Origin of the sequence: Streptomyces sp. NPDC021224 (genome assembly GCF_044332905.1) — a bacterium.
In the GTDB taxonomy this organism is placed as follows: Bacteria; Actinomycetota; Actinomycetes; order Streptomycetales; family Streptomycetaceae; genus Actinacidiphila.
In genome coordinates, this window is the sequence record NZ_JBIRPW010000019.1 from 57,108 (window position 1) to 156,608 (window position 99,501).

Genomic DNA, 99,501 nt, shown 5'->3' on the forward strand with positions numbered 1-99,501 from the left:
GCGAGGTACCGGGGCGGGGCGACCACCGTCTGCGGGGACCCCCCGCACTAGCCGCACCACCGGCCGGTGGTGGGCTGAGTGCGCGGCTCCCGCGCCCCTTCGGCGTGCCCCACGGCGCAGGCGCTAGCTCAGCGCCGACTGGGGGAGGACGTACGGGGTGGCGGAGCCCTCGGGCTCGGCGGTGAAGAGCCAGGACGGGACGAGGGCCTGGCCCCCGCCGGGGAGGAACTGCGGGGAGAGCCCGAAGCGGGCCTCGCTGACGTCCACCGGCACGCCCCGCGTACCCGGCGCGGTGGCGCACACCGTGGACGTGACACCCGCGTCCGTCATCGCCCCGCCGCGGCACCCCGTGCCGCCGGGATGCATGAGCTGCCGCCCCGGCAGCTCCTCGAACGCCCGCCGGGCGCCCACGACGCTCTTCCGCTCGCCCGCCGTGAGCTGCGCCAGATGCCCGTGCGCGCTGCCGATCACACCGTCCCCGGTGACGACGACCGAGGTCTCCCAGCCGCTCGTGGGCAGCCCGCCGACCACCGGGTTCACCGTCACCGTGCGGGACGTACCGGCCGTGCGCGCGGCGTCCACCTCCGCGCCGGACAGCCCGAGAACGCCGAGGACCGGCGCGGCCACCGCCCTCGCCCGCTGTTCGCCGACGGGTTCGCCGCCGTCCGCCGGGACGACGCCGCCGGGTCCCACGGGCGTGGCGCGGTACGTGTCCGGGCCGCCGTCCTTCGCGGGCGGCGGCACCTTCGGCTGTGCGGGCGGCGCGATGGTGCGCTGCCCCGGTACGCCCTGCCCGTTGCGGGCGTACGACCAGGTGCCGGACGCCTCCCTGCTGACCAGCAGCGCCGGGCCCGTACCGTCCGGTGCGCCGACCCGCCAGAAGCCGCCGTCGTCGACGACGGGCCCGGTCAGACCCAGCGCGGACGCGAGCCGGGTGACCGCGGCGCGGTCGGGTCCGGCGGCCGCGGGGCGGTACAGGGGTGTGGGACCGGGAACGTCGTCGGGCAGCGCGCCGGTGAGCCGGTAGGAGCCGGAGTCCGCGGGGAGCGGGGCACCGCTGCGGGCCACGGTCGGTTCGAGGTGTTTCGCTGTGACCGGGTGCGTGCCGCCCTCGGGGTCCCCGACGATCCCCAGGAACGCCGTGCCCGTCACGAACGCCAGCGCCGCGGCCACGGCCGCACCGATCATCAGCCGGCGCCTGCGGTCCGCCCGGTCACTCGGCCGGTCGTCGACGCCCGCCCGCTCGTCCTCGTCCTTCATCGCGCGCACCCCTCCGCTCCGTCACCGTTCAGGTGCCGATGGGACGCGGCGGCCCGCGCGCCGGTTCCGCGCCGCGGGAGGGGGGTTCAGTCCCCGTACTCCGCCATACCCGCCACCACGTGGGCGGACGCGGGCGGGACGGTGATGCCGTGCGGGCCCGCGGTCCGTTCGACCGGGGCGGCGGGGGCGGTGGTGTGCCAGTGCGCGGCCATCCTCCGGCAGTCGCCGATCAGCTCCTCCATCGAGTCGGGCTCGGCGAGCGGGGCGGGGGCGATCGGGGACGGGGTGGCCGTGCCGTGCGACGTAGCGCTCATACCCTCGACACTGGCACGGCCGGACCGGGGGAGAAAGCCCTACTATCGGGTAGTTTCTCCGGGTCGTCGGACGCCGCGTCCGCAACCCGGGGCAAAGCGCGGATGTCCGGGCCGCGCGGCGGATTGCCGGTAGCGTGGAGGACTGCCCGGACCCACGCAACCCCCCCGGTCCCATTCCCCCGTCACCAGGAGCCCGCCGCCGTGCGCATCGCCGTCACCGGATCCATCGCCACCGACCATCTGATGACCTTCCCCGGCCGCTTCTCCGACCAACTGGTCGCCGACCAGCTGCACACCGTCTCGCTGTCCTTCCTGGTCGACTCGCTGGACGTGCGCCGCGGCGGGGTCGGCGCGAACATCTGCTACGGCATGGGCCTGCTCGGCACCCAGCCCATCCTGGTCGGCGCCGCGGGCAACGACTTCGGCGAATACCGGGCCTGGCTCCAGCGGCACGGCGTCGACACCGCGTCCGTCCGCATCTCCGAGGTGCTGCACACCGCCCGCTTCATCTGCACCACCGACGCCGACCACAACCAGATCGGCTCCTTCTACACCGGCGCCATGAGCGAGGCCCGGCTCATCGAGCTGCAGCACGTCGCCGACCGCGTCGGCGGCCTCGACCTCGTCTCCGTCGGCGCGGACGACCCCGAGGCGATGATCCGCCACACCGAGGAGTGCCGCTCCCGCGGCATCCCCTTCGCCGCGGACTTCTCCCAGCAGATCGCCCGGATGAACGGTGACGACATCCGCGTCCTCGTCGACGGCGCCGCGTACCTCTTCAACAATGAGTACGAAAAGGGCCTCATCGAGACCAAGACCGGCTGGACCGAGGAGGACATCCTCGGCCGGGTCGGCGTCCGCGTCACCACGCTCGGCGCGCGCGGTGTGCGCATCGACCGCAAGGGCGAGGAGCCGATCGTGGTCGGCTGCGCGGAGGAGCAGGCGAAGGTCGATCCCACGGGCGTCGGCGACGGCTTCCGCGCCGGCTTCCTCTCCGGCCTCGCCTGGGGCGTCGGTCTGGAGCGCGCGGCGCAGGTGGGTTGCATGCTGGCGACTCTGGTCATCGAGACGCTGGGGACGCAGGAGTACGAGTTGCGGCGCACGCACTTCATGGAGCGCTTCACCAAGGCGTACGGCGACGCCGCCGCCGAGGAAGTCCGCGCTCACCTGAGCTGAGCTTCCCTCTGCGGGGGGCTCGCGGCTGCGCCGCGGGGCACCCGTTTCTCGGGCACGGCTGCGGCGGGCAGCACCCGTTTTTTCAGGGGCGCGGGGAACTGCGCGCTCAGCCCTCCACCGACCGGTGGTCCGGAGCGGACCGAACTGCCCCTTCGGGCCGGTCGACTGCCCGCGCCCCGGTGGGGGCTGGGGGCACCTCCCAGGCGAAGCTCTGGGGGAGCGCAGTTCCCCCGCCCCTGAAAACGCTCGCCCCACGGCGCAGCCGTGACCTGGAAAACGCTCACCGCCCTGCGCAGCAGCACGCTCACGTGCGGCGGCGGACGACATATGCGGCGCCCCGCGGAGCGGGTTGCGGACCCAGGTAGTCCTGGGAGCGCATCGCGCACCACGCCGGGATGTCGAGCGCCGCGGCCTCGTCGTCGGAGAGGACGGTGACCGTCCCCCCGACCGGGACCTGGTCGATGACCTTGGCCAGCTCGATCACCGGGATCGGGCACCGCTTGCCCAGCGCGTCCACGACGAGTTCCGCCGGGGCGGGCCCGGGGGCCGGGGCGGCGTCCGCCCCCGGTGCCCCGAGGTGGGCGCGGACCTCGGCGACCACCGACGGCAGCACGTCGAGGAAGCGCTCGACCTCCGGGCGCGGGGTGCCCGGCGGCAGCGAGACGCGGATGTTGCCCTCGGACAGCACGCCCATCGCCTTGAGGACATGGCTCGGGGTGAGCGTGCTGGAGGTGCAGGAGGAGCCGGAGGAGACGGAGAAGCCCTCGCGGTCGAGGGCGCCGAGCAGCGCCTCGCCGTCGACGTAGAGGCAGGAGAAGGTCACCAGGTGCGGCAGCCGTTCCGTGGGGTGGCCGACGACCTCGGTGTCGGGGACGAGTGCGGGCACCCGGGTGCGGACGAGGTCGACCAGCGCGGAGAGCCGCGCGGCCTCCTGCGCGGCCTGCGCGCGGACGGCCCGCAGGGACGCGGCGGCGGCGACGACCGCCGGGAGGTTCGGGAAGCCGGGGGAGCGCCCCGCCTCGCGCTCGTCGGCCGGGTGCGCGGGCGCGAACCGGGTGCCCTTGCGGACGGCGAGCAGGCCCACCCCGGGCGGCCCGCCCCACTTGTGCGCGCTGGCCGCGAGCAGGGACCAGCCGTCCTCCACCGGGCCCCAGGCCAGGGACTGGGCCGCGTCCACGAGCAGCGGCACCCCCGCGGCCCGGCACAGCTCGGCGATCTCACCGACCGGCTGGCGCGTGCCCACCTCGTGGTTGGCGGACTGGACGCAGGCCAGCGCGGTGTCGGGGCGCAGCGCCGCGGCGAGGTCGGCGGGGGAGATCCGTCCGGTGCGGTCGACGCCGACCGCGGTGGTGTCGTACGCCTCGGCGGCGTGCAGTACGGCGGAGTGCTCGACGGCGGAGACCACGACGTGGCGCCCGGTCCTGCGCCGCCCCGCCGTCGCCCCGGCAACCGCGGAGTGCAGCGCCACCGTCCCCGAAGGAGTGAAGACCAGCTCGTCCGGGCGGCAGCCGACGGCCTCGGCGGCGGTCTCCCGGGCGGCGTCCAGCAGCAGCCGGGCCCGCCGCCCCTCCCGGTAGAGCCGCGCCGGGTCGGCCCACCCCTCGTCGAGCGCGGCGAGCAGGGCCTCACGTGCGACGGGGTGCAGCGGGGCGGCGGAGGCCGTGTCGAAGTAGGGCATCCCCGCACGCTACCGCCGGGCCGGGCGCGTACCGTCGTCCGCGGTGGGGCCGCGTACCGCCGGGGCGGTGACGGCCGGGGCGGCCCGGCGGGCGGTCAGTGGGCGTCAGAAAGACGCCCTGAGCGCGGGATTCCATCCCTTCGGGGTGCGCCCCGGCGCGTTGGACCCCCTCCCCGCGCGACCCCAAATAGCGTCCAGTAGGGTTTGGTCCGCATAAACATCCACACCTCAATGCCTGCAGCTCGGGCCGACCGACCAGCACACGGCCGGAACACCCGGACGAGCGGGCGAGACTCTCGGGAAGGCGCTACGTGAGTCCCAACGGCTCCGACCTCCCCCACGGCCCCAAGGGCGTGGGAGGTTCCTCCACGTCACGGCGCGGGTTGCGGCGGAGGCTCCCGCAGGCGCTGGCTGCGGGCCTGGTCCTTGCTATGGCCACCGGTTGCTCCTACAAGGACTATCCCCGTCTCGGCATGCCGAGTCCGGCCACCGAACAGGCTCCGCGGATCCTCGCCCTGTGGCAGGGCTCCTGGGCCGCGGCGCTGGCGACCGGCGCCCTGGTCTGGGGTCTGATCCTGTGGAGCGTGATCTTCCACCGGCGAAGCCGCACCAAGGTCGAGGTCCCTCCGCAGACCCGCTACAACCTGCCGATCGAGGCGCTCTACACGATCGTCCCGATCGTCGTGATCGCGGTGCTCTTCTACTTCACCGCGCGCGACGAGAACAAGCTCCTCGCGACGTCGAAGAAGCCGGACCACGTGGTCAACGTGGTGGGCTTCCAGTGGAGCTGGGGCTTCAACTACGTGGAGAACGTCGACGGGAATCCGGCGACCGGTGCCACGGTCCCGTCCGAGCTGTCCAACATCCCGGCGAACAAGCTGCTCTTCCCGAAGGGCGCCGAGGGCGTCTACGACGTCGGCACCCCGGCGAGCGTGGACCCCGACACCGGTAACCCGGGCCCGACCCTGTGGCTGGCCGAGGGCCAGACCGTCCGCTTCGTGCTGACCTCGCGGGACGTCATCCACTCCTTCTGGATCGTGCCCTTCCTGATGAAGCAGGACGTCATCCCCGGCCACACCAACGTCTTCGAGGTGACCCCGAACAAGCTGGGCACCTTCATGGGCAAGTGCGCCGAACTGTGCGGCGTCGACCACTCGCGGATGCTGTTCAACGTGAAGGTCGTGACGCCCGAGCAGTACCAGCAGCACCTGAAGGACCTCGCCAAGGCGGGCAAGACGGGGTATCTCCCGTCCGGAATCGCCACGACGGGCAACGCGAAGAACTCGGAGCCCAAGACCACATGAGCATTCTCAACGAACCCCACGGGGCGGCTCCGGCCGACGACTCGTACGAGGACGAGATCCCGGCCCGTGTCAAGAGCCCCGGCTCCGTGGCCGTGAAGTGGCTGACCACCACCGACCACAAGACCATCGGCACCCTGTACCTGGTCACGTCGTTCGCGTTCTTCCTCATCGGCGGCGTGATGGCGCTGCTGATGCGTGCGGAGCTGGCCCGCCCCGGCAACCAGTTCATGTCGAACGAGCAGTTCAACCAGGCCTTCACGATGCACGGCACCGTGATGCTGCTGATGTTCGCGACGCCGCTGTTCGCGGGCTTCACGAACTGGATCATGCCGCTCCAGATCGGCGCCCCCGACGTCGCGTTCCCGCGGCTGAACATGTTCGCCTACTGGCTGTACCTGTTCGGCTCGCTCATCGCGGTCGGCGGCTTCCTGACCCCGCAGGGCGCGGCGGACTTCGGCTGGTTCGCCTACTCGCCGCTGTCCAGCGCGGTCAACTCGCCGGGTGTCGGCGCCGACATGTGGATCATGGGTCTGGCCTTCTCCGGCTTCGGCACCATCCTCGGCGCGGTCAACTTCATCACCACGATCATCTGCATGCGCGCACCGGGCATGACGATGTTCCGCATGCCGATCTTCGTGTGGAACGTGCTGCTGACCGCCGTCCTGGTCCTGCTCGCCTTCCCCGTGCTGGCCGCAGCGCTGCTCGCCCTGGAGGCCGACCGGAAATTCGGGGCGCATGTCTTCGATGCCGCTAACGGCGGGGCATTGCTCTGGCAACACCTCTTCTGGTTCTTCGGACACCCAGAGGTGTACATCATCGCCTTGCCGTTCTTCGGCATCATTTCCGAGGTCATCCCGGTCTTCGCGCGCAAGCCGATGTTCGGTTACATCGGCCTGGTGGCCGCGACCATCTCCATCGCGGGCCTTTCCGTGACGGTGTGGGCGCACCACATGTACGTGACCGGCGGTGTGCTGCTGCCGTTCTTCTCCTTCATGACCTTCCTGATCGCGGTACCGACCGGTGTGAAGTTCTTCAACTGGATCGGCACCATGTGGAAGGGCTCACTGAGTTTCGAGACACCGATGCTGTGGGCGATCGGCTTCCTGATCACCTTCGCCTTCGGTGGTCTGACCGGTGTCATCCTGGCCGCGCCGCCGCTGGACTTCCACGTGTCCGACTCGTACTTCGTGGTGGCGCACTTCCACTACGTGGTGTTCGGCACCGTCGTCTTCGCGATGTTCGCCGGCTTCCACTTCTGGTGGCCGAAGATGACCGGCAAGATGCTCGACGAGCGGCTCGGCAAGATCACCTTCTGGACGCTCTTCTTCGGCTTCCACGGCACCTTCCTGGTGCAGCACTGGCTCGGCGTCGAGGGCATGCCCCGCCGCTACGCCGACTACCTGGCGGCCGACGGCTTCACCACGCTGAACACGGTGTCGACGATCAGCTCGTTCCTGCTCGGTCTGTCGATACTGCCGTTCCTCTACAACGTGTGGAAGACGGCGAAGTACGGCAAGAAGGTCGAGGTCGACGACCCGTGGGGCTACGGCCGTTCGCTCGAATGGGCGACGTCCTGCCCGCCGCCGCGGCACAACTTCACCTCGCTGCCGCGTATCCGCTCCGAATCCCCGGCGTTCGACCTGCACCACCCGGAGATCGCGGCGATCGACGCTCTCGCGGGCCACACCGCGGGCGGCACGGCGATCTCCGGCACTGACAGCAAGGGGGCGGACCAGTGAAGATTCAGGCCTGGATGTTCGCCGGGTTCGCTGCCTTCATACTGGCGGCAGCCGTGGTCTACGGCCTCTGGTCGAAGGAGCCCGCCGGTACCACCGCGCTGTTCCTGGCGTTCGGTCTGTCCACGATGATCGCCTTCTACCTCGGCTTCACGGCCAACCGGGCGGACACCGGGGCCATGGACCGCGAAGAGGCGGACATCGCCGACGACGCCGGCGAACTGGGCTTCTTCAGCCCGCACAGCTGGCAGCCGCTGATGCTGGCCAGCGGTGGCGCCCTGGCCTTCATGGGCATCATCTTCGGCTGGTGGCTGCTGTTCTTCTCGATGCCGGTCATCCTCCTGGGTGTCTTCGGCTGGGTGTTCGAGTACTACCGCGGCGCCGACCGCACGCAGTGACCGCGGCCTGACCGCACCGCTGCCCCGGGCGGGCCGCGGCACCCCACCAGGTGCCGCGGCCCGCCCCTTTTGCACCCTTCCGCCGTGCGGAACCGGTGCGGCGTTCTTACGTTGAGCCCATGAGCCACAACTCACGACACCGGATAGCGCTGAGCTGCGCCCTGCTCGCGGCTCCCCTCGCGGTGGGGCTCACCGCATGCAGCGGCGACGGCAACCCGCTGGCGGCCCCGCCCCACGAGTCCGCGGCCAAGGTCGCGTACTCCATCGCGGACGGCGGCAAGGCCGACCCCAGCAAGCCGCTCAAGGTCACCGTCAAGGACGACGGCAGCCGCATCACCGACGTCACGGCCACCGACGGCGCCGGCCGCTACGTGGCGGGCAAGCTCAGCGAGGACGGCCTCAGCTGGCAGTCCACGACCGCGCTGGCCGCAGGCGCCCACTACACGGTCCGGGTGAGCACCGAGGACTCCGACGGGCACCCCGGCCGCAAGACGCTGACCTTCGACACCACCCCGGCGGACGCCGGCCTGCACGTCACCTTCGGCCCCGACGCGGGCACGTACGGCGTCGGGCAGCCCATCACCGCGGCGCTGAGCGTCCCGGTCAAGTCCCCGGCGGCGCGTGCCGTCGTGGAGGCGCACCTCCAGGTGAGCAGCAGCCCCGCCGCGTCCGCCGGCTCCTGGTACTGGGTGGACGACCGCACCCTGCACTACCGCCCGACCACGTACTGGCCCGCGCACGCGCGCATCACGGCCAGCAGCACGCTGGGCGGGGTCAAGGTCCAGGACAAGCTCTTCGGCGGCGCCGACAAGCCGCTCACCCTGCAGACCGGCGACCGCATCGAGGCGATCACGGACGCCGCGACCGACCAGATGACCTTCAAGGACGACGGCAAGGTCGTCCGCACCCTGCCCGTCACGACCGGCAAGCCCGGCTTCGACACCCGCAACGGCATCAAGGTGGTGCTCGCCAAGGAGAGCTTCGTCCAGATGAAGAGCTCCACCGTCGGCATCGCCGCGGGCAGCTCCGACTCCTACGACCTGCCCGTCTACTGGGCCACCCGGGTGACGTGGAGCGGTGAATACGTGCACGCGGCCCCCTGGTCCGAGGGCTCGCAGGGCTCCGCCAACGTCAGCCACGGCTGCACGGGCATGAGCACCGAGAACGCGCACTGGTTCTTCGACCACGTGCGCCCCGGCGACATCGTCCAGGTCGTCAACAGCCAGGGCCCCATGATGACGCCGTTCGACAACGGCTTCGGCGACTGGAACCTCGACGAGCCGAAGTGGCTCCAGGGCAGCGCCCTGGGCAAGGCCACCGCCCCGAGCGCGCAGCAGGGCTCGTCGTCCACGGGCGGTGGCCCGGCGTCACTGCTGTCGAACCCGGCCCGGCTGCGCCCCGAGACGGCCTGAGCGGCCGCTAGCGGGCCGCGACGGCCTTGGAGGGACCGTCCGCCCCGTGGATGCTGCGGCGCAGCAGCACGGCGAGCGTGTCGTTGAGCGCCACCGGGTCCACCGGGTGCGTCACGGCCGCGTCCGCGCGGCTCCAGGTGGCCAGCCAGGCGTCCTGCGGGCGCCCGATGAGCACCAGGACCGGCGGGCAGCGGAAGATCTCGTCCTTGATCTGGCGGCACACACCCATCCCGCCCGCCGGAGCCGTCTCCCCGTCCAGGATGCAGGCGTCGACACCGCCGTTGCCCAGCTCGGTCAGGACCGCGGGCAGCGTCGCGCACTCCACGAACTCCACCGGCGGCAGGTCCGCTGCGGGCCGGCGGCCGACGGCGAGCCGGACCTGCTCCCGGGTGTTGGCGTCGTCGCTGTAGACCAGCACCGTGGCGGTCGCCTGCATCCTGGCTCCTCGAAGCTCGTGAACGCTTTCTCAAGTGCTTGCCGATGCTACTCCCGCCGGGGCCGTCCGTGGAGGGGCCGGAGCACCCCCGGATCCGTCGGCACGTCCGGCCGTCGCCCGTCCGGGTGACCTCAACACCGCTGGACACGGTCGCGCGAAGGACCTTGACACACCGAAGGGGACCCCCGGAGTGAGCGCCAGATAAGCGACCGACATAATGACGGACGTGGCGACAGCAACAGCAGTAGAAACCGGGCACGCGCACCCGTCGGTCAACCGGCCGAACCTCACCAGCGTCGGGACCATCATCTGGCTGAGTTCCGAGCTGATGTTCTTCGCGGCCCTCTTCGCGATGTACTTCACCCTTCGGTCGGTCACGGGTGCCGACTTCTGGAAGGAACACGCGCATGCGTTGAACGTGCCGTTCTCCGCGACGAACACCACGATCCTGGTGCTCTCCTCCTTCACCTGCCAGATGGGCGTGTTCGCCGCCGAGCGCGGTGACGTGAAGAAGCTGCGCTCCTGGTTCATCGTGACGTTCGTCATGGGCGCGGTGTTCATCGGCGGGCAGATCTTCGAGTACACGAACCTGGTCAAGAAGGACGGGATCTCCCTCAGCTCGGACCCGTACGGCTCGGTGTTCTACCTGACCACCGGCTTCCACGGGCTGCACGTGACGGGTGGTCTGATCGCCTTCCTGATGGTGCTGGGCCGTACGTACGCGGCCAAGCGCTTCACGCACCAGCAGGCCACCGCTGCGATCGTCGTCTCCTACTACTGGCACTTCGTCGATGTCGTCTGGATCGGCCTCTTCGCCACGATCTACCTGATCAAGTAGTCGGTCGCGTACCACAGCACGGTGCCGGACAGGCACAACCACCCGAAGCATCGAGACAAGAGATCCTGACACCGGGGTAATCCGTGAAAAAGCTCTCCGCACGACGGCGCCACCCGCTGGCGGCGCTCGTCGTCCTACTCTTCGCGCTAGCGGCCACCGGGGGGCTGTACGCCGCGCTCTCTCCGGCACCCAAGGCGCAGGCCGACGACTCTTCCCAGTCCATCGCGATCACCGAGGGACAGAAGCTGTTCTCGGTGGGCTGCGCGAGCTGCCACGGCGCCCACGGCCAGGGCAGCTCCGACGGCCCGAGCCTGGTCGGCGTCGGCTCGGCGGCGGTGGACTTCCAGGTCGGCAGTGGCCGGATGCCCGCGCAGCAGCCCGGCCCGCAGGTCCAGAAGAAGAAGAAGCAGTACAGCCAGAAGGAAATCGACCAGCTGGCCGCGTACATCGCCTCGCTCGGCCCCGGTCCGGTGGCCCCGACGGCCGACCAGTACGACCCGGCCGGCGGTGACGTCGCCAAGGGCGGCGAGCTGTTCCGCACCAACTGCGCGCAGTGCCACAACTTCGTCGGCAAGGGCGGCGCCCTCACCGACGGCAAGTACGCCCCCACGCTGAAGGGCGTCGAGCCCAAGCACATCTACGAGGCCATGCAGACCGGCCCGCAGAACATGCCGTCCTTCCCGGACACGACGATGCCGCAGCAGCAGAAGCAGGACATCATCGCGTACCTGAACGAGGTCGACACCGCACAGTCCAAGAACCCGGGCGGCTTCACGCTCGGCGGCTTCGGCCCCGTGCCCGAGGGTCTGTTCGCCTACGTCTTCGGCCTCGGCACGCTGATCGCCATCGCCGCCTGGATCGCGGCCCGGACGACTAAGGCCAAGAAGTCATGAGCGAAACCGGATCCAACGACGTGTCAGAGCCACACGAGCACCTGCCGGCCACCGGCGGCGACCACGGTGCCGAGACGGAGGTCCACCGCGACCCGTTCGGCGACCCCGGTCACCCCGAGCACGAGTACCGCCGCCAGGACATCGACGAGAAGGCGGCGAAGCACTCCGAGCGTGTCGTCGCCGGGCTGTTCACCCTCTCGATGATCGGCACCATCGCCTTCATCGCGAGCTTCGTGATCTTCCCCGTGGGCAAGTACGTCTACATCTTCCCGTTCGGCCACGTCAGCGCGCTGAACTTCTCCCTCGGCCTGACGCTCGCCGTCGCGCTGCTGGGACTCGGCGCGGGCGCGGTCCACTGGGCCCGCACCCTGATGTCGGACGAGGAGATGGCCGACGAGCGGCACTCCGCGGGCGCCGACGAAGAGCTGCGCGCCACGATGGAAGAGCAGTGGAAGCAGGGCGTGCAGGAGAGCGGCTTCGGCCGCCGCAAGCTGGTGCGCAACACCATGCTCGGCGCGCTCACGCTCGTCCCGCTGTCGGCCGTGGTGATCCTGCGCGACCTCGGTCCGCTGCCGGAGGACAAGCTCCGCCACACCGCGTGGGCCAAGGGCAAGGCGCTGATCAACCCGAACACCAACAAGCCGCTGCGCCCCGAGGACATCGCCGTCGGCTCGCTCACCTTCGCCAACCCCGAGGGTCTCAGCGAGGACGACGAGGACTACCAGGAGCAGCTCGCCAAGGCCGCCCTGATGGTCGTCCGGATCAAGCCCGAGGACATCAAGGACAAGAAGGAACTCGACTGGTCCCACGAGGGGATCGTCGCCTTCTCGAAGATCTGCACGCACGTCGGCTGCCCCGTCAGCCTCTACGAGCAGCAGACGCACCATGTGCTGTGCCCGTGCCACCAGTCGACGTTCGACCTGTCGGACGGTGCGCGCGTGCTCTTCGGTCCGGCCGGGCACCGGCTGCCCCAGCTGCGTATCAGCGTCAATGGTGAGGGTAATCTGGTCGCCATGGGCGACTTCGAGGTTCCCGTCGGTCCGGCCTTCTGGGAGCGCGGATGAGTACATCGACTGAGACCGCCTCGACGAACACTCGCCGAGGTCCGAAGCCTGCGGGCCAGAAAGTCGCGGAGTGGACGGACGCGCGACTGGGGCTCTACAAGGTCGGCAAGGCCAATCTCCGGAAGATCTTCCCCGACCACTGGTCGTTCATGCTGGGTGAGATCTGCCTCTACAGCTTCATCATCCTCATCCTCACGGGTGTGTATCTGACGCTGTTCTTCCACCCCAGCATGGCCGAGACGATCTACCACGGTCCGTACGCCCCGCTCCAGGGCCAGCGGATGTCGGAGGCCTACGCCTCCACCATGCACATCAGCTTCGAGGTGCGCGGCGGTCTGCTGATCCGTCAGATCCACCACTGGGCGGCTCTGATCTTCCTCGCGGGCATGCTCGTGCACATGATGCGCATCTTCTTCACGGGTGCGTTCCGCAAGCCGCGTGAGCTGAACTGGCTCTTCGGCTGGACGCTGCTGTTCATCGGCTGCTTCGAGGGCTTCACCGGCTACTCGCTGCCCGACGACCTGCTGTCCGGCACCGGTGTCCGATTCGTCGACGGCGCGATCCTGTCCACGCCGGTCATCGGAACGTACCTGTCGATGTTCATCTTCGGCGGCGAGTTCCCCGGCCACAACTTCGTGCCGATCTTCTACTCGGTGCACATCCTGCTGTTCCCCGGCATCATGGCGGCCCTCGTGACCGCGCACATGATCCTCGTCGTGTACCACAAGCACACGCAGTTCCCGGGTGCGGGCAAGACCGAGAAGAACGTCGTCGGCATGCCGCTGCTGCCGATCTACACGGCCAAGGCGGGCGGCTTCTTCTTCCTGGTCTTCGGTGTCATCGCGGCCCTCGCGGCCATCGCGACGGTCAACCCGATCTGGGCCATCGGCCCGTACCGGCCGGACCAAGTCTCCACGGGCGCCCAACCCGACTGGTACATGGGCTTCCCCGAAGGCCTGATCCGCGTGATGCCCGGCTGGGAGATCAACGCATGGGGTCACACGCTCGTCCTGGGTGTGTTCATCCCGTTGATAATCTTCCCGCTGGTCCTGGTGGCCATCGGCGTGTACCCGTTCATCGAGTCCTGGATCACCGGTGACAAGCGCGAGCACCACCTGCTGGACCGCCCGCGCAACCGCCCGGTGCGCACCGGACTGGGTGTCGCCTGGCTGACGCTGTACTTCACCCTGCTCATCGGTGGCGGCAACGACCTGTGGGCGACGCACTTCCACCTGTCGATCGAGACGATCACCTGGGCCGTGCGGATCGGCTTCTTCGTCCTGCCGGTGATCGCCTTCTGGGTCACCAAGCGGATCTGCCTCGGCCTCCAGCGCCGGGACCGCGAGAAGGTGCTGCACGGTCGCGAGACCGGCATCATCAAGCGGCTCCCGCACGGTGAGTTCATCGAGGTCCACGAGCCGCTCCCGCAGGAGCAGCTGCACGTGCTCACCGCGCACGAGCAGCCGCAGCCGCTGGAGATCGGTCCCGCGGTCGACGAGAACGGTGTCGAGCGCAAGACCAGCCCCGTCACCAAGCTCCGGGCCAAGCTGTCGCGCGGCTACTACGGCGAGCACAGCCAGATCCCGAAGCCGACGGTCGAGGAGTACGACGAGATCACGAGCGGCCACGGTCACCACTGACCCGTACGCCCGCTGATCCACCCGCCGGGTGGGCCCCTTCCGGGGCCCACCCGGTTTTCGTGTCCCGATAAGGTGTGCGGCGGGGGAGGGCGAGGGCCCTCCGCAAAGCGCAGGAGCGTGGACCATGAGCGTTGTGAACCCGGCAGGCGGCGGCACCGGGACGCACCGGTCCTGGCCCGACGTGCTGACCGCGCTGATCGAGCGGCGGGACCTCGACGCCGAGGACACCGCGTGGGCCATGGACCAGATCATGACCGGCAGCGCCACCGACGTGCAGATCGCCGGCTTCGCGGTCGCGCTGCGCGCCAAGGGGGAGACGGTCGAGGAGGTCACCGGCATGGTCCGGGCGATGTACGCGCACGCCCGCACCATTGAGGTGCCCGGCCCCACCGTCGACATCGTCGGCACCGGCGGCGACCGGGCCAAGACGGTCAACATCTCCACCATGTCCGCCATAACGGTCGCCGGCACCGGTGCCAAGGTCGTCAAGCACGGCAACCGGGCCGCCTCCTCGGCGAGCGGGGCCAGCGACGTGCTGAGCCACCTCGGGGTGAACCTGGACCTGCCGCCGGACCGGGTCGTGGAGGTCGCGGAGGAGGCGGGCATCACCTTCTGCTTCGCCGTCAAGTTCCACCCCGCCCTGCGGCACGTGGGCACCGCGCGCGGCGAGCTGGGGGTCGCGACGACCTTCAACTTCCTCGGCCCGCTCACCAACCCCGCCCGGGTACGGGCCCAGGCGACCGGCGTCGCCAACGCCCGCGTCGCGCCCATCATGGCCGGGGTGCTGGCCGAGCGCGGCTCGTCCGCGCTGGTCTTCCGCGGCGACGATGGACTGGACGAACTCACGACCACCGACACCTCCCAGGTGTGGTGGGTCCGCGACGGCAAGGTCACCCAGCAGTCCTTCGACCCGCGCGACATCGGCATCGGCCTGGTGCCCGTCGAGGCGCTGCGCGGTGGCTCCCCGGCGCAGAACGCGGACGTCGCCCGCCGTGTCCTGGCCGGTGAGACCGGCCCGGTCCGCGACGCGGTGCTGCTCAACTCCGCGGCCGCGCTCGTCGCTCTGGAACCCGGCAACGGGACGCTGGAGGAGCAGCTCGCCGCCGGTGTCGAACGGGCCGCCCAGTCGCTGGACTCCGGGTCGGCCGCCGCGGTGCTGGAACGCTGGGCGGCGGCCAGCAACGCCTGACCCCGACGCCACCGCCCCGGCAAGGCGCTGTCCGTACTGCGGACGGCGCCTTGCGCGTGTGCGGGGCTGTGGCAGAATCCCTCTCAGGTCACGAGTGACAGCGCAAAGGCCCCGGCTCGCTGTCCGGCAACCCTCCGTCCGAGGCGGGGTGCCCCGGGTGATGACCAGGCTGTGAGCAGCAGGGCTCGCAGCAAGCCGGACAGGGGAGTTCTCTCATGCGCAAGCGAATGCGATAGGGCCTTTCGGCCCCGGTCCCGCCTACCCGCGGTGCCGTCCAGTGCACCGGTACCACCTCGTCCGCTGCCCATTCCACGCCGTTCGACGCCGCTCGCCCGCGCAGGCCCGCCGCCTGCCGCCGAGGCGCGCCGCCGTCCGCTGCTCTCGTGCCAGGAGACCGCCATGACCGCGCCCACCGTGTCCGCCGCCGCCACCGAAGCCACCGGTTCCGCCGACCCCGCCTGTCCCGAGCCGCTGCCCGTGCTCGGCCGGGACGTCACCGTCCCGCTCGTCACCGGCACCGACGTCACCTACGCGGCCCTCGACTACGCCGCCAGCGCCCCGGCCCTCCAGCGGGTGTGGGACGACGTGGCCGCCTACGCCCCCTACTACGGCAGCGTGCACCGCGGCGCGGGCTACCTCTCCCAGCTCTCGACCGACCTCTTCGAGCAGAGCCGCGCCACGGTCGCCGAGTTCCTCGGCTGCCGCCCCGGCGACCAGGTCGTCTTCACCCGCTCCACCACCGACTCGCTCAACCTGCTGGCCGCCGCGCTGCCCACGGGGACCCGGGTCTTCGTCTTCGAGACCGAGCACCACGCCGCCCTGCTGCCGTGGCAGCGCGCGGACGGCGCCGAGGTCGTCTGCCTCGCCGCCCCGCACACCCCCGAGGAGGCCGTGGCCGCCCTCGACGTCGCCCTGCACGGCGCGCCCAAGGGCCCCAAGCTGGTGTGCGTCACCGGTGCCTCCAACGTGACCGGCGAACTGTGGCCGGTCCGTGAACTGGCCGCCGCCGCGCACCGGCACGGCGCCCGCATCGTGCTGGACGCCGCGCAGCTCGTACCGCACCAGGCCGTGGACATCACCGCGCTGGACGTCGACTGGGTCGCCTTCTCCGGCCACAAGCTCTACGCGCCCTTCGGCTCCGGCGTCCTCGCCGGCCGCGCCGACTGGCTGCGCGAGGCCGAGCCCTACCTCGCGGGCGGCGGCGCGACCCGTACCGTCGTCCGCCGGGCCGACGGGACGGTCGAGACCGAGTGGCACACCACCGTCGCCCGGCACGAGGCCGGATCGCCCAACGTCATCGGCGCCTACGCGATCGCCTCCGCCTGCCGCGCCCTCACCGAAGCGGGCTTCGACCGGCTCGAAGCGCGCGAGCAGCACCTGCTGAAGGAACTGCGGGACGGGCTCGCCGCGATCCCCGAGGTCCGGGTGCTGTCGCTCTTCGGCGAGGACTCCGCCCGGGTCGGCGTGCTCAGCTTCGTCGTCCGTGGCTGGAACAGCTCGCACCTCGCGGCTGCGCTCTCCGCGGAGTACGGCATCGGGGTACGGGACGGGCTCTTCTGCGCCCACCCCCTCGTCCGCCGCCTCCTCGGCACCGACACGGAGGACCTGGGCGCGTGCGGATCCCCCGACCCGGGGGCGGGGTTCAACGGCAACGCGATGCGGGTGAGCTTCGGCGCGGGCACACCGCGGGAGGACGTCACCCGGTTCGTGGCGGCCCTCACCACCCTCGTCCGCGAGGGGGCGGCCTGGACCTACGCCACGGAGTCCGGCCGCTGCGTGCCGGTCGCCCCGGGGGCTTGATCCGGGAGAGCTGCCCTCTGCGGAGGGCGGTGCGCGTTTTTCAGGGGCGCGGGGAACTGCGCGGCAAGCCCCCACCGGGGCGCGGGTAGTCAACCGGCCCGAAGGGGCAGTTCGGTCCGCTCCGGACCACCGGCCGGTGGTGGGCTGAGCGCGCAGTTCCCCGCGCCCCTGGTGGTTACCCGGCGGCGTAGCCGCATGCTCAGGCGTCGAGGCCGATCGCGAAGGCGGCTTCGAGGTCGTGCTGGGAGTACGTGCGGAAAGCCACATGCGTGTCCGTGGCCTCGACGCCGGGGATCTTGCTGATGCGGCCGGGAATGATGTCGGCCAGCTCGTCGTGCTTGCCGACGCGGACGAGGGCGACGAGATCGTACGTGCCGGTCACCGAGTAGACCTCGCTGACGTTGTCGAGCGCGGCGATCGACTCGGCGATCTCGGGGATCTTGTCCACGGTGGTCTTGATGAGCACGATCGCGGTGATCACGGCTGCGCGTCTCCTTGGGTCGTCCCGGCGATGACGCTCAGCTTAGACCGGGGCCGGTAGCAGGCCCACGCCCAGCAGAAGCCGAGGGCGAAGCCCACCACGTGGGCGAGGTAGGCCACCCCCGGGCCCGCGGCGGCGGACTGAGCGGCGAACCACTGGAGCACGAACCAGAAGCCGAGCACCACCCACGCGGGGAAGCGCAGCGGGACGAAGAAGAGGAAGGGGAACAGGCTCGTGACCCGGGCCCGGGGATAGAGGTAGAGGTACGCCCCGAGGGCGCCGGAGATCGCGCCGGACGCGCCGACGAGGCTCTGCGTGTCGGTGGTGTGGGCGAGGGCGAAGCCGTACGTGGCGAGGTAGCCGGCGGCGAGGTAGAAGAGGGCGAAGCGCACCCGGCCCATGCGGTTCTCGACGTTGTCGCCGAAGACGTAGAGGAAGAGCATGTTGCCGATCAGATGCAGCCAGCTGCCGTGCAGGAACATCGACGTGAACACGGAGAGGTACGGCGACAGCGGGTACGGGTCGGCGCCGCCGCAGCCGGCGGGCAGCCCGAGGGCGGCCGCGGAGGGGCGGGTGTGGAACAGCTCGGCGGGGACCACGCCCCAGCGGTCGAACCAGAGTGCCTGGCGGCAGGCGAGGGTGTGCCCGGTGCCGTAGGCAGGGAGGAAGCCGGACAGCGGGCCGAGCAGGAAGACGGCGGTGCACAGGGCGATCAGCCCGTACGTGACGACCGGCGTACGGCGGACCGGGTTCTTGTCGTACACCGGGATGACCATGGATCGATCATGACGCAGCGGGTGTAACGGACATAGGCCGCCTCGCCGCAGCGCGGCCTGTGCGAAAGGCCGTAGGGTGACCGGGACGCACGCTCCCGACAGGAAGAGGTACCAGCCATGCCGGTTCCCCTGCCGACCGCGACCACGCGGTGGCGCTGCACGCTGTGCGGAAACCTGACGCGTTTCGACGTCACCCGCTCCTCGCGGGTCGTGGAGTACGTGCACCTGGACCTGGCGGGCGAGCCGTCCGTCGAGGAGACCGAGGTGCTGTCCGAGACCGTGGAGTCGGTGCGCTGCCGCTGGTGCAACGCGGTGGACCGGATCGAGCTGGTCGACCGCCCCGGCGCGGCCGCGGACGGTGACGACGGGAACAGCAGTGCGGAAAGTGCCGCCGGGAGCGGTTCCGCGTCTGGCTGAGGTCCGGACGGGGACAATAGAAGCAGGCGTTGTCATCGAAGGGGGCCGGGAGGACGCCGAGGGTGGTCGGCAGATTCGGACGGGAGTGACTGGTGGACGGAAGCGGCGGTTTTCCGCGCCCCGGGACGGACGGGGCCGCGGCGGAGCCTGCCGGGCCGTCGGCCGGTGAGCCGTCCGGTGCCGGCGCTGCGGAGCAGACCGGCCCGCCCGAGCCCTCCGACGAGCACGGCGGCCCCGACGAGCCCGCGCTCGACCGGCCGCTTCCCGAGGGCGTACGCCACCGGGTGGTGGCCATCGCCGCCGACGCCTTCGGCGGTTTCACCTACCAGGAACTGCCCGTCTCGCTGCGCCCCTACGCCCGCTTCACGCCCAGCCGCCGGGTGAAGTACGCCGGCACCGCGCTGGCCGCGGCCCTGGAGCACGACCCGGCCTTCCGGCAGCGGGTGGCGGGCAAGCTGCGCGAGACGCAGGCCGAACTCGCGGGGGCGCTGGAGGACGGCACCCCGCCGCCCGCCGCCGACCCGCTGGACGTCGCCGCCGCCGCGTATCTGCTGCGCCCGGCGGGCTGGGCGAAGCTGGTGGCGACCGCGGGGGAGGAGGCGCAGCGCGCCGACGCCGAGCGGGCCGACGAGGAGGCGCTGCGCGAGCTGGCCGCGCTGCGTACCGAGGTCGAGGCGCTGCACGAGCACGGCAGGGCCGAGGCCGCGCGGGCGAGGGCCGAGCTGGAGTCCGTACGCAAGGAGGGCGACGCGCTGCACCGCAAGCTGCGCAGCGCCCTCAGCGACGTCAAGCGCGCGGAGGCCGCGCAGCGGCGTCTGCAGGCGGAGGTCGACGAGCTGCGTACGGCGGCCGCGCAGGAGCGGGCGGCCGCCGACAGCGAGGCCCGCCGGCTGCGCGCCCGGCTCGCGGAGGCCGAGGCGGCGGTCGAGGCCGGCCGCCGGGCGGCGCGCGAGGGGCGCAGCGTGGAGGACGTCCGGCTGCGGCTGCTGCTCGACACCGTGCTGGACGCGGCCTCCGGGCTGCGCCGCGAACTGGCCCTGCCGCCGCGGGACACCATGGGGGTGCTGCCCGCGGACACCGTGGACGCGGTCGCACCGGGGACGTTCAGCGCGCGGGACATCGCCACCCGGGCGCTGTCCGCCGACGACCCGGCGCTGCTGGACCAGTTGCTGGCGCTGCCGCAGGCGCATCTGGTCGTCGACGGCTACAACGTGACGAAGACCGGCTATCCGGCGCTGCCGCTGGAGAAGCAGCGGCTGCGGCTGCTCGGCGGGCTCGCCGCGCTCGCCGCGCAGTCCGGCGCCGAGGTGACGTGCGTCTTCGACGGCGCGGACCTGGACATGCCGGTGCTGCTGGCGCCGCCGCGCGGGGTGCGGGTGCTGTTCAGCAAGGCCGGGGAGACCGCGGACGAGCTGATCCGGCGGCTGGTGCGGGCCGAGCCGCCGGGGCGGCAGATCGTCGTCGTCTCCGCGGACCGCGAGGTCGCCGACGGTGTCGCCAAGGCCGGGGCCCGCCCGGTCGCCTCGACGCTGCTGCTGCGCCGTCTCGCCCGGGTCTGACTCCGGCCGTCCGGGGCCGAACGCGGTACCTCCGCGGGCCCGTTCACCCTGCTCGTACGCCCGTGCGGGCGTTCACTAGCGCACCAGTGCGCACGCTGTGTCAATCGGTCATCACGCTGTGTCGAAAGCATGTAAAGAAAACTTGAACCGGTCGAGATTTTGCCTTCCGGGATTTGAACCGATCACGGAAAGGTCACTAAGGTCAGGCCTCGTACCTCCGCGCAGTCGATCATCCAATCCGGATGGCGCTCGGAGGCCGCCCGCCAGTCGTCAACCGGTAGGCGGCTGAAGGAAGAAGGAGCTCGCCTTCGTGGCGTCCCACCGTCGACCCAAGCCGGCAAGCCGCACGCGCGTGACCGTGCTGACCGCGACCGCAGCGGCGGCCGTCGCACTGTCCGCCCAGGCTGCCAACGCCGCCCCCGCCAAGCCGAGCAAGCCCACCACGGTCAAGGACGCCAAGGCCCAGGTGGACGTGCTCTACACGCAGGCGGAGCAGGCCACCGAGAAGTACGACGCGGCGAACGAGAAGCTCAAGTCGCTCCAGACCGAGGCGAGTTCCCTTCAGGACCAGGTGGCCCGGCAGCAGGCGCACCTCAACACGCTGCGCGACAGTCTCGGCGTGATCGCGGCATCGCAGTACCGGACCGGCGGAATCGACCCGTCGCTCCAGCTCTTCCTCTCGTCCAACCCGGACAGCTACCTCGACCAGGCCTCCGCGCTGGACCAGGTCAGCTCGATCCAGAGCAGCGCCCTCACCCAGCTCCAGGACGCCAAGCGGACCCTGGACCAGGAGCGGGCGCAGGCCACGGCGAAGCTCGCCGAACTGGAGTCCACCAAGACCGAGCTGGCCAAGCGCAAGACCGAGGCCAAGGACAAGCTCGCGCAGGCGCAGTCCATCCTCAACGGGCTCACCAGCGCGCAGCGCCAGCAGATAGCCAACGACCAGGCCCGCGCCAACCGCGACACCGGCCGCGCCCCGCTCGGCGGCACGGCCGCCAGCAAGTACGCGTCCAGCGCTTACGCCTTCGCGCAGAGCAAGCGCGGCGCCTCCTACGTCTACGGCGGCTCCGGCCCCACCACCTTCGACTGCTCCGGCCTCACCTCCTGGGCCTACCGCCAGGCCGGGGTGTCCATCCCGCGCACCGCGGCCGAGCAGGCCAACGCCGGAACGCGCATCTACTCCAAGTCCGACCTCAAGGTCGGCGACCTCATCATCTTCTACAGCGACCACCACCACGTCGGCTTCTACGCCGGCGACGGCATGGTGCTGCACGCCCCCAAGCCGGGCACGGTCGTGCGCTACGAGGCGATGAGCGACATGCCCTTCCAGTTCGGCGTCCGCATCTGAGCGTCACCCCCTCCTGTCGGGGTTGACCCGCACCACCGCCCGGACGCTACGGCGTTCGGGTGGTGCCGTTTTCGGCCCTGGCCGCCCGTGATCCCGCTGACCTGCGGTGCGACCACCCCCGCGCAGATGTGCGGTTCGCCCGGGTGTCCCTCGTGTTTGTACGGTACGTGCCCGGATGACTACTGTCGGCTGCCGTGGCATCCCATCGACGCGTACCGCAGCCGGGCCCCGCCGCCCGCGCCACCCGCTTCACCGTGCTCACCGCCGCGGCCGCGGCCACCGCGGCGCTCACCGGCGGCGCCGCCCAGACCGCCGCCGCCGACCCGTCCGCGACGGCCGCCGGCACCACCGCCCGACTCGACCGGCTCTACCAGCAGGCCGAAGCGGCCACCCAGGCGTACGACGCCGCCACCGAGCGCACCGGGCAGCTGAACGCCGATCTCGCCACGCTCCAGCAGCGTGCCGCGCAGGGCCAGCAGCAGGTCAACGAACTCCGCACCGGCCTCGGCCTGATCGCCGCCGCGCAGTACCGCGGCGGCGCCATCGACCCCACCCTGGCGCTGCTCCTGTCCGACGACCCGCGCGGCTTCCTCGACCAGGCCGCGACGCTCAGCCGCCTCGGCGCCCGGCAGGCCGGCCGGCTGGACGAACTGCGCTCCGCCCAGCAGGCCCTGGACAGCCAGCGCGCCCAGGCCGCCGCCAAGGTCGCCGAACTCACCCAGGCCACCGCCGAACTGGCCCGCCGCAAGGCCGCCGTCCAGCACGACCTCGCCGAGGCCCAGCGGCTCCTGCACACCCTCCCCGCCGCCGAGCAGGCCCGCTACACCCCCGACCGCGCCTCCCGCTCCTTCCCGCCGCTGCCGCCCCTCGCCGACCTGCCCGCCGCCTCCGGCCGCGCCGCCCTCGCCGTGGCCGCCGCCCGCCAGGTCCTCGGCGCCCCCTACGTCTGGGGCGCGACCGGCCCGCACTCCTTCGACTGCTCGGGCCTGATGCAGTACTCCTACGCCCGCGCCGGGGTCTCCCTCCCGCGCACCTCCCAGGAGCAGGCGCACGCCGGCCGCCGCGTCCCGCTCTCCCAGGCCCGCCCCGGCGACCTCGTCATCTACCGCAACGACGCCAGCCACGTCGCGATGTACGTCGGCGGCGGCCGCGTCATCCACGCCCCCTACCCCGGCGCCCGGGTCCGCTACGACCCGGTGTCGATGATGCCCGTCACGGCCGTGGTGCGCCCGTAGGGCGAGCGGCGGGGCCCGGCCCCGTACGATCGCCCCATGACCGCGCCGCTCACGAGACGTTCCGCGATCGGCGTCCTGGCGGGCGCGGCCGCCGCGCTGACCGCCTGCACCGGCGGACACCCGGGCACGTCCGCGCAGCCGGCCGCCACCACCGACCCCGCGCTCCAGCAACTCCTCACCCGGCGCGCGACCGCCCTCCTGCACCGCGACCGGCGGGCCTTCCTCGCGGACGTCGACCCGCGCGCGACCCGCTACCGCGCCGCCCAGCAGCGGATGTTCGACGACATCGCCGACGTCCCGCTCGCCGCCTGGTCCTACCGCCTCGTCCGCACCGGCGCCTTCCCGCTGCCGCCCTCCGCCGACGCCTCCGGCACCGCGCGAACCGCCGCCGAGGTCGAGCTGGGCTACCGGCTGCGCGGCTACGACGCCCGGCCGGTCGTCGCCACCCAATACCTGACGTTCACCCGCCGCGACGGCCGCTGGTACGTGGCCGCCGACGACGACGGGACCTCGGCGGGCAAGCACACCGCCGTCCAGCTGTGGGACCAGGGCAAGGTCACGGTCGTGCGCGGGACGCACAGCCTCGTGCTGGGGCTCGTCGACACCGCCACCCTGCGCCGCTACGCCGCCGACGCCGACCGCGCCGTGCCGCAGGTGCAGCGGGCCTGGGGGAAGGCGGGCTGGCCCGGCAGCGTCGTCGTCGAGGCCCCGAAGACCCTCGACCAGCTCGGCGCGCTGCTCGCCGCGAACCCCGACGACTACCGCGACATCGCCGCCGTCACCACGGGCGAACTGGGCGGCAGCGCCGCCGCCCCCGCCGACCGGGTGCTCGTCAACCCCGCCGCCTTCGGCCGCCTGTCCGCCTTCGGCCGGCAGGTCGTGCTCACCCACGAGACCACCCACGTCGCGACCCGGCTCGCCACCACCTCCCACACCCCGCTGTGGCTCTCCGAAGGCTTCGCCGACTGGGTCGCCTACCGCGACACGGGCCGCACCGCCCCGCAGATCGCCCCCGAACTCGCCCAGGACGTCACCTCCGGCCACGTCCCCGCCGCCCTCCCGGCCAACGCCGACTTCCGCCCCACCGCGTCCGCGCTCCCGCAGGCGTACGAGGGCGGCTGGCTCGCCAACCGGCTCATCGCGGACCAGTGGTCCCCGGCGACGCTCACCGCCGTCTACCGCGCGGCCGGCACGGGCACCCCGCTGGACACCGTCCTCCAGGCACACCTGCACCTGAGCCTCGCCGCCTTCACCGCCCGCTGGCGCGCGTACGTCCGCCGGGAGCTGACGTGAGCGCGGGCGGGCGCCGCGGCGCCGGGGGAGACCGGGGTGCCCGGGGCGGACAGCCCGACCGGCGGGACGATGCCGCGACCGGCGGCCCGAGACACCAGGGGGACGCACGATGAACCGGCCGGAACCGCCGCCGGACACCCCGGCTGAGGAGGACTTCAGCCCCGAGCACGTCGCCCGCGCCCGCGCGCTGCGCCAAGGCGTGTGGCCCGTCGCCCTCGCCGGACGCGCCGCGAACCTCGCACTCCTCCTCACCCTCGGCCTCACCCCCGCAGGGGCCCGGCTCGTCGCCGCGTTCGGCGGCTCCTGGGCCGGGCGCACGGCGGGCGCCGCGGTCACCCTCGTCCTGCTGCCCCAGCTCCTCACCCTGCCCTTCGCCGCCCGCGGCCGCGTCGTACGGGCCCGCTTCGGCCTCGTCACCCAGAACTGGCGCGGCTGGGCCGCGGACCAGCTGCGCGGCCTGCTCATCTCGCTGCCGCTGCTCGCCGGGGCGCTCTTCGCGGTGTACGCGCTCGCGGGCGTCACCCGCTGGTGGTGGGCATGGGCCGCGCTCGGCGCCGCGGCCGTCACCGCCGTGCTCTCCTGGGCGGCGCCCGTCCTCTTCGAACCGCTCTTCAACCGCTTCACGCCCATGCCCGCGGGGCCGCTGCGGGACGCGCTGCTCGCACTCGCCGCGCGGGACGGCGTCGCCGTACGCGATGTGCTCGTCGCCGACGCGTCGCGCCGCACCACGGCGCTCAACGCGTACGTCTCCGGCTTCGGCCGGACACGGCGGATCGTCGCCTACGACACGCTCCTGACCACGGCGGAGCCGCGCGAGGTCGAACTCGTCGTGGCCCACGAACTCGGCCACGTCGTCCACCGCGACGTCGCCCGCGGCACCGCGCTCGGCGCGGTCGGGGCCGCGCTCGGGGTGGGCCTGCTCGCCCTCGTCGTGACCTGGTCCCCGCTGCTCGCCGCCGCGGGTGCCGGGCACTTCGCCGATCCGCGGTCCGCGTGGCTCCTCGCGGCCGCCGCCGCGACCGGCGGCGCCCTCGCCGGGCCCTTCGGCTGCGCGCTCTCCCGCCGGGTGGAGCGGCGCGCGGACCGGCACGCGCTCGCCCTCACGGGGGACGCGGCCGGGTTCATCGCCATGCAGTGCCGCCTCACGGCGGTGAACGTCGCGGAGCCGTCGCCCCCGCGCCTCCTCCACCTCCTCTGGGGTACGCACCCCACGCCCGCGTCCCGCATCGCCCTCGCCCGCGCCACCCCCTGACGGGGGTCACCTCGACGCCGCGGGCTGCGTGGTGCGGTTCGCCGCGCGACCTTCTGCCGGTGCGGGCTGAGCGCGCAGTTCCCCGCGCCCCTGAGAACGAGAACTCTCCCCCGCGCACCCCCCGTCGGCGGAGGAGCGCGCGGCGAACCGCAAGAGGCAGCCCGAGGCGGAAGCCCCCGCGGAGGTAGGGTCGGGCGGGATGGAGAAGACCCTGATCGTCACCAATGACTTTCCGCCGCGGCAGGGCGGGATCCAGTCGTTCGTGCACAGCATGGCCCTGCGGCTCGACCCGGCGAAGGTCGTCGTCTACGCCTCGACGTGGCGCGACGGCACGGAAGTCGCCCGGTTCGACGCCGAACAGCCCTTTCCCGTGGTGCGGGACCGCACCAAGATGCTGCTCCCGACGCCCCGCGTCACCCGCACCGCCGTCAAGCTGCTGCAGGCGCACGGCTGCTCGTCCGTGTGGTTCGGCGCCGCGGCCCCGCTGGGCCTGATGGCCCCGGCGCTGCGGAAGGCGGGAGCGTCCCGCCTCGTCGGCACGACGCACGGCCACGAGGCGGCCTGGGCCCAACTGCCGGGCAGCCGCGCGCTGCTGCGCCGTATCGGCGAGGGCACCGACGCGCTCACGTACCTCGGCGAGTACACGAGGTCGCGGATCGCCTCCGCGCTCACCGAGCGGGCGGCGGCGCGCATGGTGCACCTGCCGCCGGGGGTGAACGAGAAGACGTTCCACCCGGGTTCGGGCGGCGCGGTGGTGCGGGCGCGGCTGGGGCTCACGGACCGGCCGGTGGTGGTGTGCGTGTCGCGGCTGGTGCCGCGCAAGGGCCAGGACACCCTGATCCTCGCGCTGCCGCGCATCCTGCGGGACCAGCCGGACGCCGTGCTGCTGATCGTGGGCGGCGGCCCGTACCGCGGCGAGCTGGAGACGCTCGCGGAGCGGACGGGCGTCGCGGGCGCGGTGCGCTTCACCGGGCCGGTGCCGGAGGCGGAGCTGCCCGCGCACTTCGGCGCGGGCGACGTCTTCGCGATGCCGTGCCGGACCCGGCGGGGCGGCCTGGACGTGGAGGGGCTCGGGATCGTCTACCTGGAGGCGTCGGCGACCGGGCTGCCGGTCGTGGCGGGCGACTCGGGCGGGGCCCCCGACGCGGTGCTGCCCGGCGAGACCGGGTGGGTGGTGCCCGGCGGTTCCCCGGAGCTGGCGGCCGAACGCATCCTGGCGCTGCTCAGGGACGCGGACCTGCGCCGCACGATGGGCGAGCGGGGCCGGGCGTGGGTGCACGAGGCCTGGCGCTGGGACCTGCTGGCGGACCGTCTGCGCGATCTGCTCTGAGGGGCCGGGCCCGCGGGCCGGTGCGACGTGCTCACCGGCCCCGCGGAGACCGGGCCTCAGGCCCGCGGCACGCGCAGCGCGGCGAGCACCGGCAGGTGGTCGGTCGCCGCGTGCAGGTCCGCGTGCGTGACGCCCGGGACGGAGTGCGGGACCCCGCACCCGAGCACCTGCACCGGCTTGGTCGTGAAGATCGCGTCGATCCGCTGGTAGGGCGGCCGGACGTTGGTGACCTCGCCGCCCCAGGGGGCGACGGCGAAGGCGTCCTGGAGCTCCGCCGCGATCCGGGCGAAGCCCGCCCGCTCGGGCGGCTCGTTGAAGTCGCCGCCGACGACGACGTTCGGCTCGCCCGTCGCGGCGACGCGCTCCAGCAGCAGGCCCGCCTGCTCGTGCCGTTCGACGGGGTCGAGGCTCAGGTGCGTGCTGACGGCGGCGATCCGCGCGCCGCCGATCCGCAGCACCGCGGTGGCGAAACCGCGCTGGTGCAGCGGCGGGTTGTGCGGCAGCAGCACGTCCTCGGTGTGCTCGACGTGCGCGCGCAGGGACGACAGGATCATCGGCCCCGCGGCTGTCGCGCCCCCGGTCACGTGCACCAGACCGGTCGTACGGGCCAGGCGGGCCGCGGCCTTGCGCCACCGGAAGAACCGCGGGGCCTCCTGGACGAGGACGAGGTCGGGGGCGCAGGCACGGATCACCCGGGCCAGCGCCGCCGTGTCGTCCCGCATCGAACGGACGTTGTAGCTGAGCACGCGGACGATCGCCGAGTCGTGCTCGGTGGCGGAACTCGGCAGATCTTCCACGGTCATGTGATCAACCTAGCCCAGTCTCAGCCCTGCCGTGCGAGGTCGGCGGCGCCGACCAGCCCGGCCTTGCCGCCGAGTTGCGCGGCGAGCACCTGGGCGTGCGGACGCCATTCGCCGCCGATGAGCCAGCGCCGGAAGGACTTGCGGATCGGGTCGAGGACGAGTTCGCCCTCGTCCGACACTCCGCCGCCGACGATGAAGGCCGACGGGTCGAAGAGCGAGGCCAGGTCGGCCAGGCCCGCGCCCGCCCAGCGGGCCAGCTCGCGGAAGGAGTCGACGGCGACCGGGTCGCCCTGCCGGGCGGCGGCGCTGATGTGCCGGCCCTCGATGCCGTCCACGGTGCCGTCGCCCAGCGCGAGCAGGGCCTCGGCGTTCTCCGGGGTGGCGTTGGCGCGCTGCTTGGCGTAGCGGACGAGCGCGCGGCCCGACGCGTACTGCTCCCAGCAGCCCTGGCTGCCGCAGCCGCACAGCAGCCCGTCCGGCACCACGCGGATGTGGCCGAACTCGGCGGCGACGCCGAACCGGCCACGGCGCAGCTTGTTGCCGATGATGATGCCGCCGCCCAGGCCCGTGCCGAGCGTGATGCAGATCACGTCGGAGTGGCCCTGTCCCGCGCCGAAGCGGTACTCGCCCCACGCGGCCGCGTTCGCGTCGTTCTCCACGACGACGGGGAGCCCGACGCGCTGCTCGACCTTGTCCTTGAGTGCTTCGTGCCGCCAGTTGATGTTGGGCGCGAAGAGCACGGTGGCGCGCTTGTCGTCGACGTAACCGGCGGCACCGATGCCGACGGCCTCGATCGTGTGACCGGTGCTGACCTGGCGTACCGCCTCGACGATCGCGTCGACGACGCCTTCGGGAGTCGGCGGCGTCGGCACCTTCACGGTCTCAAGGATCGAGCCTTCCTCGTCGACCACGCCGGCCGCGATCTTGGTGCCGCCGATGTCGACGCCGATGGTGAGTCCCATGTGTCCCTCAGTTTTCGGTCGTTCCCCGCTAAGAGAACCGTACCGGAGAGGGGGTCAGTCGAGGTCGATGTGTTCAGCGGTTGAACGCGCGGACCCCTCGCCGGACGTCCAGCGGGATTCCGCTCCGGCCACCGCGGACCGGTATGCCGCCAGCAGTTCGGCCCCTGCGGCCGCGAGGTGGTCGAAGACGTCGGGATTCCGCTCCTTGATGGGTTCGACAACAGAACGCACTTGGGAGAGCATCCCCTGCGCCGCGACCTGCACCGCGGGGTTGCGCAGCGCGGCCAGCCGCTCACCCACCGCGTCGCCGACCGCCTCGGCGAGACGCCGCAGTTCCTCCGCCGCGCTGCCCTGGCCCGCCTCCGTGCGGCGCCGGGCGTGCTCGGCCGCGATGTCCTCGGCGCTGGCCTTCGCCCACGCGTCGGGGTCCGGTCGGTCGGTGGCTTCGCTCATGACGGTCTCCCAACGGGGCGCCGCGCTCGGGCCGCCTCCCTTCTCGACGGTACCCGAACGCCCGCCCGGACGGCCGGTGTCGGCACCGCCCTCCGGACGGCGGCGCGATCCGCGGTCAGCGCGGCCAGAGTCCCGGGTCGGGCGTGAAGCGCACCCGCAGCACACCGTCCCGCAGCGCCGCGCCCTGTACGGTGCAGCGCCGCAGCGCGGACGGCAGCGGCAGGATGCGGCGGAAGCCCTCGGCGTCGACGACGAGTTCGTCCCCGCGCCGGACGAGGTCCAGGCCGTCCTTGCCCGCACCCGGCAGCGGCAGAGACCACTCCAGGTACCCGTCCTCGGCGAGCCGGTCGACGACGGTCCAGGGGTCGCGGTAGCCGCCGACATCCGCCTTGTAAGGGCGGCGCTCTTCCGCCGAGGCCCGCTCGGCGTACGGCACCGCCAGCGCCTCCTCCGGCAGCTCCGCCTCCCGGCCCAGGTGCGGCAGTTCGTGCAGCGGCGTGCCGTCGGCCTCGCAGGCCTGCGCGAAGGCCTTGACGCGGTCGTGCTCGGCTGCCGCGAGGGCGGCCGTGAAGGGGTCGGCGGCGGCCGCGGGCAGCAGCCGGTTGACGGCCACCGTCGCAGGGCCGAGGCCGTGCAGGGCCAGGCCGGTGCGGGCCGTGCGCAGCGCTTCGGCGCCGTGGCCGGAGGGCTCGACGACCACCGTGACGGACGTGCCCGGCGCGTCGATGACGGCCTGGACGGCGGAGAGTTCGCGGTCCGCGCGGGCCGCGGCGTCGTACGCCCACTCCGCGGGCATCGGCACCCCCGCGAGCTGGGCCAGTACCGGGCGCAGGGCGCGGGCGGCCTGCCGGTCGGCGGGCAGCAGCCGGGCGAGGTAGCGGCGCAGCTGGCCGGGCAGCGCGAGCAGCGTCACGGCTTCCCGTACCGGCGGCAGGTCGACGACGACGAGCCCCCACCCCGCGTCCTGCGCCGCCCGTACGGCCCGCAGCAGCGCGAGCGCCTCCGCGCCGGGCAGCGGCGTCAGCTCCTCCGGGTCCAGCGGCGCGGCGCCGAGCAGCGCGAGCAGGGTGCCGCCGCGGGACTGGAGGTCGAGCAGCGCGTCCTGGAAGGCGCCGCCGGGGTCGGTGCGGCGTACCGTCAGGCCGGGCACCGCGTCGTCGAGGGCCGCGGCCGCGGTGCGGTCGCCGGTCAGCAGCAGCGTGCGGGTCCCGCCGCGGGCGGCCGCGGCGGCGGTGGCGGCGGCGACCGTGGTGCGGCCGGCTCCTCCGCCGCCGGTGACCAGCAGGGTGCGTACGGTGTCCGCGGGCATCAGCCCGCGGTCTCGGCGCCGGAGGCACCGGCGGAACCGGCGGCACCGGCCGCGGAGTCCTCGGGCCCGCCCGACTCGACGCGCTTCTTCAGCCCGGCCAGCGCCCGGTCGATGATGACCTTCTCGGCCTTGCGCTTGATCATGCCCAGCATGGGGATCTTGACGTCCACGGTGAGCTGGTAGGTGACCTCGGTGCGGCGGCCGCCGTCGAGCGGCACGAGCGCGTAGGAGCCGTCGAGGGTGCGCAGCATCTGCGACTTGACCAGCGACCAGTGCACCTCGTCGGCGCTCACCCAGGTGTAGGCGAGGGTGTGGTCGTCCCTGATGGCGCCCGCGTCGAGCAGTAGCCGCACCTGCTCGGCGCGCCCTTCCGCGTCCCGCGCGAGGACCTGGGCCTCCTTGACCTCGCCCGTCCACTCCGGGTAGCGGTCGAAGTCGGCGATGACGCCCATGACAGCGGCCGGGGCCGCCTCGATCGTGATGCTCGACCGTGTGTGTTCCGCCATCGCCGTGGCCCTCCAGGACTACTGGTGCAGGATGCCCCCGAAGGCTACCGCGCCCAGGTGGGAGCGGGCCGCGTGCGCCGCCCCGGCCGCGGGGGCCGCCTCACCATTCCAGGACCCACGGCTTACGGGTGTGGTTGAAGTGGCCGACGTTGATGCATTCGGTACGGCCGATCCGGGTGCGGGCCAGCAGCGGCTGGTGGACGTGGCCGAAGAGCGCGTACTTCGGCTGCACGCTGCGCACCGCGTCCAGCAGCGCCTCGCTGCCGCGCTCGAAGCGGCGCGCCACCGTGTCGTAGCACAGCTCGGGCAGCGCGGGCGGGATGTGCGAGCACAGCACGTCCACCGTGCCGAGCGCGGCGACCTTGGCGGCGTACTCCTCCTCGCCGATCTCGTACGGGGTGCGCATCGAGGTGCGCAGGCCGCCGCCGACGAAGCCGAAGACCAGGCCGCCCAGCTCCACCGTGGCGCCGTCCAGCACGGTCGTGCCGGGACCGGCGTACTCCGGCCACAGGCCGGGGATGTCGACGTTGCCGTACGTGGCGTAGGTCGGGGTGGGGAAGGCGGCGAAGAGTTCGGCGTACTGCTTGCGCACCGCGCTCTCGATCGCGGCCCGGCGGTCGATGCCCGCCCACAGCTGCGCGTCCAGCAGCCGTGCCTCGTCGAAGCGGCGGGCGGTGCGCAGCTCCACCATGCGGTCGGCGTTCTCGACGCCGAACAGGTCGGGGAAGATGCCCCGCGCGTGGTCGGCGTAGTCGAGGAAGAGGATCAGGTCGCCGAGGCACACCAGCGCGTCCGCGCCCTGTCCTGCCTGGGCCAGCGCCTGCGTCGCGCCATGGACGTCGCTCACCACATGCACCCGCATGACCTCACCTTATAGCGCCGCGCCGCGCGTCCCCAGACCACCGTCCACCTGCGGATCCGCAAGCGGCTGGACTACTCTTCCGGCGTCGGCCCACCCGCGCCGGCCGGCGCGTGTGACGCTGGGAACATCTCCCGTGCGCCCCCTACCGCCGGAGCTTTACCGATGGGTAACGTCCAGTAGGTCCCCCCGCCTTCCCTCCGGGTGCGCCGTGGCACCGATGAGGAGCAGCCGCCTTGCGTGAGTTCAGCCTTCCGGCCCTGTACGAGGTCCCCGCCGACGGCAACCTGACGGATCTGATCCGCCGCAACGCCGCCCAGCACCCGGACACACCCGTCCTCGGCCGCAAGGATCCGGCCGGCCACTGGCAGGACGTCACCGCGAGCACCTTCCTCGCCGAGGTGCGGTCCGCCGCCCGCGGCCTGGTCGCCGAGGGCGTGCAGCCCGGCGACCGGGTCGCCCTGATGTCCCGCACCCGCTACGAGTGGACGCTGCTGGACTTCGCGGTGTGGAGCGCGGGCGCGGTCACCGTGCCCGTCTACGAGACGTCCTCGCCCGAGCAGATCGAGTGGATCCTCGCCGACTCCGGGGCGGTCGCCGTCGTCGTCGAGTCGGACGCGCACGAGCGGGCCGTGGAGTCCGTACGGGAGCGGCTGCCGCTGCTCAAGCACGTGTGGCGGATCGACACCGGCGCCGTGGAGGCGCTCGCGGCCGCGGGCACCGGGGTCTCCGACGCCGTCCTGGACGAGCGCGGCGCCGCCGCCAACGCCGACTCGCCCGCGACCATCGTCTACACCTCCGGCACCACCGGCCGCCCCAAGGGCTGCGTGCTCAGCCACCGCAGCTTCTTCGCCGAGTGCGGCAACGTCCTGGAGCGCCTCGCCCCGCTCTTCCGCACCGGCGAGTCCTCGATCCTGCTCTTCCTGCCGCTCGCGCACGTGCTGGGGCGGCTCGCCGAGGTCGCCAGCGTCATGGCGCCGATCCGGCTCGGCCACGTCCCCGACGTCAAGAACCTCACCGACGACCTCCAGGGCTTCCGGCCCACCCTGATCCTCGGGGTGCCGCGGGTCTTCGAGAAGGTCTACAACACCGCCCGCGCCACCGCGCAGGCCGGCGGCAAGGGGAAGATCTTCGACCGGGCCGCCGCCACCGCCGTCGCCTACAGCCGCGCCCTGGACACCCCGGCCGGCCCGTCGCTGAAGCTGCGGATGACGCACAGGCTCTTCGACCGGCTCGTCTACGCCAAGCTGCGCGCGGTGCTCGGCGGCCGGGCCACCCACGCCATCTCCGGCGGTGCCCCGCTCGGCGAGCGGCTCGGCCACTTCTACCGCGGCATCGGCTTCACCGTGCTGGAGGGCTACGGCCTGACCGAGTCCTGCGCGGCCACCGCCTTCAACCCGTGGGACCGCCCCAGGATGGGCACCGTCGGCCAGCCGCTGCCCGGCTCCACCATCCGCATCTCCGACGACGGCGAGGTGCTGCTGTACGGCGAGCACCTCTTCACCGGGTACTGGAACAACGAGCCGGCCACCGTCGAGGCGATCGGCGACGGCTGGTTCCACACCGGCGACATCGGCACCCTCGACGAGGACGGCTACCTCACGATCACCGGCCGCAAGAAGGAGATCATCGTCACCGCGGGCGGCAAGAACGTCGCCCCCGCGGTGATCGAGGACCGGATCCGGGCGCACGCGCTCGTCGCCGAGTGCATGGTCGTCGGCGACGGCCGCCCCTTCGTCGGCGCGCTCGTCACGCTCGACGAGGAGTTCCTGCCGCGCTGGGCCGAGCAGCACGGCAAGGCGGGCCGCACGGTCGCCGAACTCGCCGACGACCCGGATCTGCTGGCCGCCGTGCAGCAGGCCGTCGACGAGGGCAACGCGGCGGTCTCGCGCGCCGAGTCGGTGCGCAAGTTCCGCATCCTGCCGGGGCAGTTCACCGAGGAGTCCGGGCACCTCACCCCGTCGCTGAAGCTCAAGCGCTCGGTGGTGCTCGCCGACTACGCGGCCGAGGTCGAGGCGCTGTACACCCGCTGAGCCCCGCGGGGCTCAGACGACCGCGCCGCGCCCCGGGTCGTCGTCCTCGTCCTCACCGGTGCGCATCCGCGCCACCAGCGTCGCGAAGCCGCCGAGGAAGCCGCCGACGCCCACCGTCGCCGCCCACCAGGTCATCTCGATCTGGAAGAGCACGAACGCGAGCAGCAGCAGCGGCCCGCCCAGCACCGCGATCCAGGCGAACTTCGTCGTGACGTCCGCCTCCGGCAGCGGCGGCGGCTCGGGCGGCACGTAGTGCGCGTCCTCCTCGTCGTCGGCCAGCTCGTAGTCGCGCGGCCCGCGGATCACCGGGTGGATCACGATCGTCCGGTCGGACGGCGGCGGCACGGTGCTCACCGCCGCCGGGTCGGCCGGGTCGGGACCCGGCTCGGGCTCGGCGTCCGCGGCGGCGGCCGCCTTCGCCGGGGACACGTTCTCCGCCTCCGGCCAGGCCACGGTGCCGGGCTCCGGCTCCTCGTCGTAGCCCGCGACGAGCGCGGCCCAGACCGCCTCCTCGTCCAGCGGGGTGTCCGGGCGCGGCGGCTCCTCCTCGTGCGGAGCGGTGCCCTCGTCCTCGCGGTCAGCCACCGGCCGTGCCCTCCTTCAGCGTGTCGCCCGCCCCGTCCGCGGCCCGCGGCGCGGTGAGGCGCTCGACGAAGGCGTACGACTCCGCGAAGATCCGCTCGGCGTCGTTGTCCAGGGTGGCGACGTGGAAGCTGTTCTCCAGGACGATCTCCGTCACGTCCGTGGACGACACCGAGTGCAGCACGACCGCCGAGTTCGACGGATCCACCACATGGTCCACCCGGCTGTGCAGGAGCAGCAGCGGCTGCGTCACCTGCGGCAGCCCGGCCCGCGCCACCGGCCACAGCTGGTTCATGGCGTGCACCCCGTTCAGCGGGGCGCGCCCGTAGCCCGTCTCGGTGACACCCTCGCGCGCGATGTCGCTCGCGATGCCCTTGACCGACGGCACGACGTGCCGCAGCACCGCCGCCGCCCGCAGCTTCGGGCTGTCCGCCTTCACCGACGGGTTGACCAGCACCAGCCCGCTGATCGCCGTCCCGTGCTTGGCCGCGAGCCGCAGCGCGAGCGTGCCGCCCATCGACAGCCCGCCGACGAAGACCCGCGAGCAGCGGTCGCCCAGCGCGAGCAGCTCGCGCTCCACCTCGGCGTACCAGTCCTGCCAGCCGGTCATCGCCATGTCCTGCCACCGGGTGCCGTGCCCCGGCAGCAGCGGCACCGACACCGTCAGGCCGCGGTCGGCCAGATACCCGGCCCACGGGCGCAGCGACTGCGGCGTGCCGGTGAAACCGTGACAGAGCAGCACGCCGGTCCCTCCGCCGTCATGGCGGTACGGTTCGGCTCCTGGCAGCAGCGGCACCGCTGGGCTCCTGTTCTGAAGGGTCCGAGGGTGTTTCCGGGGGCTCCGCGGGCGTGAAACCGCGAACCCGGGTACACGAGGTACACGGAGGTCGGATGTTCAGCGTACGCGGCTGCGATACCTGGCGGTAAGCCCCGTCAGGGCCAGCCGTACCCGCCCCGTGGCGCTAAGGTCGGTGCGACGGCTACAGGAGGTCCGGGTTGTTCTACGGCGCGATGAAGATCGCCATCGGTTCGCCGCTCAAGGCGGCCTTCCGGCCCTGGGTCGAGGGCCTGGAGCACATCCCCGCCGAGGGTCCCGCGATCCTCGCGAGCAACCACCTGTCCTTCTCGGACTCCTTCTTCCTGCCCGCGGTGCTCGACCGCAAGGTCACCTTCATCGCGAAGGAGGAGTACTTCAACTCACCGGGCGTCAAGGGCAAGCTGACCGCCGCCTTCTTCAAGGGGGTCGGCCAGCTCCCCGTCGACCGCTCCGGCGCCCGCGGCGCGGGTGAGGCCGCCGTCAAGAGCGGCGTCGCCGTCCTGGCCCGCGGCGAGCTGTTCGGCATCTACCCCGAGGGCACGCGCTCCCCGGACGGCCGCCTGTACCGGGGCAAGCCCGGCGGCCTCGCCCGCGTCGCGCTGGCCAGCGGGGCGCCGGTCATCCCGGTGGCGATGATCGACACGGAGAAGGTGCAGCCGGTCGGGAAGGTCGTCCCGAAGCTCTCGATCCGGCCCGGGATCCGGATCGGCAAGCCGCTGGACTTCTCCCGCTACGCGGGGATGGAGGCCGACCGCTTCATCCTGCGGTCGATCACGGACGAGGTCATGTACGAGATCATGAAGCTGTCCGGCCAGGAGTACGTGGACATCTACGCGACGGCGGCCAAACGACTCCTCGCCGAGTCCGCGAAGTCCGCCGCCGCTCCGCCCACCGCGTAGGGCCCGCGCCTCCGGAAAACGCGCGCCCGGCACGGGCTAGGCTCGCCCCCCGAGGGGGGAGACATGCGCATGTCGGTGGAGGGCCCGCTGTGGCGGGCCCTGGTGGCGTACCGGGTGCTGACGTGCGCGTACGCGATCGCCGTCTTCGTCTACGCCTACGACGACCTGAAGCACCCGCTCATCGGCGGGATCTACCTGGGCGTCCTGGGGGTGTGGACCCTGTCCACGCTCGGCCGGGTGCGTTCGGCCGAGCGCTGCACGCGCGGCTTCCTCGCGATCGACCTCACGCTCGCGCTGCTCGGGATACTCCTCACGACGGTCGTGGACACCCACGCCCGTATCGAGGAGGGCGCGTTCACGCTGCCGTCGATCTGGACGGCCGGGTCGGTGCTGGCCTTCGCGGTCAAGGGCGGGTGGCGGTGGGCGGCGGTGGCGTCCTCGCTGGTGGCGGTCGCGGACCTGGTGGAGCGGGGCAGCGGCGCCGGGCGGGACACGCTGCGCAACGTCCTGCTGGTGTGGGTCGCGAGCATCGGCATCGGCTACGTCGTCGAGGTTGCCCGGATCAGTGAGCGCACGCTCGCGCGGGCGCTGCAGATCGAGGCGGCCACCCGGGAGCGGGAACGGCTCGCGCGGGACATCCACGACGGGGTGCTCCAGGTGCTGGCGATGGTGCAGCGGCGCGGTGACCAGGCCGGGGGAGAGGCCGCGGAGCTGGGCCGGATGGCGGGCGAGCAGGAGGTGGCGCTGCGCGGTCTGATCAGCGGCGCGCCGGTGCCCGCGCCGCGCGCCGGGGAGGAGCCCGCGGGACCCCCGGGACCCGCGGACCTGCGGGCGCTGCTCGCGCCGTACGCGTCGGCCCGGGTGACGCTGTCGGCGCCGGGCACCCCTGTCACGGTGGAGCCGGCGGCGGGCGCGGAGCTGGCGGCGGCGGTGGGGGCGGCGCTGGACAACGTGGCGGTGCACGCCGGGGACGGGGCGCGGGCGTGGATCCTGGTGGAGGACGAGCCGGACGCGCTGCTGGTGACCGTGCGGGACGACGGGCCCGGCATCCCCGAGGGGCGGCTCGACGCGGCCGCGGCGGAGGGTCGGCTCGGGGCGGCCCAGTCGATCCGCGGCCGGCTGCGGGACCTGGGCGGCAGCGCGCAGTGGCTGTCGCTGCCCGGCGAGGGCACCGAGGTGGAGCTGCGGCTGCCGAAGGCGCGGCAGAAGGCCGGTACGAGCGGAGGGGGAACGGGATGACGGCCGAGGACGGGGCGGCGCGGCAGCCGCAGGTCACGGTGATGGTGGTGGACGACCACCCGATGTGGCGGGACGCGGTGGCCCGCGACCTGGGCGAGGCGGGCTTCCGGGTGGTGGCGACCGCGGGCGACGGGCCCGAGGCGATCCGCCGGGCGCGGGCCGCCCGCCCGCAGGTGCTGGTGCTGGACCTCAACCTGCCGGGCGCGTCCGGCGTGCGGGTCTGCAAGGAGGTCCTCGCGGTCGATCCGGCGGTGCGGGTGCTGGTGCTGTCGGCGAGCGGCGAGCACACGGACGTACTGGAAGCGGTCAAATCCGGGGCGACCGGCTATCTGCTCAAGTCGGCCGGGCGGGAGGAGCTGGTGGACGCCGTGCGCAGGACGGCGGTGGGCGACCCGGTCTTCACTCCCGGCCTGGCCGGGCTGGTGCTGGGCGAGTACCGGCGGCTGGCCACCGATCCGCCGCCGGCCGCGGCGGACGGCCCCGCGGCGCCCCGGCTGACCGAGCGTGAGACGGAGGTGCTGCGGCTGGTCGCGAAGGGGCTGAGCTACAAGCAGATCGCCGCCCGCCTGGTCATATCGCACCGAACGGTGCAGAACCATGTCCAGAACACCCTCGGAAAGCTCCAGTTGCACAACCGTGTGGAGCTTGTCCGGTATGCGATCGAAGCCGGGCTCGACGACGATCGGGAGACTTGCACGGACGGCGACATGTGACCCAAGTCACGCTAGCTTGGCGGGAGTTGCACTTCCGGCACAGCTGGCCTGCGACGAAGGGAAAAGTCCATGCGAGTCGGAGTCCTGACCGGCGGCGGAGACTGCCCCGGCCTCAATGCGGTCATCCGCGGCATCGTACGCAAAGGCGTCCAGGAATACGGTTACGAGTTCACCGGCTTCCGAGACGGCTGGCGCGGCCCCCTGGAGGGGGACACCGTACGGCTCGACATCCCGGCCGTCCGCGGCATACTCCCGCGCGGCGGCACCATACTCGGCTCCTCGCGCACCAACCCGCTCAAGGTCGAGGGCGGGGAGCGCCGGGTCCTGGAGACACTGGCGGCGGAGGGCGTGGACGCGCTCGTCGTCATCGGCGGCGAGGACACCCTCGGGGTCGCCGCCCGACTGCATGCCGATACCGGGCTGAAGGTCGTCGGCGTGCCCAAGACCATCGACAACGACCTGTCGGCCACCGACTACACCTTCGGCTTCGACACCGCCGTCAACATCGCCACCGAGGCCATCGACCGGCTGCACACCACCGCGGAGTCGCACATGCGGGTCCTGGTGGTCGAGGTCATGGGGCGGCACGCGGGCTGGATCGCGCTGCACTCCGGCCTGGCCGGGGGCGCCAACGCGATCCTCATCCCCGAGCACCGCTTCGACCTCGACCAGGTGTGCGGCTGGGTGGAGAGCCGCTTCAAGATCCGCTACGCGCCCATCGTGGTCGTCGCCGAGGGCGCCATGCCGCGCGACGGCGACATGGTCCTCAAGGACGGCACCCTCGACTCCTTCGGGCACGTACGGCTCTCCGGCATCGGCGAGTGGCTCGCCGCCCAGATCGAGAAGCGCACCGGGAAGGAGGCCAGGACGACGGTTCTCGGCCACGTCCAGCGCGGCGGCACCCCCAGTGCCTTCGACCGCTGGCTCGCCACCCGCTTCGGACTGCACGCCGTGGAAGCCGTCCGGGACGGCGACTTCGGGACGATGGTCGCGCTGCGCGCCACCGACATCGTGCGGGTCCCGATCGGCGACGCGACCGCCCGGATCAAGACCGTCGAACCCGCCCTCTACGCCGAGGCGGGCGTGTTCTTCGGCTGACCTTGCCGCGGACGACACCTCTGATTTATCTTCCCTGCACCCGGCTAGTTCCGGCCGCTTCGTTCCCCCCTTTGAGCACATGAGGAGCGCCCGGTATGACGGGTGTGGCGAGCGGGCTCTTGACGCCCGTACTGGCGGTCGCAGGCGGCACCGCATCCGGCAAGTCCACCCTTGCCGAGGCGTTGGCGCGGCACCACCCCGACAGCGTCGGCCTGATCCATCTCGACGACTTCTACGTTCCCGCGCACGATCCCCGGCGCGGGGTCCGGACGCTCAGCGCCACCGGCGCCGAGACGCTGGACTGGAACCATCCGGGGTCCATCGACGAGGACGCGGCCGCGGCCGCCCTCGACACCGCCACGGGGTCCGGGCGGTACCGCCTGCTCGTGGTCGAGGGCCTGTTCGCGCTCACCCTGCCAGCGGTGGCCGCCCGTGCCGCCTGGCGCGTCTACGTGGACACGCCCGACGACATCCGGCTGGCCCGGAAGATCCTGCGCAAGATCGAGGTCCAGCGGCAGGACCCCCGGGTGTCGCTGCTCAACTACCTGACCACCGGCCGGGAGCGGCACCACGCGCACGTGGCGCCGTCCCGCATGCTCGCCGACCTGGTGGTGGACGGCACCGGCGACGAGTACGCGATGATCGCCGAGGTGCTGACCCTCATCGGCCCGGTGCTGGCCGAGCCGGTGCTCGCCGACTCGGCCGTGGACGCCAGCTGCTACCGGGAGACGGCCTGACGGCGGCCCCGCTCACCGCGCAGGCGCCAGCACCCCCGCGAGCAGCCCGGCGGCGATCTCCACGCCGTTCAGCGTCAGCACCGACTCCGGGTGGAACTGCACCCCGGCGAAGCCCGGCCCGCGCATCGCGTGGACGTCGCCCGTCGCCGGGTCGCGGCTCAGCTCCACGCGGTGCATCGCCAGCTCCTCCGCCGCGGTGTCGTCGCAGCGCGCGGTGAAGGAGTTGTAGAAGCCGACCGTCTCGCGCCGCCCGAAGAGGTCCACGGTGAGCTGCGCGCCCTGGAAGGGCTCGTCCTTGCGCACCAGGTCCAGGCCCAGTTCGGCGGCGAGCAGCTCATGGCCCAGGCACACCCCGAGCAGCCCGTGCGGGTGGTCGCGCACCAGGTCGGCGGTCAGGGCGCGCAGGAAGCGCATCTTGGCGTCGGCGGTGTCGGCCGGGTCACCGGGGCCGGGGCCGAGCACGACCGGGCCCGGGTGCGCGAGGGCGGCCTCGCGCAGGCCCGGCTCGTCGTAGCGGCGCACGGTCACCGCGTGGCCGGTGGAGCGCAGCAGGTGGGCCAGCATCGAGGTGAAGGTGTCCTCGGCGTCGACGACCAGCGCGTGCGCGGCGGCCTCGGGGTGCCGCTCCTGCATCTTCAGCCAGAACGGCGCCAGGTGCGCCCGGCGGGCGTCCAGCGCCGCCCGTACCCGGATGTCGTCGGCGAGCCGCGGCCGGGGCGCGCCCGGTGTGCGGGCGGGGGCCGGGCGCACGCCCAGCGCGGTGAGCACGCCCGCCGCCTTGGCGTGCGTCTCGGCGACCTCCGACTCCGGCCGGGAGTGCCGTACCAGCGTCGCCCCGACCGGCACCCGCAGCTCGCCCGCGGGGGAGATGTCGGCGGTGCGGATGAGGATGGGGGAGTCCAGGGTCTGCGCGCCGCCCGCGTCCCGGCCGATGAGGGCGAGCGCCCCGGCGTAGTAGCCGCGGCCGCCCTCCTCGTGCCGTTCGATGACCCGGCAGGCGTTCTGCACCGGCGAGCCGGTCACGGTCGCGGCGAACATCGTCTCGCGCAGCACCTCGCGGACGTCCAGGGTGGAGCGCCCGCGCAGCTCGTACTCGGTGTGCGCGAGGTGCGCCATCTCCTTCAGCCGCGGGCCCACCACGACCCCGCCCAGGTCGCAGACGGTGCACATCATCTTGAGTTCCTCGTCCACCACCATCGTCAGCTCCTCGGCCTCCTTGGGGTCGGCGAGGAAGTCCAGCAGCCCCTGCGAGCTGGGGCCCTGCGCGGGGTAGCGGTAGGTGCCGCTGATCGGGTTCATCACGACGGTGTGGCCGGACATCCGCACGTGCACCTCGGGGCTCGCGCCGACGAGGGTGCGCTCGGGGGTGTGCACGACGTACGTCCAGTAGGCGCCGCGCTCGCCGCGCAGCAGCCGGGCGAAGAGGGCCAGCGCGGCGGCCGGGCCGTAGCCGGGGACGCGGCCGCGGAAGGTGCGGCGGATGACGAAGTTGGCGCCTTCGCCGCGGCCGATCTCGTCCTCGATGACCCGCCGCACGATGGCCGCGTAGTCCTCGTCGGAGGTGTCGAAGGCGCCGTCGGCCACCTCGACGGGGGTGTCGGGCAGCGCCGCCAGCAGCTCGGCGAGCGGCAGTTCGCAGGTGGTGTCGGGGAGCAGCACGGCCAGCGGGGTGCCGTCGTCGCGGACGTCGAAGCCGCGCTCGCGGATCTGCCGGAAGGGTACGAGCGCGAGCGCGTCGGTCCGCGGGCCGTCCTCGGGGCCGCCGTCCGGCAGCGGGATGTCGGCGAGCGCGGCGACGGTGGTGACGGGCCCGGTCAGCACCTCGACGACGTCCTCGGGCCGCCCCGGCGCCCGGCGGTGCAGCAGGGCGAACGGCGGGTGGCCGGGCGTGAGCAGGCGCGCGACGAGTGCGTCGGCGGCAGAGCTCTCAGGGGTGTGCGGCACGGTCGGTGGTCCTTCCTTGACGGGGAGGAGGGGCGGCGACCGGCCGGGAGAACGCCGAAGGCCGCCCCTTGGGGCGGCCTTCGCGAAGTGCTTGCCTACGCGTGGTTCAGCTGGGCCGCCGGGAAGCGGTCCACCACCAGGACTGGCGGGACGTGGGAGCCGTCTGAAACGCGTTCATGGGCCCCGACCCTAGCGCACCGGGGCCCCTTCCGTCAGATCCCGTCAGATCCTGTCAGACAAGCGTGTTGTAGATCTGCCAGCCGGCACCGATCTTCGTGCGCGCGGCGTACGGGGCCGCGGCGTTGCCGGTGCCCTTGTACAGCCACAGCGTGCCGGAGGTGTCGCGGGCGATCAGGTCGGCCCTGCCGTCGCCGTTGAGGTCGCCGGTGCCCACGAGCGTGTTGTAGATCTGCCAGCCGGCGCCCACCTTGGTGCGGGCGGCGTACGGGGCCGCGGCGTTGCCGGTGCCCTGGTAGAGCCACAGCGTGCCGCTGCTGTCGCGGGCGATCAGGTCGGCCCTGCCGTCGCCGGTGAGGTCGCCGTTGGCCGCCAGCGTGGTGTACGCGTTCCAGCCGGAGGCCCCTATCACCGTGCGGGCGCCGAACGGCGCCGTGGCGCTGCCGGTGCCCTGGTAGAGCCACAGCTTGCCGGCCGAGTCGCGCGTGACCAGGTCGGTCCTGCCGTCGCCGGTCACGTCGCCCGCGCCGACGAGGGCGTTGTACGTGCCCCAGCCGGTGCCGACCTTCGCCCTGGCCTGGAAGGGCGCCGAGGGCTTGCCGCTGCCCCGGTAGTACCAGAGCGTGCCGGTGGTGTCGCGGGCGATCATGTCGCCCGTGCCGTCCGCGCCCAGGTCCGACATGACGGCGAGCGTGTTGTACGCGCCCCAGCCGCTGCCGACCTTGTAGCGGGTCAGGAACGGCGACGTGGGGCTGCCGCTGCCCTGGTACTGCCACAGCAGACCGGCGGCGTCGCGGGCCACGACGTCGTGCCGCCCGGCGGTGGACACCGGGCCGACGCTCGTGGCCAGGGTGACGTCGGAGGCGCGCACCCACGCGATGCGGTGGTTGTAGCGGATCGGGTAGAAGAGGTTCGTCCCCGTCACCAGCGTGCGGTCACCGGTCGCGGTGCCCGCGTACGTCCCCGCGTACCAGTAGTCGCCCGCCTTCTCCGGGCCCGCCTGCGCGTACGCCTGGCCCGCGGCGATCGTGTACTTCGTCAGCGAGGCCGAGTTGCTCGGCTGCACCGGCACGCCCGTGCCCGAGTAGGCGGCGTCCTCCGGGTAGGACCGGCCGTAGACCGGGATGGTGCCGGACTTCGGCGTGACGACCGGCGTCGGCGGCAGCACGGCGGTGTACTGCCCGCCGGGGTTGTGGAACCACAGCTTCTGGTTCTGGTACCAGATCGCCGTCCAGTCGCTCTGCACGGCCGCGACGACGTACGCGCCGCCCGCCGGGACCTTGTCCGCCCAGTTCGAGCCCTCGCTCCACGTCACGCTGCCCAGGTACGGGTCGGCGGGCAGCGCGCCGCTCGTGCTGGGCGTCTTGTAGAGGTAGACGAAGTTCGCCGGGTGCGCGGGCACCGCGGCGCCGCCGTTGGTGAGCTTCGGCTGGTTGTCGGTCGTGTACGGCGGGACCACGCGGACCAGCTGGCCCACCTGCAGCAGGCCGCCGGCGCCGCCCGCCCCGTCCGGGGCGCCCAGCAGCGCCATGTAGTGGTTCCAGTCCCAGAACGGGCCCGGGTCCCAGTGCTGGGTCTTGACGTTCGCGTCGAGCACGCCGGGCACCTCGTCGTGGCCGATGATGTGCTCGCGGTCCAGCGGGATGCCGTATTTCTGGGCCACGTATTTCACCAGGGTGGCCGAGGAGTCGTACTCCTGCTCGGTGTACCAGTCACCGTTCTTGATCGCGTAGCCCTCGTGCTCCACGGCGACCGAGTGCATGTTCACGGTCTTGTTCGCCGCGTGCCACGCCTCGTCCTTGAGCTGCACCATCTGCGTGACCCGGCCGTCGTCCGCGACCATGTAGTGGGCGCTGGCGTAGGCGGAGGGGTTCTTGAACTCGTCGATGCTGCCCTGGAAGGTGCCCTCCATGTCGTGGATGACGACATAGCGGATGTCCTCGCCGTTGGACGGGCGGCTGGACACGTTGTAGTTGCCGAAGTCGTCCGCCGCCGTGCCCGCCTTGGCGTAGGCGGCGGGGACGAAGTTGCAGGCCAGCCCGGACGGGCACTCCGGGGCGGGGGTCGCCGCCGGGGTGGTGTCCGCGGGCGTGGTGTCCGCCGGGGCCGCGGCCAGCGGCACCACCGCGGGCTCCACCGGCTGCACGCCCGGGGCGGCCGCCAGCGTCACCGTCTGGCCGTCCGTGGTGACCCGGCCGGCGCCGGAGCGGACCGTGTCGAAGACGCGCCGCACGAACTGCGTGGCGCCGTCCTTGTCCGGCGACTGGCTGTAGCGCGCGACCCCCGCCCACCAGCGGCCCGGGTCGGCCGGCAGCGAGCCGGTGGCGGCCTTCTCGTACCGCGCCAGCAGCGCGGCGCCGGCCCGGATGCTCTGCCGCGGGTCGGAGCGCACCTCGGCGGCCGGGACGCCGATGAGCTGCGCGGCGGTGTCCAGGGTGTGCAGCGTCGCGGCCGATGTGTCGACCGCGGCCCGGTCCCCGCGCAGCGCCCGGGAGGCGCTGAAGTGCTTGGAGACCGCCGGGTCCCCGCTCTGGTCCAGGTGCGCGAGCCGGTCGGCGTCCGACGGCTGTTCCACGTCGGAGGCCGTGACCTGGGTGAGGCCCATCACGTTGTAGTTGCCGGTGGTGCTCGGCCGGCCCTGGTGCGACTCCCACAGCGTCATGCGGTAGGAGACGGCCATCAGGACGCTCTGCGGTACATGGAACTCGTCCGCGGCCGCGGCGAAGTCCGCCTGCAGTGCGGCCGGTCCGCGGCCGGCCTTGGCGTCGTCGGCGTGGCCGGACGACGGGCTCGCGAGTGCGATCGTGCCGTACGTGACCGCCGTGGCGAGCGCGGCCGCGCCCGCTCCGTAGGAGATCCACGACGTGCGTCTGCGGTGTCTGCTGGTCAACCTGCTGCCCTCTCGGCTTTCCCGCGCGCAAGGGGGCGCGCCCTCCCGAGGAGCCCGCGCCGGGCGGCGGCGGCTCTGAAACGGCATGACGCTATCAGCCCCCCGTTCGGTTTCCGCGGTCCGCCCCGGACGGCATGTCTCACCCACTGAGCGGACGGAAAACCAGCGGACCCGACCCCGTACTGTGGTCCCCGTGACCGTGAACGCAGACATCCACGCCGGGGCCAACACCTGGCATGATCTTCCCGCGGCGCAGCAGCCCGAGTGGCCCGACCCCGAGGCTCTGCGCGATGTGATCGCCGAGCTCGCCTCGTATCCGCCGCTCGTCTTCGCCGGGGAGTGCGACCAGCTGCGCTCCCGGCTCGGCGCTGTCGCCCGGGGCGAGGCGTTCCTCCTCCAGGGCGGCGACTGCGCCGAGGCGTTCGACGGGGTCGGCGCCGACCAGATCCGCAACAAGCTCAAGACGCTGCTCCAGATGGGGGCCGTGCTCACGTACGCCGCGTCGGTGCCGGTCGTCAAGGTCGGCCGGATCGCCGGGCAGTACAGCAAGCCGCGCTCCAAGCCGACCGAGACCCGCGACGGCGTGACGCTGCCCGTCTACCGCGGCGACTCCGTCAACGGCTTCGAGTTCACCCCCGAGTCCCGCACCCCGGACCCGGAGCGGCTCAAGCGGATGTACCACGCCTCGGCGTCCACGCTGAACCTGGTGCGCGCCTTCACCACCGGCGGCTACGCCGACCTGCGCCAGGTGCACGCCTGGAACCAGGACTTCGTGAAGTCCTCGCCGTCCGGCCAGCGCTACGAGGCGCTCGCCCGCGAGATCGACAACGCGCTCAGCTTCATGGCCGCCTGCGGCATCGACCCGGCCGAATTCCGCACCGTCGAGTTCTTCTCCTCGCACGAGGCGCTGCTGCTGGACTACGAGACGGCGCTGACCCGCACCGACTCGCGCACCGGCAAGCTCTACGACGTCTCGGGCCACATGGTCTGGATCGGCGAGCGCACCCGGCAGCTGGACGGCGCGCACATCGAGTTCGCGTCGAAGATCAGCAACCCGCTCGGCGTCAAGCTCGGCCCCGGCACCACCCCGGCCGAGGCGCTCACGTACATCGAGCGGCTCGACCCCGAGCGCGAGCCGGGCCGGCTGACCTTCATCGTGCGGATGGGCGCGGACAAGGTGCGCGACAAGCTGCCCGAGCTGGTGGAGAAGGTCTCCGCGACCGGCGCGCAGGTCGCCTGGATCTGCGACCCGATGCACGGCAACACCTTCGAGGCCGCCTCCGGCCACAAGACGCGGCGCTTCGACGACGTGCTCGACGAGGTCAAGGGCTTCTTCGAGGTCCACCACGGCCTCGGCACCCACCCCGGCGGCATCCACGTCGAGCTGACCGGCGACGACGTGACCGAGTGCGTCGGCGGCGGCGACGAGATCTTCGTCGACGACCTGCACCAGCGCTACGAGACGGCGTGCGACCCGCGGCTCAACCGCAGCCAGTCGCTCGACCTGGCGTTCCTCGTGGCCGAGATGTACCGCGGGCAGTGACCCCCGGGCCGTAGGACGGCGAGCGGCGAGGGACGCGGATCACAGCGATCCGCGTCCCTTGTCGCTTTTCCGCCCCGGAGGCGCCAGGTAAGGTAAGGGTTACCTCAGCTCCTTAAGGCCCTGATCGGCGGTGAACCGCGTGTACGTCTGCTCCTGCTTCGGCATCACCGAGAGCCAGGTCAAGCAGCACGCCGCCGACGGCCGCTGCACCCCGCGGCAGATAGCCTCCGCGTGCAAGGCCGGCACCGACTGCGGGTCCTGCGTCAAGCGCATCCAGGCCCTGCTGGGTCGCGGCGACGGCTGCGTGACCCGCGGCCGGCTGGAGCCGCGGGAGGCCGCCCCGGCGGTCGCGGACGTGCCCGAGGTCCTTTTGGCGGCGCTGCCCGACGCCCCGCCGGTCCCGGCGGCCCCGGCCCCGCTCAGGCGTCCGGCTGCTTGATCACCTGCGCGAGGTAGAGCGGCTCGCCCAGCTTCTCGATCAGCTCCAGCTGGGTGTCCAGGTAGTCGATGTGGTCCTCCTCGTCCGAGAGGATCGACTCGAAGATGTTCTTGGACGTGAAATCGCCCTTCGCGTGCATCAGGTCGACACCGCGCCGCAGCCGGTCGATGGCCTCGACCTCCACCTGCTTGTCGGCCTCGAACATCTCGGTGACCGTCTGCCCGACCCGGACGTGGAAGAGCCGCTGGTAGTTCGGCAGGCCCTCCAGGAAAATGATCCGGTCGGTGAGGATCTCGGCGTGCCGCATCTCGTCGAAGGACTCCGCCCTGGTGTGCTTCGCGAGCTTCAGCCAGCCGAAGTTCTCCTGCATCTTCGCGTGCAGGAAGTACTGGTTGATCGCGGTCAGCTCGGCGGTCAGCTGTTCATTGAGGAACTCGATGACCTCGGGGTCGCCCTGCATGGCAGCGCCGTCCTTCCCGTTCGGGCAGATGGGTTGCGCGCATCTTTGCATTGCGTGGTCATCTGATCCAGTAAGTGCACACTTACGTACTGTGGCCGTTTTGTTCCCGCGATACGGCGTCCGGTGCCTGGTCACGAGCACCGGGCCGGGTCTGTCACCATGGAGGCATGGGTCGGTACGAGCGTCACGCGGGGGAGCTGCCGCCCGGCCAGCGCAACCAGCGGGGCTGGCCGGTCACCCACTACGGACCCGTTCCGCGCTTCAAACCCGACCGCTGGGAGTTCCGGGTCTTCGGCGCCACCGCGGACGGCGGCACGACCTCCTGGAAACACCCGGAGTTCTCCGCGCTTCCCTATGACACCGTCGTCGCCGACTTCCACTGCGTCACGAAATTCTCGATGCTCGGTATCGAATGGGGCGGTGTGGCGACCTCCACCGTCGTGAAGCTCGCCCCGCCCGCCGACGACGTCACGCATGTGATGGTGTGGGCCGAATACGGATTCAGCTCCAACCTGCGCATCGAGGACTTCCTCGACGACCAGTCGATATTCGCCACCCACAAGGGCGGCGAACCCCTCACCGCGGAACACGGATTCCCCGTCCGGCTCGTCGTCCCCCGGCTCTACGCCTGGAAGGGCCCCAAATGGGTCCGCGGCATCGAGTACATGACGGCCGACCGCCGCGGCTTCTGGGAGGAACGCGGCTACCACAACCTCGGCGACCCCTGGCAGGAGCAGCGCTACTCCTACCAGGAGGAACCGGGCGACGGGCCCGAGCTCTAGCTTCCTTTCACCGCACCCATAGGGTCACGGTGGCGCCCTTGGGGGCCTGGCTGCCGCCGTCCGGCGACTCGCTGAAGACGGTGTCGCCGAAGAACAGGTTGATCACCCGGACCTCGAAGCCCGCCGCCTTGAGGGTCTTCTCCGCGTCGCCCTGGCTCTGGCCCTTGACGTCCGGCACCGGGAAGAGCTGCTGGCCCTTGGACACCGTGATCGTCACCGTGTCCCCCTTGCCCGCCTGCGTGCCGCGGTCCGGGGTCTCCAGGGCGACGGTGTCCTTGTCCGCCTCGTCCGAGAAGGCCTTGTCCGGCGCCAGCACCACCTGGAAGCCCGCGTCCTGCAGCGTCTGCTGCGCCTCGGTGACCGACTTCCCGATCACGTCCGGCACCTCCACGGGGGAGCCGCGGGAGATCGTGAAGGCCACCGGTGTGCCCGGCGCCATCTCCCGGCCCGCGGGCGGGTCGGTCACGATGACCGAGCCCTGCGGCACCGAGTCGTTGAACGACTTCGTCACCGTGCCCGGCACCAGCCCCGCGTCCTTGAGCTGCCGCTGCGCGTCGGCGAGCGTCCGCCCGGACACGTCCGGCACCTTCACCTGGCGCGGGCCCTCCGAGACGGTCAGCGTCACCGTGCCGTTGCTGCGGATGCGCTTGCCGGGCTCCGGATCGGTGGAGATCACGCTGCCGCGCGGCACCGTGAGCGAATAGTCCTTGCGCACCTCGGTGTCCAGGCCCGCGGAGCTGAGCTTGTGCTGCGCCTCGGCCTGCGGCAGTGCCAGCACTCCGGGGACGTGCGTGAACTGCCCGTCGTTGATGTACCAGACCCCGCCCGCGACCCCCAGCACCACCAGCAGCGCCGCCAGGACCGTCAGCAGCCCGCGCCGGCCGTGCCATGCCGGGCCGCGCACCGCCCGCCCGCGCCTGCCGGGTCCGCCGGGAATCGGCGGCGGGGCCGTGGGCGTGTCGTCGATGCTGTACGACTCCCCGTCCGCGGGCCGCCGCGGCAGCAGCCGGGTCGTCCGGTGCAGCTCGTCGTCCTCCCGGCCGGACGCCGCGGGCGGGGCGGGCATCGCGAGGGCGGCCAGCGGATGCACGACGCTCGTCGGATCCTCCGAACCCGCCACCGCGGGCCCCGCGGCGGTCTCCACGGGCGCCGCGCGGAAGTCCAGTTCCTCGCCCGTCAGCTCCGCGCGCACCGCCCGCACCTCCGCGAGCAGCGCGACGGCGTCCGCCGGGCGGCCCTCCGGGTCACGGCTCGTGGCCCTCGCCACCAGCGCGTCCAGCCGCGGCGCGAGACCGGGCACGGCGGCGGAGGGCGGCGGCACGTCCTCGTTCAGCCGCTGGACGATGACCTCCATCGCCGACTCGCCCTCGTACGGCTTCGCGCCGGTCAGCATCTCGTACAGCATCACGCCGCACGCGTACACGTCCGTCCGCTCGTCCACCTGGCCGTGGCCGATCTGCTCGGGCGCCAGGTACGACACCGTGCCGAGCAGCGCGCCCGAACTGCTCGTCTGCGTGTCCACCCCCCTGACCAGTCCAAAATCGGCGACCTTGACCCGCCCCGCGTCGCCGATCAGCACATTCTCCGGCTTGGCGTCACGGTGCACGAGCCCGGCGCGGTGCGCCGCCCCCAGCGCCGCGAGCACCGGCTCCAGCACGTCCAGCGCCGCCCGCGGGGTGAGCGCGCCGCGCTCGCGCAGCACGTCCCGCAGCGTGCAGCCCGCGACGTACTCCATGGCCAGATACACGTACGTGCCGTCCGTGCCCTGGTCGAAGACCCCCACGACATTCGGGTGCGACAGCCGCGCCACGGCCTTCGCCTCGCGGATGAAGCGCTCCACGAAGCCGCCGTCCGCGGCCAGCCCCGGGTGCATGACCTTGAGCGCGAGCACCCGGTCGAGCCGGGTGTCCAGGGCGCGGTAGACCGTGGCCATCCCGCCGACGGCGATCCGGGCCTCGACCCGGTAACGCCCGTCCAGCGTCTGCCCGACCAGCGGATCCTGCACGGTGGTGTCCACGACGTCCGATTCTACGAGCCGGGTACGACGCCGGTCCCCGTTCGCCGCGTCACTGTGGCGATGCCGTGGCGAACGCGGCCAAACCGTAACCATCGGAACGGGGCGGGCGCCCGCTCAGAACGCGGGCCTTTCCGGGTCGAGGTCGGGGATGCCCTCCGTCGGGGAGGAGGCGAGGGCGTGGTGGCGGCGGGGGATGCGGCCGGCGCGGTGGGCGAGGCGGCCGGCGGTCACCGCGTGGCGCATCGCCTCGGCCATCACCGCGGGGTGCTGGGCCCGGGTCACGGCGGAGGCCAGCATCACGGCGGCGCAGCCGAGTTCCATCGCGAGGGCGACGTCGGAGGCGGTGCCCGCGCCCGCGTCCAGGATGACGGGGACGCCCGCGCGCTCGGTGATCAGCCGGAAGTTGTGCGGGTTGCGGATGCCCAGGCCCGAACCGATGGGGGAGCCCAGCGGCATGACCGCCGCGCAGCCGACGTCCTCCAGCTTCCGCGCCAGCACCGGGTCGTCGTTGGTGTACGGCAGCACCGTGAAACCGTCGTCGACCAGTACCTCCGCGGCGTCCAGCAGTTCCACCGGGTCGGGCAGCAACGTCCGCTCGTCCGCGATGACTTCGAGCTTGATCCAGTCCGTGCCCAGCGCCTCCCGCGCCAGCCGCGCGGTCAGCACCGCCTCGCCCGCCGTGAAACAGCCCGCGGTGTTGGGCAGCACGCGGATGCCGAGCCGGGAGAGCACCGACAGCACGGAGCCCTGCGTCGTGGGGTCCAGGCGGCGCATCGCCACCGTGGTCAGCTCGGTGCCGGACGCGACGAGCGCGTGCTCCAGCACCTCCGGGCTGGGCGCGCCGCCCGTACCCATGATCAGCCGGGAGCCGAACGCGACCCCGCCGACGACCAGGGGGTCGGCCGCCGTCGTGGATGCCGTCGTCGTCATGGGTCAGCCTCCCTGGACCGCGGTCAGCACCTCGACGCGGTCGCCGTCCGACAGCGGCGTCGCGGACCAGCGGGTCCGCGGGACGACCGTCTCGTTGAGCGCGGCGGCCACCCCCGAGGGCGCGGACGTCAGCTCCGCGACCAGCGCGTCGAGGGCGACGGGCGCGGCCAGCTCGCGGGCCCGGCCGTTGACGTGCACGGTGATCCGCGCGCCGTCCGGCGTACGCGTGGCGTTCATACGGTCAGCTCCTGATACGTCCGGCGGTGCGTCCGCGGCTCCCGGGCGGCGAACCGCTGCGCCCCGAACGCCGCCGCGTACGCCGGGAGTTCGCCGTCCGCCGAGGTCAGCACCGCGGCCATCGCGTCGCCCGTGACCGGGGTGAGCAGCACCCCGTTGCGGTGGTGGCCGGTCGCGAACAGCAGCCCGTCCAGGGCGGTACGGCCCAGCAGCGGGGCGTTGTCCGGCGAACCGGGGCGCAGGCCCGCGAGCGTCTCGGTGAGCGGCAGTTCGGTGATGCCCGGCACCAGCTCGTGCGCGTCCCGCAGAAGCTCGTAGACCCCGCCGGCCGTCACCGTGGTGTCCCAGCCGAACTCCTCGCTCGTCGCCCCCAGCACCAGCTCGCCGTTGTCGCGCGGCACCAGGTACACATGGCTGCCGCGGACCACCGCGCGGACCGTACGCGACAGGAACGGCGCGTGCGAGGCCGGGATCCGCAGCCGCAGGATCTGGCCCTTCACCGGACGCACCGGCGGCAGCAGCTCGGGCGGTATCCCGTCGATCCGGCCGCTCTCGCTGCCCGCGGCCAGCACGGTCTGGGCGGCGCTCACCGTCGTGCCGTTCGCGAGCGACGCGCCGGTCACCCGGCCCGCCGCCGAGACCACCCGGACGGCGCGCGTCCGCAGGAACTCCACGCCCGCCAGCTCCGCCGCCCGCAGCAGCGCCGCGGCCAGCCGCCGCGGGTCGACCTGGTGGTCGCCGTCCACCCGCAGCCCGCCGCGCACGCACGGGGCGAGCATCGGCTCCAGACGGCGGCACTCGCGGCCGGTCAGCCAGCGCGAGTCCAGGCCCAGTTCCGTCTGGAACGCGTGCAGGTCGCGCAACTGCGCGCGGTCGTCGGCGTCCAGCGCCACCGCGAGGGTGCCGCACGGGCGGTAGCCGGTGTCCAGGCCCGTCGCCTCGCTCAACTCCGCGGTGAAGTCCGCGTAGCGGGCGGCGGAGGCGAGGTTCAGGTCGAGCAGGGCCTGCTCGCCGTACTGCAGCTCCGTGACGGCGGCGAGCATGCCCGCCGCGACGTGGGCGGCTCCGCCGCCGGGTGCGGGGTCGGCCACGGCCGTCCGCAGGCCGTGCTGAGCCGCGCGCCAGGCCGTGGCGAGGCCGATGATGCCGCCGCCGATGATCAGTACGTCGGGGTGCGGTTGGGGCGTCCGCATGGACGTCAGCTCCTCCCTTCGCCGGAATGACCCGGATCAGGTTCCTACGGTCGGCGGCGACCAGCCGCCCTCTCAGCCCGGTCCGCCGGGCTCCCGCGAGTTCACTTCGCTCTTACCCTATCCCTCGCTCCGGGGGTGCTCGTTGCGGTGTCCCGCACGACCTTCCCTCGGTGGGTGGTTGCTCGCGCCGTTCTCCCCCAGGGCTTCGCCTGGGAGGTACCCCCACGCCGCCCCTTTCGCGGCGCGCCGGTGGGCGGGTCGGGTGCCGCCACGGGGCACCTCCTCGGAATGCGCCTTCGCCCTCTTACCTGGTCGGTGAGCCCCTCCCAGCGCATTCCTGCGTGGGCACCCCGCACCGTCCCCCTCCGGGCCGGTTCAGCGGCTGCCCGCCGGTGGGGGTGAGTGTTTTTGGGCGCGGCTGCGGGTGAGAGTTCTCGTTTTTAGGGGCTGCGTGGGGGTACCTCCCAGGCGAAGCCCTGGGGGAGAACGGGGCGACAAGCCCCCCCGCAGGGAAGATCGCGACGCCCACCGCAACGGGCACCCCGGAGCGCGGCTAGCGCTACCGTGAGGAAATGAGCAGCGGGAGATTCGTCATTGTCGGGGCCGGCATGGCCGGCGTGCAGACCGCGGTGGCCCTCAGGGAGATGGGCTCGGCGGACGAGATCACGTTGATCGGGGACGAGCCGCACGCGCCGTACGACAGGCCGCCGCTGTCGAAGGCGGTGCTGCTGGGGGCCCCGGAGGGGCAGGACGTCAGGTTCGACGTGGATTTCGCCGCCCTGAAGGTGGACCTGCGGCTGGGCGTGCGGGCGCAGGCGCTGCGCGCGGGGGAGCGCGAGGTCGTGACGGACGCGGGCGCGGTCCCGTACGACCGGCTGGTGGTCGCCACGGGGGCGTATCCGGTGGCGTTGCCGGGGACGACGGGCCTGCCGGGCGTGCATCTGCTCAGGACGCTGGACGACGCGGCGGCGCTGCGTCCGGTGCTGGACGCGGGGCAGGACGTGGTGGTCGTAGGGGCCGGCTGGATCGGCGCGGAGTTCGCGACCGCGGCCCGGCAGGCGGGCTGCGCGGTGACGGTGGTGGAGGCGGCGGACCGGCCGCTCGCGGGGGCGCTGCCCGCGGTGGTGACCGCGCACATGCGGGCCTGGTACGAGGAGGCGGGTGTGGAGCTGCGGACGGGTACCCCGGTGGCGCAGCTGGAGCCCGGCGCGGTGGTGCTCGCGGACGGCAGCCGGATTGCGGCGGAGGCCGTGGTCGTGGGGATCGGGGCACGCCCGGAGACGGGCTGGCTGGCCGGTGCGGGGGTCGAACTCGGCGCGGACGGCGCGGTCGTGGCCGACGACCGGCTGCGGACGACGGCGCCCGGCGTCTTCGCGGTGGGCGACTGCGCGTCCTTCCCGTCGGCGCGGTTCGGCGAGCGGCTGCTGGTCCACCACTGGGACAACGCGCTCCAGGGCCCGCGGACGGCCGCGGCGAACGTGCTGGGCGGCGACGAGGTGTACGACCCGGTGCCGTACTTCTGGTCGGAGCAGTTCGGGCGCTTCGTGCAGTACGCCGGGCACCACGCGGAGACGGACACGCTGCTGATGCGCGGCGACCCGGCGACGGAGGCGTGGTCGGTGTGCTGGCTGCGCGGCGAGCGGCTCGCGGCGGTGCTCGCGGTGGCGCGGCCGCGCGACCTGGCGCAGGCCCGCAAGCTGATCGCCCGCTCGGCGTCGGTGGATCCGTCGCTGGCGGCGGACCCGGCGGTCCCGCTGACGGCGGCGGCGCGGTAGGCGGAACGGCCCATGCGGCGGCGCCGCCCCGCAGCGCTTGTCGGTGACAGGTGGCAGGCTTGTCCCGTGACTGTTTTCTCGTCAGTTGACGCACATATCGACGCGCTCGTCCCCGATTGGCTCACCCTCCCCGAGGTCGCCGACCGGCTGGGGCTCGACATCACCCGTATCCGCCCGCTCATCAAGGAGGGCCAGCTGCTCGCGGTCCGCCGTGGGGAGAACAAGGTGCTGATGGTGCCCACCGCCTTCATCGGCGAGGGCAAGATCATCAAGGGCCTGTCCGGCACGCTGACCGTCCTGAAGGACGACGGCTTCTCCGACGAGGAGGCCCTGGAGTGGCTCTTCACCGCCGATGAGACCCTGCCGGGCACCCCCGCGCAGGCGCTGCGGGAGAATCGCGGGACCGAGGTGAAGCGCCGCGCCCAGGCGCTCGCCGTGTAGCCCTGCGGCGCCCCGTCCGCCGCCCGCCCCCCGGGGAGCCGCCCGTATGACCAGCAGCACGGCACGCGAACGGCTGGCGGACGCCCGGCTGTACCTGTGCACCGACGCCCGGCAGCGGCGCGGCGATCTCGCGGAGTTCGCCGACGCCGCCCTGGCGGGCGGGGTGGACGTGATCCAGCTGCGGCAGAAGGGCATCGAGGCCCGTGAGGAGCTGGCGGCGCTCGCGGTCCTCGCGGACGCCTGCCGGCGGCACGGGCGGCTGCTCGCCGTCAACGACCGGGCCGACGTGGCGCACGCGGCGGGCGCGGACGTCCTGCACCTGGGGCAGGGCGATCTGCCGGTGCCCGCCGCGCGCGCACTGCTCGGCCCGGACGTGCTGATCGGCCGTTCCTGCCACGCCGAGGCGGAAGCGGCCGCGGCCGCCGTGCAGGAGGGCGCGGACTACTTCTGCACCGGCCCGGTGTGGCCGACGCCCACCAAGCCGGGCCGCCCGGCGCCCGGCCTGGACCTGGTGCGGTACGCCGCGCGGCTCGGCACCGAGCGGCCGTGGTTCGCGATCGGCGGCATCGACGCGGGCAACGTCGGCGAGGTGCTGGCGGCGGGCGCGCGGCGGATCGTGGTGGTCCGGGCGATCACCGAGGCCGCCGACCCGTACGAGGCGGCGCGCTCGCTCGCGGGGGCCGTGCGCGCGACGGCGGACGCCTGAGCGCGCGGCGGCGTCACCGCGGGTCAACGGCGGTGCGGTGCGGGCTGTCCACAGGGTGGACGGGAAACGGACGAATGCCGGCATATTCACCGTTCCGGTGACGCTCGGTCGCCGACCGCGGTTAGCCTGCACTCATGGCCCTGGGAACCCCGTCCACGCGGACGGACCGAGCGATCACCATCCGTGAGCTGCTCGCGTCCGGCAGCCGTTCGTACTCCTTCGAGTTCGCCGCGCCCAAGACGGAGAAGGGCGAGCGGACGCTGTGGAACGCGATCCGGCGCATCGAGGCGGTGCAGCCGACCTTCGTGTCGGTCACCTACGGCGCCGGCGGCTCCTCGCGCGAAGGCACCGTCCGCGCCACCGACCGGATCGTCTCCGACACCACGCTCACCCCCTGCGCCCACCTGACCGCGGTGAACCACTCGGTCGCCGAGCTGCGCAACATCATCGGGCAGTACGCCGACGCGGGGATCCGCAACATCCTCGCCGTGCGCGGCGACCCGCCCGGCGACCCGTTGGGCGAGTGGGTCCCGCACCCGCAGGGGCTGACGTACGCGGCCGAGCTGGTCCGGCTCATCAAGGAGTCCGGCGACTTCTGCGTGGGCGTCGCCGCCTTCACCGAGATGCACCCGCGCTCGACCGACCAGGCCGCGGACACCCGGCACTTCCTCGACAAGTGCCGCGCGGGCGCGGACTTCGCCATCACCCAGATGTTCTTCGACGCGGACGCCTACCTGCGGCTGCGCGACCGGGTCGACGCCGCGGGGTGCAGCACACCGATCATCCCCGAGGTCATGCCGGTCACGAACGTCCGGCAGATCGAGCGTTTCGCACAACTCGGCAACGCCCCCTTCCCTCCCGGCCTGGCCGAGCGCATCCTCGCCGTACGGGACGATCCGGCGGCGGTGCGGGCCATCGGCATCGAGTTCGCCACCGAGATGTGCCGCCGGCTGATGGCCGAGGACATCCCGGGGCTGCACTTCATTACTCTTAACCACTCCACCGCATCGCTGGAGATCTACGAGAATCTGGGACTGCACCAGCGGGCGTAGCGACGCCCGCGGCGGCTCCCAGGTGAGGAAGTGGGCCCCATGGGCTTCTCGGTGCTCTACATCGCGTTCGGCATCGTCGCGCTGTGGCTGCTGGGCGAGGTGCTGCTCCAGTACAAGGCGCGGCTGCGCTGGCGGGCGCTGGCCTTCGTGGGCTTCCTCGGGGTCGTCGTGGGGGTCGCGGCGCGGCAGCCGCTGCTGATTCTGGCGGGGGCGATCACGTTCGGCATCGGGCAGGCGCAGGTCACCCTGTCGCACAAGCGGGGCTTCGCCGCGGGCTGGGCGCTGCGCGGCGGCCCGCTGGCCGACCGGCTCCGCGGCGCCCGTCCCGCGCCGCGCGGCGGGCCCACGCTCCAGGTCGGCCCAATCGAGGAGGACGGCTTCGGGGACACCGGCCAGGTGCCCGTCGAGGGCGGCCCCGAGCAGATCGCCGACCCGGGCAGCGCGCGGGAGGACGTCTACCAGCCGATGCCGCTGCACGAGGACAGCGGCGAATACCCGCTCTACGGCAACCAGCCCGGCTACACCGCCGACCCGTACGCGACGCGCGGCTACGGCTACGGAGACGACACCGGCCAGGGTGCCGGCTGGGCCCCGCCCCCGCAGCCCGAGCCGGCGGCGGCCTCGTACGGCTACGGCGACGGGCAGGGCGCGACCCCGGACGGCTACGGCTGGGGCGGCGACCAGGCCGCGGCCGCCGCGCACGGCTACCCCGAGCAGCCCCCCGGCCCCGGCGGCTACGGCTACGACCAGGGCCCGGGGCAGCAACAGGGCCACGACTACGGCGACTACGGGCAGGGCTACCCGCAGCAGCCCGCCGCCGGTTACGGGGACTTCCCGCACACCACCGGCGACTGGACACCGAAGCCCCCGCCGCCCGCCGACCCGTACGGCTACGGCTACCCCTACCAGGAGCAGTACCCGCAGGCGGAGCAGCAGCCGTACATCCCCCAGCAGCAGCCGTACGGCGAGCAGCAGGCGGCCCCGCCCCACCAGCCGCAGCACTCGGACCCGTACGACCCCTACCGCTACTGACACCGCTGCCGGGGCTGGTCCGCTACCGGTCCGCGCCGCCCAGCAGCGCGGGCAGGCGGGCCGCCGCGGTGCCGATCCCGGCGGGGACGCGCCAGGGCCGGGCCGGGGGAGGGGCGGCGGCCGCGGCGGCCGCAGCCGGGAAGTGGCGCAGCAGCGACTCCTCGTCGTAGCGGCGGCACTCGCGGTGCCAGTGCAGCACCCCGGCCATCCAGTCCCGCAGCTGCCGCACATGGCCGTCGAGCGCCTCCCGCGCCTCCGGGCCGAGCGCGAACTCCTCGTAGAGGGCGGGCAGCTGGGTCTCGGTGACGTGCTGGAACTCCGCCAGCCGGGCCGCCAGCAGGGCGCCCACCACCCGCACGGCCTCCGCGGGCCCGCAGTCCAGGAACTTCTCCACGACCAGCACCGCGTTGTGGATGTCTCCCTCGAACTGGATCTCCTTGCGGTACGAGAACACGTCGTTGACCAGGCACCCGAAGTCCGCCGCCGCCGATTCCGCCGCCTGCACGGGCCGCGAGCGCCGGATCTCGGGGGAGAGCCCGGCGCCGTGGCCGATCCGGGTCAGGGCCGTCGTCAGGCCGGAGCCGAAGCTCGCGCGGCGCATCTCGATGTAGTCGACCGGGTCGGGGATCCGGTTCTGCCGCAGGTTGCCCAGCTCCCACAGCCAGCTCGCCGTCATGTCCTCGACCGCGGTGCGGAATTCACAGCGGGCCGCGCGGTCCATCGGGGCCGCCGTACGGCGCCACAGGTCGGCGAGGCCGCGCTCCAGCGCGGTGAGCGGCGGCGGGACCAGCCCGGCGTCCAGCGGCATGAACAGCCGCATCCGGTCGGTGGTGAGCCGGGCGGCGAGCAGGTCGCCGGTGCGGCCGAAGACACGGGCGTAGTAGTCGTCGGCGTAGGTGCCCCACGCCAGCCACTGGGTCGCCAGGTCCAGCGCCTCCTCCGTCGCCTCCGGGTGGATCCCGGCGGCGCACAGGGCCAGGTCGAAGTCGGCGAGCCTGTCCGCGTCCCACACCCCGCCCGGCACCGGGACGCCGGGCTCCGGGCCGAGCAGCCCCATCCGCTCGCACCAGGTGGCGCAGTGCTCGCGGGCGGCGTCCAGATGCGGGCTCAGCCGCAGCGCGAAGGGCATCGCGATGTCCGGCGGCGGCACCGGGGCCACCCGCTGGAAGGGGACGTGCCCGAAGGAGCGCAGGCGCTGCGGCATCGTCGCCGCGAGCGAGCCGAGCACCCCCGCCGCCGTCGTGCCCAGCCCCGTCGTGCCCAGCCCGGTCGGTCCGCCGAGTCCGCCGAGGCCCCCGGACGCCGCCGCGCCGTCGACCGCGGCCGCGGCGCCCTCCCCGGCACCGTTCATGTAGCGGCTGGAGCGCATGTGCCACTCGTGGCCGCCGGACTGCCAGTCCTGGAGGCCCTTGACGTACGCCAGCACGTCGCGCCGCTCGGCCGGGCCCAGGCCGTACTGGTCGGCGAGCGGGCCGACCTCGGTGAGGGCGGTGTGCTCGAACTGCTGGAGGCGGGACGTCAGCAGCTCGTTGACCAGCTCGGCGGCCTCCTGCGGGGCGATGCCGAGGAAGCGCTCCAGCACCAGCACCGCGTTGGCCAGCTCGCCTTCCTGCTCGGTCTCGCGCTGGTAGGAGAACAGGTCGTTGCGCAGGTGGACGCCGTCGGCGAAGGTGTCGCGCAGCACCCGCAGCGGGCGGCTGGCGGCGATCACCGCGGGCACCTCGGCGGCGGCCGCGTGCTCCACGAGATTCGCCGACCAGGGCGCGCCGCCCACCTTGCGGCGCATCTCGATGTACTCGATGGGGTTGGAGACCCGGCCCGCGCTGATGTTGTCCAGCTCCCACAGCGACTCCTCCAGCAGGAACTGGGTGCTCTGCCGGAAGCGCCGCCGCCAGTCGTCCGACATCGCCGGGACGGTGCGCGCCCACAGGTCCGCGAGCCCCGCCTCCACCTGGTTGGCGGGCTCGGGGACCGCCTCGCCGGGGTCGAGCGGCATGAAGTCCGGCAGCCGGTCCAGGTAGGCCTTCGCGCCCGTCATGTCACGCGTGCGCTTGAAGACGTCCAGGAAGTGGTCGTCGAAGAAGAACACCCACACGTACCAGTCGGTCACCAGGTCCAGTTCCGGTCCTGAGGCGTCCGGGTGGGTGTACGCGCACAGGAGCGCGTAGTCGTGCGCGTCGAGATCCGACTCCTCCCAGATGCCGGATCCTTCGAGCATGCCCATGCCGCGCGCCCACTCCTTGGTGTGCGCGCGGGCCCGTTCCAGGTGGGGGTTGAGGCGGGCCGGATACGGGACGTAGAAATCCGGGAGTTCGAAGGGCTGGGACATGTCGGAAGGGCCTTCCGCTCGGCGATCACAGAGCCTGTGATCACGCTAAGTGATCAGCCTGTCGCGCCGGGAGGGCCTGCGGCCACAACCCCTCGATCAGTTGAATTCGGGCGGGCACCCGATTAACGATCTTGCGGAGCGGTCAGATGCAACGCCGTCGGCAGCCCGCGCCGCGAGGCGTCCGCGGCACCCGCGGCCCCGCCGGTCAGCGGCTGCCGCCCGGCCCGCCCGCCACCAGATCCGCGGTGATCGCCGCCGACATGCCCGCGTGCGGCAGCCCGCCGCCCGGATGCGCCCAGCCGCCGACCGCGTACAGCCCCGGCAGCGGAGCCCGGTTCGCCGCCCGCAGCAGCATCCCGCCCGCCCCGGCCAGCGACGGCCCCGGCACCGCGCCGCCCGCGGCGCCGGTCTCCCGCTCGACGTCCGCCGGGGTGCGCACCTCCCGCCACAGCTCGCGCGCGCGCAGCCCCGGCACGGCGGCCTCGGCGGCGCCCACCAGCAGCTCCGCGAAGCCGTCCGCGGCCCCCGGCGCGTTCCAGTCCACCGCCCGCGGCGCGCCCGGCGCACCGTGCACGGGCACCGGCGCGGTCAGCGTCACCGCCTCGTGCCCGCCGTCCGGCCGGGTCGCCGGGTCGTCGGGCCGCAGCACGGTCACGGTCAGGGCGCCGGGAGCCGGCAGCGGCGCGGGGCGGCGGGCGAAGAGCCAGTCCAGCGCGCCCTTGCGGTCCGCCGCGTGCACCACCGTGCGGTGCGCGCACCCTTGCGGGCGCGAGCCGCGCAGCGCCAGGTGGACGGAGAAACGCCCGGACTCGCCGCGCGGCCCGGTGAAGGGCCACGGTGTGCCCGCCGCACCACCGGCGGCGGCCAGTGCCGGCAGCGGCGCCCCGGCCACCACGATGTCGGCCGGCACCTCGCTCCCGTCGGCCAGCCGCACCCCGGCCGCCCGCCCGTCCGCGACGAGCAGATCGGCCACGGACGCGTCGAAGCGGAATTCCACCCGCCGCTCGCGGCAGCGCTCGTACACCGCGTCGGCCAGTGCCCGCAGCCCCCCGCGGACATACCAGACGCCGAAGGTCGCCTCCAGGTAGGGCAGCACCGCCGCGGAGGCGGGGCCCTCGCGCGGATCGACGCCCTGCGCCAGCAGATGGCTCTCCAGCAGCGCCACCAGCCGCGGGTCGCGCAGCTCGGCGGCGGCGACCCGGGCCAGCGACGGCCTGCCCCGGCCCGGCCCGAAACCGCGCCTGAGCACCGGATACGGGTCACGCGCGAAGACCTGCGGGTCGGCCGGCAGCGCCTCCTCCAGCATCGGCCGCCGCATCACCTCCCACGTCTCGCGCCCCCGGACCAGCAGATCGGCCCAGCGCTCGCCGCTGCCCGGCCCGCAGACGGCGTCGAGCGCCGCGACGGTGCCCGACCGCGAGGCGTTCGGCAGCGTCACCTCCGTGCCGTCGGCGAAGACATGACGGGCCGCCGGATCCACCTCGGCCAGGCCCACGACGTCCTCCAGCGCGGCCTTGCCGGTCTTGACGAACAGGTCGCGGTAGACCGCGGGCAGGGTCAGCAGGCCGGGCCCGGTGTCGAAGGCGAACCCCTCGCGCGCCAGCCGCCCCACCGCACCGCCGTAGCCGCCGGTGCGCTCCAGCACCACCACCCGGTGGCCGCCGACCGCCAGCCGTGCCGCCGCCGCCAGCGACGCCATACCCGCGCCGATCACCGCAATCCGTGCCATGCCGTGGACTGTAGCGGCGGGCGTGCGCTCAGGCCGGAGCCGGGGTCCCGTTGCGGCGGGCCGCCCGCAGCTCCTTGCGGCGCCGCCAGTAGCGCCGGATGCGGGAGAAGAGGAAGACCACCGTGGCGACGCCCGCGGCCAGCAGGGCGGCCGCCAGGAGCGCCGCCGCCACCGGGTGGAAGAGCGCGAAGACCACCAGGGCCGCGACGCCCAGGTCCTCGGTCAGGCTCAGCACGATGTTGCTCACCGGCTCCGGCGAGGTGTTGATCGCCATCCGGGTGCCGGTCTTGACCAGATGCGTCAGCAGCGCCGTCGACCCGCCCACCGCGGCCGCCGCCAGCTGCGGCAGCGAACCGTCGTGCCCCGCCAGGAGCGCGGCCACCACCGCGCCCGCGACCGGCCGGATCACGGTGTGCACCACGTCCCACACCGTGTCCAGGTAGGGAATCTTGTCCGCCACCGCCTCGCACAGGAACAGCAAGGCGGCGACCACCAGTACATCGGTGCGCTGCAGCGACAGCGGCACCTCGTCGGTGGCCCCGGTGGCACCCATCAGGCCGAGCAGCAGGACCACGGCATAGGCGTTGATCCCGCTCGCCCAGCCGCTGGTGAAGATCAGCGGAAGTGCGGACATGACCGGGACTGTAGCCAGACCGGCCGCCCGCCCGCCCGGAGTTGGCCGGAACCGGCCCGCGACGACGGAAAAGTCCCGGTCCGCGGCGCGCCCGCGGCGGATCTGAGTACGGCTACCTAGGCGCGCGTATGAGTATCCGTACGGATGGCGCGGACCGCGCGAACCGGAAGAGTGGTGCGCGGGCAGGCACCCCGGACACACCGCCGACACGGGGCGGCGGTAGGAACGGGAGCCCGCCGGCAACGGGGGTTGTCATGGGGGGCGCTGCCCCGGCCCGGTCCGCACCGGGGGGATCGGACCGGGCCGGGCCAGTGCACCGCGCGGACGCGGGCCCCGCGTCCGCGGGCCCGGCGGACGTCACGAACGGCGGGACGGCCCGCCCAGCACGCCGCCGACCCGGCCCTGCAACAGCCGCGACAGCGCCGCGTGCACGTCCTCGACGCTGCGCTCGGGCTGGAAGGCCTGCCAGTCCAGCGCCGCCACCAGCACCATGCCGAAGAGCGCGGACGCCGTGAGCGGCACGTCGATCTCGTCGCTCAGCTCGCCATCGGCGACCGCCGCGGCCAGCACCTCCTCGACGACCGACACCGCCTCGGTGCGCACCAGCGTCAGCGTGTCCTGCCACGCCCTGTTGGTGCGCCACAGCTCGGCCACGTACAGCTGCGTGAAGGACGGGTGGCGGACGATGAAGGTCAGCCCGGCGAGGATCATCGCGTCCAGCGCGTCCACCCCGCTGCCGCCGTGTGCCCGCGCCGCCGACGCCGCCTGCCGCAGCGCGTCCCGCAGCCGCTCCACGCCGTCCCGCAGCAGCTCTTCGAACAGGTCGTTCTTGCTCGCGAAGTTGTAGTAGACGGTGCCCTTCGCCACTCCCGCGCGCTCGGCGATCTCGTCGACCGTCGTGGCGGAGAAGCCCTGCTCGGCGATGAGCGTGACGGCCGCCGCGTAGAGCTTGCGGCGGGTGGCCTGGCGTCGTGCGGTGGTCATGGCCCGATTCTGCCCTCAGCCGCAGGGGCGGCGTGGGGCGATCTTGCCGGAAACACCCCTAAAAATCGGCCCGCGGGCGGCGAAATCCGCAGGTCAACACGCATTGTCAGTGGTGGGCCCCACTATGGGGCGTACGGACACACGTACGGAGAAAGTGAGGCTCGCCATGGCACTTCCGGTCAGCGACGTCCACCCTGTGCTGCGTCGCGCCACCGCATCACCCGCAGCACTCGACCTCCTCACCCAGGCCCACCTCGGCCTCACCGAGGCCACCGGGCTCGACGCCCCCCACGAGCGGTACGCCACCGCCCACCTCGCCGCCCTGCGCACCGCCGCCGCGGTGCTCGCCGCCCGCGGCCGCCCCGAGGACAGCCCGCGCCGCCGCCGGATCCGCAGCGTGTGGGAGGTGCTCCCGGAGATCGCCCCCGAGCTGTCCGAGTGGAGCGCCCTCTTCGCCGCCGGCGCCGACCGCAGGGCCCGCGCCGAGGCCGGCATAGCCACCGCGGCCGGACCGCGCGAGGCCGACGACCTGGTCCGTGCCGTGACGATGTTCCTGCGCCTGGTGGAGCGCATGCTGCTGCTGCGCCCCGCGCTGGACGGCTCCGCCCCGCCCGTCGGAGCACCGGCGGCGCCCATGGCGGAGTGACCAGCGCGCGGCCCGCGACAGGCGGCGGGCAGGGCCTACAGTGGGGGGCGCAGGCCTAGATCGCCAACGTCGCCTGGGCCGCCAACGCCACCGTCGCCCGCGCCGCAAGGAGCCGTCCGCCATGTCCCGTCAAGCAGGGGTGGACCCGATGCGCCCCCGAGCCGCCCTGCGCACCGCCGTGGTCTGGGAGGTGCTGCGCGAGGCGCTCGACCGGCGCGCCAAGGCCGCGGACAGCCCCGTCCTGGACGTGCTGGACACCGGCGGCGGCACGGGCAACTTCGCGGTGCCGGTGGCCCGCCTCGGCCACCGGGTCACCGTCGTCGACCCGAGCCCCGACGCGCTGTTCGCGCTGGAGCGGCGCGCCGCGGAAGCGGGCGTCACCGACCGGGTCAGCGGCGTCCAGGGCGACGCCCAAGGCCTGCCCGACGTCGTCACCCCCGACGGCTACGACATGGTCCTGTGCCACGGAGTGCTCGAATACGTCGACGACCCGGCCGAGGGCGTCCGCCACGTCGCCGCCGCGGTGCGCCCCGGCGGTGCGCTCAGCCTGCTCGCCGCCGGCCGCGGCGGAGCCGTCCTGGCGCGCGCGCTCGCCGGGCACTTCGCCGAGGCCCAGCACGCCCTCGGCGACCCGGACGGCCGCTGGGGCGACGGCGACTCCCTGCCCCGCCGCTTCACCGCCCAGGAGCTGGCCCGGCTGGTCACCGACGCCGGGCTGCGCACCGCCTCCGTGCACGGTGTGCGGATCTTCGCCGACCTCGTCCCCGGCGTGCTCGTCGACACCGAGCCGGGCGCCGTCGAGGCGCTGCTGCGGCTGGAGCTCGCCGCGGCCGAGGACCCCGGCTTCCACGCCGTCGCGACCCAGCTGCACGTCCTCGCCGAGCGCGCCTGACGGTCCCCGCCCGGCGCCCCCAAGGGGCCCGGCCCGCCACCGGGTGCGGGACGGCACACCGGGAGTCGGTCACAGCCCCGCCCATGGCGCGTTTCCTCACCGTATGCTGGCATGACGCGGCAGCGGACGGGGAATGAAGGACCCGTCGGATTGGCGCACAGGGGCGGGTGTCACGGGCGCGATTCCCTGCCTATCCTGAAAGGGTCGGACCGGTCGCTTCCGCGGCCGTCGAAGAGGAGGTCTCCGTGCCGCTCTCGGAGCACGAGCAGCGCATGCTCGAGCAGATGGAGCGAGCGCTGTACGCCGAAGATCCGAAGTTCGCGTCGGCGCTCGAAGGTACCGGGCTGCGCACCTTCACCCGGCGCCGCGTGTACCTGTCGGTCGCGGGCTTCCTGGTCGGCGTCGCGCTTCTCATGGGCGGCATGATCGCCAAGCAGACCGTCCTCGGTGTGGCCGGCTTCGTCGTGATGCTGGTCTTCGCGGTGCTCGCGGTGACCGGCTGGCGCAAGGCGGCCAGGCCGCTGGACCAGCCCCCGCCGCCGCTCGGCCCCAGTGGCCGCCGAGGCCGCCTCGGGCGGCGCGAGCCGCGTCGCGGTACGGTCATGGACCGCATCGAGGAGCGGTGGCAGCGCCGCCGCGACGAACAGCAGGGCGGGCGCTAGGGCCTGTCGTGTGGATCTCCGCGGCGTCGCGTGCCCCGGCCGCACAACTTCCCCCTGCCTTCGGCGGGAGGTGCCCCCAGCGCTGTCGTCGGTCGACAACTCCCCCAGAGGCTTCGCCACGGGGGGACCCCCGCCGCGTTGCCTCCCTCCTCCGCCTTGCATCTGGGGGTACCTCCCAGGCGAAGCTCTGGGGGAGCGCCGGACCCCGCTCCTTCCTCCACGGAGATCCACACGACAGGCCCTAGCCCACCCGCTGAGCCTGACTTCCGCCCCGCCGGGCGCGCGTGGTGCCCGGCGGGGCGTTCTGCTGTCCGGGGCCGTCTCCGGCGCCGCCGGGCGAGCACTCAGGGGCGCGTGGGAGGTACCCCCACGCGCCCCTGGAAACGCTCGCCCGGCGCGGTAGCGCGGAACCTCAGCTCGCCCCGCGGGGGAGGCGGCGGCGGATGGGGGCCGTCAGACGGTCGGCCGTCGCGGAGACGCGGGCGGAGAGGGCCGCGCTGTGCGCGGAGGCTCGCCACAGGACGCGTGCGAAGGAGCGCGGCAGGAAGCGCGCCCGGAAGCGCCCGCCCCGCCCGGCGGCCGCGTGCAGCCCGGCCCGTACCGCGTGGACGTCCGCGGCGAGCCCGGCGGCGGGCGGCGCCTGCGGCGCGTACAGGGTCCGCTCCACCGCGGTGGCCAGCCGGGTCGCGCCCTCCGCGGCCGAGCCGCTCAGTCCGCCCTCGGTGACGAGCCGGGCCATCGCCCGGCGGGGTGTCTCGGACTCGTCCGGCGCGATGCCGTAGTCCCACCCGGTGTCGAGCACCTCGTGCCAGGCGGCGAGGACGGGCCCGCCGTACTCCTCCCGGGTCTCGCGGCCGCCGCCGAGGCGCCGGGCGCGCAGCCGGCCGCGCCACAGCATCGGCAGCGTCGGCACGGCGAGCAGCAGCAGGACGAGCAGGGCGAGCCCGGCGTAGCGGAAGGCGTCGGAGCTGCCGCCCGAGCCGCCGCTGCCGGCGGCGGCCGCGGGGGCGCAGCTCGCGCCGGAGCCGGTGTGGTCGGCGCACTCGGTGGAGGCGGTCGGCTGCGGCTGAGCGGTGTTGCCCTGGCCGTGCTGCCCGGGGTCGGCGGTCTCGCCGCCGTTGCTGGGGCTGGTCGGCAGCGTGTAGTCGGGCACGGTGCCGCGGTAGGGGGTGGGCTCGAAGCGGGTCCAGCCGATGCCCTCGAAGTACAGCTCGGGCCAGGCGTGGGCGTCCTTGATGCCGACCGACATGGAGCCGTTGGCGGTCATCGAGCCGGGGGTGAAGCCGACGGCGACGCGCGCCGGGATGTGCAGGGTGCGGGCCATCGCCGCCATGGTGAAGGCGAAGTGGATGCAGAAGCCCTTCTTGGTCTGGAGGAAGCGCGCGATGGCGTCGACGCCGGTGCCGGACTTCGCCTGGGTGTCGTAGACGAACTGCCCGGAGGTGAAGTACTCCTGGAGGTCCAGCGCCCGCTGGTAGTCGTCGGTCGCGCCCCGCGTGACCTGCTCGGCGGTCTGCGCGACGATCTTCGGCAGCGAGCCGGGCACCTGCTCGTAGTGGTCGGCGATGTCCCCGGTGGCCGGGGGCGCGGCCTCCAGCTGCGCGGCGGTGGGGTCCACCTGGAGGCTGGAGACCTGGTAGCGGATGCCCGCGGTGGTCTGCCGGTCCTCGCCGATGACCATCCGGCCCTCGGGTTCGTACCGCCAGTTGCCCTCGGCCTGCACCCGGGTGGCCGGGTAGGGCATGGGCAGCCAGCCCTGCGCGTAGTTCTGGTCCACCGTCACCGTGGTGTCGACGGTGGTGGAGGGGACGTCGGAGGCGAGGCCCTGCGGGGCGGGCAGCGGGTCGGGGATGTCGAGCTTCTCGTCCTTGGACGCCGACCAGCTCGTGCCGTCGAAGCGGTCGAGGGCGACGATCCGCAGGTACATGCCCTGGGCGTCGCCGGAGTTGGTGCGGTAGGTCATCACCTCGCGGTTGTCGGGCTGGTTGAGGTAGTCCTGGAGCGCGACCTCGGGACGCACCGAGGTGGAGGTGCCGTTGCCCGTGCCGAGCCCGTCGCCGCCACCGCCTCCGCCGGTGCCGTCCAGCACACCGCTGCCCAGCGAGGGCAGGGCCGCCGGGAGCACCAGCGCGATACCCAGTGCCATCACGCCGATCCGGCGCCCGGTGCGCACCGGGGCGAGCGGCGCGCCGCCGCCCGCCGTGCCCGCTGGTCCGGACCAGGAGCCCGGCCGCGGCGCGCCGCCGAAGACCCGGCCCCAGCGGGAGAGCCGGTCGCGGCCCTCGGCGAGGAGCAGGAGCAGGTAGCCCATGGAGGCGACCAGGAAGTACACCCACTGGCTGCTGCCGTCCTCCAGGCCCGCGGCGACCGCGTAGAGGGCCAGCAGCGGCAGCCCGGCCGGGGCCGCGCTGTTGTACGTGACCGCGATGGCGTCGACCGCGAGCGCGATCACCAGCACGCCGCCGACCAGCAGGAACTTGATACCGGGGGTGACGGGCGCGGGGATCGCGAAGTTGGTGACGTCGGTCATGCCGTCCTGCACCAGCTGGCCGAACTGCTGGAAGGCCTGCGGTCCGGGCAGGACGCCGCCGAGCGCCTGGTGCGGGGTGAACATGACCGTCAGCACGATCAGCGACACCACCGCCTGCGCCAGCACCGTCAGCGGCCTGGCCAGGGGGATCCGGCGGGCCCCTGCGCCGACCGCGGCCTGGAAGGCGACGCAGAAGGCGGCCTTCACGAACCAGCCGCGCGGGCTGGCCAGTGGCAGCAGCGCCGACGCCGCCATCAGCGACGCCAGCGCGGCGAAGATCGTCAGCCGTGCGCGTCCGCTCATCGTGTCGCCCCCGCCTCGTGCTGCGGCCCGGGGGCGTTCTCCCCCGACCGGTAGCGGTCCGCCTGCTGCCACAGCTCCGGCAGCGAGTCGCCCGCCCTGACCTCCACGACCGTCCAGCCCGCCTCGCGCAGCAGCCGCACCGCGGCCCGCGTCCCCTCCGGGGCCTGCGGCACCGCGGTGGCGTCGGTCACCGCCACCATCCGGCCGGTGGCGTCGGTGGCCACCCAGTCGTCGCTGTCCAGGACGAAGGCGACCGCGCCGCCGGCGCGCTGCCGCAGCCGGGCCACGCTCGTCGCGTGCTCCTCGTCCATGTCGCCCAGCAGGGCCACGATGAGGCCCTCGCTCGCCGTGCGCAGCGCCTCGTAGGCGGCCGACAGCGTCCGGCCGTCGGAGTGGCCGACCACCGCGAGGGTGTCCAGCAGGACGCCCGCCATGTCGGAGGAGTCGCCCGCGAAGCCGCCGGTGCCCTCGGGGCCGGGGACGCTGGTGCCGGTGTCGGTGAGCAGCCGGACCGCGTAGCCGCGCTCCAGCATGTGGGTGGACACCGACGCGGCGGCCGACACCGCCCACTCGAAGGCCGAGTCGGGGCCGGAACCGAAGTAGGCCCACTCGCGGGTGTCGAGCAGCACGGTGCAGCGGGCCCGGTGCGGCTGCTCCTCGCGGCGCACCATCAGCTCGCCGTAGCGGGCGGTGGAGCGCCAGTGCACCCGGCGCAGGTCGTCGCCGTGCCGGTAGCCGCGCGGGATGACGTCGTCCTCACCGGCGAAGGCCAGCGCCCGGGTGCGGCTCTCGCCGTAGCCGTTGGCCTGGCCGGTGAGCCGGACCGGCGGCAGCGGCTCGACCTTGGGCACCACGGTGAGGGTGTCGTACGCGCTGAAGGAGCGGGTCAGCTCGCACATCCCGAACGGGTCGCTCAGCCGCAGCTGGAGCGGGCCCAGCGGGTAGCGGCCGCGCAGGTCGGAGCGCACCCGGTAGGACACCTCGCGGTGCCCGCCGGGCTCGACGCGGTCCAGGACGAAGCGCGGGCGCGGGCCCAGGACGTACGGCACCCGGTCCTGGAGCATCAGCAGCCCGGTGGGGACGCGGGAGACGTTGTCGACGCGCAGGTGCACCCGCGCCTCGGACATCGCGGGCACCCGGGACGGCGACAGCCGGCGGCTGCCGGCCACCCGGTAGCGGGTGCGGTAGAGCACCGCGACGCACACCAGCGGCAGCACCGCGAGCAGCAGCCCGACCCGCAGCAGGTCGGGCTGGCCGAGCACGTAGGCGCATATCGCGGCGGCGACACCCGCGGCCACGAAGGAGCGGCCGCGGGTGGTGAGCCCGCCGAGCGCGGTGCGGAAGCCGCCGGTGCGCGGCGGCTGGGCCGGTGGTGCGGGCGGTGCCGCGGGGACCTGGGAGGCCATCACAGCCCCCGGGCACCCGGCATGCCGGGACGGCGGCCCGCCGACGGGTCGGGCACCGGGACGCGCTGCAGGATCTCGGCGACGACCTGTTCGGGGGTGCGCCGGTTCAGCTGCGCCTGCGCGGTCGGCAGCAGCCGGTGCGCGAGCACCGGCGCGGCCAGCGCCTGCACGTCGTCGGGCAGCACGAACTCCCGCCCGTCCAGGGCCGCGGAGGCCCGCGCCGCGCGGACGAGGTGCAGCGTGGCGCGCGGCGAGGCGCCGAGCCGCAGGTCCGGATGCTCGCGGGTGGCGCCGACGAGCGCCACCGCGTACCGGCGCACCGGGTCGGCGACGTGCACCTGGCGGACGGCCTCGACGAGCTTGACGATCTCGTGCGCGTGCGCGACCGGCTGGAGGTCGTCGAGCGGTGAGACACCGCCGTGCACGTCCAGCATCTTCAGCTCGGCCTCGGGGCTGGGGTAGCCGACCGAGACCCGGGCCATGAAGCGGTCCCGCTGTGCCTCGGGGAGCGGGTAGGTGCCCTCCATCTCCACCGGGTTCTGGGTGGCGATGACCATGAAGGGGCTGGGCAGTTCGTAGGAGGTGCCGTCGACGGTGACCTGGCCCTCCTCCATCGACTCCAGCAGCGCCGACTGGGTCTTGGGCGAGGCGCGGTTGATCTCGTCGCCGACCACGATCTGGGCGAAGATCGCGCCGGGCTTGAACTCGAAGTCGCGCTGCTGCTGGTCGAAGACGCTCACGCCGGTGATGTCGGACGGCAGCAGGTCCGGGGTGAACTGGATGCGCCGCACCGAGCAGTCGATGGAGCGGGCCAGGGCCTTGGACAGCATGGTCTTGCCGACACCCGGCACGTCCTCGATGAGCAGATGCCCCTCGGCGAGCAGGACGGTCAGCGCGATCCTCACGACCTCCGGCTTGCCCTCGATCACGTGCTCCACGCTGCGGCGTACCCGGTCGGCCGTCGTGCTCAGGTCGCTGAGGCTTGCGCGTGCGTCAAAGGTGGTCACCCGGTGCTCCTAGGCCATGTTCCGCGGGACACGGTCATCCCTGGACCGGCCCTCCCCATCGTGCGCGCCGCCCCGCCGTCCGAACGGCGGGACGGAACCGCACTGTTGCATTCTTCCCTTACGCGGCAGCCCTCGTCACTCGCCTGCCGTTATTAATTCGTGATTTCCCGCAGCCGGCCCGTGTGCACGTCGAAGACGAAGCCCCGCACGTCGTCGGTGTGCGGCAGGAACGGTGAGGTCCGCACCCGCGCCATCGACTGCCGCACGTCCTGGTCGGCGTCGGTGAACGCCTCCACCGACCAGGTCGGACGCTGGCCGACCTCGGCCTCCAGCTCGGTGCGGAAGTCCTCGGTGATGGTCTCCATGCCGCAGCCGGTGTGGTGGATCAGCACCACGGAGCGGGTGCCGAGGGCGCGCTGGCTGATGGCCAGCGAGCGGATGGTGTCGTCGGTGACGACGCCCCCGGCGTTGCGGATGGTGTGGCAGTCGCCCAGTGCGAGACCGAGCGCCTTGTGCAGGTCGAGACGGGCGTCCATGCACGCCACCACAGCCACCTGGAGCACCGGGCGGGCGTCCATGCCGGGGTCGGTGAAGGCGGCGGCGTAATCCGTGTTGGCCTGGACGAGCCGGTCGGTGACCGAGGCGGTGGCGGAGGCCGAGCCGGCGGCCGGGCCGTGGGATGCGGAGGGTCCGGAAGATCCAGGAGATATCGACATGCCTCGACGGTAAGGCCCGGACCCCGTCCGCACCCCTCCTGGGTTCGTACGAATCAGCCGAATATGCAGCCATTCCAGCGGTGTGTGACGTAACCCACACGGGTTGTGCGGTGCGTGCGGGGATCGCTCGACAGGGTGACGCGCCCGCGCCCGGCCACCGTTGACCGTGGGGCATGGTGGAGTAAAGTGGAGCGAAGTGGTGCTTGGAGGGCTGCCCCGGACGTCGTCGGACGCCGAGGCGGCCGGTACGGGGCCGGCGGCCGCCGCGGACATCGGAAGCGCGGGACGCACGGCCGCACGGCGGCGTCTGCGGGAGGTGCGATGGTCCCGATGTTCCTCGGGACGTACACCCCGCGGCTGGACGACAAGCACCGTCTGGTGCTGCCCGCCCGCTTCCGCGAACCCCTCGCCGACGGCCTCGTCATCACCCGCGGGCAGGAGCGCTGCCTGTGTGTTTGGCCCCTGGAGGGCTTCCGGGCCGCCACCGCGCAGCTCGCCGCCGCGCCGCTGACGGCCCTGACGTCCAAGACCGCGCGCGACTACCAGCGGCTGCTGTTCGCCGGCGCGCACGACGAGGTCCCCGACCGGCAGGGCCGGGTGACCGTGCCGCAGCCGCTGCGCGAGTACGCGGGGCTGGAGCGCGACTGCGCGGTCATCGGCGCCAACAGCCGGGTGGAGATCTGGTCCGCCACCGCGTGGGCGGAGTACCTGGCGGCGCAGGAAGACACCTTTTCGGCTCTGTCACAGGAGGTTCCGCCCGGATTACTGTGAGCGCGGCCCAGCCCTCCGCGCACCCGCCGCGAACCACCCGCGCGGACGTACGGCTCGGCCTCCTCCCGCTCCACGGTTTCGCTGGCACCACTTCCCCGGTGCCAGGGGAACGTTTCTGCCGAGCGGGCGGGGACCAGGTTCTACGTCCGACCGCCGGCCGCCGCCGCCAGGGCGGGCCGCGCGCCAGCACCGTCCGAGAAGGGCCGGCCCCTCCATGAGCGACACCCCTCCGCAGCCGACCGAGCCGCGGCACGTCCCGGTGATGCTGCGGCGTTGCCTCGACCTGCTCGCGCCGGCCCTCGCCGAACCCGGCGCGGTGGTCGTCGACGCCACCCTCGGGCTCGGCGGGCACAGCGAGGCACTGCTCGGCACCTTCCCCTCCGCCCGGCTCGTCGCCCTCGACCGCGACCCCGAGGCGCTCAAGCTCTCCGCCCGCCGCCTGGAACCCTTCGGTGACCGCGCCACCCTCGTGCACGCCGTCTACGACGAACTCCCCGACGTACTCTCCTCGCTGAACGTGGCGCGCGTCCAGGGCGTGCTGTTCGACCTCGGGGTGTCCTCCATGCAGCTCGACGAGGCCGACCGCGGCTTCGCCTACGCGCAGGACGCCCCGCTGGACATGCGGATGGACCAGACCACCGGGATCAGCGCCGCCGAGGTCCTCAACACCTACCCGCCCGGCGAACTCGTCCGCATCCTGCGCTCCTACGGCGAGGAGAAGTTCGCCCGCAAGATCGTCGACGCGGTCGTACGGGAACGCGAACGCGAGCCCTTCACCACCTCCGCCCGGCTCGTCGAGCTCATCAGGAACGCGCTGCCGCAGGCCGCCAAGCGCACCGGCGGCAACCCCGCCAAGCGCACCTTCCAGGCGCTGCGCATCGAGGTCAACGGCGAGCTGTCGGTCCTGGAACGCGCGGTGCCGGCCGCGGTCGGCGCGCTCGCCGTCGGCGGCCGGATCGCGGTGCTCTCCTACCAGTCGCTGGAGGACCGGCTCGTCAAGCAGGTCTTCGCGGCCGGTGCGAGCACCACCGCCCCGCCGGGACTGCCGATCGTGCCCGAGCAGTACCAGCCACGGCTGAAACTGCTCACCCGCGGCGCGGAACTGCCCTCCGAGGACGAGATCGCCGAGAACCGCCGCGCCGCACCCGCCCGGCTGCGCGCCGCCGAGCGGATCCGCGAGGAGCACATCGGGGAGGAGCTGTCATGAGCCCCGCCCGCCCTGCCCGCCCCGCCCGCAGGCCCGGCGGCGGCCGCACCGCAACCGCGGCGCGCACCCCGTTCGTCATCCTCGTCGTGACCCTGCTCGGCGGAGGCCTCATCGCGCTGCTGCTGCTGAACGCCGCCGTCAACCGCGACTCCTTCCAGCTCAACAAGCTTGAGAAGGAGACGACGGGATACACGGACGAGCAGCAGCAGCTCCAGCAGGAGGTCGACCAGTACGGGGCACCCGGCTCCCTGGAGCACCGGGCGCGGGGGCTCGGCATGGTGCCGGGCGGCAATCCGGCGTTCCTCGGGCCCGACGGCTCCGTCCTCGGCACCCCCGAGCGGGCGACGGCCCCGCCGCCCCCTCCGTCCCCGAAGCCCAGTGCCTCACCGGCGAGCCCGACCACCACACCGTCGCCGGGTACGCCGTCCAGCGCGCCGCCGAGCCCGGCGACCACGACCCCGACCACGACCCCGACCACGACCCCGACCCCGACGAGGTGAGCATGCCGGTCAACTGCGCTCCTCTGCGCTCCGGGGTGCCTCTTGCGGAGGTGGACGCGACCTTCCCGCCGTCGTGGCCGGTCGCGCGGTTCTCCCCCAGCGCTTCGCCTGGGAGGTACCCCCAGGGGCACGGAGGTGTCCGATGAGCAGGCCCGCAGGGCAAGGGCAGGGGCGCCCCCCGCGCCCGGGACCGCGCCCGCCGGCGAGGCAGCGGCAGGGGCAGGCGCCACCGCAGCCGCCGAGGCGGCGGGAAGGTCTTCCCGGCCCCCGGCGCACCCGCCCCGCGGGGGTCGTGCGGCTGGGGCGGCCGCGGCCGCGGCTGCGGCTCGTCGGGGTCGCCCTCACCCTGGTGATGGGCATCTTCGTGGTGCGGCTCCTCCAGGTGCAGGCCCTGGACGCGTCGGCGTACGCCGCGAAGGCCGCGGTCAACCGCTGGGTCACGCACGACGTGACGGCGGACCGCGGCACGATCACCGACCGGGACGGCGTCGCCCTCGCGGCGACCGTGGACGCGTACGACATCACCGCCGACCCCTATCTCTTCACGCCCGAGCAGGCGAAGTCCAAGGACGCCCCGACCCGCGCGGCCGAGCTGCTCGCGCCGATCGTCGGGGTGGACGCGACCACGCTCGCCCGCGAGCTGTCGACGCCGAACTCCCGCTACCAGCTGCTGGCGCGGCAGCAGACGCCGCAGGTGTGGAGCCAGATCTCCGACCTGAAGAAGTCGCTGGCCGCGCAGTCGCTGAAGCAGCCGGGCGCGAACGTGCTCGCGGGCGTGTTCAGCGAGCCGCACACCAAGCGCGTCTACCCCGGCGGCGACCTCGCCGCGGGCGTGCTGGGCTTCGTCAACAGCCAGGGCAAGGGCGGCGGCGGCCTGGAGTCGATGCTGGACAAGCAGCTCGCGGGCCGGAACGGCAAGATCCGCTACGCCCAGTCCAACGGCCGCCAGGTGCCGACCGCGGGCGTCCAGCAGCAGCCCGCGGTGCCCGGCTCGAACGTCCGGCTGACCCTCGACCGGGACATCCAGTGGGCCGCCCAGAGCGCGATCAGCGCCCAGGTCGCGGCGTCGCACGCGGACCGCGGCTACGTCATCGTCATGGACAACAGGACCGGCGAGGTGCTGGCGATGGCCGACGCCCCCGGTTTCGACCCGGGCGACCTCACGCACGCCGACCCCGAGGCGCTCGGCAACGCCGCGATGCAGGACGCGTACGAGCCGGGCAGCGTCAGCAAGCTCATGTCGATGGCGGCGATCATCGACACCGGCACCGCCACCCCCGAGACCCGGGTCGTGGTGCCCGGCACGCTGCCGCGCGCCGACCGGGTCTTCCACGACGACGTCGACCACGGCACCTGGTACCTGACACTCAACGGCGTGCTCGCCAAGTCCAGCAACATCGGCACCATCGAGGCCACCGGGCAGCTCGGCAAGACCCAGGCGCAGGCCAACCAGGTGCTCTACTCGTACCTGAAGAAGTTCGGCATCGGCGATCCCAGCGGCATCGGCTTCCCCGGCGAGACCCCCGGCATCCTGGCCAAGCCCAAGGACTGGAACGCCTCGCAGCAGTACACGATCCCGTTCGGCCAGGGCCTGTCGCTCAACGCCCTCCAGGCCACCTCGGTGTACGCGACCATCGCCAACGGCGGGGTACGCGTCCAGCCCAGCCTCATCCGCGGCATCACCGGCCCCGACGGGCGCTTCGTCCCGTCCCCGGCGCCGGAGAAGACCCGGGTGGTCAGCGCGAAGACCGCGACGACGCTCTCGCAGATGCTGGAGTCGGTGGTCGGCAGCGAGGAGGGCACCGGCACCAAGGCCAAGATCGACGGCTACCGGGTGGCGGGCAAGACGGGTACGGCCAACCGGGTGGACCCGAAAACCGGCAGGTACCACGGCTACACCGCGTCCTTCATGGGCTTCGCACCGGCCGACAACCCACGCGTCACGATCTCCTGCGTCATCCAGAACCCGACCAAGGGCAGCTATTTCGGCGGCTCGATCTGCGGCCCGGTCTTCAAGCAGGTGATGGAGTTCTCCCTCAAGACCCTTCGGGTGCCGCCCTCCGGCGCCCCCGCGCCCAAGCTCCCGCTCGACTTCGACCCGGCGGAGACGGCCGCCCCCGTGGTGTCGCCGTCCGGCCCGAAGGGACGGTGAGCATGGCGGGCACCGACCACGGCCACCCCGGCACCGCCCCGCGCGGCGCGCGCGACCCGCGGCTGCCGCGCCCGGCCCGTTTTGGCCCGCAGCCCGGCCGGGCCGGTAACCTCACCGCCGTGCCCAACCCTGATCAAGCCACCACCCTCACCCCGCCGGGCGCGCCGCGCCCGTCGCGCATCCGCCCGACCCCGCTGACCGACCTGGCCCGGCGGCTCGGAGTGCCGGATCTCGGCGGTGACACCGCGGTCACCGGGATCACCCACGACTCGCGCGCGGTCCGCCCCGGCGACGTGTACGCGGCGCTGCCCGGCGCCCGCTTCCACGGCGCGGACTTCGCCGCCCAGGCGGCGGCGGCCGGCGCCGTGGCCGTCCTGACCGACCCGGCGGGCGTCGAGCGCGCCGCCGCCACGTCGCTGCCCGTGCTGGCCGTCGGCGACCCCCGGGCGGTGATGGGCGAGCTGGCCGCGGCCGTCTACGGCGAGCCCGGCGAGGCGCTGCTGCGCATCGGCGTCACCGGCACCTCCGGCAAGACCACGACCTCCTACCTCGTCGAGGGCGGCCTGCGGGCCGCGACGCACGGCGGGACGGGACTGATCGGCACCGTCGAGACCCGGATCGGCGACGAGCGCATCAAGAGCGAGCGCACCACCCCGGAGGCCACCGACCTCCAGGCGCTGTTCGCGGTGATGCGCGAGCGCGGGGTCGCCTCGGTCGTCATGGAGGTCTCCAGCCACGCCCTGGTGCTCGGCCGGGTGGACGGCGCGCTCTTCGACGTCGCCGTCTTCACCAACCTCAGCCCGGAGCACATGGAGTTCCACTCCGGCATGGAGGACTACTTCCAGGCCAAGGCGCAGCTGTTCACCCCGCGCCGCAGCCGGCTCGGGGTGGTCAACCTGGACGACGAGTACGGCCGCCGGCTGGTCGCCGAGGCCGGGGTGCCGCTCGTGACGTTCTCGGCGCAGGGCAGCCTGGACGCCGACTGGCGCGCGGAGGACGTCGAGGCCGGTCCGATGACGAGCAGCTTCACCGTCGTCGGGCCCAAGGGCGAGCGCTTCGCCGCGACCTCCCCGCTGCCCGGCCCGTTCAACGTCGCCAACACGCTGGCCGCGATCACCGCGCTGGCCGCGGCGGGCCTGGACCCGGGCACCGCCGCCGAGGGCGTCGCGGCGGTGCCCGGGGTGCCGGGCCGGCTGGAGCGGGTGGACGCCGGGCAGCCGTACCTGGCGGTCGTGGACTACGCGCACAAGACCGACGCCGTCGAGTCCGTGCTGCGCGCGCTGCGCACCACCACCGGCGGCCGTATCCACGCCGTCCTGGGCTGCGGCGGCGACCGTGACGCCACCAAGCGCGCCCCGATGGGCGCCGCGCTGGCCCGGCTCGCCGACACCGCCGTCCTGACGTCGGACAACCCGCGTTCGGAGGACCCGCTGGCGATCCTCACCGCGATGCTCGCCGGGGCCGCGCAGGTGCCCGCCGAGCAGCGCGGCCACGTCCTGGTGGAGCCCGACCGGGCCGCCGCGGTGGCCGCCGCCGTCGCCCGCGCCGAGCCGGGCGACGTCGTGCTGGTCGCCGGCAAGGGCCATGAGCAGGGCCAGGACATCGCCGGCGTGGTGCGACCGTTCGACGACCGAGAGGTGCTGCGCGCCGCGATCGAGAAGGACCGGAAGGCATCGTGATCCCCCTTTCCCTCGCCGAGGTCGCACGCGCCGTCGGCGGGACCACGCACGACATACCGGACGAGGCGGTCATGGTGACCGGGCCGGTCGTCCACGACTCCCGCGAGGTGGTGCCCGGGGCGCTGTTCGTGGCCTTCGCCGGCGAGCGCGCCGACGGCCACGACTTCGCGCCCGGCGCGGTCGCCGCCGGCGCGGTCGCGGTGCTCGCGGCCCGCCCGCTGGGGGTGCCCGCGATCGTCGTCGACGACGTGCAGGCCGCGCTCGGCGCGCTGGCCCGGCACGTCATCGAGCGGCTGGGCGCCACCGTGGTGGCGCTCACCGGCTCCGCGGGCAAGACCAGCACCAAGGACCTGCTCGCACAGGTCCTGCAGCGGCTCGGTCCGACCGTGTGGACCCCCGGGTCGCTCAACAACGAGATCGGGCTGCCGCTGACGGCCCTCAGAGCCGACGAGAGCACCCGGCACCTGGTGCTGGAGATGGGGGCCCGCGGCATCGGCCACATCGCCTACCTGACCGGCCTGACGCCGCCGCGGATGGGGCTCGTGCTGAACGTCGGCAGCGCTCACATCGGCGAGTTCGGCGGAAAGGAGCAGATCGCCCGGGCCAAGGGCGAAATGGTCGAGGCGCTGCCGGACGAGCACGCCGGAGGCGTCGCCGTCCTCAACGCCGACGACCCTCTGGTGCGGGCCATGGCCGACCGGACCAAGGCGCGGATCGTGCTCTTCGGGGAGAGCGAGCACGCCGACGTCAGGGCCTCCGACGTGCACCTCAACGACCGCGGGCAGCCGGTGTTCACACTGCATGCCCCCACCGGGTGCGCCGACGTGACCTTGCGCCTGTACGGTGAGCACCACGTGTCGAACGCGCTCGCCGCAGCCGCCGTCGCCAGTGAACTCGGCATGCCCGTAAGGGAGATCGCCACCGCGCTCTCCGAAGCCGGGTCACTGTCGCACTGGCGGATGGAGGTCACCGAGCGCCCCGACGGCGTGACGGTCGTCAACGACGCCTACAACGCGAACCCCGAATCCGTGCGGGCCGCCCTGCGCGCACTCGCGGCGATGGGCAGGCCCGCGCAGGCCCGGGGGGGACGGACGTGGGCGGTGCTGGGAAAGATGGCCGAACTGGGCGGAGAAGCGCTTGCCGAGCACGACGCGGTGGGGCGGCTGGCCGTCCGGCTCAACGTCAGCAAGCTCGTCTGCGTCGGCGGTCAGGAAGCCGCGTGGCTGCAGATGGGCGCCTATAACGAGGGTTCGTGGGGTGAGGAGTCGGTGCACGTGTCCGACGCAGAGGCGGCGATCGACCTGTTGCGCGCAGAGCTGCGGCCGGGTGACGTCGTGCTGGTGAAGGCATCCAGGTCGGTCGGCCTGGAGGCCGTCGCCCTGGCGCTGACCGAGGACGTCCCGGGCGGAGCGGCAGCCGGCGAGGGTGCCGCGCGATGAAGCAGATCCTCGTCTCCGGGGTGCTGGGCCTCTTCCTGTCCCTGATCGGCACCCCGCTGCTGATCCGGCTGCTCGCCCGCAAGGGCTACGGCCAGATGATCCGCGACGACGGCCCGCAGGCGCACCACAGCAAGCGCGGCACGCCCACCATGGGCGGTATCGCCTTCATCCTGGCCACGCTCATCGCGTACGCCGTGACCAAGCTCATCACCGGCGACAAGCCGAGCATGTCCGGTGTGCTGGTGCTCTTCCTGACCACCGGGCTCGGCGTCGTCGGCTTCCTCGACGACTACATCAAGATCGTCAAGCAGCGCAGCCTGGGCCTGCGCGCCAAGGCGAAGATGGCCGGCCAGCTCATCGTCGGCGTCGCCTTCGCGGTGCTCTCGCTGAACTTCGCGGACTCCCGCAACCAGACCCCGGCCTCCACCAAGCTGTCCTTCACCACGGACTTCGGCTGGTCGATCGGCCCGGTCATCTTCGTGGTCTGGGCGCTGTTCATGATCCTGGCCATGTCCAACGGCGTGAACCTCACCGACGGCCTCGACGGCCTGGCCACCGGCGCCTCGACGATGGCCTTCGCCGCCTACACCGTCATCGGCGTGTGGCAGTACGGCCAGTGGTGCGGCGCGCAGGTGAGCGCCAACGGCGCCTGCTACGAGGTGCGCGACCCGCTCGACCTCGCGGTGGTGGCCGCCGCCTTGATGGGCGCGTGCTTCGGCTTCCTGTGGTGGAACACCTCACCGGCCAAGATCTTCATGGGCGACACCGGCTCCCTCGCGCTCGGCGGCGCGCTCGCGGGCCTGGCGATCTGCTCGCGCACCGAGCTGCTGCTCGCCGTCCTCGGCGGCCTGTTCGTGCTCATCACCATGTCGGTGGTCATCCAGGTCGGCTCCTTCCGGCTGACCGGCAAACGCGTCTTCCGCATGGCACCGCTCCAGCACCACTTCGAGCTCAAGGGCTGGAGCGAGGTCCTGGTAGTGGTCCGCTTCTGGATCGTCCAGGGCATGTGCATGGCCGTCGGCCTCGGCATCTTCTACGCCGCCTGGGTGGCCGCCTCATGACCGCCGCCGCCCCCGGGCACCCGGGCGCCGCCTTCGCGGGCGTACGGGTCACCGTCGCCGGCCTCGGGGTGTCCGGGGTGCCCGCGGCCAAGGCGCTGCACTCCTTCGGCGCGCACGTCACGGTCGTCAACGGCACCGCGGGGGAGCGGCAGCAGGCCGAGGCCGCCGAACTGGAGGCGCTGGGCATCTCCGTACGCCTCGGTGACGGGGACACCCTGCCGGAGGGCACCGAGCTGGTCGTGACCGCGCCCGGCTGGAAGCCGTCCAGCCCGCTGTTCACGGCTGCCGCGGCCGCGGGCGTCGAGGTCATCGGCGACGTCGAGCTGGCCTGGCGGCTGCGCGGCGAGGACGCCGCGCCCTGGCTCGCGGTGACCGGCACCAACGGCAAGACCACCACCACCCGCATGCTCGCCGCGATCCTCACCGCGGCGGGCCTGCGCACCGCGGCGGTCGGCAACATCGGCGTCTCGCTGCTGGACGCGGTGCTCGGCGACGAGCCGTACGACGTCCTCGCCGTCGAGCTGTCCAGCTACCAGCTGCACTGGGCGCCCGGCATCCGGCCGCACAGCGCGGCCGTGCTCAACCTGGCGCCCGACCACCTGGACTGGCACGGCTCGATGGAGGACTACGCGGCCGACAAGGGCCGGATCTTCCACGGCAACCAGGTCGCGTGCGTCTACAACGCCGCCGACCCGGCCACCGAGAAGCTGGTGGAGGAGGCCGACGTCGAGGAGGGCTGCCGGGCGATCGGCTTCACCCTGGGCGCCCCCCGCATGTCGGAACTCGGTGTCGTCGAGGGCCTGCTGGTCGACCGGGCGTTCGTGCCCGACCGCCGCACCAAGGCCCAGGAGCTCGCCGAGGTCGCCGACGTCCAGCCGTCCGCCCCGCACAACGTCGCCAACGCGCTGGCCGCCGCGGCGCTCGCCCGCGCCTACGGGGTGCCGCCCGGTGCCGTCCGCGACGGCCTGCGGGCCTTCCGGCCGGACGCCCACCGCATCGCCGAGGTCGCGGTGCAGGACGGGGTGACCTGGGTCGACGACTCCAAGGCGACCAACACGCACGCCGCCCAGGCCTCGCTGACCGCGTACGACCACGTGGTGTGGATCGCCGGCGGGCTCGCCAAGGGTGCGGAGTTCGACGAGCTGGTGCGGGCCGCCGCGCCGCGGCTGCGCGCCGCGGTGCTGATGGGCGCCGACCGCGCGCTGATCCGCGAAGCCCTGGCGCGACACGCCCCGCAGGTGCCGGTGGTGGACCTGGAACGGACCGACACTGGGGCGATGTCCGCGGCCGTCGCCGAGGCGCGGCGGCTGGCCGTACCGGGTGACACCGTCCTGCTGGCGCCCGCGTGCGCGTCGATGGACATGTTCAGCAACTACAACCAGCGCGGCGACATGTTCGCCGACGCGGTCCGCGCCGCCTCGCCGGACACCGCGGCGCACTAGCCGCCGCGGCCCGGCAGCAGCGGGCCGCGGCGCACCGCACCGACGGAGGGGACGCATGACGGCACACGGCTCGACGCCCCGCGGCGCCGCCCGCCGCCCCGGCGCCCGGCCCCAGGCACCCAGCGCGCTGCGTGCCGCGGCCCGGCTGCCCGGCCGGCTGCGCGCGGCCTGGGACCGGCCGCTGACGGCCTACTACGTGATCCTCGGCGGCAGCCTGCTGATCACGGTGCTGGGCCTGGTGATGGTCTATTCGGCGTCGATGATCCAGGCGCTGCGCTACGGGCTGCCGTCCACCTTCTACTTCCGCAAGCAGCTGCTCGCCGTCGCGATCGGCTCGGTGCTGCTCTACGCGGCCGCGCGGATGCCGGTGCGGCTGCACCGCGCGCTGGCCTACCCGATACTGCTGGGCTCGGTGTTCCTGATGTGCCTGGTGCAGGTGCCGGGCGTCGGACAGACCGTCAACGGCAACACCAACTGGATCTCCATCGGCGGCCCCTTCCAGATCCAGCCCAGCGAGTTCGGCAAGCTCGCGCTGGTGCTGTGGGGCGCCGACCTGCTGGCCCGCAAGGGCGACAAGGGCCTGCTGGTGCAGTGGAAGCATCTGCTGGTGCCGCTCGTGCCGGTCACCGTGCTGCTGCTCGGACTCATCATGCTCGGCGGCGACATGGGCACCACGATGATCCTCACCGCGATCCTCTTCGGCATGCTGTGGCTGGCGGGCGCGCCCACCCGGCTGTTCGCCGGGGTGCTCGGCGGCGCGGGCGTGCTCGCGTTCCTGGCGATCGTCACCAGCTCCAACCGGATGGACCGGCTGCACTGCATCGCCGCCTCCGCCCCCGACAACGGCTGCTGGCAGGCGGTGCACGGCATCTACGCCCTCGCCTCGGGCGGCTGGTTCGGTTCGGGACTCGGGGCGAGCGTGGAGAAATGGGGCGAACTGCCCGAGCCGCACACCGACTTCATCTTCGCCGTGACGGGGGAGGAACTGGGTCTGGCGGGGACGCTGTCGGTACTCGCCCTCTTCGCGGCACTAGGCTACGCGGGTATCCGCGTGGCCGGTCGTACGGAGGACCCCTTCGTCAGGTTCGCAGCGGGTGGCGTGACCACCTGGATCACGGTGCAGGCCGTGATCAACATCGGTGCGGTGCTCGGCCTGCTGCCGATCGCCGGAGTCCCGCTCCCGCTGTTCTCCTACGGGGGTTCGGCCCTCCTGCCGACGATGTTCGCGATCGGGCTGCTGATCTCCTTCGCCAGGAGCGAGCCGGCGGCGCGAGCGGCACTGGCCGTGCGGGGGCGGAGCGGGCGTAAATTCCCGAGCCGGGCAATGACACGGACGATGCGACGGTACGTCACCCGACGGCCGTCCGGAGAGCGGTGAATTTCGGTGCACGTCGTACTCGCCGGCGGGGGGACCGCCGGCCACATCGAGCCTGCGCTCGCGCTCGCCGATGCCCTGCGGAGGCAGGACCCGACAGTGGGCATCACCGCCCTCGGCACCGAGCGGGGTCTGGAGACCAGGCTGGTGCCCGAACGCGGCTACGAACTCGCGCTCATCCCGGCCGTCCCGCTGCCGCGCCGGCCCACCCCCGAACTCATCACCGTGCCCGGCCGGCTGCGCGGCACCATCAAGGCCGCCGAGCAGATCCTGGAGCGCACCAAGGCCGACTGCGTCGTGGGCTTCGGCGGCTACGTCGCCCTGCCCGGCTACCTCGCCGCCAAGCGGCTCGGCGTGCCGATCGTGGTGCACGAGGCCAACGCCCGCCCGGGCCTGGCCAACAAGATCGGCTCCCGCTACGCCCACGCGGTCGCCGTCTCCACCCCCGACAGCAAGCTGCGCGACTCCCGTTACATCGGCATCCCGCTGCGCCGCTCCATCGCCACCCTGGACCGCGCCGCGGCCCGCCCCGAGGCCCGGCACGCCTTCGGCCTGGACCAGAACCTGCCGACGCTGCTCGTCTCCGGCGGTTCGCAGGGCGCCCGCCGCCTCAACGAGGTGGCCGCCACCGTCGCCCCGCGGCTCCAGCAGTCCGGCGTGCAGATCCTGCACGCGGTCGGCCCCAAGAACGAGCTGCCCAAGGCCGACAATATGCCCGGCATGCCGCCGTACCGCCCCGTCCCGTACGTCGACCGGATGGATCTCGCGTACGCCGCCGCCGACATGATGCTGTGCCGGGCCGGGGCCATGACCGTCGCCGAACTGTCCGCGGTCGGGCTGCCCGCCGCGTACGTGCCGCTGCCGATCGGCAACGGCGAGCAGCGGCTCAACGCGCAGCCCGTGGTCAAGGCGGGCGGCGGCCTGCTGGTCGACGACGCCGAGCTGACGCCGGACTGGGTGCTCGGCAACGTCCTGCCCGTCCTCACCGACCCGCACCGGCTCTACGACATGTCCCGCGCCGCCGCCGAGTTCGGCCGCAGGGACGCCGACGACCTGCTCGTCGGCATGGTGTACGAGGCGGTGGGCGCCCGCCGGGCACGATAGAGCCCGGCGGGAGTCGATCAGCGGGGAGTCGGACATGGCAGGCGTGACAGGACCCGGCGCCGGGACCGGAGCCAGACCCGAGCAGCGCGGCGGCGGCCGCCCCGAACGCCCCGGCGGGCGCCCGCCCGGGGCACCCGCGGGAGCGGCGGGCGGCCGCCCGCCCGGCACCGCCCGGCCGCCGGGCGAGTCCGGCGGCGGGCGGCGGGCCCGGCTCACCCCGCCCTCGCGCCGCACCCTGTTGATCGTCCTGGTGGCGCTCACCGTCCTGCTGGGCGGCGGCACATGGGCGGTCTACGGCTCCCCGTGGCTGCGGGCCCGCACGGTGAGCGTGCACGGCACCGGGGTGCTGACCCCGGAACAGGTGCGCAAGGCCGCCGCGGTCCCGCTGGGCGGGGCGCTGGTCTCGGTCGACACCGCGGCGGTGCGCGCCCGGCTGCTGAAGGAGCTGCCCCGGCTGAAGGACGCCCGGGTGCACCGGGGGTGGCCGCACACCGTGCGCATCGACGTCACCGAGCGGACCCCGTCGGCGATCCTGAAAAGCGGCGCGAAGTTCACCGAGGTCGACCGGGACGGGGTGCGCTTCGCGACCGTCGACCGGGCGCCGGACGGGGTGCCGCTGGTGGAATTGACGCCGGATCAGACGGCGAGCTTTCGGCATTTCGGAACAAAAAGACTGCTGCAAGGCGCCATTACCGTCGCGGGCCGGCTGCCGGATTCGCTCGCCGGGCGCGCGACCGCGATCCGGGTGCGTTCCTACGACGCGATCACCGTCGAACTCACCGGCGGTCGCGACGTGATGTGGGGGAGCGCCGACGACAGCGCTGTGAAGGCGGCGGTCCTCACGGCGCTCATGAAGGCCGAGCCGCACGCCACGCACTACGACGTGAGCGCCCCCACCGCCCCTGCGGCGTCCGGAAGTTGACGTGTGCGGGACGTCCGCTTCGCTAGTATTCGACCCCTGGTTCACGGAACCGGGGCGTGATCACATAGGGTCAAAAGAAAAACGGGAGGTTCGGCGTGTTCGTTGAACCTCCACCGCTTGTCGACTTAGTGTCTCGTCCCAAAGGAACACATGGGACAGGCATACTGGTAACCCTAAACCTCAGGGTTAGGGTTCGGAACGGCCCGGCGAGCGTACCGACCGTCCCACACACTTCGTAAATCGAGGCGAGAGGCCTTCGACGTGGCAGCACCGCAGAACTACCTCGCAGTCATCAAGGTCGTCGGCATCGGCGGCGGTGGCGTCAACGCCATCAACCGGATGATCGAGGTCGGTCTCAAGGGCGTCGAGTTCATCGCGATCAACACCGATGCGCAGGCCCTGCTGATGAGCGACGCCGACGTCAAGCTGGACGTCGGCCGCGAGCTGACCCGCGGGCTCGGCGCCGGGGCGAACCCGGACGTCGGCCGAAAGGCCGCCGAGGACCACCGCGAGGAGATCGAAGAGGTGCTCAAGGGCGCCGACATGGTCTTCGTCACCGCGGGTGAGGGCGGCGGCACCGGCACCGGCGGCGCCCCCGTGGTCGCCAACATCGCCCGCTCGCTCGGCGCCCTGACCATCGGTGTGGTCACCCGCCCGTTCACCTTCGAGGGCCGCCGCCGCGCCAACCAGGCCGAGGACGGCATCGCAGGCCTGCGGGAGAACGTCGACACCCTGATCGTCATCCCCAACGACCGCCTGCTGTCCATCTCGGACCGCCAGGTCAGCGTGCTGGACGCCTTCCGCTCCGCCGACCAGGTGCTGCTGTCCGGTGTGCAGGGCATCACCGACCTCATCACCACCCCGGGCCTGATCAACCTGGACTTCGCGGACGTGAAGTCCGTGATGTCGGAGGCCGGTTCCGCCCTCATGGGCATCGGCTCGGCCCGCGGCGACGACCGCGCGGTGGCCGCCGCCGAGATGGCGATCTCCTCGCCGCTGCTGGAGGCCTCCATCGACGGCGCCCGCGGGGTGCTGCTGTCCATCTCCGGCGGCTCCGACCTCGGGCTCTTCGAGATCAACGAGGCCGCCCAGCTGGTGAGCGAGGCCGCTCACCCGGAGGCCAACATCATCTTCGGCGCCGTCATCGACGACGCCCTCGGCGACGAGGTCCGGGTCACCGTGATCGCGGCCGGCTTCGACGGCGGCCAGCCGCCGAGCAAGGCCGGCCGGGACAAGGCGCAGGGCTCCACCTACTCCGCGCACGACGGCGGAACCGCCGGCGCGGCCGGTCCGGGCCGCGGCGCCGAGCCGCAGCCGCGTCCGGTGTCGCCCTTCAACGGCCTCGGCGTGCCGTCGGCGATCCCGGCCGAGCGGGAGGCCGAGCCGGTCGCCGAGACCGCCGTCCCCCCGGTCACCCCGCCGGTGGTCCCGCCGGCCCGGCCGTACCAGGACACCGCGGCCGAAGAGCTCGACGTCCCCGACTTCCTGAAGTGACCGCCCGGACGTGATAGGGCACCGCAGCACAGCGAACGGCGCGCATTTCGCCTTCACCGACCGGTGGGGCGGGGTGAGCGCCGTTCCTTACGACAGCCTCAACCTCGGCGGCGCGGTCGGCGACGACCCGGCCGCCGTCGCCGCCAACCGCGACCGGGCCGCCCGCGAACTGGGCCGCGACCCGGGGCGGGTGGTGTGGATGAACCAGGTGCACGGCCGTGACGTCGCCGTCGTCGACCGGCCGTGGGGCGACGAGCCCGCCGGATCCGTCGACGCCCTCGTCACCACCCGCGCCGACCTCACCCTCGGGGTGCTCACCGCCGACTGCGTCCCGGTGCTGCTCGCCGACCCGGTCGCCGGGGTCGCCGCCGCCGCGCACGCCGGGCGGCCGGGGATGACGGCGGGGGTCGCGACCGCCGTGGTCGAGACGATGATCACACTCGGGGCGGCTCCGGGGCGTATGACAGCGCTCCTCGGCCCGTCGGTATGCGGCAAATGCTATGAAGTGCCCGCCGAGATGCGCGACACGGTCGCAGCCGTCGAACCGGCGGCGTACGCCGAGACGAGTTGGGGCACACCGGCGCTCGACGTGGCCGCCGGAGTGCGCGCCCAACTGCTGCGCGCCGGAGTGCGCGCCGTGGAAGGACCCGCCGTGTGCACCCGTGAATCCGCCGACCACTTCTCCTACCGCCGCGACAAGGTCACCGGCCGGCTCGCCGGTTACGTGTGGCTGGACGGTGCGCGATGACCGGCACGGACGGCGCCGACGGCACTGCCGAGGAGGCCGCCGCGCGCGGCGCGCAGCTCGCCGCCAACCTGGCCCGGGTCGAGCAGCGCATCGCCGACGCGTGCGCCGCCGCGGGCCGCGACCGCGCAGACGTCACCCTGATCGTGGTCACCAAGACCTACCCGGCCACCGATGTACGGCTGCTGGCCGGACTCGGGGTCCGCGAGGTCGCCGAGAACCGCGACCAGGAGGCCGCGCAGAAGGCGCAGGAGACCGCCGATCTGCCGCTCAGCTGGCACTTCGTGGGCCAACTCCAGACCAACAAGGCGCGATCCGTGGTCGGTTACGCTGACCATGTGCACTCCGTCGACCGGCTCCGGCTGGTCGGGGCGCTGTCCGCCGCGGCCACCGCCGCCGGGCGGCACATCGGCTGCCTGGTCCAAGTCGCCCTGGACGCCGACGAGACGGCGGGTCCCGGCGGGCGCGGGGAGCGCGGCGGGGTGGCACCCGGCGCGGTGCCCGAGCTCGCCGACGCGATCGCGGCCGCCCCCGGGCTCCGGCTCGACGGGCTCATGACGGTCGCGCCGCTGGCCGGGGCATACGCGGGCCAACCCCGCGCCGCCTTCGACCGGTTGAGGGAAATCTCATCCCGCCTGCGCGAGACGCATCCGGCTGCCACCATGGTCTCGGCAGGGATGAGCCAGGACCTCGACGAAGCGGTGGCGGCCGGAGCGACACATGTGCGCGTCGGAACGGCGGTACTCGGAGTCCGTCCCGGGCTCCGGTAACGTCACCAAACAAGTCGGACCACAGCATAAATATGGTGTGGCGGCCGTCCCCGGCGGACGGCCGAGGACCGCAACACCCCGCTGAGAGGACGCAGAGCATGGCCGGCGCGATGCGCAAGATGGCGGTCTACCTCGGCCTCGTGGAGGACGACGGGTACGACGGCCCGGGTTTTGACCCGGATGACGAGTTCGAGCCGGAGGTGCCCGCGCCCCCGGCGCGTGTCGCGGCCGAGCCGGAGCGCGCCCCCCGCCGACCGCACAGCCAGCACGTGGCGCCGAGCCCGCACCAGCCGCAGCAGGAAGAACCGCCGCGGCTCGTCCATGCTCCCGCACCCCGCGAACCGCGGATCGCCCCCGTGGCGTCCATCACACCCGAACGTCACAGCCTGGAGAAGAACGCAGCGGTGATCATGCCCAAGGTCGTGTCAGAACGCGAGCCCTACCGGATCACGACACTTCACCCCCGGACCTACAACGAAGCCCGTACCATCGGGGAACACTTCCGCGAAGGCACCCCGGTGATCATGAACTTGACGGAGATGGACGACACGGATGCGAAGCGACTTGTCGACTTCGCGGCCGGTCTGGTCTTCGGCCTCCACGGGAGCATCGAGCGGGTGACGCAGAAGGTGTTTCTGCTGTCGCCTGCTAACGTCGATGTCACGGCGGAGGACAAGGCCCGGATCGCCGAGGGCGGGTTCTTCAACCAGAGCTGAACCAAACGCAACCGTCAGGGACCGGCCGGCAGGCCGAGAAGCAGGGGAGAGGGAAGCGCGATGAGTGTCGCACTCCAGGTGCTGGACATCGCGTTGTACTGCTTCCTCTTTGTGCTGATCTTCCGATTGGTGATGGATTACGTCTTCCAGTTCGCCCGCTCGTGGCACCCTGGCAAGGCGATGGTGGTGGTCCTGGAGGGCACTTACACTGTCACCGATCCGCCGCTGAAGCTCCTGCGGCGGTTCATCCCGCCGCTGCGCCTCGGGGGTGTGGCGCTCGACCTGTCCTTCTTCGTACTGATGATCATCGTTTACATCCTGATCTACGTTGTTGGGAGCTTCATGTGAACGGTGCGAGCTCCCGATATGTCGACGATCACGTTGAGGTGAAGAGATGCCGTTGACCCCCGAGGACGTTCGGAACAAGCAGTTCACGACCGTCCGCCTCCGTGAGGGCTATGACGAGGATGAGGTCGACGCCTTCCTCGACGAGGTGGAGGCGGAACTGACCCGCCTGCTCCGTGAGAACGAGGACCTGCGCGCCAAACTGGCCGCCGCGACTCGTGCCGCGGCCCAGGCCAGCCAGCGCAAGCCCGAGCCGCAGGACCGGCCGGTGCCCGCTGCCATATCCGGACCGCAGCCGGTGCAGCAGCAGATGCCGCAGCAGATGGGTCCGCCCCCGCAGCAGGGCGGCATGCCGCAGCTGCCCCCCGGCCCCAGCGCCCAGCAGCACGGTCCTGGCCCCGGCCAGCACCCGATGCAGCAGCAGGGTCCCGGCCCGATGGGCCAGCACCCGATGCAGGGCGGCCCCGGCCCCATGGGCCAGCACCCGATGCAGCAGCAGGGTCCCGGCCCGATGGGCCAGCACCCCATGCAGGGCGGCCCCGGCGGTCACCCGATGCAGCAGCAGGGTCCCGGCGGCGACAGCGCGGCCCGCGTGCTCTCGCTCGCCCAGCAGACCGCCGACCAGGCGATCGCGGAGGCCCGTTCCGAGGCCAACAAGATCGTCGGCGAGGCCCGCAGCCGCGCCGAGGGCCTGGAGCGGGACGCCCGCGCCAAGGCCGACGCGCTGGAGCGGGACGCCCAGGAGAAGCACCGCGTCGCGATGGGCTCCCTGGAGTCCGCCCGCGCCACGCTGGAGCGCAAGGTCGAGGACCTGCGCGGCTTCGAGCGGGAGTACCGCACGCGGCTGAAGTCCTACCTGGAGTCCCAGCTGCGCCAGCTGGAGAACCAGGCGGACGACTCCCTCGCCCCGCCGCGCACCACCCCGTCCGCGCCCTCCCTCCCGGCGGCGGCGTCGCCGATGGCCGGGTCGATGGGCGGCAACGGGATGAGCGGTGGCATGAACGGGATGGCTCCCGCCGGTGCGGGTGCGATGAGCCACAACGGCTCCGCCCCGGCCTTCGGCGGCGGCCAGGGCATGGGCGGTCACACGCCCGGCCCGACGTACGGTGGCCAGCAGCAGATGTCGCCTGCGATGACGCAGCCGATGGCTCCTGTTCGCCCGCAGGGCGGGCCGTCCCCGCTCCAGCAGGCGCCCACGCCGATGAGGGGTTTCCTCATCGACGAGGACGACAACTAGGCGCTGCGCTGCGCCGAGCTGTTCAGGGCCGGGCCTCCCGGGGGTTGCACCCCGCGGAGGCCCGGCCCTTTTGCGCGAGCGTGCGCCTGCGGCGCCGGCCACACCAGGGGCGCGTGAGAGGTGCCCCCACGCGCCCCTACTGGGCCTTGCTCACGCCCTCCGCAAGGAGAAGCTCAGGGACAGGGGCTCGTCCGTGAAGGGGGAGCCGAAGTCCGCGGAGGGGGCGCCCTCCGCGAAGTCGACGGCGAGGACCTCCTCCGAGATGAGCGTGGCGTGCGCGGCGAGCGCGGAGGCCAGCTCGGGGTTGGTCGTCGTCCAGCGGACGGCGATCCGGTCGGCCACGTCGAGGCCGCTGTTCTTGCGGGCCTCCTGGACGAGCCGGATGACGTCGCGGGCCAGGCCGGCGAGCCGCAGCTCGGGGGTGATCTCCAGGTCGAGGGCGACCGTGGCGCCGGAGTCGGAGGCCACCGACCAGCCCTCGCGCGGGGTCTCGGTGATGATGACCTCCTCCGGGGACAGCTCGACGGTCTCCCCGTCGACGGCCACCGAGGTCACCCCCCGCTCCCGCAGCTCCGCGGAGAGCGCGGCCGCGTCCGCGGCGGCCACGGCGGCGGCGACCGCCTGGACGCCCTTGCCGAACCGCTTGCCCAGCACCCGGAAGTTGGCCTTCGCGGTGGCGTCGACCAGCGAGCCGCCGACCTCGGAGAGGGACGCGAGCGAGGAGACGTTCAGCTCGTCGGCGATCTGGGCCCGCAGTTCGTCGGTGAGGTCCTCGAAGCCCGCGGCGGCGACGAGCGCGCGGCGCAGCGGCTGCCGGGTCTTGACGCCGGACTCGGCGCGGGTGGCGCGGCCCAGTTCGACCAGGCGGCGCACCAGCTGCATGCGGGTGGACAGCGCCGGGTCGATGAGCGCCTCGTCGGCGACCGGCCAGCTCGCGAGGTGGACGGAGTCCGGCGCGTCCGGCACGACGGGCACGACGAGGTCCTGCCAGACGCGTTCGGTGATGAACGGCACCAGCGGCGCCATCAGCCGGGTCACCGTCTCGACCACGTCGTGCAGGGTGCGCAGCGCGGCCGCGTCGCCCTGCCAGAAGCGGCGGCGGGAGCGGCGGACGTACCAGTTGGACAGGTCGTCGACGAAGGCGGACAGCAGCTTGCCGGCGCGCTGGGTGTCGAAGGACTCCAGCGCCTCGGTGACGTCCCGTACGAGGACGTTGAGTTCACCGGCCAGCCAGCGGTCGAGCAGCGGGCGGTCGGCGACGGCCGGGTCGGACGCGGAGGGCGCCCAGCCGGACGTACGGGCGTAGAGGGCCTGGAAGGCGACGGTGTTCCAGTAGGTGAGCAGCGTCTTGCGCACGACCTCCTGGATCGTGCCGTGGCCGACCCGGCGGGCGGCCCACGGGGAGCCGCCGGCGGCCATGAACCAGCGCACCGCGTCGGCGCCGTGCTGGTCCATGAGCGGGATCGGCTCCAGGATGTTGCCGAGGTGCTTGGACATCTTGCGGCCGTCCTCGGCGAGGATGTGGCCCAGGCACACCACGTTCTCGTACGCGGAGCGGTCGAAGACCAGGGTGCCGACGGCCATCAGCGTGTAGAACCAGCCGCGGGTCTGGTCGATCGCCTCGGAGATGAACTGCGCGGGGTAGGTGCGCTCGAAGACGTCCTTGTTGCGGTACGGGTAGCCCCACTGCGCGAAGGGCATCGACCCCGAGTCGTACCAGGCGTCGATGACCTCGGGCACCCGGGTCGCGGTGCTGCCGCAGCGGCCGCACGCGAAGGTGACCTCGTCGATGTAGGGGCGGTGCGGGTCCAGGCCCGACTGGTCGGTGCCGGTCAGCTCGCCCAGCTCGGCGAGCGAGCCGACGCACGTGAGGTGCTCCTCCTCGCAGACCCAGATCGGCAGCGGGGTGCCCCAGTAGCGGCTGCGGGACAGCGCCCAGTCGACGTTGTTGTCCAGCCAGTCGCCGAAGCGGCCGTGCTTGACGGACTCCGGGTACCAGGTGGTGCGCTCGTTCTCGCGCAGCATCGCGTCCTTGACCGCGGTCGTCCTGATGTACCAGGACGGCTGCGCGTAGTAGAGGAGCGCGGTGTGGCAGCGCCAGCAGTGCGGGTAGCTGTGCTCGTAGGGGACGTGCCGGAAGAGCTTGCCGTTCGCGGTCAGCTCGGCGACCAGCGCCTCGTCGGCCTTCTTGAAGAAGACCCCGCCGACGAGCGGCACCTCGGGCTCGAAGGTGCCGTCCCGGCGCACCGGGTTGACCACCGGCAGGCCGTACGCGCGGCAGGCCCTGAGGTCGTCCTCGCCGAAGGCGGGGGACTGGTGGACCAGGCCCGTGCCGTCCTCGGTGGTGACGTACTCGGCGTTGAGCACGAAGTGCGCGTCCGGGATGTCGACGAGGGTGAAGGGCCGCTCGTACGTCCAGCGCTCCATCTCGCGGCCGGTGAAGGTCTCGCCGGTCGGCTCCCAGCCCTCACCCAGCGCCTTGCCGAGCAGCGGCTCGGCGACGACGAGCTGCTCGGTGCCGTCGGTGGCCACCACGTAGCGGACGTCCGGGTGCGCGGCGACCGCGGTGTTGGACACCAGCGTCCACGGCGTGGTCGTCCACACCAGCAGTGCCGCGCGCCCGGCGAGCGGGCCGCTGGTGAGCGGGAAGCGGACGTAGACGGACGGGTCGACGACCGTCTCGTAGCCTTGCGCCAGCTCGTGGTCGGACAGGCCGGTCTGGTCGCGCGGGCACCACGGGGCGACCCGGTAGTCCTGCACCAGCAGGCCCTTGTCGAAGATCTGCTTGAGCGACCACCACACCGACTCGACGTACTCCGGGTCCATCGTGCGGTACGCGTCGTCCAGGTCCACCCAGTAGCCCATCCGGGTGGTCAGCTCGGCGAAGGCGTCGGTGTGCCGGGTCACCGACGCGCGGCACCTGGCGTTGAACTCCGCGATGCCGTACGCCTCGATGTCCTGCTTGCCGGTGAAGCCCAGCTCCTTCTCGACGGCCAGCTCCACGGGCAGGCCGTGGCAGTCCCAGCCCGCCTTGCGGGTCACGTGGTGGCCCTGCATCGTCTTGAAGCGCGGGAAGACGTCCTTGAAGACCCGGGCCTCGATGTGGTGGGCGCCGGGCATGCCGTTCGCGGTCGGCGGGCCCTCGTAGAAGATCCAGTCGGGCAGTCCGCGGCTCTGCTCCACGGAGCGGGCGAACGTCTTGCGCTCGCGCCACAGCTCCAGCACCTCGTGTTCGAGAGCGGGCAGGTCGACCTGCGCGGGCACCTGGCGATACTGCGGCTGGCTGGTCGGGCTCATCGCGGACTTTCCTCCGGCGGACGCTGGGACACTCCGTCGAAGGGACGAGGACGCCGGAGCGCTCCCGCGGTACCACCCTTCTTGGCGGTGGAGGACTTCCCACCGCCCCCTCATTGGGGTCAGCGATGCCGGTTCTACTCACCCGGCGGCCGACGGCGCGGTCCCACGGGTTTTCTTCCGGCGGCTCCGGGCTGATCTTCACCCCGCGCACACCCCCGGGCTTCCACCGTCCCCGGGTCGCTCTCGGCTGCGTGCGGCGCTACTCGTCCCATCCACGCCGGTTCGCTGCCGCTCAGTGTACGGCCGCGCGCGGACCCGCGCCGCCGGGTTTTCCGCCGCCGCCCGGCGGACCGGCCCGCGGCGGCCCGCTTACCCGAATGGCCTGCTCCGCGCGCCGGGGCGGCGGCTGTCGCGCATCGTTGCGCCATGTACCGGAATACCCGGCGGTGAGCTGGGCACCAGCTCACGGATGCGAAGGGGTCGCGGTCATGGCCGTGAAGGAGTCGGCGGACCAGCCGGCGGAAGAGCCGGCGGAAGAACCCGCGAAGCAGGCGGCACAGGAGCCGGCCGAGAAAGCCGCCAGGAAAACGGCCAGGAAATCGGCGAGGAAGACGGCGAAGAAGGCCGCCGCCAAGGCACCGGCCGGGAAGACCGCCGCCAGGAAGACAGCTTCGGCCGCCCCGGCAGGTGGGAAGAAGGCCGCAGCCGGGAAGAAACCGGTGAGCGACGAGCGCACCGGTCATGACGGGCCCGAGACAGGAGCTGGCACTGTGGGAGTGGAGAAGACGGCGGCCGGTACGGCCGCGAGCGGCGTCCCTGCGGCGCGCGGCGCGGCCGGAGCCGGAGACCTCGCGGTCCTGCCCGGCGAGGATCCGTGGACGCCCGAGGAGGTCGCGGAGGCCCGCGCCGAGCTGACCGGGGAGGTCGACCGGCTCCGCGCCGAGATCGAGTCCTCCGAGCAGGCCGTCGCCGGCCTGCTGCGGGACGGCGCCGACAGCGGCGGCGACGAGGCCGACACCGGCGCCAAGAACATCAGCCGGGAGTACGAGCTGGCGCTCGCCGCCAACACCCGCGAGACGCTCCAGCAGGCCGAGCACGCCCTGCGGCGCCTCGACGAGGGCACGTACGGGCTGTGCGAGGTGTGCGGCAACCCGATCGGCAAGGCCAGGATGCAGGCCTTCCCCCGCGCCACCTTGTGCCTCGACGACAAGCAGCGCCAGGAACGGCGGTGACACGCGGCCGATGACCCGTCCGCGGCCGGTGCCGTACCCTCGTCACAGGCGGGCGCACCGGCCCGTACGTGCTGAGGGCTGAGGGACCACGTGACGGAAGCGGAGCGCACCATCATCACGCCGGACGACGACGCCCCGGGGCGGGCGGAAGAGCCCGCGCAGCCCGCCGCGGACGCCCCCGCCGCCCCGTCCACCGCGGTCCGCAACCGCCGCATCCTCGTGCTGGCGGGTGTCGCGGCCTTCGCGTACCTGCTCGACCTGCTCTCCAAGATCTGGGTCGTCAAGAGCCTCGAAGGCCATGACTCGATCGACGTGCTCGGGCACTACCTGCGGCTCGACGCGCTGCGCAACGCAGGCGCGGCCTTCGGCATGGGCCAGGGCATGACGATCGTCTTCACGTGCATCGCGGCCGGTGTGATCGTCGTCATCGTCCGGCTGTCCCGCCGTCTGTACAGCGCGCCCTGGGCCGTCGCCCTCGGACTGCTCCTCGGCGGCGCCTTCGGCAACCTCACGGACCGTGTCTTCCGCGCGCCCGGCGGACTCCAGGGCCATGTCGTCGACTTCATCGCCCCCGAGCACTTCGCGGTCTTCAACCTCGCGGACTCGGCGATCACCTGCGGTGGCGTGCTGATCGTCCTGCTCTCCTTCCGCGGTATCGACCCCGACGGCACCCGCCACCGCGACTGACCCCCGGCCGGGCTCCCGCCCCCCTCCGCCGAGGGAGCGGAAATCCGGGGTCCGCGGGTCCGGCATACTCGACCGGGTGAGTACCGCACCCGAAATCCGCTCGTTGCCCGTGCCCGACGGCCTGGAGGGCGAACGCGTCGACGCCGCCCTCGCCCGTATGTTCGGCTTTTCCAGGACCAAGGCCGCCGAGCTCGCCGCGGACGGCAAGGTGTCGCTGGACGGGTCGGTCGCGGGGAAGTCGGAGCGGGTGCACGGGGGTGCGTGGCTGGAGGTCGAGATGCCCGCGCCCGCGGCCCCCGTGCGGGTCGTCGCGGAGCCCGTGGAGGGCATGGAGATCGTCCACGACGACGACGACGTCGTGGTGATCATGAAGCCCGTGGGGGTGGCCGCGCATCCGAGCCCCGGGTGGTCCGGTCCGACCGTGATCGGCGGGCTGGCCGCGGCGGGCTACCGGATCGCCACCTCCGGCGCCGCCGAGCGGCAGGGCATCGTGCACCGGCTGGACGTCGGGACGTCCGGACTGATGGTCGTGGCGAAGTCGGAGAACGCCTACAGCCTGCTCAAACAGCAGTTCCGGGAGCGGGTCGTGGACAAGCGCTACCACGCGCTCGTGCAGGGCCACCCCGACCCGCTGAGCGGCACCATCGACGCGCCGATCGGCCGGCACCCCACGCACGACTACAAGTGGGCGGTCGTCGCGGACGGCAAGCCGTCGGTGACGCACTACGACCTGATCGAGGCCTTCCGCTCCGCCAGCCTGCTGGACATCAAGCTGGAGACGGGCCGCACCCACCAGATCCGGGTGCACATGTCCGCGCACCGCCACCCTTGCGTCGGCGACCTCACCTACGGCGCCGACCCGACCATGGCCCGCCGGCTGGGCCTGACCCGGCAGTGGCTGCACGCCAAGCGGCTGGGCTTCGAGCACCCGGCGGACGGCTCCTGGGTGGAGTTCAGCAGCGAGTACCCGCCGGACCTGGAGCACGCGCTGGAGACGGTGCGGGCGGAGAGCCGGTGAGCGCCCCGGCGACCGGGGTGCGGGTGATCGTGGCCGGGGACACCGCGGGCATGGCCGCCGTGCACGCCATCCGGCACGAGGTCTTCGTGGTGGAGCAGGGCGTCCCGGCGGAGCTGGAGTGGGACGGCAAGGACGGCCGGGCCGTGCACGCGCTCGCCGAGGGCGCGGGCACCGGGCGGCTGCTGCTCGGCGCGGACGCCGCGGCGAAGAACGGCGGCGACGAGCAGCTGGCGGTGCTCGGCCGGCTCGCGGTGCTGAAGGCCGCGCGCGGTACGGGCCTGGGCGCGCTGCTGGTGCGGGCGCTGGAGGAGGAGGCCGGGCGGCTCGGCCTCGCGGGCGTCTACCTGGAGGCCCAGGTGCACGCGATCGGCTTCTACGAGAAGCTCGGCTACACCGCGTACGGCCCGCAGTTCCAGGACGCCGGGATCGCCCACCGCGCGATGCGCCGCACCTGGCGCCCCTGAACCCGCGCGGCCCGCACCCGTACGGCCGTTCGGGGGCGCGGCGGCGCCACGGCGGCGCGGGGGATCGCTCGGGCGGCCTGCGGCGCGCCCCGCGGCCGTAGCGCACCGCGCAAGGCACGCTGGCGGGCGTGGACCAGCTCGCCCTGTTCTTCTCGCTCATGCTCGCGGCCGTCGTGACGGTGCCGCTCGGCGACCGGCTGGCACTGCCCGCGCCGGTGCTCATGACGCTGTTCGGCGGGGTCCTGGCGCTGATCCCGCAGGTTCCCAACGTCCGGATCGACCCGGACTTCATCCTGCCGCTGCTGCTCCCGCCACTGCTGTACGCCGCGGTGCAGCGCACCTCGTGGCGGCAGTTCGCGGCCAACCGGCGGGCGATCTTCCTGCTCGCGGTGGCGCTGGTCTTCGTCACCACGACGGCGGTCGCCGCCGTCGTGGACGCGGTGGTGCCGGGCATCACGGTGGCCGCGGCCTTCACGCTGGGCGCGCTCGTGGCGCCGCCCGACCCGGTCGCGGCGACCGCGGTGGCGGGCCGCCTCGGGCTGCCGCGCCGCATGATCTCGATCCTGGAGGGCGAGGGGCTCTTCAACGACGTCACGGCGATCGTGCTCTACCACGTGGCCGTCGACGCGGCGGTGTCCGGGCACTTCTCGGTGGGGCACGCGCTGCTGGAGTTCGTGCTGTCCGCGGTCGTCGCGGTCGTGGTGGGGCTGGTGCTCGGCTGGGGCGCCAACAAGCTCATGGGCGTGGTGGGCGACCCGACACTCCAGGTCGGGCTGTCGCTGCTGGTGCCCTTCGCCTCGTACGCCATCGCCGAGGAACTGTCCGGCTCGGGCGTGCTCGCGGTGCTGACCAGCGGGCTCTTCCTCGCCGAGTACGCCTTCGAGGCCGACGACGTGACCGCGCGGCTGGCCGGCACCACGTTCTGGCAGATCATCGACACGCTGGTCACCGGCATCGCCTTCGGGCTCATCGGCCTGGAGCTGCACCACGTCTTCAGCGTCGGCGCCGGCAACTGGGGGCCGATGACACGGGACGCGCTGCTCGTCGTCGCCGTGGTCGTCGGGGTGCGGCTGGTGTGGCTGCTGCCGGCCGCGTGGGTGGCCCGGCGGCTGCACAAGCTGCGCGACATGGACGAGGACATCCCGATGACATGGCGGGAGACCGTCGTCATGTGGTGGTCCGGGATGCGCGGGGTGGCGTCGGTCGCGCTGGCGCTCGCCATCCCGCTGGAGACCGACCACGCCGGTGCCTTCCCGGCCCGCCCCGAACTCCTCTTCATCGCCTTCGCCGTGGTGCTGGCCACCCTCGTCCTCCAGGGCCTGACCCTGCCCTGGCTGGTCAAGCGGCTCGGGGTGAGCAGCGACATCGACGCCGAGCACGAGCTGGAGCACGAGCTGGCGGTCCGCGCGATGGCCGCGGCACGCACCCGGCTCAAGGAGATCGAGGAGAACGAGCCGATCGACGAGGAACTGTCGGAGATGCTGCACCGGCGGGCCTTCGACATGGGCGCGCGCATCTCGCCGGACATCGTCGACGAGGAACGGCGCGAGTCGCACGCGCGCCGGATCAAGCGCGTCAGGTCGCTGCGCCGGATCCAGGACGACATGATGTCCGCCGCCCGCCACGAGGTGCTGGCCGCGCGCAGCGAGCCGGGCAACGACCCGGAGGTCGTCGACCGGGTGCTGCGGCACCTGGACCTGCGCTCGATGCGCGGCTGACCCGTGGGCACCGGGCCCGGGACTGTCGGCGGGGGCTGGCACGATGGGACCCGCAAGACGCAGCAGGCAGAAGCGAGGGAGCCGCCGTGACGATCGTCCTCTTCCACTCCATGTACGGGCTGCGGCCCGCCGTGCGGGACGCAGCGGAGCGGCTGCGGGCCGCGGGCCACGAGGTCGTGGTGCCGGACCTGTACGACGGCCGGACGGCCGACACCCCCGAGGACGGCCTGGCGCTGCGGGACGAGATCGGCCGGGAGGAGCTGCTGCGCCGCGCGGTGACGGCGGCGGCCCCGTACTCCGAGAGCGGCGCCGTCTACGCCGGGTTCTCCCTCGGCGGCTCGATCGCGCAGAATCTGGCGCTCGGCGACGAGAAGGCCCGCGGGCTGCTGCTCCTGCACGGCACCTCGGACATCGCCGACGACGCCGCCACCGGCATCCCGGTGCAGCTGCACGTGGCCGACCCGGATCCCTTCGAGTCGGACGACTGGCTGAACGCCTGGTATCTGCGGATGCGCCGGGCGGGCGCCGATGTGGAGGTCCACCGCTACCGCGGCGCGGGCCACCTCTTCACCGACCCGGAGCTGCCCGACCACGACGCCGAGGCGGCGGAGCGGACGTGGGCGATCGCGCTGGACTTCCTCCGCGAGCTGGAGGCCTGACCTGCGGCGGCCGGGTGGGGGCATCCCCCCCTGTACACAGCGGCGGGGGGGGGGGGGGGGGCCCCCCCCCCCCCCCCCCCCCCCCCGGGCCCCCCCCCCCCCCCCGGGGATAGGTGGGGGGGGGAGGCAGCAACCCCACCTACCACGGGCGACCCCCCCCCCAAAAGGCGGG

The 99,501-nt window shown here is 73.1% G+C and carries 89 protein-coding genes and 2 riboswitches; of the genes, 58 read left to right on the forward strand and 31 right to left on the reverse strand.

Features of this window, described 5'->3' with window-relative positions:
- Positions 1–123 precede the first annotated feature (123 nt).
- Positions 124–1,269, reverse strand: coding sequence for a hypothetical protein (locus tag ACH4PY_RS32060; protein WP_398191056.1), 1,146 nt, complete (start codon positions 1,267–1,269; stop codon positions 124–126).
- A gap of 77 nt (positions 1,270–1,346) precedes the next feature.
- On the reverse strand, positions 1,347–1,574 hold the full coding sequence (locus ACH4PY_RS32065; RefSeq protein WP_398191059.1) for a hypothetical protein: 228 nt from the start codon (positions 1,572–1,574) through the stop codon (positions 1,347–1,349).
- A gap of 201 nt (positions 1,575–1,775) precedes the next feature.
- Between ACH4PY_RS32065 and ACH4PY_RS32070 the strand changes: the two genes are divergently transcribed.
- Positions 1,776–2,750 carry a carbohydrate kinase family protein gene (locus ACH4PY_RS32070; protein ID WP_398191061.1) on the forward strand — a complete coding sequence of 325 codons (975 nt, stop codon included), beginning with the start codon at positions 1,776–1,778 and terminating at the stop codon, positions 2,748–2,750.
- 304 nt (positions 2,751–3,054) lie between these two features.
- Here ACH4PY_RS32070 and ACH4PY_RS32075 read toward each other — a convergent pair whose 3' ends face one another.
- Positions 3,055–4,428 (reverse strand): cysteine desulfurase/sulfurtransferase TusA family protein, encoded by a 1,374-nt coding sequence (locus ACH4PY_RS32075; RefSeq protein WP_398191064.1) that lies wholly within the window; start codon positions 4,426–4,428, stop codon positions 3,055–3,057.
- A 311-nt stretch (positions 4,429–4,739) separates the two neighbouring features.
- On the opposite strand from ACH4PY_RS32075, the gene ACH4PY_RS32080 reads away from it, so the two are divergent.
- The 4 genes from ACH4PY_RS32080 (at position 4,740) to ACH4PY_RS32095 (ending at position 9,278) form a co-directional block, all read left to right on the forward strand.
- Positions 4,740–5,732, forward strand: coding sequence for a cytochrome c oxidase subunit II (locus ACH4PY_RS32080; protein ID WP_398191067.1), 993 nt, complete (start codon positions 4,740–4,742; stop codon positions 5,730–5,732).
- The gene (gene ctaD / locus ACH4PY_RS32085) at positions 5,729–7,471 is read left to right on the forward strand and encodes a cytochrome c oxidase subunit I (protein WP_398191070.1); all 1,743 of its coding nucleotides are present in this window, start codon (positions 5,729–5,731) and stop codon (positions 7,469–7,471) included. The genes ACH4PY_RS32080 and ctaD overlap by 4 nt, the downstream gene beginning before the upstream one ends.
- Complete coding sequence (locus ACH4PY_RS32090; protein ID WP_398191073.1) at positions 7,468–7,866, forward strand: cytochrome c oxidase subunit 4; 399 nt, start codon at positions 7,468–7,470, stop codon at positions 7,864–7,866. The genes ctaD and ACH4PY_RS32090 overlap by 4 nt, the downstream gene beginning before the upstream one ends.
- Before the next feature lie 119 nt (positions 7,867–7,985).
- The gene (locus ACH4PY_RS32095; protein WP_398191076.1) at positions 7,986–9,278 is read left to right on the forward strand and encodes an Ig-like domain-containing protein; all 1,293 of its coding nucleotides are present in this window, start codon (positions 7,986–7,988) and stop codon (positions 9,276–9,278) included.
- A 7-nt stretch (positions 9,279–9,285) separates the two neighbouring features.
- On the opposite strand, the gene ACH4PY_RS32100 is transcribed toward ACH4PY_RS32095, so the two are convergent.
- A complete protein-coding gene (locus ACH4PY_RS32100; protein ID WP_398191078.1) occupies positions 9,286–9,714 on the reverse strand; it encodes a hypothetical protein in 429 nt (142 codons plus the stop codon).
- A 217-nt stretch (positions 9,715–9,931) separates the two neighbouring features.
- Here ACH4PY_RS32100 and ACH4PY_RS32105 point away from each other — a divergent pair, with 217 nt between their 5' ends.
- From ACH4PY_RS32105 to ACH4PY_RS32130, 6 genes are all read left to right on the forward strand, one after another.
- Positions 9,932–10,552: a heme-copper oxidase subunit III gene (locus ACH4PY_RS32105; protein ID WP_398191081.1), complete on the forward strand. Its 621-nt coding sequence runs from the start codon at positions 9,932–9,934 to the stop codon at positions 10,550–10,552.
- 83 nt (positions 10,553–10,635) lie between these two features.
- The gene (locus ACH4PY_RS32110) at positions 10,636–11,445 is read left to right on the forward strand and encodes a c-type cytochrome (protein ID WP_398191084.1); all 810 of its coding nucleotides are present in this window, start codon (positions 10,636–10,638) and stop codon (positions 11,443–11,445) included.
- Positions 11,442–12,509: a Rieske 2Fe-2S domain-containing protein gene (locus tag ACH4PY_RS32115; RefSeq protein ID WP_398191087.1), complete on the forward strand. Its 1,068-nt coding sequence runs from the start codon at positions 11,442–11,444 to the stop codon at positions 12,507–12,509. Before ACH4PY_RS32110 ends, ACH4PY_RS32115 begins: the two co-directional genes overlap by 4 nt.
- Positions 12,506–14,149, forward strand: a complete 1,644-nt coding sequence (locus ACH4PY_RS32120) for a cytochrome bc complex cytochrome b subunit (protein ID WP_398191090.1) — start codon at positions 12,506–12,508, stop codon at positions 14,147–14,149. The genes ACH4PY_RS32115 and ACH4PY_RS32120 overlap by 4 nt, the downstream gene beginning before the upstream one ends.
- A gap of 124 nt (positions 14,150–14,273) precedes the next feature.
- The gene (gene trpD, locus ACH4PY_RS32125; protein WP_398191094.1) at positions 14,274–15,338 is read left to right on the forward strand and encodes an anthranilate phosphoribosyltransferase; all 1,065 of its coding nucleotides are present in this window, start codon (positions 14,274–14,276) and stop codon (positions 15,336–15,338) included.
- A gap of 86 nt (positions 15,339–15,424) precedes the next feature.
- A riboswitch (SAM riboswitch) is annotated at positions 15,425–15,541 on the forward strand.
- A 196-nt stretch (positions 15,542–15,737) separates the two neighbouring features.
- Complete coding sequence (locus ACH4PY_RS32130; RefSeq protein WP_398191096.1) at positions 15,738–17,138, forward strand: aminotransferase class V-fold PLP-dependent enzyme; 1,401 nt, start codon at positions 15,738–15,740, stop codon at positions 17,136–17,138.
- Between the two features lie 199 nt (positions 17,139–17,337).
- On the opposite strand, the gene ACH4PY_RS32135 is transcribed toward ACH4PY_RS32130, so the two are convergent.
- Complete coding sequence (locus tag ACH4PY_RS32135; RefSeq protein ID WP_398191099.1) at positions 17,338–17,619, reverse strand: Lrp/AsnC family transcriptional regulator; 282 nt, start codon at positions 17,617–17,619, stop codon at positions 17,338–17,340.
- A complete protein-coding gene (locus ACH4PY_RS32140; RefSeq protein ID WP_398191102.1) occupies positions 17,616–18,395 on the reverse strand; it encodes a rhomboid family intramembrane serine protease in 780 nt (259 codons plus the stop codon). Before ACH4PY_RS32140 ends, ACH4PY_RS32135 begins: the two co-directional genes overlap by 4 nt.
- Before the next feature lie 117 nt (positions 18,396–18,512).
- Here ACH4PY_RS32140 and ACH4PY_RS32145 point away from each other — a divergent pair, with 117 nt between their 5' ends.
- From ACH4PY_RS32145 to ACH4PY_RS32175, 7 genes are all read left to right on the forward strand, one after another.
- Positions 18,513–18,812 carry a hypothetical protein gene (locus tag ACH4PY_RS32145; RefSeq protein WP_398191106.1) on the forward strand — a complete coding sequence of 100 codons (300 nt, stop codon included), beginning with the start codon at positions 18,513–18,515 and terminating at the stop codon, positions 18,810–18,812.
- Positions 18,813–18,904: 92 nt separating this feature from the next.
- Positions 18,905–20,371 (forward strand): NYN domain-containing protein, encoded by a 1,467-nt coding sequence (locus tag ACH4PY_RS32150; protein WP_398191109.1) that lies wholly within the window; start codon positions 18,905–18,907, stop codon positions 20,369–20,371.
- 310 nt (positions 20,372–20,681) lie between these two features.
- A complete protein-coding gene (locus tag ACH4PY_RS32155) occupies positions 20,682–21,719 on the forward strand; it encodes an NlpC/P60 family protein (RefSeq protein WP_398191112.1) in 1,038 nt (345 codons plus the stop codon).
- A gap of 194 nt (positions 21,720–21,913) precedes the next feature.
- The gene (locus ACH4PY_RS32160) at positions 21,914–22,954 is read left to right on the forward strand and encodes an NlpC/P60 family protein (protein WP_398191115.1); all 1,041 of its coding nucleotides are present in this window, start codon (positions 21,914–21,916) and stop codon (positions 22,952–22,954) included.
- 36 nt (positions 22,955–22,990) lie between these two features.
- Positions 22,991–24,247 carry a hypothetical protein gene (locus tag ACH4PY_RS32165; protein WP_398191118.1) on the forward strand — a complete coding sequence of 419 codons (1,257 nt, stop codon included), beginning with the start codon at positions 22,991–22,993 and terminating at the stop codon, positions 24,245–24,247.
- Positions 24,248–24,356: 109 nt separating this feature from the next.
- Entirely contained in the window at positions 24,357–25,499 is a 1,143-nt protein-coding gene (locus ACH4PY_RS32170) for a M48 family metalloprotease (RefSeq protein WP_398191121.1), read from the forward strand.
- Positions 25,500–25,698: 199 nt separating this feature from the next.
- Positions 25,699–26,829: a glycosyltransferase family 4 protein gene (locus tag ACH4PY_RS32175; RefSeq protein ID WP_398191124.1), complete on the forward strand. Its 1,131-nt coding sequence runs from the start codon at positions 25,699–25,701 to the stop codon at positions 26,827–26,829.
- 56 nt (positions 26,830–26,885) lie between these two features.
- Here the strand turns inward: ACH4PY_RS32175 and ACH4PY_RS32180 are convergent, their stop codons facing one another.
- The 6 genes from ACH4PY_RS32180 to ACH4PY_RS32205 all read right to left on the reverse strand — a co-directional run bounded on the left by ACH4PY_RS32180 (position 26,886) and on the right by ACH4PY_RS32205 (position 31,724).
- Positions 26,886–27,632: an endonuclease/exonuclease/phosphatase family protein gene (locus tag ACH4PY_RS32180; protein ID WP_398191127.1), complete on the reverse strand. Its 747-nt coding sequence runs from the start codon at positions 27,630–27,632 to the stop codon at positions 26,886–26,888.
- A 20-nt stretch (positions 27,633–27,652) separates the two neighbouring features.
- A complete protein-coding gene (locus ACH4PY_RS32185) occupies positions 27,653–28,594 on the reverse strand; it encodes an ROK family glucokinase (RefSeq protein ID WP_251493069.1) in 942 nt (313 codons plus the stop codon).
- Positions 28,595–28,648: 54 nt separating this feature from the next.
- Positions 28,649–29,047 (reverse strand): DUF5304 family protein, encoded by a 399-nt coding sequence (locus tag ACH4PY_RS32190; protein ID WP_398191131.1) that lies wholly within the window; start codon positions 29,045–29,047, stop codon positions 28,649–28,651.
- Between the two features lie 115 nt (positions 29,048–29,162).
- Positions 29,163–30,356 carry an ArsA-related P-loop ATPase gene (locus ACH4PY_RS32195; protein ID WP_398191134.1) on the reverse strand — a complete coding sequence of 398 codons (1,194 nt, stop codon included), beginning with the start codon at positions 30,354–30,356 and terminating at the stop codon, positions 29,163–29,165.
- On the reverse strand, positions 30,356–30,862 hold the full coding sequence (locus ACH4PY_RS32200) for an SRPBCC family protein (protein ID WP_398191137.1): 507 nt from the start codon (positions 30,860–30,862) through the stop codon (positions 30,356–30,358). The genes ACH4PY_RS32195 and ACH4PY_RS32200 overlap by 1 nt, the downstream gene beginning before the upstream one ends.
- 100 nt (positions 30,863–30,962) lie before the next feature.
- Positions 30,963–31,724, reverse strand: coding sequence for a metallophosphoesterase (locus tag ACH4PY_RS32205; protein ID WP_398191140.1), 762 nt, complete (start codon positions 31,722–31,724; stop codon positions 30,963–30,965).
- 233 nt (positions 31,725–31,957) lie between these two features.
- On the opposite strand from ACH4PY_RS32205, the gene ACH4PY_RS32210 reads away from it, so the two are divergent.
- Positions 31,958–33,754 carry an AMP-dependent synthetase/ligase gene (locus tag ACH4PY_RS32210; protein ID WP_398191143.1) on the forward strand — a complete coding sequence of 599 codons (1,797 nt, stop codon included), beginning with the start codon at positions 31,958–31,960 and terminating at the stop codon, positions 33,752–33,754.
- 12 nt (positions 33,755–33,766) lie between these two features.
- On the opposite strand, the gene ACH4PY_RS32215 is transcribed toward ACH4PY_RS32210, so the two are convergent.
- Positions 33,767–34,339 (reverse strand): hypothetical protein, encoded by a 573-nt coding sequence (locus ACH4PY_RS32215; RefSeq protein ID WP_398191146.1) that lies wholly within the window; start codon positions 34,337–34,339, stop codon positions 33,767–33,769.
- Positions 34,332–35,132, reverse strand: coding sequence for an alpha/beta hydrolase (locus ACH4PY_RS32220; RefSeq protein ID WP_398191149.1), 801 nt, complete (start codon positions 35,130–35,132; stop codon positions 34,332–34,334). The genes ACH4PY_RS32215 and ACH4PY_RS32220 overlap by 8 nt, the downstream gene beginning before the upstream one ends.
- A gap of 200 nt (positions 35,133–35,332) precedes the next feature.
- Between ACH4PY_RS32220 and ACH4PY_RS32225 the strand changes: the two genes are divergently transcribed.
- The 5 genes from ACH4PY_RS32225 (at position 35,333) to ACH4PY_RS32245 (ending at position 39,839) form a co-directional block, all read left to right on the forward strand.
- Positions 35,333–36,052, forward strand: coding sequence for a lysophospholipid acyltransferase family protein (locus ACH4PY_RS32225; RefSeq protein ID WP_398191152.1), 720 nt, complete (start codon positions 35,333–35,335; stop codon positions 36,050–36,052).
- A 63-nt stretch (positions 36,053–36,115) separates the two neighbouring features.
- On the forward strand, positions 36,116–37,291 hold the full coding sequence (gene macS, locus ACH4PY_RS32230; RefSeq protein WP_398191155.1) for a MacS family sensor histidine kinase: 1,176 nt from the start codon (positions 36,116–36,118) through the stop codon (positions 37,289–37,291).
- Positions 37,288–38,004: a response regulator gene (locus ACH4PY_RS32235; RefSeq protein ID WP_398191157.1), complete on the forward strand. Its 717-nt coding sequence runs from the start codon at positions 37,288–37,290 to the stop codon at positions 38,002–38,004. The genes macS and ACH4PY_RS32235 overlap by 4 nt, the downstream gene beginning before the upstream one ends.
- Before the next feature lie 69 nt (positions 38,005–38,073).
- Positions 38,074–39,102 (forward strand): 6-phosphofructokinase, encoded by a 1,029-nt coding sequence (locus tag ACH4PY_RS32240; protein ID WP_398191159.1) that lies wholly within the window; start codon positions 38,074–38,076, stop codon positions 39,100–39,102.
- Positions 39,103–39,197: 95 nt separating this feature from the next.
- Positions 39,198–39,839, forward strand: coding sequence for a uridine kinase (locus ACH4PY_RS32245; RefSeq protein ID WP_398191162.1), 642 nt, complete (start codon positions 39,198–39,200; stop codon positions 39,837–39,839).
- 12 nt (positions 39,840–39,851) lie between these two features.
- Here ACH4PY_RS32245 and ACH4PY_RS32250 read toward each other — a convergent pair whose 3' ends face one another.
- Together ACH4PY_RS32250 and ACH4PY_RS32255 are read right to left on the reverse strand one after the other, a co-directional pair.
- Positions 39,852–41,783, reverse strand: coding sequence for an anthranilate synthase family protein (locus tag ACH4PY_RS32250; protein ID WP_398191165.1), 1,932 nt, complete (start codon positions 41,781–41,783; stop codon positions 39,852–39,854).
- A 232-nt stretch (positions 41,784–42,015) separates the two neighbouring features.
- Positions 42,016–44,850 (reverse strand): N-acetylmuramoyl-L-alanine amidase, encoded by a 2,835-nt coding sequence (locus tag ACH4PY_RS32255; protein ID WP_398191167.1) that lies wholly within the window; start codon positions 44,848–44,850, stop codon positions 42,016–42,018.
- A 193-nt stretch (positions 44,851–45,043) separates the two neighbouring features.
- Here ACH4PY_RS32255 and ACH4PY_RS32260 point away from each other — a divergent pair, with 193 nt between their 5' ends.
- Positions 45,044–46,393 carry a class II 3-deoxy-7-phosphoheptulonate synthase gene (locus ACH4PY_RS32260; protein WP_398191170.1) on the forward strand — a complete coding sequence of 450 codons (1,350 nt, stop codon included), beginning with the start codon at positions 45,044–45,046 and terminating at the stop codon, positions 46,391–46,393.
- A 139-nt stretch (positions 46,394–46,532) separates the two neighbouring features.
- Positions 46,533–46,832: a bacterioferritin-associated ferredoxin gene (locus ACH4PY_RS32265; RefSeq protein ID WP_398191303.1), complete on the forward strand. Its 300-nt coding sequence runs from the start codon at positions 46,533–46,535 to the stop codon at positions 46,830–46,832.
- Here the strand turns inward: ACH4PY_RS32265 and bfr are convergent.
- Positions 46,813–47,292 (reverse strand): bacterioferritin, encoded by a 480-nt coding sequence (bfr, locus tag ACH4PY_RS32270; protein WP_398191172.1) that lies wholly within the window; start codon positions 47,290–47,292, stop codon positions 46,813–46,815. The genes ACH4PY_RS32265 and bfr overlap by 20 nt on opposite strands.
- A 167-nt stretch (positions 47,293–47,459) precedes the next feature.
- Here bfr and ACH4PY_RS32275 point away from each other — a divergent pair, with 167 nt between their 5' ends.
- Positions 47,460–48,074, forward strand: a complete 615-nt coding sequence (locus ACH4PY_RS32275) for a sulfite oxidase-like oxidoreductase (protein WP_398191175.1) — start codon at positions 47,460–47,462, stop codon at positions 48,072–48,074.
- Positions 48,075–48,081: 7 nt separating this feature from the next.
- On the opposite strand, the gene pknB is transcribed toward ACH4PY_RS32275, so the two are convergent.
- The 4 genes from pknB to thiO all read right to left on the reverse strand — a co-directional run bounded on the left by pknB (position 48,082) and on the right by thiO (position 52,451).
- Positions 48,082–50,091 carry a Stk1 family PASTA domain-containing Ser/Thr kinase gene (gene pknB, locus ACH4PY_RS32280; RefSeq protein WP_398191177.1) on the reverse strand — a complete coding sequence of 670 codons (2,010 nt, stop codon included), beginning with the start codon at positions 50,089–50,091 and terminating at the stop codon, positions 48,082–48,084.
- A gap of 114 nt (positions 50,092–50,205) precedes the next feature.
- Complete coding sequence (locus ACH4PY_RS32285) at positions 50,206–51,021, reverse strand: thiazole synthase (RefSeq protein ID WP_398191179.1); 816 nt, start codon at positions 51,019–51,021, stop codon at positions 50,206–50,208.
- A 3-nt stretch (positions 51,022–51,024) separates the two neighbouring features.
- Positions 51,025–51,258, reverse strand: coding sequence for a sulfur carrier protein ThiS (gene thiS / locus ACH4PY_RS32290; RefSeq protein WP_398191182.1), 234 nt, complete (start codon positions 51,256–51,258; stop codon positions 51,025–51,027).
- Positions 51,255–52,451: a glycine oxidase ThiO gene (gene thiO / locus ACH4PY_RS32295; protein ID WP_398191185.1), complete on the reverse strand. Its 1,197-nt coding sequence runs from the start codon at positions 52,449–52,451 to the stop codon at positions 51,255–51,257. The genes thiS and thiO overlap by 4 nt, the downstream gene beginning before the upstream one ends.
- A riboswitch (TPP riboswitch) is annotated at positions 52,447–52,558 on the reverse strand. Its footprint overlaps the gene before it by 5 nt.
- A gap of 465 nt (positions 52,559–53,023) precedes the next feature.
- Between thiO and ACH4PY_RS32300 the strand changes: the two genes are divergently transcribed.
- The 5 genes from ACH4PY_RS32300 (at position 53,024) to ACH4PY_RS32320 (ending at position 57,457) form a co-directional block, all read left to right on the forward strand.
- The gene (locus ACH4PY_RS32300; RefSeq protein WP_398191187.1) at positions 53,024–54,226 is read left to right on the forward strand and encodes an NAD(P)/FAD-dependent oxidoreductase; all 1,203 of its coding nucleotides are present in this window, start codon (positions 53,024–53,026) and stop codon (positions 54,224–54,226) included.
- 66 nt (positions 54,227–54,292) lie between these two features.
- Positions 54,293–54,667 carry an Rv2175c family DNA-binding protein gene (locus ACH4PY_RS32305; protein ID WP_398191189.1) on the forward strand — a complete coding sequence of 125 codons (375 nt, stop codon included), beginning with the start codon at positions 54,293–54,295 and terminating at the stop codon, positions 54,665–54,667.
- Positions 54,668–54,713: 46 nt separating this feature from the next.
- Complete coding sequence (gene thiE, locus ACH4PY_RS32310; RefSeq protein WP_398191192.1) at positions 54,714–55,373, forward strand: thiamine phosphate synthase; 660 nt, start codon at positions 54,714–54,716, stop codon at positions 55,371–55,373.
- Positions 55,374–55,507: 134 nt separating this feature from the next.
- On the forward strand, positions 55,508–56,425 hold the full coding sequence (gene metF, locus ACH4PY_RS32315) for a methylenetetrahydrofolate reductase [NAD(P)H] (protein ID WP_398191195.1): 918 nt from the start codon (positions 55,508–55,510) through the stop codon (positions 56,423–56,425).
- 39 nt (positions 56,426–56,464) lie between these two features.
- Positions 56,465–57,457, forward strand: coding sequence for a hypothetical protein (locus ACH4PY_RS32320; protein WP_398191198.1), 993 nt, complete (start codon positions 56,465–56,467; stop codon positions 57,455–57,457).
- 22 nt (positions 57,458–57,479) lie between these two features.
- On the opposite strand, the gene ACH4PY_RS32325 is transcribed toward ACH4PY_RS32320, so the two are convergent.
- The 4 genes from ACH4PY_RS32325 to ACH4PY_RS32340 form a co-directional block, all read right to left on the reverse strand.
- Positions 57,480–59,786: a germacradienol/geosmin synthase gene (locus tag ACH4PY_RS32325; RefSeq protein WP_398191201.1), complete on the reverse strand. Its 2,307-nt coding sequence runs from the start codon at positions 59,784–59,786 to the stop codon at positions 57,480–57,482.
- A gap of 205 nt (positions 59,787–59,991) precedes the next feature.
- Entirely contained in the window at positions 59,992–61,515 is a 1,524-nt protein-coding gene (locus tag ACH4PY_RS32330; RefSeq protein WP_398191204.1) for a phytoene desaturase family protein, read from the reverse strand.
- 28 nt (positions 61,516–61,543) lie between these two features.
- Positions 61,544–62,149, reverse strand: a complete 606-nt coding sequence (locus ACH4PY_RS32335; protein WP_398191207.1) for a DUF4126 domain-containing protein — start codon at positions 62,147–62,149, stop codon at positions 61,544–61,546.
- A gap of 357 nt (positions 62,150–62,506) precedes the next feature.
- Positions 62,507–63,133 carry a TetR/AcrR family transcriptional regulator gene (locus ACH4PY_RS32340; RefSeq protein ID WP_398191210.1) on the reverse strand — a complete coding sequence of 209 codons (627 nt, stop codon included), beginning with the start codon at positions 63,131–63,133 and terminating at the stop codon, positions 62,507–62,509.
- A 166-nt stretch (positions 63,134–63,299) separates the two neighbouring features.
- Here ACH4PY_RS32340 and ACH4PY_RS32345 point away from each other — a divergent pair, with 166 nt between their 5' ends.
- From ACH4PY_RS32345 to ACH4PY_RS32355, 3 genes are all read left to right on the forward strand, one after another.
- Complete coding sequence (locus ACH4PY_RS32345; protein WP_398191213.1) at positions 63,300–63,779, forward strand: SAV_6107 family HEPN domain-containing protein; 480 nt, start codon at positions 63,300–63,302, stop codon at positions 63,777–63,779.
- A 121-nt stretch (positions 63,780–63,900) separates the two neighbouring features.
- Positions 63,901–64,671, forward strand: a complete 771-nt coding sequence (locus tag ACH4PY_RS32350) for a methyltransferase (RefSeq protein WP_398191216.1) — start codon at positions 63,901–63,903, stop codon at positions 64,669–64,671.
- Positions 64,672–64,916: 245 nt separating this feature from the next.
- Positions 64,917–65,333 (forward strand): DUF3040 domain-containing protein, encoded by a 417-nt coding sequence (locus ACH4PY_RS32355; RefSeq protein ID WP_398191219.1) that lies wholly within the window; start codon positions 64,917–64,919, stop codon positions 65,331–65,333.
- Positions 65,334–65,745: 412 nt separating this feature from the next.
- On the opposite strand, the gene ACH4PY_RS32360 is transcribed toward ACH4PY_RS32355, so the two are convergent.
- The 4 genes from ACH4PY_RS32360 to ACH4PY_RS32375 form a co-directional block, all read right to left on the reverse strand.
- The gene (locus tag ACH4PY_RS32360; RefSeq protein ID WP_398191221.1) at positions 65,746–68,166 is read right to left on the reverse strand and encodes a DUF3488 and DUF4129 domain-containing transglutaminase family protein; all 2,421 of its coding nucleotides are present in this window, start codon (positions 68,164–68,166) and stop codon (positions 65,746–65,748) included.
- Positions 68,163–69,572: a DUF58 domain-containing protein gene (locus ACH4PY_RS32365; RefSeq protein WP_398191224.1), complete on the reverse strand. Its 1,410-nt coding sequence runs from the start codon at positions 69,570–69,572 to the stop codon at positions 68,163–68,165. Before ACH4PY_RS32365 ends, ACH4PY_RS32360 begins: the two co-directional genes overlap by 4 nt.
- Positions 69,572–70,579, reverse strand: a complete 1,008-nt coding sequence (locus tag ACH4PY_RS32370; RefSeq protein WP_398191227.1) for an AAA family ATPase — start codon at positions 70,577–70,579, stop codon at positions 69,572–69,574. The genes ACH4PY_RS32365 and ACH4PY_RS32370 overlap by 1 nt, the downstream gene beginning before the upstream one ends.
- Positions 70,580–70,731: 152 nt before the next feature.
- Positions 70,732–71,295: a beta-class carbonic anhydrase gene (locus ACH4PY_RS32375; protein ID WP_398191230.1), complete on the reverse strand. Its 564-nt coding sequence runs from the start codon at positions 71,293–71,295 to the stop codon at positions 70,732–70,734.
- 330 nt (positions 71,296–71,625) lie between these two features.
- On the opposite strand from ACH4PY_RS32375, the gene mraZ reads away from it, so the two are divergent.
- The 17 genes from mraZ to ACH4PY_RS32460 all read left to right on the forward strand — a co-directional run bounded on the left by mraZ (position 71,626) and on the right by ACH4PY_RS32460 (position 90,254).
- Complete coding sequence (gene mraZ, locus ACH4PY_RS32380; protein ID WP_398191306.1) at positions 71,626–72,066, forward strand: division/cell wall cluster transcriptional repressor MraZ; 441 nt, start codon at positions 71,626–71,628, stop codon at positions 72,064–72,066.
- Between the two features lie 214 nt (positions 72,067–72,280).
- The gene (gene rsmH / locus ACH4PY_RS32385; RefSeq protein WP_398191233.1) at positions 72,281–73,273 is read left to right on the forward strand and encodes a 16S rRNA (cytosine(1402)-N(4))-methyltransferase RsmH; all 993 of its coding nucleotides are present in this window, start codon (positions 72,281–72,283) and stop codon (positions 73,271–73,273) included.
- A complete protein-coding gene (locus ACH4PY_RS32390; protein WP_398191235.1) occupies positions 73,270–73,773 on the forward strand; it encodes a cell division protein FtsL in 504 nt (167 codons plus the stop codon). Before rsmH ends, ACH4PY_RS32390 begins: the two co-directional genes overlap by 4 nt.
- Positions 73,774–73,915: 142 nt before the next feature.
- The gene (locus tag ACH4PY_RS32395) at positions 73,916–75,925 is read left to right on the forward strand and encodes a peptidoglycan D,D-transpeptidase FtsI family protein (protein ID WP_398191238.1); all 2,010 of its coding nucleotides are present in this window, start codon (positions 73,916–73,918) and stop codon (positions 75,923–75,925) included.
- A 2-nt stretch (positions 75,926–75,927) separates the two neighbouring features.
- Positions 75,928–77,604: a UDP-N-acetylmuramoyl-L-alanyl-D-glutamate--2,6-diaminopimelate ligase gene (locus ACH4PY_RS32400; protein ID WP_398191241.1), complete on the forward strand. Its 1,677-nt coding sequence runs from the start codon at positions 75,928–75,930 to the stop codon at positions 77,602–77,604.
- Positions 77,601–79,043, forward strand: a complete 1,443-nt coding sequence (gene murF / locus ACH4PY_RS32405) for a UDP-N-acetylmuramoyl-tripeptide--D-alanyl-D-alanine ligase (protein WP_398191245.1) — start codon at positions 77,601–77,603, stop codon at positions 79,041–79,043. Before ACH4PY_RS32400 ends, murF begins: the two co-directional genes overlap by 4 nt.
- Positions 79,040–80,104, forward strand: coding sequence for a phospho-N-acetylmuramoyl-pentapeptide-transferase (gene mraY, locus ACH4PY_RS32410; RefSeq protein ID WP_398191248.1), 1,065 nt, complete (start codon positions 79,040–79,042; stop codon positions 80,102–80,104). Before murF ends, mraY begins: the two co-directional genes overlap by 4 nt.
- On the forward strand, positions 80,101–81,546 hold the full coding sequence (gene murD / locus ACH4PY_RS32415) for a UDP-N-acetylmuramoyl-L-alanine--D-glutamate ligase (RefSeq protein WP_398191251.1): 1,446 nt from the start codon (positions 80,101–80,103) through the stop codon (positions 81,544–81,546). Before mraY ends, murD begins: the two co-directional genes overlap by 4 nt.
- A 55-nt stretch (positions 81,547–81,601) precedes the next feature.
- The gene (ftsW, locus tag ACH4PY_RS32420) at positions 81,602–82,924 is read left to right on the forward strand and encodes a putative lipid II flippase FtsW (RefSeq protein WP_398191254.1); all 1,323 of its coding nucleotides are present in this window, start codon (positions 81,602–81,604) and stop codon (positions 82,922–82,924) included.
- A gap of 6 nt (positions 82,925–82,930) precedes the next feature.
- Positions 82,931–84,025 carry an undecaprenyldiphospho-muramoylpentapeptide beta-N-acetylglucosaminyltransferase gene (gene murG, locus ACH4PY_RS32425; RefSeq protein WP_398191257.1) on the forward strand — a complete coding sequence of 365 codons (1,095 nt, stop codon included), beginning with the start codon at positions 82,931–82,933 and terminating at the stop codon, positions 84,023–84,025.
- Between the two features lie 34 nt (positions 84,026–84,059).
- On the forward strand, positions 84,060–84,947 hold the full coding sequence (locus ACH4PY_RS32430) for a cell division protein FtsQ/DivIB (protein WP_398191260.1): 888 nt from the start codon (positions 84,060–84,062) through the stop codon (positions 84,945–84,947).
- Positions 84,948–85,208: 261 nt separating this feature from the next.
- The gene (gene ftsZ / locus ACH4PY_RS32435) at positions 85,209–86,441 is read left to right on the forward strand and encodes a cell division protein FtsZ (protein WP_398191263.1); all 1,233 of its coding nucleotides are present in this window, start codon (positions 85,209–85,211) and stop codon (positions 86,439–86,441) included.
- A 10-nt stretch (positions 86,442–86,451) separates the two neighbouring features.
- A complete protein-coding gene (gene pgeF, locus ACH4PY_RS32440) occupies positions 86,452–87,189 on the forward strand; it encodes a peptidoglycan editing factor PgeF (protein ID WP_398191266.1) in 738 nt (245 codons plus the stop codon).
- The gene (locus ACH4PY_RS32445) at positions 87,186–87,956 is read left to right on the forward strand and encodes a YggS family pyridoxal phosphate-dependent enzyme (RefSeq protein ID WP_398191269.1); all 771 of its coding nucleotides are present in this window, start codon (positions 87,186–87,188) and stop codon (positions 87,954–87,956) included. The genes pgeF and ACH4PY_RS32445 overlap by 4 nt, the downstream gene beginning before the upstream one ends.
- A 98-nt stretch (positions 87,957–88,054) precedes the next feature.
- A complete protein-coding gene (gene sepF / locus ACH4PY_RS32450) occupies positions 88,055–88,672 on the forward strand; it encodes a cell division protein SepF (RefSeq protein ID WP_031523375.1) in 618 nt (205 codons plus the stop codon).
- Between the two features lie 60 nt (positions 88,673–88,732).
- Positions 88,733–89,020, forward strand: coding sequence for a YggT family protein (locus tag ACH4PY_RS32455; RefSeq protein ID WP_398191273.1), 288 nt, complete (start codon positions 88,733–88,735; stop codon positions 89,018–89,020).
- A 46-nt stretch (positions 89,021–89,066) separates the two neighbouring features.
- Positions 89,067–90,254 carry a DivIVA domain-containing protein gene (locus ACH4PY_RS32460; RefSeq protein ID WP_398191276.1) on the forward strand — a complete coding sequence of 396 codons (1,188 nt, stop codon included), beginning with the start codon at positions 89,067–89,069 and terminating at the stop codon, positions 90,252–90,254.
- A gap of 150 nt (positions 90,255–90,404) precedes the next feature.
- On the opposite strand, the gene ileS is transcribed toward ACH4PY_RS32460, so the two are convergent.
- A complete protein-coding gene (gene ileS / locus ACH4PY_RS32465) occupies positions 90,405–93,551 on the reverse strand; it encodes an isoleucine--tRNA ligase (RefSeq protein WP_398191279.1) in 3,147 nt (1,048 codons plus the stop codon).
- Positions 93,552–94,014: 463 nt separating this feature from the next.
- The gene (locus ACH4PY_RS32470; RefSeq protein WP_398191282.1) at positions 94,015–94,287 is read right to left on the reverse strand and encodes a hypothetical protein; all 273 of its coding nucleotides are present in this window, start codon (positions 94,285–94,287) and stop codon (positions 94,015–94,017) included.
- Positions 94,288–94,321: 34 nt separating this feature from the next.
- Between ACH4PY_RS32470 and ACH4PY_RS32475 the strand changes: the two genes are divergently transcribed.
- The 6 genes from ACH4PY_RS32475 (at position 94,322) to ACH4PY_RS32500 (ending at position 99,329) form a co-directional block, all read left to right on the forward strand.
- Positions 94,322–94,783 carry a TraR/DksA family transcriptional regulator gene (locus tag ACH4PY_RS32475; protein ID WP_398191285.1) on the forward strand — a complete coding sequence of 154 codons (462 nt, stop codon included), beginning with the start codon at positions 94,322–94,324 and terminating at the stop codon, positions 94,781–94,783.
- Positions 94,784–94,873: 90 nt separating this feature from the next.
- The gene (gene lspA, locus ACH4PY_RS32480; RefSeq protein ID WP_398191288.1) at positions 94,874–95,470 is read left to right on the forward strand and encodes a signal peptidase II; all 597 of its coding nucleotides are present in this window, start codon (positions 94,874–94,876) and stop codon (positions 95,468–95,470) included.
- A 76-nt stretch (positions 95,471–95,546) separates the two neighbouring features.
- A complete protein-coding gene (locus tag ACH4PY_RS32485) occupies positions 95,547–96,488 on the forward strand; it encodes an RluA family pseudouridine synthase (protein WP_398191291.1) in 942 nt (313 codons plus the stop codon).
- 50 nt (positions 96,489–96,538) lie between these two features.
- A complete protein-coding gene (locus ACH4PY_RS32490) occupies positions 96,539–96,952 on the forward strand; it encodes a GNAT family N-acetyltransferase (RefSeq protein ID WP_398191309.1) in 414 nt (137 codons plus the stop codon).
- 128 nt (positions 96,953–97,080) lie between these two features.
- On the forward strand, positions 97,081–98,670 hold the full coding sequence (locus ACH4PY_RS32495; RefSeq protein WP_398191294.1) for a Na+/H+ antiporter: 1,590 nt from the start codon (positions 97,081–97,083) through the stop codon (positions 98,668–98,670).
- Between the two features lie 110 nt (positions 98,671–98,780).
- Entirely contained in the window at positions 98,781–99,329 is a 549-nt protein-coding gene (locus ACH4PY_RS32500) for a dienelactone hydrolase family protein (protein WP_398191312.1), read from the forward strand.
- The last annotated feature ends 172 nt before the right edge of the window (positions 99,330–99,501 follow it).

What these genes read in the sequence shown, in the direction of transcription:
- ACH4PY_RS32100 (WP_398191078.1), bottom strand. Translation starts at nt 9,714, where the DNA reads ATGCAGGCGACCGCCACGGTGCTGGTCTACAGCGACGACGCCAACACC.
- ACH4PY_RS32105 (WP_398191081.1), top strand. Translation starts at nt 9,932, where the DNA reads ATGACGGACGTGGCGACAGCAACAGCAGTAGAAACCGGGCACGCGCAC.
- ACH4PY_RS32390 (WP_398191235.1), top strand. Translation starts at nt 73,270, where the DNA reads ATGAGCCCCGCCCGCCCTGCCCGCCCCGCCCGCAGGCCCGGCGGCGGC.
- mraY (WP_398191248.1), top strand. Translation starts at nt 79,040, where the DNA reads ATGAAGCAGATCCTCGTCTCCGGGGTGCTGGGCCTCTTCCTGTCCCTG.
- ACH4PY_RS32115 (WP_398191087.1), top strand. Translation starts at nt 11,442, where the DNA reads ATGAGCGAAACCGGATCCAACGACGTGTCAGAGCCACACGAGCACCTG.
- ACH4PY_RS32320 (WP_398191198.1), top strand. Translation starts at nt 56,465, where the DNA reads ATGGGCTTCTCGGTGCTCTACATCGCGTTCGGCATCGTCGCGCTGTGG.
- ACH4PY_RS32075 (WP_398191064.1), bottom strand. Translation starts at nt 4,428, where the DNA reads ATGCCCTACTTCGACACGGCCTCCGCCGCCCCGCTGCACCCCGTCGCA.
- ACH4PY_RS32145 (WP_398191106.1), top strand. Translation starts at nt 18,513, where the DNA reads ATGCCGGTTCCCCTGCCGACCGCGACCACGCGGTGGCGCTGCACGCTG.
- ACH4PY_RS32375 (WP_398191230.1), bottom strand. Translation starts at nt 71,295, where the DNA reads ATGTCGATATCTCCTGGATCTTCCGGACCCTCCGCATCCCACGGCCCG.
- ACH4PY_RS32120 (WP_398191090.1), top strand. Translation starts at nt 12,506, where the DNA reads ATGAGTACATCGACTGAGACCGCCTCGACGAACACTCGCCGAGGTCCG.
- ACH4PY_RS32455 (WP_398191273.1), top strand. Translation starts at nt 88,733, where the DNA reads ATGAGTGTCGCACTCCAGGTGCTGGACATCGCGTTGTACTGCTTCCTC.
- ACH4PY_RS32490 (WP_398191309.1), top strand. Translation starts at nt 96,539, where the DNA reads ATGGCCGCCGTGCACGCCATCCGGCACGAGGTCTTCGTGGTGGAGCAG.
- ACH4PY_RS32360 (WP_398191221.1), bottom strand. Translation starts at nt 68,166, where the DNA reads ATGAGCGGACGCGCACGGCTGACGATCTTCGCCGCGCTGGCGTCGCTG.
- ACH4PY_RS32395 (WP_398191238.1), top strand. Translation starts at nt 73,916, where the DNA reads ATGAGCAGGCCCGCAGGGCAAGGGCAGGGGCGCCCCCCGCGCCCGGGA.
- metF (WP_398191195.1), top strand. Translation starts at nt 55,508, where the DNA reads ATGGCCCTGGGAACCCCGTCCACGCGGACGGACCGAGCGATCACCATC.
- mraZ (WP_398191306.1), top strand. Translation starts at nt 71,626, where the DNA reads ATGTTCCTCGGGACGTACACCCCGCGGCTGGACGACAAGCACCGTCTG.
- ACH4PY_RS32095 (WP_398191076.1), top strand. Translation starts at nt 7,986, where the DNA reads ATGAGCCACAACTCACGACACCGGATAGCGCTGAGCTGCGCCCTGCTC.
- ftsW (WP_398191254.1), top strand. Translation starts at nt 81,602, where the DNA reads ATGACGGCACACGGCTCGACGCCCCGCGGCGCCGCCCGCCGCCCCGGC.
- thiS (WP_398191182.1), bottom strand. Translation starts at nt 51,258, where the DNA reads ATGAACGCCACGCGTACGCCGGACGGCGCGCGGATCACCGTGCACGTC.
- ACH4PY_RS32205 (WP_398191140.1), bottom strand. Translation starts at nt 31,724, where the DNA reads ATGCGGGTGCATGTGGTGAGCGACGTCCATGGCGCGACGCAGGCGCTG.
- ACH4PY_RS32140 (WP_398191102.1), bottom strand. Translation starts at nt 18,395, where the DNA reads ATGGTCATCCCGGTGTACGACAAGAACCCGGTCCGCCGTACGCCGGTC.
- ACH4PY_RS32235 (WP_398191157.1), top strand. Translation starts at nt 37,288, where the DNA reads ATGACGGCCGAGGACGGGGCGGCGCGGCAGCCGCAGGTCACGGTGATG.
- ctaD (WP_398191070.1), top strand. Translation starts at nt 5,729, where the DNA reads ATGAGCATTCTCAACGAACCCCACGGGGCGGCTCCGGCCGACGACTCG.
- ACH4PY_RS32445 (WP_398191269.1), top strand. Translation starts at nt 87,186, where the DNA reads ATGACCGGCACGGACGGCGCCGACGGCACTGCCGAGGAGGCCGCCGCG.
- ACH4PY_RS32065 (WP_398191059.1), bottom strand. Translation starts at nt 1,574, where the DNA reads ATGAGCGCTACGTCGCACGGCACGGCCACCCCGTCCCCGATCGCCCCC.
- thiO (WP_398191185.1), bottom strand. Translation starts at nt 52,451, where the DNA reads ATGCGGACGCCCCAACCGCACCCCGACGTACTGATCATCGGCGGCGGC.
- ACH4PY_RS32190 (WP_398191131.1), bottom strand. Translation starts at nt 29,047, where the DNA reads ATGAGCGAAGCCACCGACCGACCGGACCCCGACGCGTGGGCGAAGGCC.
- thiE (WP_398191192.1), top strand. Translation starts at nt 54,714, where the DNA reads ATGACCAGCAGCACGGCACGCGAACGGCTGGCGGACGCCCGGCTGTAC.
- ACH4PY_RS32330 (WP_398191204.1), bottom strand. Translation starts at nt 61,515, where the DNA reads ATGGCACGGATTGCGGTGATCGGCGCGGGTATGGCGTCGCTGGCGGCG.
- ACH4PY_RS32275 (WP_398191175.1), top strand. Translation starts at nt 47,460, where the DNA reads ATGGGTCGGTACGAGCGTCACGCGGGGGAGCTGCCGCCCGGCCAGCGC.
- ileS (WP_398191279.1), bottom strand. Translation starts at nt 93,551, where the DNA reads ATGAGCCCGACCAGCCAGCCGCAGTATCGCCAGGTGCCCGCGCAGGTC.
- ACH4PY_RS32400 (WP_398191241.1), top strand. Translation starts at nt 75,928, where the DNA reads ATGGCGGGCACCGACCACGGCCACCCCGGCACCGCCCCGCGCGGCGCG.
- ACH4PY_RS32350 (WP_398191216.1), top strand. Translation starts at nt 63,901, where the DNA reads ATGTCCCGTCAAGCAGGGGTGGACCCGATGCGCCCCCGAGCCGCCCTG.
- sepF (WP_031523375.1), top strand. Translation starts at nt 88,055, where the DNA reads ATGGCCGGCGCGATGCGCAAGATGGCGGTCTACCTCGGCCTCGTGGAG.
- macS (WP_398191155.1), top strand. Translation starts at nt 36,116, where the DNA reads ATGCGCATGTCGGTGGAGGGCCCGCTGTGGCGGGCCCTGGTGGCGTAC.
- ACH4PY_RS32240 (WP_398191159.1), top strand. Translation starts at nt 38,074, where the DNA reads ATGCGAGTCGGAGTCCTGACCGGCGGCGGAGACTGCCCCGGCCTCAAT.
- ACH4PY_RS32500 (WP_398191312.1), top strand. Translation starts at nt 98,781, where the DNA reads ATGTACGGGCTGCGGCCCGCCGTGCGGGACGCAGCGGAGCGGCTGCGG.
- ACH4PY_RS32460 (WP_398191276.1), top strand. Translation starts at nt 89,067, where the DNA reads ATGCCGTTGACCCCCGAGGACGTTCGGAACAAGCAGTTCACGACCGTC.
- ACH4PY_RS32365 (WP_398191224.1), bottom strand. Translation starts at nt 69,572, where the DNA reads ATGGCCTCCCAGGTCCCCGCGGCACCGCCCGCACCACCGGCCCAGCCG.
- rsmH (WP_398191233.1), top strand. Translation starts at nt 72,281, where the DNA reads ATGAGCGACACCCCTCCGCAGCCGACCGAGCCGCGGCACGTCCCGGTG.
- ACH4PY_RS32170 (WP_398191121.1), top strand. Translation starts at nt 24,357, where the DNA reads ATGAACCGGCCGGAACCGCCGCCGGACACCCCGGCTGAGGAGGACTTC.
- ACH4PY_RS32200 (WP_398191137.1), bottom strand. Translation starts at nt 30,862, where the DNA reads ATGGCGGAACACACACGGTCGAGCATCACGATCGAGGCGGCCCCGGCC.
- ACH4PY_RS32245 (WP_398191162.1), top strand. Translation starts at nt 39,198, where the DNA reads ATGACGGGTGTGGCGAGCGGGCTCTTGACGCCCGTACTGGCGGTCGCA.
- ACH4PY_RS32345 (WP_398191213.1), top strand. Translation starts at nt 63,300, where the DNA reads ATGGCACTTCCGGTCAGCGACGTCCACCCTGTGCTGCGTCGCGCCACC.
- trpD (WP_398191094.1), top strand. Translation starts at nt 14,274, where the DNA reads ATGAGCGTTGTGAACCCGGCAGGCGGCGGCACCGGGACGCACCGGTCC.
- ACH4PY_RS32165 (WP_398191118.1), top strand. Translation starts at nt 22,991, where the DNA reads ATGACCGCGCCGCTCACGAGACGTTCCGCGATCGGCGTCCTGGCGGGC.
- ACH4PY_RS32325 (WP_398191201.1), bottom strand. Translation starts at nt 59,786, where the DNA reads ATGTCCCAGCCCTTCGAACTCCCGGATTTCTACGTCCCGTATCCGGCC.
- ACH4PY_RS32335 (WP_398191207.1), bottom strand. Translation starts at nt 62,149, where the DNA reads ATGTCCGCACTTCCGCTGATCTTCACCAGCGGCTGGGCGAGCGGGATC.
- ACH4PY_RS32175 (WP_398191124.1), top strand. Translation starts at nt 25,699, where the DNA reads ATGGAGAAGACCCTGATCGTCACCAATGACTTTCCGCCGCGGCAGGGC.
- ACH4PY_RS32185 (WP_251493069.1), bottom strand. Translation starts at nt 28,594, where the DNA reads ATGGGACTCACCATCGGCGTCGACATCGGCGGCACCAAGATCGCGGCC.
- murD (WP_398191251.1), top strand. Translation starts at nt 80,101, where the DNA reads ATGACCGCCGCCGCCCCCGGGCACCCGGGCGCCGCCTTCGCGGGCGTA.
- bfr (WP_398191172.1), bottom strand. Translation starts at nt 47,292, where the DNA reads ATGCAGGGCGACCCCGAGGTCATCGAGTTCCTCAATGAACAGCTGACC.
- ACH4PY_RS32285 (WP_398191179.1), bottom strand. Translation starts at nt 51,021, where the DNA reads ATGACGACGACGGCATCCACGACGGCGGCCGACCCCCTGGTCGTCGGC.
- ACH4PY_RS32300 (WP_398191187.1), top strand. Translation starts at nt 53,024, where the DNA reads ATGAGCAGCGGGAGATTCGTCATTGTCGGGGCCGGCATGGCCGGCGTG.
- ACH4PY_RS32195 (WP_398191134.1), bottom strand. Translation starts at nt 30,356, where the DNA reads ATGCCCGCGGACACCGTACGCACCCTGCTGGTCACCGGCGGCGGAGGA.
- ACH4PY_RS32130 (WP_398191096.1), top strand. Translation starts at nt 15,738, where the DNA reads ATGACCGCGCCCACCGTGTCCGCCGCCGCCACCGAAGCCACCGGTTCC.
- ACH4PY_RS32340 (WP_398191210.1), bottom strand. Translation starts at nt 63,133, where the DNA reads ATGACCACCGCACGACGCCAGGCCACCCGCCGCAAGCTCTACGCGGCG.
- ACH4PY_RS32430 (WP_398191260.1), top strand. Translation starts at nt 84,060, where the DNA reads ATGGCAGGCGTGACAGGACCCGGCGCCGGGACCGGAGCCAGACCCGAG.
- ACH4PY_RS32180 (WP_398191127.1), bottom strand. Translation starts at nt 27,632, where the DNA reads ATGACCGTGGAAGATCTGCCGAGTTCCGCCACCGAGCACGACTCGGCG.